The sequence below is a fragment of the Candidatus Pseudomonas adelgestsugas genome (genome assembly GCF_004124255.1).
In the GTDB taxonomy this organism is placed as follows: domain Bacteria; phylum Pseudomonadota; class Gammaproteobacteria; order Pseudomonadales; family Pseudomonadaceae; genus Aquipseudomonas; species Aquipseudomonas adelgestsugas.
In genome coordinates this window covers 1,326,442-1,441,784 of the sequence record NZ_CP026512.1, presented here as the reverse complement: position 1 = coordinate 1,441,784, position 115,343 = coordinate 1,326,442, and the positions used below count along the sequence as shown (strand labels likewise).

General features: G+C 39.1%; 51 protein-coding genes, 5 tRNA genes and 4 pseudogenes (1 of these 60 running past the window's edge). 44 read left to right on the top strand and 16 right to left on the bottom strand.

The genetic code is table 11. The features are described from left to right. Positions 1–1,098: 1,098 nt before the first annotated feature. The 4 genes from dsbD to minC all read right to left on the bottom strand — a co-directional run bounded on the left by dsbD (position 1,099) and on the right by minC (position 6,586). Positions 1,099–2,802, bottom strand: coding sequence for a protein-disulfide reductase DsbD (dsbD, locus tag C3B55_RS03660; RefSeq protein WP_129211561.1), 1,704 nt, complete (start codon positions 2,800–2,802; stop codon positions 1,099–1,101). A gap of 1,773 nt (positions 2,803–4,575) precedes the next feature. Continuing rightward, entirely contained in the window at positions 4,576–4,830 is a 255-nt protein-coding gene (gene minE / locus C3B55_RS03655; protein ID WP_129211559.1) for a cell division topological specificity factor MinE, read from the bottom strand. Between the two features lie 3 nt (positions 4,831–4,833). Beyond that, positions 4,834–5,646: a septum site-determining protein MinD gene (minD, locus tag C3B55_RS03650; protein WP_129211557.1), complete on the bottom strand. Its 813-nt coding sequence runs from the start codon at positions 5,644–5,646 to the stop codon at positions 4,834–4,836. 202 nt (positions 5,647–5,848) lie between these two features. Continuing rightward, entirely contained in the window at positions 5,849–6,586 is a 738-nt protein-coding gene (minC, locus tag C3B55_RS03645; protein ID WP_129211555.1) for a septum site-determining protein MinC, read from the bottom strand. A 117-nt stretch (positions 6,587–6,703) separates the two neighbouring features. On the opposite strand from minC, the gene C3B55_RS03640 reads away from it, so the two are divergent. Beyond that, entirely contained in the window at positions 6,704–7,645 is a 942-nt protein-coding gene (locus C3B55_RS03640; protein ID WP_129211553.1) for a lipid A biosynthesis lauroyl acyltransferase, read from the top strand. A 264-nt stretch (positions 7,646–7,909) separates the two neighbouring features. On the opposite strand, the gene C3B55_RS03635 is transcribed toward C3B55_RS03640, so the two are convergent. The 4 genes from C3B55_RS03635 to C3B55_RS03620 all read right to left on the bottom strand — a co-directional run bounded on the left by C3B55_RS03635 (position 7,910) and on the right by C3B55_RS03620 (position 13,377). Next, on the bottom strand, positions 7,910–8,698 hold the full coding sequence (locus C3B55_RS03635; protein ID WP_129211551.1) for an outer membrane protein OmpK: 789 nt from the start codon (positions 8,696–8,698) through the stop codon (positions 7,910–7,912). A gap of 2,700 nt (positions 8,699–11,398) precedes the next feature. Beyond that, positions 11,399–11,770 (bottom strand): glutathione S-transferase N-terminal domain-containing protein, encoded by a 372-nt coding sequence (locus C3B55_RS03630; protein WP_129211549.1) that lies wholly within the window; start codon positions 11,768–11,770, stop codon positions 11,399–11,401. A gap of 82 nt (positions 11,771–11,852) precedes the next feature. Continuing rightward, the gene (gene folE / locus C3B55_RS03625) at positions 11,853–12,398 is read right to left on the bottom strand and encodes a GTP cyclohydrolase I FolE (RefSeq protein ID WP_129211547.1); all 546 of its coding nucleotides are present in this window, start codon (positions 12,396–12,398) and stop codon (positions 11,853–11,855) included. 652 nt (positions 12,399–13,050) lie between these two features. Next, positions 13,051–13,377 (bottom strand): hypothetical protein, encoded by a 327-nt coding sequence (locus tag C3B55_RS03620; RefSeq protein ID WP_129211545.1) that lies wholly within the window; start codon positions 13,375–13,377, stop codon positions 13,051–13,053. Between the two features lie 995 nt (positions 13,378–14,372). Here C3B55_RS03620 and prmB point away from each other — a divergent pair. The 7 genes and pseudogenes from prmB (at position 14,373) to C3B55_RS03585 (ending at position 34,629) form a co-directional block, all read left to right on the top strand. Next, positions 14,373–15,281 (top strand): 50S ribosomal protein L3 N(5)-glutamine methyltransferase, encoded by a 909-nt coding sequence (gene prmB, locus C3B55_RS03615; RefSeq protein WP_129211543.1) that lies wholly within the window; start codon positions 14,373–14,375, stop codon positions 15,279–15,281. Positions 15,282–16,964: 1,683 nt separating this feature from the next. Continuing rightward, the gene (gene aroC, locus C3B55_RS03610; protein WP_129211541.1) at positions 16,965–18,056 is read left to right on the top strand and encodes a chorismate synthase; all 1,092 of its coding nucleotides are present in this window, start codon (positions 16,965–16,967) and stop codon (positions 18,054–18,056) included. Positions 18,057–18,066: 10 nt separating this feature from the next. Continuing rightward, on the top strand, positions 18,067–19,212 hold the full coding sequence (locus C3B55_RS03605) for an MFS transporter (protein ID WP_129211539.1): 1,146 nt from the start codon (positions 18,067–18,069) through the stop codon (positions 19,210–19,212). A gap of 7,865 nt (positions 19,213–27,077) precedes the next feature. After that, positions 27,078–27,593 carry a DUF2059 domain-containing protein gene (locus tag C3B55_RS03600; RefSeq protein WP_129211537.1) on the top strand — a complete coding sequence of 172 codons (516 nt, stop codon included), beginning with the start codon at positions 27,078–27,080 and terminating at the stop codon, positions 27,591–27,593. 16 nt (positions 27,594–27,609) lie between these two features. After that, positions 27,610–27,897 carry a BolA family protein gene (locus tag C3B55_RS03595; RefSeq protein WP_457912677.1) on the top strand — a complete coding sequence of 96 codons (288 nt, stop codon included), beginning with the start codon at positions 27,610–27,612 and terminating at the stop codon, positions 27,895–27,897. A 127-nt stretch (positions 27,898–28,024) separates the two neighbouring features. Beyond that, positions 28,025–28,962, top strand: a pseudogene (gene trhO / locus C3B55_RS03590) (oxygen-dependent tRNA uridine(34) hydroxylase TrhO). A gap of 5,121 nt (positions 28,963–34,083) precedes the next feature. After that, positions 34,084–34,629, top strand: a complete 546-nt coding sequence (locus tag C3B55_RS03585) for an ATP phosphoribosyltransferase regulatory subunit (RefSeq protein ID WP_129211533.1) — start codon at positions 34,084–34,086, stop codon at positions 34,627–34,629. Between the two features lie 3,873 nt (positions 34,630–38,502). Here C3B55_RS03585 and C3B55_RS03580 read toward each other — a convergent pair. Further along, a complete protein-coding gene (locus C3B55_RS03580; protein ID WP_129211531.1) occupies positions 38,503–39,714 on the bottom strand; it encodes an amino acid aminotransferase in 1,212 nt (403 codons plus the stop codon). A 308-nt stretch (positions 39,715–40,022) separates the two neighbouring features. Between C3B55_RS03580 and uvrB the strand changes: the two genes are divergently transcribed. From uvrB to C3B55_RS03515, 13 genes are all read left to right on the top strand, one after another. After that, a complete protein-coding gene (gene uvrB / locus C3B55_RS03575) occupies positions 40,023–42,038 on the top strand; it encodes an excinuclease ABC subunit UvrB (protein WP_129211529.1) in 2,016 nt (671 codons plus the stop codon). Between the two features lie 120 nt (positions 42,039–42,158). Beyond that, the gene (gene gltX / locus C3B55_RS03570; RefSeq protein ID WP_129211527.1) at positions 42,159–43,640 is read left to right on the top strand and encodes a glutamate--tRNA ligase; all 1,482 of its coding nucleotides are present in this window, start codon (positions 42,159–42,161) and stop codon (positions 43,638–43,640) included. A 150-nt stretch (positions 43,641–43,790) separates the two neighbouring features. Continuing rightward, positions 43,791–43,863, top strand: a tRNA-Ala gene (locus C3B55_RS03565). 97 nt (positions 43,864–43,960) lie between these two features. After that, positions 43,961–44,036 (top strand) — tRNA-Glu (locus C3B55_RS03560). Between the two features lie 2,481 nt (positions 44,037–46,517). Next, positions 46,518–47,630 (top strand): aspartate-semialdehyde dehydrogenase, encoded by a 1,113-nt coding sequence (gene asd / locus C3B55_RS03555; protein WP_129211525.1) that lies wholly within the window; start codon positions 46,518–46,520, stop codon positions 47,628–47,630. 830 nt (positions 47,631–48,460) lie between these two features. Next, positions 48,461–49,108, top strand: a complete 648-nt coding sequence (locus tag C3B55_RS03550; protein WP_129211919.1) for a phosphoribosylanthranilate isomerase — start codon at positions 48,461–48,463, stop codon at positions 49,106–49,108. A gap of 254 nt (positions 49,109–49,362) precedes the next feature. Next, a complete protein-coding gene (gene accD / locus C3B55_RS03545) occupies positions 49,363–50,247 on the top strand; it encodes an acetyl-CoA carboxylase, carboxyltransferase subunit beta (protein ID WP_129211523.1) in 885 nt (294 codons plus the stop codon). 32 nt (positions 50,248–50,279) lie between these two features. Next, positions 50,280–51,587: a bifunctional tetrahydrofolate synthase/dihydrofolate synthase gene (gene folC, locus C3B55_RS03540; RefSeq protein ID WP_129211521.1), complete on the top strand. Its 1,308-nt coding sequence runs from the start codon at positions 50,280–50,282 to the stop codon at positions 51,585–51,587. A 628-nt stretch (positions 51,588–52,215) separates the two neighbouring features. Next, entirely contained in the window at positions 52,216–52,770 is a 555-nt protein-coding gene (locus tag C3B55_RS03535; RefSeq protein ID WP_129211519.1) for a CvpA family protein, read from the top strand. 1,268 nt (positions 52,771–54,038) lie between these two features. Continuing rightward, the gene (locus C3B55_RS03530; RefSeq protein ID WP_129211517.1) at positions 54,039–55,250 is read left to right on the top strand and encodes an O-succinylhomoserine sulfhydrylase; all 1,212 of its coding nucleotides are present in this window, start codon (positions 54,039–54,041) and stop codon (positions 55,248–55,250) included. 267 nt (positions 55,251–55,517) lie between these two features. After that, positions 55,518–55,593: transfer RNA gene (locus C3B55_RS03525), tRNA-Val, on the top strand. 55 nt (positions 55,594–55,648) lie between these two features. Beyond that, positions 55,649–55,725: transfer RNA gene (locus C3B55_RS03520), tRNA-Asp, on the top strand. Positions 55,726–56,807: 1,082 nt separating this feature from the next. Beyond that, positions 56,808–56,884: transfer RNA gene (locus C3B55_RS03515), tRNA-Val, on the top strand. A gap of 5,138 nt (positions 56,885–62,022) precedes the next feature. Here the strand turns inward: C3B55_RS03515 and C3B55_RS03510 are convergent. After that, the gene (locus C3B55_RS03510) at positions 62,023–62,235 is read right to left on the bottom strand and encodes a cold-shock protein (RefSeq protein ID WP_129211515.1); all 213 of its coding nucleotides are present in this window, start codon (positions 62,233–62,235) and stop codon (positions 62,023–62,025) included. 1,026 nt (positions 62,236–63,261) lie between these two features. Here C3B55_RS03510 and thrS point away from each other — a divergent pair. The 7 genes from thrS (at position 63,262) to ihfA (ending at position 70,223) form a co-directional block, all read left to right on the top strand. Next, a complete protein-coding gene (thrS, locus tag C3B55_RS03505) occupies positions 63,262–65,184 on the top strand; it encodes a threonine--tRNA ligase (protein WP_129211513.1) in 1,923 nt (640 codons plus the stop codon). After that, complete coding sequence (gene infC, locus C3B55_RS03500) at positions 65,184–65,738, top strand: translation initiation factor IF-3 (RefSeq protein WP_457912701.1); 555 nt, start codon at positions 65,184–65,186, stop codon at positions 65,736–65,738. The genes thrS and infC overlap by 1 nt, the downstream gene beginning before the upstream one ends. Before the next feature lie 57 nt (positions 65,739–65,795). Beyond that, positions 65,796–65,990, top strand: coding sequence for a 50S ribosomal protein L35 (gene rpmI, locus C3B55_RS03495; RefSeq protein ID WP_129211918.1), 195 nt, complete (start codon positions 65,796–65,798; stop codon positions 65,988–65,990). 32 nt (positions 65,991–66,022) lie between these two features. Next, entirely contained in the window at positions 66,023–66,373 is a 351-nt protein-coding gene (rplT, locus tag C3B55_RS03490) for a 50S ribosomal protein L20 (protein ID WP_129211509.1), read from the top strand. A 121-nt stretch (positions 66,374–66,494) separates the two neighbouring features. Continuing rightward, entirely contained in the window at positions 66,495–67,511 is a 1,017-nt protein-coding gene (gene pheS, locus C3B55_RS03485; protein WP_129211507.1) for a phenylalanine--tRNA ligase subunit alpha, read from the top strand. Between the two features lie 27 nt (positions 67,512–67,538). Beyond that, a complete protein-coding gene (gene pheT / locus C3B55_RS03480) occupies positions 67,539–69,917 on the top strand; it encodes a phenylalanine--tRNA ligase subunit beta (RefSeq protein ID WP_129211505.1) in 2,379 nt (792 codons plus the stop codon). A gap of 3 nt (positions 69,918–69,920) precedes the next feature. Next, positions 69,921–70,223: an integration host factor subunit alpha gene (gene ihfA, locus C3B55_RS03475; RefSeq protein WP_129211503.1), complete on the top strand. Its 303-nt coding sequence runs from the start codon at positions 69,921–69,923 to the stop codon at positions 70,221–70,223. Positions 70,224–71,525: 1,302 nt separating this feature from the next. Here ihfA and rnt read toward each other — a convergent pair. From rnt to metG, 4 genes and pseudogenes are all read right to left on the bottom strand, one after another. Beyond that, a complete protein-coding gene (gene rnt, locus C3B55_RS03470; protein WP_129211501.1) occupies positions 71,526–72,179 on the bottom strand; it encodes a ribonuclease T in 654 nt (217 codons plus the stop codon). Continuing rightward, positions 72,176–73,222 carry a dihydroorotase gene (gene pyrC, locus C3B55_RS03465; protein WP_129211499.1) on the bottom strand — a complete coding sequence of 349 codons (1,047 nt, stop codon included), beginning with the start codon at positions 73,220–73,222 and terminating at the stop codon, positions 72,176–72,178. The genes rnt and pyrC overlap by 4 nt, the downstream gene beginning before the upstream one ends. Positions 73,223–74,418: 1,196 nt before the next feature. After that, positions 74,419–75,054, bottom strand: a complete 636-nt coding sequence (gene nth, locus C3B55_RS03460; protein WP_129211497.1) for an endonuclease III — start codon at positions 75,052–75,054, stop codon at positions 74,419–74,421. 190 nt (positions 75,055–75,244) lie between these two features. Then, positions 75,245–77,203 (bottom strand): annotated as a pseudogene (gene metG, locus C3B55_RS03455) (methionine--tRNA ligase); the annotation flags it as partial. Positions 77,204–77,371: 168 nt separating this feature from the next. Here metG and apbC point away from each other — a divergent pair. Then, positions 77,372–78,421, top strand: a complete 1,050-nt coding sequence (gene apbC, locus C3B55_RS03450) for an iron-sulfur cluster carrier protein ApbC (RefSeq protein ID WP_129211495.1) — start codon at positions 77,372–77,374, stop codon at positions 78,419–78,421. A gap of 530 nt (positions 78,422–78,951) precedes the next feature. On the opposite strand, the gene fdxA is transcribed toward apbC, so the two are convergent. Both fdxA and C3B55_RS03440 read right to left on the bottom strand, forming a co-directional pair. Further along, positions 78,952–79,275, bottom strand: coding sequence for a ferredoxin FdxA (gene fdxA, locus C3B55_RS03445; protein ID WP_129211493.1), 324 nt, complete (start codon positions 79,273–79,275; stop codon positions 78,952–78,954). A gap of 469 nt (positions 79,276–79,744) precedes the next feature. Further along, entirely contained in the window at positions 79,745–79,861 is a 117-nt protein-coding gene (locus tag C3B55_RS03440) for a MutS-related protein (RefSeq protein WP_457912700.1), read from the bottom strand. 10,321 nt (positions 79,862–90,182) lie between these two features. Here C3B55_RS03440 and C3B55_RS03435 point away from each other — a divergent pair. From C3B55_RS03435 to lpxD, 15 genes and pseudogenes are all read left to right on the top strand, one after another. Next, positions 90,183–90,677 (top strand): CinA family protein, encoded by a 495-nt coding sequence (locus C3B55_RS03435; RefSeq protein ID WP_129211489.1) that lies wholly within the window; start codon positions 90,183–90,185, stop codon positions 90,675–90,677. A 4,274-nt stretch (positions 90,678–94,951) separates the two neighbouring features. After that, positions 94,952–95,291, top strand: a pseudogene (locus C3B55_RS03430) (diacylglycerol kinase). Positions 95,292–96,308: 1,017 nt separating this feature from the next. Next, positions 96,309–97,088 (top strand): ferredoxin--NADP reductase, encoded by a 780-nt coding sequence (locus C3B55_RS03425; protein WP_129211487.1) that lies wholly within the window; start codon positions 96,309–96,311, stop codon positions 97,086–97,088. Between the two features lie 5,327 nt (positions 97,089–102,415). Next, positions 102,416–102,541: a hypothetical protein gene (locus tag C3B55_RS04695; protein WP_457912676.1), complete on the top strand. Its 126-nt coding sequence runs from the start codon at positions 102,416–102,418 to the stop codon at positions 102,539–102,541. A gap of 1,862 nt (positions 102,542–104,403) precedes the next feature. Beyond that, entirely contained in the window at positions 104,404–105,144 is a 741-nt protein-coding gene (gene rpsB, locus C3B55_RS03420) for a 30S ribosomal protein S2 (protein ID WP_129211485.1), read from the top strand. 151 nt (positions 105,145–105,295) lie between these two features. After that, positions 105,296–106,126: a translation elongation factor Ts gene (gene tsf, locus C3B55_RS03415; protein ID WP_129211483.1), complete on the top strand. Its 831-nt coding sequence runs from the start codon at positions 105,296–105,298 to the stop codon at positions 106,124–106,126. 242 nt (positions 106,127–106,368) lie between these two features. Next, positions 106,369–107,106 carry a UMP kinase gene (gene pyrH, locus C3B55_RS03410; protein ID WP_129211481.1) on the top strand — a complete coding sequence of 246 codons (738 nt, stop codon included), beginning with the start codon at positions 106,369–106,371 and terminating at the stop codon, positions 107,104–107,106. A gap of 2 nt (positions 107,107–107,108) precedes the next feature. After that, positions 107,109–107,666, top strand: coding sequence for a ribosome recycling factor (frr, locus tag C3B55_RS03405; RefSeq protein WP_129211479.1), 558 nt, complete (start codon positions 107,109–107,111; stop codon positions 107,664–107,666). 17 nt (positions 107,667–107,683) lie between these two features. After that, positions 107,684–108,440: pseudogene (uppS, locus tag C3B55_RS03400) on the top strand (polyprenyl diphosphate synthase). After that, positions 108,441–109,250, top strand: a complete 810-nt coding sequence (locus tag C3B55_RS03395; protein ID WP_129211475.1) for a phosphatidate cytidylyltransferase — start codon at positions 108,441–108,443, stop codon at positions 109,248–109,250. Further along, complete coding sequence (ispC, locus tag C3B55_RS03390) at positions 109,247–110,437, top strand: 1-deoxy-D-xylulose-5-phosphate reductoisomerase (RefSeq protein WP_129211917.1); 1,191 nt, start codon at positions 109,247–109,249, stop codon at positions 110,435–110,437. Before C3B55_RS03395 ends, ispC begins: the two co-directional genes overlap by 4 nt. A 54-nt stretch (positions 110,438–110,491) precedes the next feature. Further along, on the top strand, positions 110,492–111,847 hold the full coding sequence (gene rseP / locus C3B55_RS03385) for an RIP metalloprotease RseP (protein WP_129211472.1): 1,356 nt from the start codon (positions 110,492–110,494) through the stop codon (positions 111,845–111,847). A 72-nt stretch (positions 111,848–111,919) separates the two neighbouring features. After that, positions 111,920–114,307 (top strand): outer membrane protein assembly factor BamA, encoded by a 2,388-nt coding sequence (bamA, locus tag C3B55_RS03380; RefSeq protein ID WP_129211470.1) that lies wholly within the window; start codon positions 111,920–111,922, stop codon positions 114,305–114,307. Between the two features lie 355 nt (positions 114,308–114,662). Beyond that, positions 114,663–114,785, top strand: coding sequence for a hypothetical protein (locus tag C3B55_RS04690; RefSeq protein ID WP_457912675.1), 123 nt, complete (start codon positions 114,663–114,665; stop codon positions 114,783–114,785). Positions 114,786–114,854: 69 nt separating this feature from the next. Beyond that, a protein-coding gene (gene lpxD, locus C3B55_RS03370) for a UDP-3-O-(3-hydroxymyristoyl)glucosamine N-acyltransferase (RefSeq protein WP_129211468.1) crosses the window boundary here: on the top strand, positions 114,855–115,343 show its beginning. Its footprint extends 567 nt past the window's final position; 489 of the gene's 1,056 nt are visible here — the first part of the coding sequence; its start codon is at positions 114,855–114,857; the stop codon falls past the right edge of the window.

The following is a 115,343-nucleotide window of genomic DNA, read 5'->3' as shown; positions in this document are numbered from 1 at the left end:
GTCAAGCTTGATTACATGGTCTACTAACAATTAGTGAGCTACTATTTGTAGTATAGCTCAAATTACTTGGTGCTGCATAATGCGCTGGAAGCTAACGTAGCTGCGAATAAAACTAAAATGCTAAAAGTTGAAAAGCCAGCTCCAGGATAGCGATTTTAAAGTGTAGTAAATATTTTTACTAAGTCACATATGTTGTTCTGTCTATTTAGAAAACTCCACAATGACATGTGCCTCTGAAGGAAGTATTAGAGCGTAGTAAGGTTAGTAAATCATATTGCTTGGATGGTTGCGAATAAAATTGCCGCAGATAAGATGAATTGGTTAAGTAATTTAATGGCTGGACTGTAAAAGTTACAAAACGTGAATCCTAGTAGGGAGCGACCATTTACTTAAATAAATTTAAAATATTTGTCTGTTGATCTGGTGATGATACAACCTTGATGTTGTTGCAGGCACATTTATCTTTTAGATAGATGATCGTTGTCATCAGTAACAATTTTATCTCTCCACACCACTAATTTTATATTGGCATTGAGCTTAGTTTTCATATTTTATTGTGGCTTAGCCAGTTTTCGATTTTAAGCTAGAGTAGTTGTAAGTGTTAGCGGTTAGGTATGGCTGGTATGTAGATATATGTGAGGTGTGTTATTTTTCTTGTAGCGGCAGTATGGTTGTTTTGAATGGTTTATGGTATATGGCTAAACTTGATTTAAGGTTGCTCACCAAAGTAGTAACCGCAGATCAGGCTTACCATTGGTGTTCTGCGTGCTTTCTAGTATTGGTATTTCGCTATCGGTACGTTGCAAACCAGATTGCCTATAGCTTGATTACTAGCCTGGTAGGCTTTGCGGTCGGCTAATTAACTATATTCACTATATAGTATATAGTAAAATTGTATCTGGTAGCTGTGCTTTCTTGTTTTACAGGGTTTAGGAATAAGCTAAATAGCACTGCTTCTTAATTTTACTAGTCATACATCACTACACTTTGACTATCGGCATAATAAAATTATAGCGCTGATCAGCAAGATATAATTCATGGCAATGGCAGAAATGTCAATATCTGTGGTTAACATCAACGCGCGTCTTGGGTTTGCCTTCAGTGTTGCAGGAAGGTAGTAGCATTTACTTCGCCGATGATGCGTTGGGCGCGTCGTTCTTCACCGTCAGGGCCAATCCACACAAAGCTTGGTGGCCCTGGTACCTTATAGTAGCGGAGTAAATCGCGGCTAGCGGTGCTGTTGGCCGTGACGTCTAAGCGTAGCAGGCGCACGCCTTTAAGGGCATTTATCACTGCAGTATTGCTGTATACCTGTTTTTCCATGCTTTTACACGACATACACCAGTCAGCATAGTAGTTCACTAATACCCATTGGCCTTGGGCCTTAGCGCTGTAAAGCTGGCTTTGTAATATGGCTAAGTTGTTGATTGTCGTAAACATAACATGAGCACTAGTGGTGTCACTAACTTGTGCGTTGCTGTAAATCTTTATTGGTTGCCATAGATCGTTGCTGCCACCAGCTGTGCCCACTACCAGTGCTGCGCCACATAAGCTAAGCACCATAGAACTAGCACCAAATACCTTGGTGTTCAGGTCGCATTTGTTAGCTAATGTCCAGACAGAACAGGCAATTATTAGCGCTGAAGCGCCCCATAAGCCGAGGTACAGGTTTTCACTTGTAGCTGGGCGAATTATTAGCACGGCGACGCCTAGGAATGCAAAGCCAAAGATACTCTTAGCCACATTCATCCAAGTACCAGGCTTAGGCAAAAAGCGGTTCCCTATGGTTACAAACAGTAACAGTGGGAAACCGACACCGATACCCATAGCAAACAAGATAAAGCCACCGTATAGTACATTACTACTTTGGGTTATGTACAGCATAGCGCCGGCTAGCGGTGCAGTCATGCACGGACTGACTAATAGACCAGCCAGCGCACCGAGAATACTAGCTCCAACTATAGTGCCACCCACTTGTTTGCGACTAATATTATCCAAACGATCACGCATGAAGGACGGTACTTGTAATTTTAAAAAACCGAACATTGACATAGCCAGAATTACAAATAGCGCGGCTAAACTACTCAAAATCCAAGGTTTTTGTAGTGTTGCGCCGAGGTTACTGCCTAATAGAGCAGCCAATATGCCAAGCGCTGCGTATACCATGGCCATGCACAATACATAGCTGCTCGCCAGAGCAAATCTACGCCGTAGGCTAGTGCCACTACCCACTACTAGGCCTGCAAGAAGTGGCAGTATTGGCAATGAACATGGGGCAAATGCCAGCAATAAACCAAAGCTAAAGAATACTAGCAGGTTCCAACCTAAGCTGCGTTTTTGAAGGCTGTTAGCTAGACTTTGGTCATGGGCCTGCATAGTAGCAGTTATAGTTTGGTTGCCGCCCAAATTCACAGTAATTGACTGTGGTGGGTAGCATAATCCTGCATCGGCACAGCCCTGCCAGCTAAGTTTAACCTGGCCAGCAGTATTAGCAGGAATCTTCACTTCTAGGTTTTGGTAATACACTTGTTGATCACCAAAAAACTCATCGCTGCGGGCTTTTCCTTGCGGCAATGCAGGGCTTTCCGTTAAGCCATCGAACTTCATGCGTTTTTGGTAAAGATAATATCCATCAGCAATGTGCCAATATAACTGGGTCTCGCCACTTTCAAGATTATTAGAGATAAATGTAAAAGCCCTGTCTACTGTTAAAAAATCAGGTTTGATTTCGAATAGGTTGCTGGATGAGGCCTTAGCGAATCCCATAAACAACACTAGCATCAAGGTAAATAAATACTGCATAGATAAAGCCTTAACTTAACGCAAGTTAGACACACAATATTATGGTGTTGATTAATCTAGGTTTACTCTAAATAAAGCATATATGTTTTCACGGAATGAAAGTAGTTTAAGCTATTGTACTGTTAATGATTCGTATCATTCATGAATGGTTAATTATGTACAACCATAAACGCTGTTGTGCTAGTTATGTTAACAGTGGCTAGGTTCTACATTATAGTGCTTTACCTAAATCAGCACGACGAAATAGCTTTAAATTGTTATAACAATAATGCAAGTTATGAGTGATTAAAAATTTTAGTGCTTATTTTAAGCGCATGCAATCTGGTAAGTAATCTCGTCGAGAGCTTGCAAACTAATACTGGCGACTATTTTGCTTAAACTCTTTAACTTACACAGATGTGTTACGTTTTTATAAAACGCTCAGGCTTAGGGTTGTTGTGGTGCACAACTACTCTGATCGATCATAGTTAGTCATCCTATGACCAAGGTAGATGGAGCACTATTTAGCCAATTAACTGGTAGATCTAGCGATCACGTCTCTTTGTAATCCATTGAACAATATGTTGGAATATAATCATTCAGGTAGTTATCGAAAATATAAAGTTAATGTTGAGTAGCGCGCTAACCGTTATGCATCTTAAGTGACTTAACCACTATAGTGAAAAATATTTCATACAAGACTTGTCGGGATTACCTTCTAAAGATCTTTAGAAGGAAGTAAAATATTTAGTTCTGCTGTCTTCACTAGTACCGATATAAGTAAATGCGACGCTGAAACTGATGTGTGTCAATGGTTGTGGCAAGGTGTTGTTGTTTTATGGGTGGGTATCACAGCTTGAACCAAGATGCACCGAGTCTGATTGATAGGCCTGACCTGAATAAACTACCTGGCGCAGTGTTTAACCATGCCGCATTATTTTTTCATATATTACTATTATCTTTATTCGTTGTAGCTGTGTAGTACTTAAGGCGTGCAGGTAAGTTATACATTAATCTAAGAAAATCTTCTTACCAGCCTGTAATCTAGTAGTGCAGTGATCAAAGCTGATTTGTATTGCCTACGCGGTATACTTCGCATCACGAAGTGAATCGTGGTTCAGATATTGAATCTTTATAAGCATTTATAGCAATTCAAGTTATTCTGATCAGATGGTTATTTAAAATATGATGGTATCATTAGCTGGCTCACTGGCATACAAGTTATCATTTAGTAACGGATGTCTGACAGTCATACATATACAGCTTATGTGTGTGGGCACTAGGTGGCTTGCGTCAGTTCCATGCGGTGATCGGTTGTTTGTACTAGTTGAATATCTTCAGGAGAAGTTTAGCGTGTGTTTGCCAAATGCGTGGTCAACTTATTTGGCGTAGTTGAGTGAACTTGTTATTAGTGCATAAGTAAGTTCGATACTTTCATTATCTGGTACCGGTTAGTCCTGGTTAAGGATTGGACAATCTATAGCCAGTAGAGTCATTTTAAGCAGGCAGTATGACTACCTAGATTTCCCATTATATGTAATTAACGATGTAGTCGTTAAGGGAGTTGTGTTCTTTCTGGTAGTTAATTCAGTAGCCATTATTATAATATCACTTATGCGACTTGGCACTAATGCCAATAATAGCTACTCGCTTACTGCTAAGACAGTGTCGTCCTAATGTAGGATATAGATATAGGCTTAACATATGCATATTAAATACTAATGACGGGTAGCCAACTGAGTATCTCAAAAGCGACCAAAGCAATCAAGCTGCTTGTGGCTATCGCTTTGTCTCTTAACGATCAGATAGGATAATATTGAGTTCTAGAATTGAGCAACTGCCATCATGTTCTAGGGCAATATGTACGTCATCATTGTTAATATTAGCATACTTACGTATTACCTCGACCAGCTCTTTTTGTAAAATTGGCAGGTAGTTCAGTGTACTGCGTTGGCCTCGTTCATGCGCTACGATAATCTGTAAACGTTCTTTAGCTACTAACGCTGTATTAAACTTTTTATTGGCACGAAATGAGTTAAACAATTTCATTGTTTAGTTGCCTCCAAAAATACGCTCGAAGAATCCCTTTTTTCTGACATCTAGGAAGCGATATTTTACGGTTTTACCCAATAATCGATCGACAGCATCACTGTACGCCTGCCCGGCGTCACTTTGGTCATCAAGAATCACTGGAATGCCTTGGTTGGAAGCTTTGAGGACCGCTTGAGATTCTGGAATGACGCCAAGCATTGTTACTGCTAAAATTTCGTTTACGTCAGCCACACCGAGCATTTCGCCGTTACTAACGCGCTCAGGGTTGTAACGGGTAAGCAACAAATGTTCCTTGATTGGGGCTTCGCCTTTTTGGGCGCGCTTAGACTTGCTAGCCAGCAAACCTAGCATACGATCAGAATCACGTACCGAGGAAACTTCTGGGTTGGTCACAATGATCGCTTCATCAGCAAAGTACATTGCTAGGTGAGCCCCAGCTTCAATACCAGCAGGGGAGTCACACACTATGTATTCGAAAGTTTCCTTCAGCTTGTCGAGTACTTCACCCACGCCTTCCTTGGTTAGCGAGTCTTTATTACGGGTTTGACTAGCGGCCAGTACGTAAAGGTTCTCAAGGCGTTTATCCTTAATGAGAGCTTGCTGTAGGCTAGCTTCGCTATTTACCACGTTGACAAGATCATACACCACGCGACGTTCGCAGCCCATGATTAAGTCAAGGTTGCGTAAACCAACGTCAAAGTCAACAATTACTGTCTTGTGGTCTCGCAAAGCGAGGCCGGTACCTATAGCAGCGCTTGTAGTAGTCTTACCCACGCCGCCCTTGCCGGATGTCACCACGAGAATCTTGGCCAAGGTATTTTACCCCTACTTAAGGAAAAAGACTTTTTTATTTGATGCAAAAACATCTATTTAAACTCGTTACAGGCGGACAGCATTTATAAAAAATGTAGTTTTTTACATGGAAATACAAACTTCAGATTATTTTTATGCAAGTTTTGCCAATCTTACTTTTTATCCAAAATCTAAATATTTATAGAATACTCCCCAGTATCTGTTAAAGGCGGAGTATGTTCAACACATTACCAGACAGGCTAACTTGTGCTCTGGCTCCCCACAGTGGATCACGACGCAAATCTTCTGAAACTTTATACTGGCCTGCGATAGATACTAGTTCTGCAGTTAATTGTTGGCAAAAAATTCTGGCCTTGATATTACCATTTATGCCAGCAAGGGCACGACCACGCATTGGGCCGTATGCATGGATGTTGCCATCAGCGAGTAGTTCAGCGCCAGAGCTGACCGGGGCAATTACTACTAAATCGCTATTCTGGGCATAAATTTGCTGCCCGCCGCGTACCGGATAAGTAATAATTTTTGTAGGTTTGACAATAGATTCCGGCGATTTTTCTGGATTTTCCTTTACTTCGCTTTCCATCAGGTCGAGCAGACGCTCGCGTACATTAGATGGCGGTAATACTGGTAGTTCAATGGCGATTGCTGCGGTAATATCTTCGATACGGCTAGCACGAATCGCCAGGGTGCGCAAACCATGCGAGCGGCAAATACGTAGCAGGTTTGGCAAATCAATTGGGCCATAGCAAGATGGGTATTTATCCAGCGCTAGCACCAATGGTGCATTTTTAAAAAAGCTTGGTGCTAGCGCTATCTTAGCGCCGAGCTGGCGGTCCAGGGTGTCTAAGTCGTTACAAGCCAGTTCCAATATAATAATAGCGAGTATGCTGCCTTTTAGCAGGAATACAGAATCTTGGTTTAGCGGTTTGGTTTGGCTCATGGTCGGCAACAGCAGGTTGTTACGAAAGTATCAAAATTTATAACTAGAGTATTTACGGGCTGTAAGGTGAGTCTAGCATTGCAAAATGCGCAGTCCTTATTCTGATTGGAATTTATAATGGATAGCCCGCATTTTCGAGTTGTATTTCTTCACTGGCGTTTTTGGTTGCTATGGCTAGGACTAGGCATGCTCTGGTTGATTAACCAGTTACCATATCGTGTACTGTTAACTATCGGCCGCTTACTTGGCGTAGGGATGTACCGAATGGCCAGTAATCGCCATTGCATTGCAAGGCGCAACCTTGAGTTGTGTTTCCCTGAAAAGTCTTCTGGGGAGCGTAAAAGGCTGCTAAAGGAAAACTTCGCGTCTACCGGTATCGCCTTCTTTGAGATGGCTATGAGCTGGTGGTGGCCTAAGTCGCGTTTGGAACGTCTCGCCCATGTTGAAGGGCTTGAGCATTTAAAGCAGGCTCATCTAAATGGCAAGGGTGTAATTCTTATGGCCTTGCATTTCACGACTTTAGAGATCGGTGCGGCTTTGCTTGGGCAAAAGTATACCATTGATGGCATGTACCGTGAGCACAGTAATTTATTATTCGACTTTATCCAGCGCCGAGGTCGTGAGCGGCATAATCTCAACTCTATAGCAGTAGAACGTAACGACGTACGCGGTATGATTAAATTGCTGCGTACTGGTCGCTTCATCTGGTACGCGCCAGATCAGGACTACGGCGCTAAGCAAAGCATTTTCGTGCCACTATTCGGTATTAAAGCAGCTACTGTGAAGTCTACTAGTACGTTTGCACGCTTGGGTAAGGCACTGGTAATGCCGTTTACTCAAAAGCGTCTTACCAATGGTAATGGTTATTGTTTAGTGATCCATCCACCGTTAACTAATTTTCCCAGTGAAAGCGATGAGATTGATTGTATGCGTATTAACCAGTGGATTGAAGCCACGGTACGCGAATGTCCAGAGCAATACTTGTGGGCTCATCGACGCTTTAAGAGTAGGCCGCCTGGTGAGGTTAAGTTATATGAAAAATGCCGTCATAAGCCATGAGTTACTTCTTGTTTTTCACTCTTTTTAGATTAAATTATGTTGTTTGGTAGCTTAAAGAGTATTAAGTCAATTTGCTGCCAGGCTTAGTCTTACAGCAAATTAGTCGTCAGCTAATCGAGATTAGCTGACGACTACGTAAGAAGAATGATGACTAGTTATTGCATGTATGTAAATATAAATCAGGAGGTAAACTAGTCCATAAAAAATATAGTATATCAGATGTACTTTTTAGTACATCTGCGAGATAGCAATGTTTATTGTTTATTAAAAGTGGTATTTAACTAAAAAATTTGTTGTATTTTGGTTGGTTTTAATGGTGCCGTTGTCATCAATTCCGTACTTGTTCTTCCAGAAGTCGTATTCGAAACCTACATATAAGTGTTTTGCATCCCAATGTAGTGCCCTACCAAGGTCATATTTAATTTGCGGGTTAAAGTGCAAGTTGGCGTGGTGTGTGCCACGCTGGTTTTTGTCGTTATTGACCTCCCAGTCTATGTAACCATCAATCAATACATCTGAATTGCCTATAGGCATAGTGTAAGCCCATACTGGGGTAATCTGCCAAACATGGTCACCTGGTCGATCACCTGTTGGGTGACGCTGATAAAAGTTTAACTGAAAGTAGTCAAATCCTGGCACGTTTAAGTCAAAACCAGGACCTACCAAGTAGGTAGTATGATTATCTTTACCGAACTCATAAGTCATTGCTAGCAAGACATCTTGTATCAGTCCAAATGATATTTTTTTGTTAAAAATTTTGCTAAACGACAAGCGTGGTGTGAACTCACCATAATATGTATTTGATCCGAGGCTATTATCTCCTTTACCGTTATACAAGACATGGTCGATAAATAAGAAGTTATCGCCGTACTGCCATGCGTCTACATGTTCGAAGAGAGTGAGAGTTTGCTGGATTGAAGGGTTAATTGTGAAGCTATTGCCATACAGATATGTTAGGCTATTGTTCTGCCATTGCAATAAGTCTCCAGCTATAGTTTGCCAGCTAGCTAATATGGATCCTGCTAGTATTAGGCTTTTAAACATGAATTTCATTAAGTGGCTCCTAACTTAAAATTATATGGTTTTTATGTAGGCGCTTTGACATGGCACTTTTATAGGTCGCCGCAAAAATTATCTACCTAGTTAGTTCATGCTTGTAGTAAGATCTATGTTGATGTGCTTTAAAAGCTAAACATCCTTATTCTTTGTGATTGTGTGCGAACAACAATGCGATACTTAATTTGTTTGATCGGTAATAGTAACGATGGTTACTACTGTAATAAGTTAGGTAGTGTAGATAAGCAGCGTTCACTGCATTGTTCCTTCTTGTTTGTAGTGGCCAGTATTGTGTGTGGTCGAATAGTGAAATATGGTGTCATAGCCATGAACGGTTGTATACAACTTATTTTTTACGTTGTGAACCTGCATGTTTGCTATATTTTGCACCGAGCCGTTTGAATATTTGCAGTAACAAGGCTTGCTTGACTTGCTAACTAAGCAATACACAAACAAATTGTTTGAAAGCAAGGTTCACTCATGAATGTATCTAATTCTCAATACTGCTGTAGCTATTATAAAATTTTACGAATTTTATTGTGTAAAACTTTTGCAGTATTTTAAATTAATCATCACATAATATTTTATGTGCTTCAAAATAGCGTAGCTCCTCTTTAGTCATGTACATTCTATAGGACGTATGGATAATACACGTCTTAGACGCCTAAAATAAGGGCAAGTGATTGAAGCTGGTTATGCCACTGCTACCAAACTAATGTTCGCAGTGGCAAATGCGTTGTCGCTGCAAGATATCAACCGCCGCAGCGGCGTATATTTTAGTTGCGGTTCTACTGTTAGTGATTTTTGCTGCGCCAGCTATATACAGTTTCTGAAGTTAGTTTTTTCTGTATTGTAGCACTGCGTTTCGGTATCAGTGTCAAATAAAATCATCACAATGCCTAGTGATTTATTTTGCCTTACAGATGTCTAATCTAGTGGTGCAGTAATTGCTCCGGTAGTGTAATTATAATTGACCTGTACTGCAGCGACACTGAATATCACTACACTGCGCCACTTTATAAAGTTTTTCGTTAGTGTTTGGCTGAAAACAAGCGTAACTGGGTCTTGATATATTACTAAATAGTCTGCACTTTTGTAAATTTAGATGCTTAGACTTAATATGTTTTGTACAGAATAATCTGCCATCAGCATAAATAACTTCTCTATATCCTAGTTTGCTAGTTCAGTTAGTTAAACTGATATACTAATTTGAATTACCAGAACATTTGCGTGTACTCATTAAAAAGAGTGTTGAAGATGTAAGTCTAATTGATCGCACTAGTTTAACGCTGTTATATAAGCCTGGTCGTGAAATAAATCAACATTATAAAGCACAAGTTTAGGAGTAACTGGTATTGATCAATAGCCTAAGTAGGTGCTTACTGAATTGCAGACCGATTATCTTTGGAATTATTTGTTGTGCCATAACGTGTGTTATCTTTGCTATACAGCCTAGATATTATCCGGTTAGCCGAATCTCGGTCATTGGTCTGGCCAGACCAATGACGCTTGACAGCGTAACAAGCATTTTTCTTTAAGATATGATTTTTCTCGTTAGGTAGTTTGTTGCTCTAGAAATACTCGAATAAGTTAGGTATCTGCAGCTGCTGAATTAGTTCGTATGCAGCATGAATACTAGCGGTATCTGGCTAGCAGTTCTTTGATTTACTATCCAGTAATACTGTGTCTAGTTATGTCAAAACATTCTTCGCCTAAAATACTATGTTGGCACAATGGTGTTGTGCTAACTCACCAACAGTAGTTTTGTCATGGTCTAATAACTTATTTAGATAATTTATACCAGCACGCAGCATCTAGCTCAAGCACGAATTCCAAGGGCCTTAACTATTTAATCAATGCAAATGAATACACTGCACATGACTTATTTTGCTTAGCTTAATTTATTAAAATACGAGCAAGCAAAGGTAATTCAAGATATATAAATATAATGGAACTTGCTAGCGTTAGTTAGCAAGTTCTTGAGCCTCATTTTATTACAGTGCCTACCACTGTAATTGTTGGTATGAATTATATAGTTCAGTAGGCGCAATGCTGATTGCAGCCCATTAGCATTGCTTAGGATGATTCTGTTGCAAGCCAGTACAAATCAACTTACTCCTACTAAGGTCTTAATTGGATTATTTGCTTCTAACCAAGTTATATAGGCGATCTTAATGGTGATAGCAAATATTAGTGAAAAAGGCATTATGTTTTAGATAAAGCGTCGTGTGTGATCATGTGTTATTAATTATTACAGTATCGTTGAGTAATCAATAAGTTACACTATAGCTTAAGTATGCTAGTTAGGCATTTACTTAATTATGCCAGCTAAGTTAGTCATTATTCTTTGGACCTTGGGATAGGCGAAAGGCAATTGTCCTATGGCGGTTTGGGTGCTATCGCTAGGATACGGCTAGCGCCATATATCGTACTTAAGAATCTGAAGTTGATAGGCATAAAAATGTAAATAGTATGCGCTAAACGTTACTTTGCATGGAGTAACAGCATTCAACCTTTAGAGGACATGCCTTAGTAAAGTTATAAACTTCCAAACGTGCAGGCGTTAAACTTTGCACTGCTGTGGATCTTGCATAGTGACTTTAGTTCTCTGGTTTGCATTTAATGCTCATGGCAGGTTTTTTAGGTTAGGTGCTGCTAGATCTGAACTTTATTCCATGTTGAGCACTCTAGCGTTTGTCAGATAGTCGCGAAACGTTTATCCAGATAATCAATGATTACTTGAGAATTATACATCCAGGTAATCTGGCCATTCTCTTCGATGCGTAGGCATGGCACCTGAATCTTTCCACCTTGCTCTAGTAAGGCTTGACGGTCTTGCAAGTTGTTCTTCGCATCCTTCAACGCTACTGGTATATTCAAACGATGCAACGTGCGACGGATTTTCACGCAAAATGGGCAGGCGTAAAATTGATATAAGGTTAATTCCTTAGCGGCCGTATTTACCTTAGCTTGTTGATCGACAGAGCGCTGCTTTTTGCTTGGGAGGGTAAGGAAATTACCCGCAATAATAGCGTAACCAAGGCTCACCCGAAGTGCTTTGATAAACATATTAAAATCTCTTATTTGCTTGTATGTGGGAGTTTGCAAGTTATCTGAATCTTATAAATGAAATAAAAGGTTACGCAGCCTGTTATTTTATCAGGCTAAGAAATTCGCTGCGGGTAGCTGCATTTTCGCGGAACTCACCCAGCATTACCGAAGTAATCATGGATGAATTCTGTTTTTCTACACCGCGCATCATCATACACATGTGCTTAGCTTCTATTACTACGGCTACGCCTAGCGCACCAGTTACTTGCATCACTGCATTGGCGATTTGGCGGCTTAGGTTTTCCTGGATTTGTAGGCGTCTAGCATACATGTCAACAATTCGCGCAACCTTCGAGAGGCCCAGTACTTTGCCGCTTGGGATATATGCAACATGCGCTTTGCCGATAAACGGCAATAAGTGGTGCTCGCACAGCGAATACAGCTCGATGTCTTTGACTAGCACTATTTCGCTATTATCAGAACTAAACAAGGCACCATTAGTGACTTCTTCGAGTGTCTGCTCATAGCCGCGGCAAAGATACTGCATTGCTTTGGCGGCACGCTTCGGTGTATCAAGCAGGCCTTCGCGGGAAACGTCCTCGCCGAGTTGGTCAAGGATCGCGGTGTAATTCTGTTCCAGGAACATGAAACTACCTGTAGGATTTTCACAAAGCTCAAGGGTACGGTGGCCAACACATAGCTGCAAGTCTGATCATAGTGCTTGTTGCTCGCCGTGCTCTTTACATCATTATGTGTTTAATTATTGCATAAACTGCAACTGACACTGTCATGATCGGATTTGCTATGAGAAAATGCTAAACATTTTAGGCGTGTAACTTTGCTACGAGTAAGGCACGCGCAATGGATTCTGTATTCGATTGCTTTAGCCAAAAAAGCCCAGATGGTTTTACGGTCTTCTTTATGCTTACACTGTTCATGTCTGGGCTATCTGTAAATATGGTCTGGCTGATTTTGAGTTTATGTATCTTACTTTCTTTCTACACCGTCGTGAATCTATACTGATTTGTTTTTATAGCTTTTATCGAGGATGAACTGGCCAGATACACTATCTATATAAGTGACATCAGTGCGTACGCTTTTAGCGTAGCATCGCGATCTAACGCCTAGTCAACCTTAGTTTTATTGATGTAGATACGGGTGTGCTTGATCGTTTTGACACTGTGCAGCTTGTTTTAAAATAGCGAAAAAATATCATTTTGCATATCAGTCTCCATAAATAGTTTGTAATTTACCTAAATTACGGCGGTCATGTAGACGCAGGAAATGCTACTTCAGCGCTATCGGTTGTACTTTTTTAGTAAATGCGAAGCAATATTCAGCGACAATGCTTGGTGTATACGCCGACGACTGCGACGCCACAGATATATACCCAACCACAACACTAAAAGTCCAGCCACTAATAGAATAGCCGAGCCGCTATGGTTGCCACTCGGCAAGCTGAATGCTAGAAAATGTCCAAACAGACCAACTACGCCACCAGCTCCAGCTAATAGCAAACCCACAATAACCAGTAACGCGGCAAAGCTGGCTGCCAGGTGTAAATGCCAGTTGCTCTGGATCTTGGGGCGCAAACGACGAATGTCAAAACTATCGTATATTTTCATTCCGGTTTCTCCTCTATTCTAGGGTATAGATTATATGACTAGAAGATAAATAGGTTGTTCCGACGGCAGTGATACAAGCGCTAAATAAAATAGCGTTATAGATGAATAGAACCGTAAACAGGCTATACTGTTTATCCAATAAGCTATTCCATTAAATCTTAAGTCAAACGTAAGAACGGCGAAGTTGTTGGCTATGATAGTTATCATAGCTTGCCATGCGTGTTTGGTACTCAGGATGTCACTTATATTAGGCAGGGCAGATCACATTGTGTTGATCGTGCAGGTATATTGTATTGCGGTGCAACGAAAACTTAATTTTTTGGCGTCGTTCATGGTTGTGCTTGTACTGGAGCAGCTCATGACGCTGCCAGCGATCAAGCTTAAAGGGCCTGGGTTTTCTTACTAGGTGTCTTTTCATGGTGACGCTATAAAAGCCGATAGGTATCAAGCTTGCCTATGCCGGTTTCGTCACCGAGTAGTTTTAGGTTATGGTGGATGAGCTTGTTTTGCTATTCTTTCGGGTCAAGAAATTTACGACGGCGCTATGCGGCGCATATGCATCATCTAGCGTTAAGTGTTACGCAATATATTGCATTTATTTGCCTTGACGTTATTTATCTCTGTGTCTATATCGGATATGTCAATCAAGCCATTGAAGTATTCTTTCTATACCTTGAGTATAGCGAGGGTCGGATAATTTAGGTTGATCTCTGTGTGGTAACGACTCTTAAATCAAGATATTAACTTTAGAGCAAGTATGCTGTATCTCTATGCTGGAGTTGTTATGATAATGCTCACTAGACATAGGTAGTTCTATAAATTTATAGCATAGATGCAGTATATCATTATTGACGTTTAGTCATACCAAAAAGTTGGTGTGTTTAGCATAATAATTGCAAAATTGCTTAATTTTGATGAATATTAAAGTTGGTTTGTGCATTATTGATACAGGTTATAGCTGTTCAAATTATCAGTTGTTTTTAGGAGTTTGTCCCGTGATTGCATCCTGCTTGCGCACTTTACGTGACTACATCCGTTGGGCTGTCAGCTGTTTCAATAGAGAAAACTTGTTTTTTGGACATGGTACTGATAATGCCTGGGACGAAGCCAGGCAATTAGTGCTTGGCGCCTTGCATTTACCTTGGGAAATTGATGATAGCTATCTGGACTGTAATCTCGAAGACAGGGAGATCTCCCACTTACAAGGCTTGCTGTATCGTCGTATTAACGAGCGCGTGCCAATCGCTTACCTGTTAAAGGAAGCTTGGTTCTGCGGCATGTCGTTTATAGTTGATGAGCGCGTATTGATTCCGCGATCACCGATTGGTGAATTGATCGCAAACTATTTCGAACCATGGCTAGCTCGGTTACCGGCACGCATTCTCGACCTTTGCACTGGCTCTGGTTGTATAGGTATTGCTTGTGCCTACAAGTTCCAGGATGCTGAAGTAGTGTTAGGTGACCTATCCTTCGAGGCTTTGGAAGTAGCCAATCAGAATATTGAGCGCCATGGCGTCTATGAGCGTTGTTGCACAGTACAGAGCGATGGCTTTGACGGCATGTCTGGTCAGCATTTTGATTTGATTGTATCTAATCCTCCGTATGTAGATGCTGAAGACTTCGCTAAAATGCCAGACGAATACCACCACGAGCCAAAACTTGGCTTGGCTTGTGGTGATGATGGTCTAAACCTCGTACGACGCATATTAGCTGAGGCAGCTGATCACCTAACCGAGAAAGGTTTGTTGATTGTTGAAGTTGGCAATAGTCAAATGCGCGTCGAGGCGTTATACCATGCAGTTGATTTCACCTGGCTAGACTTCCAGCATGGTGGTTACGGCGTGCTTATGTTGACTGCTGAACAGTGTAAGGAGCATCAGGCTATGTTTGCTGCGCTGGTTTAGCTCAATTAAATAAAGAAGTTAGTTTATATATTTTTGATTGCAAGCTAACTAGCTGCTAAAATATCGCAATTCAGATCAATAACCCAATACTAAACACACCTTAAAAAGGTTAATAGATAAACAATGGTAACACGAGAACTAGTTGTAACTCGCCTTGAAACTTAGCAACCTTTCCTATTTTTGTGCAACTTGACTTTCTGCGTTACGCAGTTTTCGCTTAGCCTGTTACAGTATTTGTGCGGCTTTAAGAATATCCACGAGCTATACCTTACCGCCATTATAACTATTTAACACTTTGTTAACTTTGATTGACTTGTGCTTTGCTTTATTAAATGTGCGCATTGGAGTAGGCTACCAAACTCTCGATCTTATAAATAGCGTTAAAGGTTCATGCTCTTGGCTGTGTTTGGTGCATTATAGTGTAGTGATATCCGTGCTATCTATACGTCAATGTGACCATTTTAGCTTACACAACGCATTATATGACTGGGCAGCGCTCATAGCAGCACTTCCTGTCTCAATGATTTTATTTGTTTTAACCGTGACGCTAACGGCGGACTTAAGTACAGCTACTGTAGTAGCTGTACGGTGTGATTTTTTTCAAGCTACACTACAGTTGATAGTCTTTTTGCTGTCAATGCTTGATTTATTTAGCTGTTCTACTTGAGAGCCAGACGTAAATAGTCGCTGAATATGGTTGAATTTCGTTTATAAAGCGCACAAGGCGTTGGCCTCACTCATCAGCAGCGAGGAGTCATTTGAAGTCGCTGTAGAACTTTAGTTATTTATTTAAATACTTTAGCTGTTTAGGCATGACATGGTTTTTTGCTTTCTACTGCAGTCAATTGCATGTTTGGTTTAGTTATTCTTAATTGTTGAGCATTTACTAAATTTATTTGGATATCGTTGCTGCTCTAGACAGTCTACATCAATATCTTCAACTTAACTAAGGCGACTAATGAGTCAACACAACTAAATGCTAATTTAGATAAGGTTTATATAGTGTAGCAAAACACTCTCCAGCTGGCGTGTTATATCAGTAGTCACTGAAGCAGTTTTAAAACATCTAAAGATTGTATTGCTATGTAAAGAGCAGCCGGCAGATAATTGGCTAATTATTTGCGGCCTTCTAAGCAGCACTAGTCGTTAGTGTGCAGGAAAATAGCCATGGTCTGAGTTGAGTTAAAGTGTGGTAAAGGTTGAGTTGTGCTATTCATAGCAGCGATTATGTGGGCGGCCACGTGATTCTTGTTATCACTCATACTTGCTCTATTATAACTTTGTTAACACCTAAGGCTAAACGCTTGAGGGTGTCATAGTGCACACTATTATCATTGAGGTCGGCAAGATCTGAGTCGTCAATGATCAGCGCTATAAGTAGAAATTCTTAAGATTCCTTGGATTCTAGTAATAACGATTAGCCAGCCAGTTCATCAATGCTTAGTGTTTAAGTTAATCGGTCGTTGCAGTACGACGATAGACCTCAAATATAGGTTGGAAAATAATGTTAAAGATGATAAGCAAAGTTCGCAATATTACCTTGCCATCATTAGTTTATGTTTAGTTTGGTTGGCGTCTATCGTTAAGGTTTTAAAAAATAAATTAATCAATTAGCCTACGTATACTGGCAGTTTTAAGTTATTAATGCTTAGTTGATTTAACTGATTTCATGGAGCGCCACGTATGTCTGGCAATACTTTTGGTAAGCTATTCACTGTCACCATTACTGGCGAAAGCCATGGCCAGGCGTTAGCTGCCATTGTTGACGGCTGTCCGCCAGGCCTAGAGTTATCTCTGGAAGACTTGCAGTGTGACCTCGACCGGCGAAAGCCAGGCGTCAGTCGCCACGCCACTCAGCGTCAAGAACCAGATAAAGTTGAGATTTTCTCTGGTGTATTCGATGGTCGTACTACTGGTTGTGCTATAGGTCTCTTGATTCGTAATACCGATCAAAAGCCTAAGGACTACTCGGCAATCAAGGACATATTTCGTCCAGCTCATGCTGACTATACCTACCACCACAAATACGGTGAACGTGACTACCGTGGCGGTGGTCGCAGCTCGGCACGTGAAACTGCAATGCGCGTAGCTGCCGGTGCTATCGCCAAGAAATACTTGGCTATCGAAGGTATTTTGATCCGTGGCTATATGAGCCAATTAGGCCAGATTGAAATTCCCTTCAAGACCTGGAGTAGCGTCAATAATAATGCCTTTTTTAGCCCAGATCCAGACAAGGTACCAGAACTAGAGGCTTACATGGATCAGTTGCGCCGCGACCAGGATTCTGTTGGTGCGAAGATTACCGTAGTCGCTGAAGGTGTTAAACCTGGCCTTGGCGAGCCGATCTTTGATCGCCTTGACGCCGAGCTTGCGCATGCGCTGATGAGTATAAATGCAGTAAAAGGATTAGAAATCGGCGCTGGTTTTGCTTGTGTAGCCCAGCGCGGCACTGAGCATCGCGATGAAATGACTCCGCAAGGATTTCTTAGCAATAACGCTGGCGGCATCCTTGGCGGTATTTCCTCAGGTCAGCCAATTGTTGCACATCTGGCGCTTAAGGCTACGTCAAGTATTACCACCCCAGGCCGTTCGATCGATGTACACGGTAATCCGGTTGATGTAATTACTAAAGGTCGTCATGATCCATGCGCAGGTATCCGAGCTACATCAATTGCCGAGGCAATGATGGCTATTGTCTTAATGGACCACTTGCTGCGTAACCGTGGGCAAAATGCTAATGTAAGTGTGAGCACACCAGTGCTAGGTCAACTATGAATGGTTAACCGTGATAGCTCTCCCGTACTGGCGTCTTTCCAGCTTTTATTTATTTTACTTTGCTTTACTCGGAGCGACAGCGCCATTCCTTGCGCTGTACTTTGATTATCTTGGGTTTTCTAGCGCTCGTATCGGTGAACTATTAGCCATCCCTATGCTAATGCGTTGCGTAGCGCCAAGCTTATGGGGATGGCTAAGCGATTATACTGGCTGGCATCTAGCTATCGTGCGCTTTGGCGCAGTGTGCACCCTAGCGAGTTTTTCATTAATATTTATTAACAAGACTTATGCTTGGCTGGCTATGGTGATGGCGCTACATGCGTTTTTTTGGCATGCGGTGTTGCCGCAGTTTGAAGTTATTACCCTAGCACACCTGCAAATGCAAACAGCTTGTTACAGTCAGATCCGCTTATGGGGTTCTGTTGGTTTTATATTTACTGTTGTGATTATTGGTAGTCTGTTTGACTGGTTAAGCTTAGATATTTACCCGGTAGTGGTAGTAGTTATGATGACTGGTATTGTCGGCGCTAGCCTGTGGGTGCCTAATGCGCAACCAGTTATCCATGGCAATCATTTTACTGGTGATAGCTTCCTTAAGCAATTACGTAGCCATGGCGTACTGACGTTTTATGCCTGTGTAGCATTAATGCAAATGAGCCACGGCCCATATTATACGTTCCTCACTTTGTATTTGAAACATTTTGGTTATAGTCGTGGCGTGATTGGTATGCTCTGGGCGCTAGGTGTTGTGGCGGAAGTACTAATGTTCCTAGCTATGAGCCGTATCCTTGCTCGGCTTTCAGTACAGCTGGTGCTGCTGGCCAGTTTCTTGTTGGCAGCAATCCGCTGGTTGTTGCTTGGTTCATTTGCCGAAATCTTCTGGGTATTGTTGCTGGCACAAATAATGCATGCTGTTACGTTTGCTAGTTTTCATGCAGCAGCCATCGCCTTTGTACAGCTCAGTTTTGGTTCAAGACAACAAGGTCAGGGTCAAGCGCTGTATGCAGCGTTAGCTGGCACTGGCAGCGCTTTAGGTGCGCTGTACTCTGGCTACAGCTGGAATCTGTTGGGGCCGACTTTAACTTTCAATATTGCTAGCGTCGCTGCTTTAGCTGCTACTGTTATCATTAGCCTTCGACTGCAAGAAACACATTAAAAAAACTATGTAATGAGTTATGTGATCAGTTTATTGCGCCTTCTCACACAGTATACGATGAATAAGAGTGAGATGTATTTCGATGAAAGTGTCTTGACTTTGGCTGAGTAAAATATACGGTTTGAGCGCTTTGCATTTCAACCGAAGTGAAAAGAACGTCAGCGACGTTGAGCGTATCTTTTGTATACTGATTATATATTGATGCCTTAGGCTTAAGATTTGGTATATGCGCTCAGCGTATCAAGCGACTTACTTGTAAATAAAATTAAACTATGCGCAGGCTTCTCTAGTTAACGCTATGATGCTGACAATGAATTACTTTTCTTTATTGCATAAGAGAAGGTGGGTTATTTATTATTTGCCTGGTTTAATATTTATAGGTGTATACTGTAAGAAAAAACTTATTAATAATTCCGGCTAGAGCGCTGCATCGGTAAGATACAGCTGATAGCTAGCACTATATGATGTTATGTCTATTTAATATAGTATGTATATTACTTGTCGATAGCAGTTATTTAATAGGTGATATGGAATTTACTATAAAATAAGAGACAATAATAAGCAGTTCAGATAAGGTCGTGTGATACGCTATTTGATTTGCTGATGACTTTTTAGATGGCGTCCTAGTCTGAGAGGTACAGCCTCTCATACTTGCATGAGCCGGATATTTTATGATTGACCTAAGAGGGTCAATCATTTTAGGAGATTAGCTAAACTTGTATTACTTTTAAAGTTATAGCAATACTTTATCTACATTATATGTATGGTAAATAAATGGTTTGTATGGCGAAGTCGTTGCGAATAGTACCGATAACTAAAATTAATTGGTTAGGTGTATGCATCTGCTCATAGCAGATCAAGTTCTTCACTTTCTGGCTGTTGCTATTTTGTGTACGGCTAAATATAATTAGGCCATTTAGACGCGAACAATTAGTAGAGCTATGTTAGGTGAATACAAAAGTAACTTTATTATTGATAAAGTTTATTTTTATTGGTTGTGTAGCTCAATTAAGCAGGCCTAGAAATACAAAATTTTAAACAATTTACATGTTTCGTTTAAACATGTTGAGCTATATTTTTCTGTAAAAAATGCAGCATCTGCTTTTGAGTGTATACTTTTTTAAAGTTATGCGAAAAATAAAAATGATACTCCGTTATGAGTTACTAGAAAGACTAAAAGTTACTATAAATTAGTATGTTACGTACAATGCCTACTATTATTAATAGCCTTTCTGTTCGTAACACTTAGACTGATTTACTTTCCTCTGCGTAATCATGATGGTGTAGTTTTTAATTAATTTAAAGGTAACCTACCGGATTAGCGAGACGCTTATATAATCTAATACGCTAGTGAATATGTCATTCTCTGATGGTTCTACCGGTTAATGATTGTTGCTATGTTGTATTATGTCGACACGGTTGCCTACTTACGTTAATTATGACGCCTACCATATGGACGTTAATGCCTATTAGCGCAACCATCGCTATGCGGTTTCCAAAAAAACTAGCCTACCGAAAGACTAAGCCTATACGAAACTGTGTTTGTTGTGCTTATTTACGAAACGCGCAACAGCATTATTAGGCGTAAGTGTAGCGTTTTGTCTCAAGATAAAGCAATCAGCTAAGACCAAATACTCTCCTAGCTTAAACAGCATTCAGATCTAGATAAGCGTCTTCAGCTAAAAAAGATGGTAGAGATCGGCTGATCTTACTGCTTTGTGCCAGCATTGTATGCTGAAGGTCGGCATTAAGACTTATTGATTCATAGCGCCGCAGCGCACCGTTGTTGGTGTCTAAAATAATCCATAACCAATAGGTGATAGATTAACACTCTATACATTCTGTATATTCTATACGTACATGCTTCTCATTACTAAAAGTGACATCATAGGCTCTATTTCACTGTCTGATCAGTTAAATAATTTTTGTGCTGAATGTTTTAGTGATCATTAATATTTGTACAGTGACGCCAGCATTAATAGCAAAATGCTATTGAATCTTATTGCTTCTTGTGCTAAGCCTGATTATTTAGAAGGCGGCTCAGCCGCTAAGGAACATATACATCTAACGCTACTGTATTATTATTTTTTAAAACTTAAATTTCTAGTGAATTATGATACGACATATCTAACCATGACGCTTTTAGTCAATAGCGAGCTTCGAATCACTAGTTGCGATCAAGCCGTAAAACACTATTTAACAAGCAGACACTCTATGTACCTAACCAAATATCACACATAGTAAACCAATTCTGTTGACGGACCTTATTACGTTTGCTACAGCCATTTATTTATGTACAGACCAAGCGGCTAAGGGAAAGGCGTATTTAGCACTTTCCGGTATTTTGATTTAGTACTGTATAAGTGTGTTAATATACTTTCAGTTTAGCCGCTGAATAAATAGTCTGAATTGCCATCAAAGCTATTACAATAAAAACGCGATATAGTTTTCCAGTTGTTTAGGTGCTATTTGATTCACCTCTAGGCGTTGCGCTACTTTTTTTGAAATCTTACACAGCATCGCTGGGTTGATGGTATGTTCAGTGACTGTAAAGTTTTAGGTTATCATTATAGAACTTAAAACTAGTGCTAAAGATGTATCGCTTAGTTTATCAAGTACAATATAATCTTCGACGTAGATCACGGCAGCTAAAGCCTCGTCAGTACAGATCTATTGTTAAACTTGATCGCTGCTTGGTAGGTGTAGCATGTACGATATAACATCCTATGCAGTTATGCCTGGCATAGTGGTTAGAATGGTTGTTATTTCGCATCAAGTACTAGTTAAACTGCGCTGCAGCTATTTAATCACCAACTACGTTAAAGTGTTTAATTAATAGTCAAGTATCATCGTTACTGCTTCGTATTAACTACGGCGGTGCTATGTAATGCACTGATAATTTGAAGCGTTATAATATTGATCTAGCCCTCTTAATTACTTAACGCCTCCCTGGCTATGGCTGGATGTTATTGTCCGTAAGGCTGATACTTACTAGTCATAAATAGTTTATCTATTGCTGATCTTGTAATCGGCAAGGTTTGCCCGATGATTATGGTGTGCTGCTCCCTATTGATGGTGATACGGTTGCTTAAATTACGGTTTATGTTTAGCTGTCGCTTGTGGTGCTCTGGGCTAATTAAAAAACTTGCTGCGTAAGATTTTCTATTTGCACCCAATATCCTGGCGTGCATTTTATCTAGAAATAAGCAGTTTTGATTAGGTGGTTTACCTATCTGATGTTGACATATGATTGACTAATTTTTGAGTCAGACACAGTCTTCTATGTTATCTTAATAATAACTAGATTGTCCATATTGCCTAGTGTTTTAGTGTAGTAAAGTCATCGAGCAGTTGTACGTCTACCTATTATGTTTAGTTACGGCAATTGCATCAAGATGTTGTCTACAAGCAGCAGCGACAGAGCGATACGGTAGCTATCTAATAACAAATGTTGTAAGCTTTGATAGATGACGATGTACTGGGTTAATGAGTTACTCGTCAAAGATACTGAGTTCTGGTTAGACGGCTATGGTGCGTTCTAGGGTAATTCAGCTAAAAATAGTATTTTTTAAGCTTACACCCTATGCGCGCATATTATTCCGCCGCTAGTTGCTTAAATAACTAGCTATTATGCATACAGATAACTTATCCAGAACATTATTCTGAGTACTAGTCATCAAGCAGCATAGAACTCTTACAAACGGTTTTGTCTAGGGGCGCATGGCGAGTTATTTAAGATCTTACTTTTAGTAGTAATACACATCGTCAAACATTAGCGAATACTGGTGACTTTAATTTTCCTAGTAAGATTATATAAAATACTGGTTTTATAGATAATTCATAAAAAATAAAGCATACAAAAACAAAGTGACTAATCTGGCCGATTAACTAGCAATTCATTAATCTATGATAAGTGCCATTGGAATATCTTTCAGTGAGTGATTACTCAACCAATGAGTCTTAAACCATTTTGAAATGGAGCTGCTTATATTTCAAGTTGCCAAAATCGGCAATATTATCAATAAAGATAGCATTGCCGCCGAAGCGCTAGCTTAGCTTTAGTCTTGGCTAAAAGTGTACTATGAACTGCAAAAGCAAAGGTACCTCCTGGTTATCGTGTTATAATGGATAGTATCGAAGTTGCCAGTAAAGATGAAATTATCAAGCCATTTAATAAATTGATGGGACCACGCTTGATCAAGATGTATACATACTATCAGTAGACCGATAAAAAACTGACATATTCACTAGCTGTGATACTATTAGTAGCCAGTATAGACCAAAGTCTCTATGGGTTATTCATTTGATAGTTAGTAAGCTAGATTCAGCAAAATTATTTGCATGGTAAAATCATGGATAAATACCTAGATCAAGCTATTATTGGCGCATCAGCTGTTGGCTAGCCACAGTTAGAGACTTATGTCAATTTTGCACATTGTGGCTAGCATAATATTGTGCCAGCCTCAGTCGTGACTACGTGCTTTAATATATAATCTAAAAAAGTTAATGCGCATACCATAAGTGTATAGTATGCAAACTTTTACTTAATGGTCTATAAAATGTTGTACCTTAGTTAAATGGTCAAGTTGGCTTGATGAGTTATGTACTAATAATTGCTATTATGGATAAAAGGTCTGCCAGCTACTCTTAATCTAAATAAAAGCATAAAAATAAGTATCACTTTTTTCAGCTTGATGTGTGTTTATCATCACAAGTAAGCATGCGTTAGTAACTGTATTTTATTACTTTTTGTGTGGTGACGTTTTTTTGTAGAGTACATTGAATGTTTCTGTGCTCTTATATGCTGATTAACTGTGGTGCAGTATTTGGCTAATTTTTAATAAAAATACTCAGCCAGAGTGTTTTCTAGCCTACAAAAAAGTTCCTTTTAAAGAACTGCAAGATTATTTGAGATGATTAGCGCAGCTGTCCAAGGTAGACACTGCCATGCTATCATGGATGATATTTGTGATATAAGAGACCATATCAATATCACTATCGTGCTTTAGATTTTAGTGGATTGCAATAACAAAAAATCACGCTCATATTAGAATGTTTACGCTCTATCGAGCGCGCACCGATAGGTGCGTCTGATAAACACAACAAAAATAAATAAGAGAGCTTTGTTAGCTATTATAGGTTAAATGATTATTTTAACAAATTTGTTCGACACAGTAAATTTTACTATGGCATAAGGTAATCTTATACCATATTTAGCGTATGCTAATCAATAATTATCTTTGTTGAAATAGTCTAGATCTATATTCGATCTTTTTACCAAGAATAATAAATAAGTTCAAGATAGCCTCTGCGTGAAGCGGTACTTGTTGATAGTTTAAAAGTAATTTAGTTACACCCTTTGATAATCAGTTTAAGTAGATTTGTCATGGTTATGTCTATCTATTGATAGTTGAAGGTTGCATTGTCCACGTTAGCTTTAACGATAGTGATCAGATCTATTACAAGTGCTTGATAAATGTGTTGGTCTAAATGACTGCAACGCTTGCATATAAAGCTTGCCAGTATTAACTAGTTGTAGCTTTTGTTTACTTAAAACGGCTAAGGTCAAGGCAGGTAATTCCTTATAGCCGTTGGGTTGCGCACAGGTGAAGTTTGTAGTAATTACAGAAAAACCCTGGTATTGAGACTCAAGTTTAAGGCATTCTGCTACAGTTTTACTGTGACCGGTTGCCAGCTAGATGAGATATCTATAGGTTGTGCATTTTTAGTGTTAAAGTTGCTTAAGGTTATAGGCCTAGAGATAGAGAATATTGACTTTTAGTATTAAACGATGTATTTGGCTGAAAATATCTATATACAGTATAACTGCCTTGAAATCAATAATATTAAATACAATTCTTACGACTTGCCAATTTCTATGGGTCACCTGTTTGTATGATTAGTTTATAGCAAGTTTAGTATTTGGTATGTAAAATGTAGCGATATAATCTAAATAAATATATTATCTTCATAATAGTCGCTATCAGTATGTTAGAAGCTGTCACTTAATTAATCACATTGGAGCATGCTTACTCGTAATAAGGAGGATAATATAAAATCCTCATTGGTGCCTGCCTGGTTCACCCTAGTAGGTGATCTTACTTCTTTTGGTTTCTAGGGCATGCATGCGCATCTTTTTGGGCTATTAGGTCTCTGTAGTTTGCCTGGTTAAGAAGACAACTGACTGGTGTGACTGCTATATGTGTTGTATCTAGTTATACTGAGCATGCCTGGTTATGGTGCTGTTAGTTTAGTGGTATAGATAAAGACTGATCTTATTGCTAGTATCTAAAGAATACTACATTTTGTAGCGCGTTTTAAACTGTGGTAAAGTGTGGCGTGGTATTTTTGATTGAAGTTTTCTGGCAAATTTTCTGGTAGAACTGCCTCTGTCACCTGGCAGTTATACATATCCATATGTAATAACGATAATGCTTGCTACTGCTATGTCGGTGTTTATAACTATTGGCCATAAATAGTTACTAATGGTATGGAATTAGCTGTAAGCAATAATGGTAAGTGTGTCTATAATACGCCAAAGTGCCGATGTCGTAGATGCATTTGCAGAACCCTGTAACAGAGTTTTTGCCTTGCCCGTTAATCTTTTCTATTAGCGTGTTTAATAGACAAGCTAATGGGCTTACAGCGCATTTTTAAGACGTTGGCAAACGCCTATGTTAGCCATGGGTGTGATCTCCGGTCCCAGCAGCAGTGCGTGTTTTAGATTATTATTATCCTGCTTAAAATATACTTTTTAATATTTCTAAATATTATGACAATCGTTGGGCAATAGAAGAAGAAACTCCTAAATGTTATGAGTTATCATCGGTTTATACATGTTCAGTTACAGTTATCATAGGTTGATATCAACATTAATAAAATAATTAAATTTTTGCTTAGTGTCAGATAAGTCAAGGTCTATAGCTTTGCGCATTAGATCATGGTTAACCCTGCTAGGTATAATCAAACTTCCTGCTACGTTGGTCGTAGCCTAATAGGCGACGAATCAGTTAATTATATTTTATAAACTCTACTGTTAGTAGCTTTGTAGCGCGCTTGTGTATGGTTACCATCAGTATGTATTATGAGATACTTTCTCTTCTGTATTGCATAGTAATAAAACGGAAAACTATCGACGATGCCGTTAGATTGAAATTAATCGCTACACTAAAACTATGCGATGAATTGAGCTTATTGCTTGCAGGTTTACTTATCTATAAGAAAACTAAACTCTTGTACGGTGGACATAAATACTATGAAGTATGTGCTTGTCGTAATTGAATTGAGTAATAAATGCTTATACCTTTTTGGTAAAAAGTAGTTGTAATATGATGTCAATTATGTAGAACCACTAGGTTTCATTAGCTTTACATACCGCGTCATGAGTTCCATCAAGCAATTAATACGAACTATTTGTCATAATTTGCTATTGATTGCTTTATAGGCGGCTTGTTCGATTGGGTTTACGATATTGGCTGGCAGGTTACCGCTTTGGTTATAGATCTTTGTGAGGTTTTTTAATAAGTGCTAATTTATTTACATTTTATTAGTGCTATGCATTGCTTGCTGATAGTACAACTTGTCAGCAAAAGTGAGTTCTTAATGCCCTAGTAAGCATTACCTCGTACTTTAACGTTTGTTAGGTTATTAGTTTTGATACGATTTATCGCGGCATACTTATTCAGGTTGCTGCGCTTAGTCTATCCTATAGCAGACTCGTAAATTTTACGAGATACTTCTTACTTGGTTCATTCAAAGCAAATTTTTTACCTGACAAAAGCCGTGGTTAAGCTATAAGGTTGTTTAGGTGAGAAATAGTTATTCTTAGGGGGTAGTCTTGCCTCTCCTGTTATAAAGGAAATTCGATGACTTGTTTTCGTGCCATCTGTATCGCGGTTATTCTGGTTTACGCCAGTAGACAGGTTTTTGCAGATATTGCTAGCCATAATGCTAGTGCCGAAGCTTTCCTAACTTTAGTTCACGCATATAAGTTGGGTGCCCCGGTTTATATTCAAGTGCAGCAAATGTTTGCTCAACGTTTTGAACAGACCAGGGCACCTGCCTCTAAGCGTTACATACTAGACAGCTATCAAGCTAAGGCACACGATGTGATAGATCAGGCTATCGGTTGGTCGAAGCTAAAACCAGAGATGATTAAGCTCTACACTGCTAATTTTAGCGAATCTGAGCTCAATGATTTAGTAGCCTTTTATCAATCCGTATTAGGCAAGAAAGTTCTTGAAAAAATGCCAGAATTAACCCAGCAATCAGCTCAAATAACTCAAGCAAAGCTGGAAAGTGCTGTGTCAGCGGTGAATGAACTATTGGAACGTATGACCAACGAGCTAGCACCAAAATCAGACGTACCAGTTAAAAAATAAGTAAGCAGGAGTGACTATGCGCAAGCTTATTGAAACGGCACTTGCTACTTTTAGCCCACAATATCTAAGCGTACTGGATATAAGCCATATGCATAGCCGTGGATTACAGACTCACTTCAAAATCGTATTAGTAAGTTTACAATTTAATAGGTTAGATCGTGTTAAGCGACACCAGATTGTCTATGCTACTTTAGGCAACCTGATGAGTGAATTTCATGCGTTAGCGTTGCATATTTATACTCCTGAAGAATGGTTGACAATTAACGCAGCTCCGCCTTCACCAATCTGCGCCAGATATCATTGACTTATCAAGTATTTTTTGATATGAGGTATTTGTTATTTTATTTATGCCGAATAAACTGCTTATTCGGCGCATCCTTATATCTAGTTTGCCTTTGGAGAGGCAGATTGTTTAAAAAGAAATACCACATATGACTCAACCGATTGTTGTGGCAGCATTGTATAAATTTGTTACTTTGATAGATTACGCTACGATTCGTAAACCACTGCTACAAGTAATGGTCGAGAACGGCATCAAAGGTACCTTGCTCATTGCCGAAGAAGGCATTAATGGTACCATTTCCGGTAATCGTGAAAGTATTAATTGTCTGATAGCTTGGCTAAGGAAAGACCATCGCATGGTGAACATCGACTATAAAGAGTCGTATTGTCACTATCAGCCGTTTTACCGTACTAAGGTCAAGCTCAAGAAAGAGATCGTGACTCTTGGCGTTGAAGGCATAGATACGAATAAAAAAGTCGGTACCTACGTTAACCCATATGATTGGAATGAGTTGATTAGTGACCTAGAAGTGCTATTGATTGATACGCGTAATTACTACGAAGTAGTGATCGGTACCTTTAAAGGCGCGATCAACCCAAAAATTACCATTTTTCGTGAATTTCCTGACTATATCAAAACTAACTTTAACCCCGCTACACATAAAAAAATTGCTATATTTTGCACTGGTGGCATTCGTTGTGAAAAAGCCTCTAGTTATATGCTTCAAGAAGGATTTGAGGAAGTTTACCAACTCAAAGGCGGCATCCTGAATTACCTAAAAGAGATGCCGCAAGAAGAAACCAAATGGCATGGTGATTGTTTTGTGTTCGACAATCGTGTGACTCTTCGCCATGATTTAAGCGAAGGCGGCATAAGCAATGCCCAGCCATACGCTCATGCCGGTCAGTATAAAAGATCATTCTTGTAAGCACTATGTGGCCAGTATCAGCTGCTAGTATTGCTTGGATAAGTTGTTGGAGAAAACTCATCATAGAACAATCTACCGGCAAAAAGCAGATTAAGCTGGCTAAAATCTGCAATATGTCGCACCTGATTAGCTGTGACTATACATCAACTTCCCTTTGACGCCTAAACTATCATTATATATTTACTTTATGTGATGTATCCGATATTGTTTTTAGTACTTAAGTTTTGTTCAAGTGGCGCAGACGTTGGTAGAACCAGGCTCAGATGTTTAGTATAATATGTACATTTAGTGGTGAACGAAACTTTGCACACCAACAAGAGGCGCAGCTTGGAAATTAACGACATGGCCATATATTATGGAGTCACTAGCTAATTACTAGCTATATTGTTATAGTGTGCAATCATAGCATGAGGTTAAAAATAGCCTGCTACTGTGACCAATCTAACGCGTTTGTTATTTAAAAGATTCGTGATTGATGCCTTGCTAGCGCACTAGTTAGGGCAGCCGAGCAGGTAATATTCCGTGTATTAAATTTACTGGTGCATGTAACTGCGCCAAGCGGTATGTCTGTGATGGCCACTAATTTTACTTGAGTACAAGTTTAGATATTGTGATTTTGCTATTTTACTGGCCAGTATAACTAGTAACTAATTAGTGTTGTTAGCTAATGCTGTCAGGTACTTTTAGACTTATTGCCTTTGCTTACTTGATAGTTATAACGAACCAATCTTGTATGCTTAACTTTAACGTGACGACCCAATAACTTAAGCGCAACAGGCACTGCCTAAGCTTTGCGTAATAAAAAATTTTTGACATTACTAAAGATAATATCTTATGTTAGCCTTGCTAATATTGGTAATTTTGTGCGTGTATTATGGTGTACCAGTGTATTGTACTGAATGCAAGTGTAGTTTGTATGTGACTGGCCAACAAAAAATATTTTACTATATTCATATGTGTTTGAGCAAATAACTAAAGTTGACTCTATTAGTAAATATGCAAGCCTAAACTACAATATAGTCATCAATTACCTGGTTGCTGACTTTAATTACTATTAGTAACGTTATTGTTCTGATTAAGTATCTATATCCTCTGCGAATTGGAGATACTCACGTTATTTAGCTGTCTATGGTTTATGGCTTAACTATTGGAGTAACTGCGGTATCTTCAATATGCTTAATATACGGTAGGTGATGCTATAACATACATCAACGATGTTACTTGTGTGCTCTATATGGAGCTACAAATATGTCTATGGCGAAAATTTATGTACTAAGTATACGATTGTAAACATATCTACCATAAGCGACTTTAGATTTTGCTATAGATAAATCTAGCGCATGATCAGTTTGAACCTTTGGCTATTTGGCGCTTGGCGATAAAGTTGTATTTGTAGACGCTAGCGAAGACAGCAAAAGTACTTTTGTGAAAGTACTTTTGTGGTTTTATAATGTAAGGGCTAGGAGCCTTCTAGTTTCCGCGCCTTCTAAAGTAATGCTGGTTATGGGGTGTGCAAGGAAGTAAAGATGGCAGCTGCTTTAGTAAAGCCTTAATACTGAGTATAGAGTAAGGTAGTCATCTATGCAAAGCATCATATATGGTTTCCTAAAATTTCCATGTAGCATTTTCCTTAGTATAACCAACTATTTTCAATAATTAAATTGACCAATACAAACTTATACGTATTTTAGTTCTTATTTTGCAGTTGTTTTATGCTCAAGATATCTATGTGGTATGGAGTTTAGCGAATCTATTCGTCACCCGTAACGCCATCAATGCTGTAGTTAAATATGTTTATTATGGTTTTGCTAGTTAACTACATTGTAATTTGTAGGAATTCAGATTAGAGTACAATGGTCAATACGCACAAACGTGTTCTATTGGTGAGAGTAGGTATATCATAAATTAGTTTGAATATAGATAATATCTACACAGTTTTATATCATATACCAAAACATGCGTTATACTCGCATGTATAGTGAGATATGCTTCAAGATTAGGCACAAATATGCGATGCATTTTGCAGTGCCTTAAATATTAGCTTTTGTTGCTGACTAGCATTGGTTAGCAGTGTTATTCTGAGTATTATGCGGTGATTCTTTCTGTGATAATAGACAGATTAACCATTTCAATGCAAGTTGCAAGAAAATTATTCTATCTCGAAGTTTTACTTCTTTTATTGACTAGCTATTCGCCCCCCACAAAAAAACTGCTATCTGTTGTTAAGTCAACGCTTATAGCAGTGAATCCTCATCATCTAGGTAGATAGTGTAATTGTACGATGAACCATTTTCAATCAACATAATACCGATTAATTTATAGGTTGACATAATATTCATATTAAAGTGTATAGCTGGTGTTGCTGTTTTCTACGCATTGTGTCATATTTTTTAGTATCCGTTTGACTATACAGGTACTTTCTAAAATTTAGAGAGGTATTCTTTGGTAGTAAGTTTTTGCTATTACTAGTGTCAGTACGGGTTATATGATCTAACTATCTGCAAGTCATTGGTCACGTGATAATGTTGAGGTCTAAAAAACTATAATAGCATTCGTTTGTCGTTCAAGCCAGATACTAATTAGGCTTTGCGAGCTTAAGTTTTAGCAGGTAATTATCCATCGGCAAGCGTTGTAACTATTAGTCTTAGTGCCCGATGCGCTTAAACGTAATATACCTACCAACGCGATGGCAGGTTTTTATGGTGGTATCAATCCAAACTGGATCAACTAAACATGGCGTTGATTATTTGAATTAGTTTAGGTGTTTTTTGAGAGGAAGAAGTGTATCAAAAAATATGCCCACACTGCAGCGGTTGTATTTTTTGAATCTGTACTTCAAAGTTTTAGCATCGTTGTTAATATTATAAATGCTAGTTCATAATTAAATGCCTATGACCTTGCAATTATACTAGTGTTAGCCTTGAAAATATACGAGTCATGCTGATAGCTCTTGCATTTCTTAATACAACTAACGTTCGCTATCAAGGATAATGAGCGTTGAAGATCATTAGTGTATGAAGGTTCATATCGAGCTGTAGGTTTGCATGGTTTGACAGAATTGATCCCGATAGCATCGGCATTTTCACTATATCTATTTAATTTAGTCTACCAGCACGCCTTTGTGATTACTCTGGCTAAAGCTTCATAGTAGGCGTTAACAAGGCAGAATCACATTGGCGTTATGCTGGGATGTTAATACAATTTTATTGTCATTAATGCCATTTTTTTAATCCATATAGATTGGTGTTGGTAGTCATTGAGGTAAGGCAAGCCTTATGGCGTAGAATGACAGATTAAACTAGGTAAAGCTAAGATTTTTGCGCATTAGTACTTGGAAATGTCATTAGATTGTTGCTTCTTGCGGGAAGGACAAGCTGACTCCTGGTAAGCATCAACCTCTATATCGAAGAGGGTATAGCCATATATACACCATTGACGTTATCTAGCACTAAATCCACGCCAAGTTTTGCGTTGCAGTGATTTACTACTTCTGCAAGGTATCTAAAATAATGGTCTACTGTGCACTATAAACTTATTTTTTGCATTATCTCAGAACTGTTAAGATTGTTGGAAATTGCTATTTTGCGTTATTTAGTTATTCAATAGAAAATTGAATACGTTCATTATCATTAACTGTTTTGACCGGCCAAGTGATAAAATCACTAAACCTGTTGGTGGTATTTGGACATATGATTTTAAGCGACTTGCCTATTTTTTGATATACCAGCTCGCTGGTAGCGTGAGTTAAAGACGGACTGGATTACCGATAAAACCTATGTTGATCAGGCTGTGCAGATCAATGATCTTATCAGCGCATACAACCTGACTAGGCTAGCGCAGGTTATTAGCTAACGCTTGAGGTCATGTCCTGTTTAATGTTGAACATGCGAATGTTATTATATAGCTATATTTATCAGCGAGCTAATGGAAGCAGTCTAAATCTAGATTACCTTTTCATCTTTTGATTAAAGTAAAATTTATACTGCATGGTGCGTAGGCAAAATTAAATGCCATGTCGAGTAATAATGTTGGAACTAATGCTCGACATTAAGATACCTTGTAGTGAGGATCAGTATAGTGACTATTAATGAGCAGGCGTCATACTTAGTTGTATTACTCAGATCTAACCAAAGTAGTGCGGCACGACAAGAAAGCTGGCAGCATCAGCATTGCGATTGAGCGTAGTTACAATATGTCGCTATTTTGATCTAGGCGGTTATATATAACCTATATCAAAATGTTTAGGCATACAACTTGTTTATGCGGCAGTACGCTAATGCTATTTCTTTTAGGCTTTAGTATGTTAGAAGATGTAAGAGGCCTAGTTAATTTTAGAGTGAAATCATCTACTTCTACGCTGCGATTTTAGAGTAGCTGAATACGGTATAACTGGCTAACTGAAGTAGTTGGTGCCAATGATCATGTTGTATTGGTATTTAATTTCGCGTGCGTTTTAGCGTGTTGTGGATCCAGATTAAACGGTAACCACGATGCGCTGAAAGAAACGTTGCATAGTGGACGTGCTAAAAATATTTATTGATCTGTGATACAACTACTAGTCAGTATATCAACATCAAGCCTCTGACGCAGTATACCACAATATAACTATAGTCAGCAACTATACCTGATAGTTTGTATAGATACGTGTTTCTAGTCTTTTAATATAATAAAAATATTAATACTAATATTTCAAAGTATTGTTTGCATCTGTCAAGTGCTCTTACATAATTGTCTCCGATTAGCACATCTATGGCATAGACCAGCTAAGCTTTTGACCTATTATGATGACTCATATCTTGAGTTATGCAATCCAAGATTGTACTACAAGCATGTATACTGCCGAGTATTTGGTTAAGTGGCTCTAGACATATTGCGTTAAAAGCATAAAACCATATGCTAGCGTTAAACAAGTTGAACGTGTTATGCTAAAGCATAAGCTAGATAAGATCGTACAGACAGGCACGATGGAAACTTTGCTTGCTGGCTGACTGGTTTGTAACTTTGCCTGCAAGCATGTCAGAATTTATTTATGATTCGCTTTTTGCAATGCAATTGCTATTTTGACTATAAATATTCCCTTAAGAGCCTTGGTTGCTGGATATAATTTATGTTTTAGAATTTCTAACCATCTTACGAGCCTCATAAATAAGCACCTAAAGTGCCAATTTATTGCTTTTACAAAATGGAGATTCAACACATGACTATGCTACGTGGAACAAGAATAGTAACCAGTAAAGAAGCTGCAATGATGCGCGAAATAGAGGGTTGCTTTAGGAGTTATTTTCATCGAAGCAGGTGCTGAGGAAGTTATCGTGCCAGCCATTTGGAGCCAAGACACGTTTATTGAAAAAGCCGGTGGGAGCGCCATAATTGGGCAGATGTGGGCCTTTAATGATAAGGCGAATCGCCAATGTTGCTTAATTCCAGAAGCAACTGCGCTGTTTCAAGAGTGCAGTACCTCCCTGCTTAATGGGCGATCAGAGGCAGTGTTTTTCTATGTGACGCGGTGTTACCGATATGAGCGGCCACAAGCTGGTCGTTATCGTGAATTTACCCAGCTGGGGTTAGAGATTCTTAGCTGTAATCCTGTTTTAGCGTTACAGCGTTGCCAGCCCATGTGCACTAAATTTTTAGACAGTGTGGGGCTTCACTATGAGCTAAAACTAGCAGTGAAGCGTGGGCTAAGCTACTACCTTGGAGGTCACGGATTTGAGGTATGCTGTCCTGGGTTAGGTGCTCAGAAACAAGTAGTTGGCGGTGGAGCTTACCGTGAAGGCGCTGGATTTGGCATTGGGCTTGAGCGGTTGCTGTTAGCATTAAGATGATATGAAAAATTCATCTAGCTTACATGTATCTTCTATGTTGGCTCTAGATATGCTAAACTGGATATGCTTAAAGAGTTTATCTATTCTTACCCTAAAAAATTTTATCATAGGTCACTATGACCGAAAAAATACGCTTTTTATAACTAATCAGACGACACGCATTTAAACTGGTAAATGGAATTGTCCAAGATTTATGAAAATCTCAGCAAGATGAGTGTATCCATAATGTTCCTCATCATGTATTTCAATATCTTGGCTAGCGCTTGTAATTTAAAGTCTTGCGCAACATGGTTAAAGATTAAAATGCAGAAGATAGTGCTACAGTATTGACATTTGATAATGCTGGAAGCTTACATTAATATTGTAAGCTACTACTTTTCTTATAAAGTAGTAATTTAAGATAAAGATTGTGAATATCAGTGCACTGCTTTATTGTATGCCACACTTATCTCTATTCATCTTAATTACAGCCTATATTTTGCTGTGGTCAAGTGAGTGAAAAAACTTTTTTGCCTTTAGTTATTCATTCGCTGGCAATTTATTTAGCCATCTAGATTTTACAAACACGTTATAACTTATTTATGGCGATAAATTAATTGTGACTTTTAGTAGATCAGGCTATCCATGATTAACTAACGTCTATTGATGGTCTCTATTAGTCAATTAACTATACAACGTAACCTGCCCGCGTCTAAGCTGGAAAGAGTGAAACATCTTTCAAACAACTACTCCGAGCTAGTTGTTTCAGCTATGATAGCCAGTGGCTAGCTAGGTACTGTTAATACACTCAAACCAGTATAATCCAGCATTGTCAGCAGCTTTAATTAGCAATCAACACTATTCAGTAATAGTGCGCAGCAAAACCTATCTACAAGGTTTACTAGTGCGTAACCAGTTTTACGCCTAGCGTATAGTGTGTAGGTTCAGTTTTGCTGAGCAGTACATTGTAGGTACGCAGTTTCTCACAACACACTAAATTCTCGATAACACAGATTATTAGTACGACAGAAGAGTAAACATCAACGGCTGATGAAGTTATCAGTTATCCCTAGTCAAGTTGAGTTGGCTGTGTAGATGGTGGTTGCTAGAAAGCTCATAGGTGGTATATCAGAGATACTACATTGTTAATAAAGACAATACAGCGTTTAAAGATAATTCTATTTGAATAGAATATAATTAAAAGCGCTAACAATAGCGTTTAGTGGTAATACTTCATCTTGCAAAACGATTTTTAATATTTACTGATTAAATACTTCATTTATACTTCGGGCTAATGTTTTACTCAGTTAGCTTTAGGAAAGCTCCAATGAATAATTCAATTAATTCTTAAAAAGAACTGACACTTAAAGAAATGTTTAAGCATTTCTTTAAGTGTCAGTTCTGACCTACCAAGTTAACTACACCGTTAACGGTGTAGTTAACTTGGTAGGTATGTTAGAAAACACTTAATATCAATCTAATCGTCACTAACAAATAGTTTCTTGGTTATCAGCACAATCTACTCTAAGTTAGAGCCTAGAGTAGATCTCGCAAAAGAAATAAGGCAGCCTTCCGCTTACTGAACGAAAAGCTGACCAGCGTACACACCTAACAACTGGAACCATGTCAGCATGATGAATAACCAAGTTAATAATGTCTATTTATATTAGACAACTAATTTTTTCTGCTCTCAAACAGCACACATATAGTGTGTATGATTACTTGCTTTCTTCTGAAAAAGCTTAAAATTAAGCGTTATACCTGAGGTTTATTATTCTATCTGGATATAATTTGCTTAACTTCAGTTACTAAAAACAGACCAGTATAATTTACTAAGTGATGGATATCCTGCATCTTAACTAGACACACTAGTCTAATCGTGTATAATCTAGCATAAGAGTAAGATATCCGGTTAAGTTTTCTTATCTTCCTCAAGACACGTCTGAGAGTTAGTTGCTTGAAGTGCTAGCAATAATAAGTACATCTGTATGTCAAACCATATCGCTATACAAAGCATAATCTAAAATATGTATTTTAATGTGTAAAATGACGTAGTTAAGTCTAATGTCTGTTTTCATGTACCACACTGGCTTGCCTCTTAAGTAACAAGTGATCGTATCTACCAACGAGTGTGAATATTAAGTGCATACCATTAACTAAACTGATAGTATAGCTAGATTTAAAGACCAAGTAATGAACGATTATTTACTAGGACAACGCGCGCTGCGCTCCTTACACAAAAAATGTGTATTTTCTTTATTAGGCTGATCGTAAAACCAAGCTAGAAAAAAATACAAATAAGTAGTATTCTAGTTATTACATACTCATATATGTATGCATCCTAATGCTATGGTTATAAATGCGTAAAACTTTGTGGTGGATGATTACGCAATACAATAACCTAGCATTACCTTATTGAGTCATACAAATAATCTGTTGCTGTTATACATTACTAATTAGTTCTATAGCATAGTCTTACGTAAGGCAAAATTATTAGCTTACTGGTTAAAAAGTCAGAGGTACATTGAAATATCTTATTTAGATTATTTGAGATTATCAATCGTATGATCAAAAAACTCTACATGTCACAATCTACTTGCTGGCGTTATACTCCTAATAAAGCCACCCTCGCTATACTAAACAAAAGTTAGCATACGTACACAGCTGAGTAGACCTGGCAAGCATCTAAAGTTGGCTAGCTTGAGTATGCTATATGCATAGCTACCATACAAACACATTGGCAATGTTTGATTTATTGAGCATGCGCAATGGATAATATCAAACTAACACTCAATCGATGAAACAATTCAACGATTGAGTAATATGGATATGTCTACTTGAATGCGCATACGCAAGCAGCTTTTAACGCAGGCATAGGAAATGCAGTATTTATAGTCATGCCCAATTCTGTAGTAATGTATATGGCAAGCCTTGCATGATGTTTTCTTATTTGCTTGGCGGTGCGGTCGCTATAGCTGATATTAGCGCAATGTGCTACCTATGGCCTGTCACTAGAGATCGGTGGACCTGTTCTGCTTAGCTATAAACGTTGCATTTTAGACTTTGATGTAAGAATGTCTGTGCTAAAACACTATTGATGGATGCGTGAGTCACAGAGCGCATTTGTTTAGTGTTTACAGTTGGTACACGGTAAGGCTGGCTCTGCTTTACGTCGTGGCTCACTGTGTATCAACTAAAAAATACACCATAGTCTAGATGTGTTATTGTGGTGTCTTAGTTACGTTTACGTCTTTCGTTTTAATTGCTTGTATTACTGCTATTATGATACTCTGCTGCTTGCTGGCATTACGTTAAGTTAAGCAGATTCTTGATAGATTCATGTCGCAACATGTTCGTTCTCGTCATGGCCAAGTAAATTGCTAATGCAACGCAGTATACTAGAGAAAGCGTTTAATTGGGTTTACGGTTGTAAGTGTGCAGACGTTAGACTAGCCCATGCCACATTCTTAATACTTGGGTTACTCCAGTACCATAGCACAGTACTATGTATGGCATAGTTAAAGCAATTTTGTAAGGTTATCGGGTAAGTGCGGTCTACATGATAAACAAATCATAGTTGATTTTGTTAGTATTTGACTTTGAAAGTACCTATCGCTAACTCAGAGATCATCAAACATCTAACCTATACTAAAAGCAAAATTAATTAGTCCAAAAAACACTCCTAACATCACGTCACAGGTAAGATGTATCAGGCTTGTTTAGTGTTTTGGCATGCTGAGCGTGTATTTATGTAGCTATACAGCTTTCGTGATTAATATGCAAATTGAGGTTGTCTGTTCTTAAAAAGACTCTCACAGTAATAGAATAGTTTATGTTTAATCTAATTGAATTGTCAAAAAAGTAGTCCGCCATGAACTTTCCTGTTACGTTGATTCAACGCGTACAGGTTTTTAATACCTGTACAATTGCCTTGGTCACAGTATTAATATTTGACTGATTTAGCGCCGCCATACAGATACGGCCGTTGTCAAGTGCGTATACACCAAACTCAGTACGCAAGCGGGTAACTTGCTTAACGGTTAAGCCTGAGTAAGAAAACATTCCACGTTGACGACCGACAAAGCTAAAGTCGTAATCTAAAGCAGCCCCAGCTAGTTTGGTGACCATCTGCTCACGCATGCTATTAATGCGTGAGCGCATTTCAGCCAACTCAGCTTCCCACTGGGCACGTAGCTTAAGGTTATTCAGTACTGTTGCTACAATAGTCGCACCATGGGTCGGTGGGTTTGAGTAGTTCGTGCGGATAACGCGTTTAATCTGTGATAAAATGCGTGCGCTTTCCTCTTTAGACTCACTAGCAATCGACAGTGCGCCTACGCGTTCGCCATACAGCGAGAAAGATTTCGAAAATGAACTTGATACAAGGAAAGTCAGACCAGATTCAGCGAACATACGCACGGTAGCAGCGTCTTCGTAAATGTTTTCGCCTAAACCCTGGTAAGCTAGGTCAAGAAATGGTACTAGGTTTTTGTCCCGAATTACATCCAGTACCTTCTGCCAGTCAGTATAGCTAAGGTCGACACCTGTCGGGTTATGGCAACAGGCGTGCAACACTACGATGGACTTAGGTGGTAAGGAATTAAGGTCTTCGAGTAAGCCGGTACGGTTTATGTCGTGTGTAACTGCGTCGTAGTAGCGATATGTGCGTACCAAGAAGCCTGCTGTTTTGAACAGTGCTTGGTGGTTTTCCCAGCTTGGGTCGCTAATGGCTACAGCAGCATTGGGTAGTATTTGTTTGAGGAAGTCGCTACCAATTTTCAGTGCGCCAGTACCTCCGATTGTTTGAGCGGTGATTACACGGCCAGCACTTAGTGGTGGTGAGTCAGCGCTAAATAGAAGCTTTTGCACAGCCTGACCATAAGCCAGGATTCCGTCAATTGGTAGGTAGCCACGGGTGGCGTGTTGCGCCGCACGAATAGCTTCTGCTTTAGCAACAGCACGCAAGAGTGGAATCTTCCCCTCTTCATTGCAGTAAACGCCAACGCCAAGGTTGACCTTGGTAGTTCGTGTATCAGTATTGAAGGCTTCGTTAAGCCCTAATATTGGATCGCGTGGTGCCATTTTAACAGCAGAGAAAAGGCTCATTCTTACGGCAGCTTCTATGGAGGGAGAATGTGTCGCGCTTCAGCCGGATGTACTAGAGCAGTACACAAATAGGTAATTAGTATAGAGGCCATCTAGGTTCAATGCGACAGCCGAAACAGCTTTTCGTTCAATTTTTTGATTTATTTGGTTTCTTGATTGACTTTTAGTCTTATTTACAACATTAGTTGTAAACGGAATATCTGAAGATTATATTGAAATCTATAATGTTCAGAACTACTTTTTTACACTATTGTTGAGTTTTTTATCCATGATATTGTTGAGTCTGTAGTGCTTTCACGAGATATTTTATGCCGGATTTCCAGCTTGTAACCAATTTTAAACCATCTGGCGATCAGCCGGCAGCTATTCGCCAGATGGTGGAGGGCATTAAAGCTGGTTTGCCGTACCAGACTCTTCTCGGGGTCACCGGTTCTGGCAAAACCTTTAGCATCGCTAATGTGATTGCGCAGATCAACCGCTTAACGTTAGTGCTGGCGCCAAATAAAACATTAGCTGCACAGCTCTATGGCGAGTTTAAAGCGTTCTTTCCACATAATGCTGTAGAGTACTTTGTTTCCTATTATGACTACTACCAGCCTGAAGCTTATGTGCCGTCTTCTGATACTTTTATCGAGAAAGATGCATCAATTAATGCTCGTATTGAGCAGATGCGGTTATCGGCGACTAAAGCGCTACTGGAGCGCAAGGATGCAATCATTGTTACTACGGTATCATGTATCTACGGTTTAGGCAGCCCGGAAACCTATGTTAAGATGTTGCTACGTATTGATTGCGGCGACAAATTTAACCAGCGTGAATTGCTGCGCCGTCTAACTGGCTTACAATATGCCCGTAACGACATAGATTTTGCTCGTGCTACATTCCGTGTGCGCGGTGATGTGATTGACATCTATCCAGCTGAATCCAATCTGGAAGCAATCCGCGTCGAGCTATTCGATGATAAAGTTGAGAGTTTATCAGCCTTTGACCCGCTAACCGGTGAGGTAATCCGTAAACTACCACGCTTTATATTTTACCCGAAAAGCCATTACGTGATTCCGCGTGAAATCTTGATAGGCGCTATCGAAAGCATAAAAATTGAACTAATTAATCGCCTAGAGTACTTGCGCTCTAACAATAAATTAGTAGAGGCGCAACGCCTGGAACAACGTACATATTTCGATCTAGAAATGCTACTAGAGATTGGTTATTGCCGCGGTATCGAAAATTACTCGCGTTACCTTTCAGGTCGTGAATCTGGTATGCCACCACCAACTCTTTACGACTACCTGCCATCTAATGCCTTGCTTGTGATTGATGAGTCCCATGTTAGCGTGCCGCAAATTCATGCGATGTACAAGGGCGATCGTTCACGTAAACAAACTTTGGTAGAATACGGTTTCCGCCTGCCATCTGCACTGGATAATCGCCCAATGCGTTTTGACGAATGGGAGACAATTAGTCCGCAAACTATTTTTGTATCCGCTACGCCTGGTAAGTATGAGGTTGAGCATGCCAGTCGCGTGATTGAGCAGTTAGTGCGTCCAACAGGGTTATTAGAGCCGCAAGTTGAGATTCGCTCGGCGTTGACTCAGGTAGATGATTTGTTCTCGGAGATCACTAAACGTGTGGTTCTAAAAGAACGGGTACTAGTCACTACGCTTACCAAGCGCATGTCTGAAGACCTTACCGACTACCTCGCTAACCATAGCGTGCGTGTACGTTATTTGCACTCAGACATCGACACCGTAGAGCGCGTGGATATCGTACGCGATCTACGTTTAGGTACCTTTGATGTGCTAGTAGGGATCAATCTGCTGCGTGAAGGCCTGGATATGCCAGAAGTGTCACTTGTAGCAATTCTAGATGCTGATAAGGACGGTTTCCTACGTTCCGAGCGTTCTCTAATCCAGACCATTGGCCGTGCTGCGCGTAATATTAATGGTCAGGCTATTCTATACGCAGATCGCATTACTAGTTCTATGGAGCGGGCAATTAGCGAAACTGAGCGTCGTCGTGACAGACAGATTATTTTTAATCTGACTAATAGCGTAACGCCTAAGAGCGTATTTAAGGATGTTCAGAATATTATGGAGTGTTTGACTGTGCCAGGTTTGCGCAATAAGAAGCACACTAGCTTAGTGAAGGCTGCCACAATGAATGCTAAACATGAGAATGCATCGTGTCAATTGAGCGAGGTTACCAAGTATATTCGACACTTAGAGGAGAAAATGTATCAGTTAGTACAGGATCTAGAGTTTGAAGCAGCAGCGCAGATCAGAGATGAGATTAGCAAGTTACGTGAGCGCTTGTTAGTTGTTTAATTGGCAAGCATTGCACTAGTCTACGATTACAGTATCATGGTTTTAGTCATAACCACCTATAACTGTTAAAATTCACTATTTATTTTAATTTTCAGCTTTATCGCATATTCGAGATCTGTCATGATTACTGTACGCACTCGTATTGCGCCATCTCCTACTGGAGATCCTCACGTTGGCACTGCTTATATTGCCTTGTTTAACTACTGTTTTGCTAAACAGTACGGTGGTGAGTTCATCCTTCGCATCGAAGACACTGATCAATTGCGCTCAAACCGTAAGTCGGAACAGCAGATTTTAGATGCTTTGCGCTGGTTGGGTATCACCTGGTCCGAAGGTCCTGACGTTGGCGGCCCTCATGGCCCATATCGTCAGAGCGAGCGAAGCGACATTTATAAACAGTATATCAAGCAACTGGTTAGTATGGGTCATGCCTTTCCGTGTTTTTGCACTGCTGAAGAGCTTAATCAAATGCGTGCTGAGCAATACGCCCGTGGCGAAACACCGCGCTACGATGGTCGCGCACTGCTACTCTCGAAAGAAGACGTAGCTCAGCGCCTGGCTGCTGGAAGGCCTCACGTAATCCGTATGAAGGTGCCTAGCGAAGGCGTATGTGTAGTACCGGATATGCTGCGTGGTGACGTCGAGATCCCGTGGAACCATATAGACATGCAGGTGCTGATGAAAACCGATGGTCTACCGACATATTTCTTAGCTAATGTGGTTGACGATCATCTGATGGGTATTACACATGTGTTACGTGGAGAAGAATGGCTATCGTCGGCAGCTAAACTGATTCTACTTTATGAATACTTTGGCTGGGAGCTGCCACGGTTATGTCATATGCCGTTGTTGCGTAACCCAGATAAAAGTAAGCTTTCCAAGCGTAAAAATCAAACCTCATTAACTTTTTACGAGCGCATTGGTTTTATGCCTGAAGCAATGCTCAACTATTTAGGCCGTATGGGCTGGTCGATGCCAGACGCGCGAGAAAAGTTTTCACTGCAGGAAATGGTTGGGAACTTTGACATGTCTCGTGTATCCCTTGGTGGTCCAGTATTTGATATCGAAAAATTGTCGTGGCTTAACGGCCAGTGGTTACGCGATATGCCGGTAGAAAAGTTTGCTATGCGCATGCAGCAGTGGGCTTTTAGGCCAGAGCATACAATGAAGATTGCATCGCTGGTGCAGAGTAGGGTAGAGACGTTCAGCCAGGTCGTATCATTAGCCGGTTTTTTCTTTACAGATGGAGTAAGCCCGGATGTCAAGCTGTTTGAGTCTAAGAATCTCTCTAGTAATCAGGTTCGTCAATTGATGCAGTTGATTCTGTGGAAGCTCGAAAGCTTACCTCAGTGGGAGAAGAATGTAATTATTTCGACGATTAAGACGGTAGTTGAATCCATGAAGCTAACATTTCGCGATGCTATGCCGTTAATGTTTGCTGCGATCACTGGGCGAGCTAATTCAGTATCAGTACTTGATTCAATGGAAATTCTCGGCCTCGATCTTACATGTTTCCGCCTCCACCAAGCTCTTGATTTACTTGGTGGTGTATCAGAGAAAGAAAAAAAAGAGTGGAAAAATCTGATGGATCTTGCTGTTTAAGCAGCTGACTTTAGCTCTAAAATCTAGTTTGTTTGGGATTTTATTGATAAGTGATTGTTATCTCAACAAAATAATTTTAAAAATTATTAAAAATAAATTTGACACATTTCTAAGTCACCACTAAGATTATGTCTTATAATTTATCGATAAGGGGCTATAGCTCAGTTGGGAGAGCGCTTGCATGGCATGCAAGAGGTCAACGGTTCAATTCCGTTTAGCTCCACAAAATTTATAGACTCATAATTCCGGTCGCACTGTCACTTAATCGATTAAAAATAAATCGATTAGCATGCAACTATGATAAATTTTAGAAGGTTCATGTCCCCTTCGTCTAGTGGCCTAGGACACCGCCCTTTCACGGCGGTAACAGGGGTTCGAGTCCCCTAGGGGACGCCATAGTCATCCACCAGCACTCTAAGAGATTATCGACAGCTATTTTTATAAAAATAGCTGTCGAGCTCGTCTAACGTTTAGATTTTTGTATCTAGTTACGGTATTCTATGTATCACTATTTTAGTGGTATACATGGACCCGTTAATGCGCCACAGTTTTTACTGTTCAATCTACGATTTTTAGCTCTGCTTGTCGTTTCAAAAAACGCATCTTATAGCTCTAAATAAACACCTTTATGCAATTATTGCAAGTTAATTGCAGTGTGTTGCCTAGTTGAGGCGACAGATATTAATAGTTTGGACCATCAAGGTGGCGTCAAGAAAACGTAAACGGATTTTTCCGTATATTACTTAAGCAGTCAGCATCATTAGCTGGCACAGTGAGTTATTGATAAGCATTATTATTTATAATACCCTACGCATCAAATACTACATTAATTAATGTAAAGTTTCTAGATGAAAGCGTTTTTATGTAAGATTATTTGCCTGCAGGATGGATGGCAAAGGCAAAGTAATTATTCCATTTGTTTTCAAGGAACTGTGTGAGTTAGTGATCATCCTAGTATTTTGTTAAATATTATTATTATGCCAATAATACTATATCCATGAGAGATGAGTTCGATGTTGATATGCAATTATTCTAAGATTTAAGATTTTTTTAACGCAATGTATTAAGAATATAATTTGCAAAAGATAAGCTGTTTATCAGTCGTTGCCTCATCTAGTAGTTGTTCAAATTACTTAATTAGCTTGGGCAAGCTGTGCAAATGTCTCTGTCCCAAATATGGGCCAGTTTTGCTGGAATTTCATTTGTGCTAAGTGGTTTCCAGTTATTGATACTAGAGTCCAGTTTAGAGTTGTACGTCATTGCCGCAATGGTGTAAATGATTTTTTGTCCTGATAGCTAAGAGTAGTGTCGCACACAAATTATCAATGAACCTTTAGCGCGTTCACTGGTAAAAGCTTAAAATATGTCAGCAATACATGGTCTGGCTACAAGCTATTTACGGCAATGCTCATCGCCAAGTCTTTTCAGTTAGCGAATTTTGGTTACAGTGTTGTCTAGACTATGAATCCTAATGCTTTAGGTGATTTCCAGCTTTAATTGGCCTTAAAATAGTGGATAAAGTTTGAAGTTGTGATAATGGTTATACATGCTTGTGTAGTTTTTTAAGGGCACACAATCAGCACATGCATAGAATAATTTATTGAATTGCTTGGTCGGCATGTCGAGCAATGAAGATGTGTATTAAGCCAATAGAGTATGCTTTCGTGGTACGTTAGGTAAGGCTTGATATTCTATGACTATGAGTCTAAAAACAAATCTCATGCATTCTTGGATGCGTTGTACCATTTATTTAGTATTTTGCGTTCAGCGTTATTAACGCAGATATTAATTATAATATGGCTTGCTTTTCATCCCAACTTATGAGTACACATAGTGCTATCATGACTATGACTATTGGTTATACAGAACCGCACTTTATTTTGATTGATTTAATTTGCGTTTAAAGTAGTGGTTTTGATTAGTGGCGTATGTTGCTAATATAAGTGTCGTCGAGCTAAAGTGTTAGAGTGAGACGGTTGATAATTTTGAGCACTAGATAACTGACTTGTATTTTACGATGCTGGCCGCTTAACCTATCTGGTTGTCGGATTTGTGAAGCAGCCCTGGTCGATTTTCTAAAAATCGTAATAGTATGCTGACGCTTACGCTTTCAGCGTGATTTTAATGATCATCATGACTGTAATAGTACAAGCAGTTCTTAGCAATTCAGGTCGTGTGGTAGCTATGTTAAAAATCGTAGCAAAATAATATTGATGCGTCATATGATGAACTAATTATACCGGTGTAAATTTTACAGTACTACGTTTTAGTATAGTAGCATTCAGAGTTTTAACTCAATATGCGTTTAGTGAGTATGTATTCAGCCTATATAAATGTTATGTACAGCTGCATGATAGTATGCACGATATAATTTATCCAGAAGATAAAATAAGATAAAATGCATGCTTAGCAAAGCAGTTATTACCCTTCTCATCAAGCATGATGCATTTTAAAACTCTCTAGGTCAGATCAATAAAAAAATAACTATTATAATGGTTAACTGGGTGATTAATATCTATTGAAATGTTCAATAGATATTCACAATAAAAACATGTATAATCTATGCCACGGTTCAGCGTTAGATATTGCGATGGCAGTGTATCATCAACCAGCTAGCAATTATTTTGTCTGTTTCAATAATTCTGCGTTATGGCTGCAATCTTAGCTAAGCGGCCATGTAATTTAGAGAAGACTGTAAGCCTAGTGTTAGATCAAAATTTGCACCCTAGTGAACATATGATCACTAGGGTGCGTTAAAATCAATACATAAGAAATGCGCGACACAGTAGTCGCTACGCTGCAGAATCTATAATCTTTTTGGGCTGCCTTGCAGTGATTACTGCAGGGCAGCCCAATTTATAACAAGGTTTGATTGCTATGAAACGTGTAGGTCTGATCGGGTGGCGCGGTATGGTCGGTTCCGTGCTTATGCAGCGAATGTTAGATGAGCTGGATTTTAATCTTATTGAGCCGGTGTTTTTTACTACTTCGAACGTTTATGGCCAAGGGCCATTCGTTGGAAAGGATATCAATCCGCTCAAAGACGCCTTCAGCATTGAAGAGCTAAAAATTCTTGATGTGATTTTAGCTTGCCAAGGCGGTGCCTACACTAACGAAATCTTTCCCAGGTTACGCAAAAGTGGCTGGCAGGGTTACTGGATCGATGCCGCCTCAAGTCTTCGTATGCATGATGACGCCGTCATTATCCTTGATCCAGTAAACCGTAAAATTATCGATCGACAATTAGATGCCGGCATTAAGAACTATATTGGCGGCAACTGTACTGTCAGCCTAATGCTAATGGGTTTGGGTGGCTTGTTCGAAGCTGGCCTGGTCGAGTGGATGAGCGTCATGACTTATCAGGCAGCGTCTGGCGCTGGTGCACAGAACATGCGTGAACTAATCAAGCAAATGGGCGCAACTCATGCAGCTGTTGCTAATCAATTAATGGATCCTGCTAGCGCAATTCTTGATATCGACCGTTGTGTAGCCGATGCCATGCGCAGCGATGCTTATCCGACTAAAATGTTCGGTGTACCATTGGCTGGTAGCCTGATCCCATGGATTGACAAGGAACTGCTGAATGGTCAGAGCCGCGAAGAGTGGAAAGCCCAGGCCGAAACTAACAAAATCCTCGGTCGCCTTAAGAGTCCAATACCAGTGGACGGTATTTGTGTACGCATTGGCGCTATGCGCTGCCATACTCAGGCGCTAACTATCAAGCTAAATAAAGACGTGCCGATTACCGATATCGAATGGCTGATCAGCCAGCATAACCCATGGGTTAAACTAGTACCAAACAGTCGCGACATCAGCATAAAGGAATTGAGTCCAACTATGGTTACCGGCACCTTAAATGTGCCGGTGGGCCGTTTGCGTAAGCTAAACATGGGCACCAAATTTCTTGGTGCGTTCACTGTTGGCGACCAACTGCTATGGGGTGCAGCCGAGCCGTTGCGTCGTATGTTACGAATTTTGCTGGAACGTTGATCAGTTGTTTGGAATAACAAGCTAGTGTTTTTTAGTGATAGACCATGGTTACTGACGCTTTAGTATTACTGGATGTGCGCCTGGCTTACTGATACTGGTGTGCACGCCTAAAGTCAAGTGATGCACTTTAGATACCCAGGTAGAGCTTTATTAATAAAGGCATGAGTGAATAATGTAAATATCAATTTACCACAAGATATTAGAGTTAACTAATATCAAGGTTATTACTTTTGTATTTTTATGCGCGTTTCAAGGCCATTACTAGTCGCTATTGTTATGTGATGTACAACGATAAGATCTGTTCGTTGTTCCTTAACCAGGAAAGCACTCAGAAACCATCATCTGTTAGATGCTAAGCGTATAGTGAAGGTTACGCAGTATCTAGTTGGCGCGCATGATTTCAGTACTTTCTTTACTAGGTAAGTATCAGGTTTAGGCACCGATTACATAAATATATTACTTTCTGGTCACTCGTCAGTATAAAATAATTGTGCCAAATATCTGCGCCATGGCTTTTCTGTACTAAATAGTGCGCAATATCACAGATGTACTAATGATTATGGGAGTTAGCGGAACGTACTAATACAGTGAGTTAAAGAAGTACCGAAAAGCTGTATTCCCCACATTGGCTTACATTACAGCGTATCCGTTCAGTCTGTACCTAGCGGATATACAGTGCTTCAACTAGTTTGAATTACCAGACTGTTTTATTGATTTGTATTTTGCTGTATAGTTTAAAGAACTTCACAGCTGAGATCCAGAAGAGCTTTTTACTCATTTGCAGTTTTATCAATCTAAATCTTAGGCTTGTATTATATATGTCAGCCGTTATGTCAGTCGTGCGCAGCAAAATTTGTGGGATTACTCGTATAGAAGATGCGCTCGCGGCAGTTGATGCTGGGGCAGATGCAATTGGTTTTGTGTTTTATGCTAAAAGTCCGCGTGCGATAAATGTATTCCAAGCGCTGGAGATTGTCGCTGCGCTGCCGCCATTTGTCACAACCGTGGGTTTGTTTGTTAACCCTAGCTGCTACGAACTCAATAAAACCCTTGATGTCGTGCAACTAGACATGTTGCAGTTTCACGGTGACGAAAGTTCTGCCGAGTGCGAAAGCTATAAACGTCCGTACATTAAAGCATTACGTGTCAAGGTTGGAGATGACATTGCTACTGCGTGTAACGCCTATACTGGCGCTCGTGGCATCTTGTTAGATGCCTATGTTAAAAGCGTACCTGGTGGTACAGGTGAGGTGTTTGATTGGAAGCTTATTCCAAAAGGCTTAAATAAGCCAATTATCCTGGCTGGTGGGCTGAACCATGCGAATGTCAGCGTAGCTATCAAGCAAGTTAGGCCGTATGCGGTGGATGTCAGCAGTGGAGTTGAGCAGGATAAAGGTATAAAAAATCACCATAAGATTCACGCATTCATGCAGGCTGTGCACAAAAGCAGTAGGATTAATATGATGATAAACAAATAGTCTACTTTTGCCCATAAATAAACCACTTGTATGAATAAGGCTAACGCTAGGACTAGTACCGTCTATCTTTAGGTTAAAATCCGCAAATAGTAGCAACTCTGCGCTAGAGATTACCTGGCGAGTTAAGGATGTATATGAGGCATGACCAGTCTAGTGTTTAAAATATATCCAGTAATGTATTATATCTAAATATAAATTTAGCTTAATGGTATATGCGGTGCTGTGTTCAAGCTACGGTACTGGAGAAAGAAAGCATGAGCAACTGGTTAGTAGATAAACTGATCCCTTCTATCATGCGTTCAGAGGTTAAGAAAAGCTCCGTGCCTGAAGGTCTATGGCACAAATGCCCATCCTGTGATGCGGTGCTGTACCGCCCGGAACTTGAAAGGACCTTAGACGTTTGTCCAAAGTGTAGTCACCATATGCGTATCAGCGCTCGCGCGCGTATCAATATCTTCCTTGATATCGATAGCCGTAACGAGCTTGGTGCTGAGCTGGAACCGATTGACCGTCTTAAGTTTCGCGATAGCAGGAAGTACAAAGACCGTCTTACTGCTGCACAGAAGCAGACTGGCGAGAAAGATGCACTAGTTTCGGTTAGTGGTAAATTGTTTGGTATGCCAGTGGTGGTATCTGCTTTTGAGTTCTCTTTTATGGGTGGTTCCATGGGTGCTATTGTCGGTGAACGTTTCGTACGTGCTGCTAATTATGCCTTAGAAAACCGTTGCCCAATGATTTGCTTTGCTGCCTCTGGTGGTGCACGTATGCAGGAAGCGTTAATCTCTCTGATGCAGATGGCTAAAACCTCTGCGGTACTGGCGCGTTTACATGAAGAAGGTATCCCGTTTATTTCTGTACTGACTGACCCAGTTTACGGTGGTGTTTCTGCTAGTCTTGCTATGCTCGGTGACGTGATAGTTTGTGAGCCAAAAGCTTTGATTGGTTTTGCTGGGCCGCGCGTCATTGAACAAACTGTTCGTGAAAAATTACCGCAAGGTTTTCAGCGTAGCGAGTTCTTACTGGAGCATGGTGCAATTGATTTGATCATCCCACGTAGTGAGCTACGTCTACGCCTCAGCAGCCTGTTAGCACAAATGATGGGATTGCCAAGACCTACGTGTGTGACGCCTAAAATTTAACCAACTTATTATACATCGGTATCAATAAGCTTATGATTCAACGTAAGCTAGGCGAATGGCTCGCCTACCTCGAGCAGTTGCATCCTTTAGTTATCGATATGAGCCTAGAGCGTTCACAACAGGTAGTGGCACGGCTTGGATTGGGCGGCCAGTCAACACCACGAGTAATCACTGTAACTGGCACTAACGGTAAAGGCTCTACCTGTGCCTTTGTTGCGTCGCTGCTGCAAGCCCAAGGGCTAAAAGTTGGTGTTTACACTTCACCGCATTTGTTACGTTATAACGAGCGAGTACACCTCGATGGCATTGAGGCTACTGATGAACAGCTTTGTGAAGCTTTTGCTGCACTTGATGTCGGGCGCCGTGAAATTTCTTTAACCTATTTTGAAATGGGTACCTTGGCGGCATTTTGGCTATTTAAGCGTGCACAGTTAGATGTAGTTATACTTGAAGTAGGGTTTGGCGGGCGTCTAGACACAGTTAACTTGATGGATGCTGATCTTGCGCTAGTAACTAGCATTGGTATTGATCATTCTGACTACTTGGGTAATACACGCGAGTCCGTGTCCTATGAAAAGGCTGGCATCTTCCGCTATGGCAAGCCTGTGCTGTGTGGTGATCCAGATCCGCCACAACCATTGCTGGATAAGGTTCATGAGCTTGACTGCCAATTCTTCTTACGTGGTCGCGAGTTTGATTTTAATATTAGCGGTAAACATTGGCAGTGGCGTGGGCGTAATGTACGCGGTCAAGCTGTAGAGCTGCATAATTTACCACTACTGAACTTGCCGATGGAAAATGCTGCACTTGCTTTACAAGCTTATTCATTGCTAGATCTAGCTTGGAATGCAGGGCAAATTGCTGCTACATTACAAGCAGTCCGCGTGGTTGGACGCTTAGATCGTCGTGTTCTTGAATGGCAAGGCAGATACTTGAGCCTACTGCTAGACGTAGGGCACAACCAGCACGCTGCTGAATACCTGGCGCAGCGCTTATCACTTACGTCACTGGCTGGTCGCCGCCTAGCGGTATTTGGGTTATTAGCTGATAAGGATTTGAATGGTGTGGTTGCCCCATTGCTCGATCATGTCCAGACTTGGGCGGTAGCACCGTTAAATACATTGCGCTGCCGTCCAGCTACTGAATTGGAAATAGTTTTGCAAACCCTTGGTGCATCAGTAGAGTCATATACAAGCGTCACGGCTGCGCTTGAAGCGCAATGCATGGCAGCAACTGCTGAAGATGAGATTTTATTATTCGGATCATTTTATTGTGTTGCCGAGGCGCTGGAGTGGTTAGCAAAGCGCTTTACGCAGAAAACTGATAGTATTAATGGATAGCACATACAGGTATGTAAATAGTCCAAGCTTTAATATTAGTGGCATTAGTAGTGATTTTCTGCCGATGCTGTTTTTTACATTATTATAAGCAGCGCTAGGTAATTAGTGATGCACTAACTACGCCTCAGGCACTGACGATGCATTAAGCTCAACTTGATGCAGTGGTAACTACCGTAATCTATCGTTCTAAGCAGGCCTGACATGTTGCAAAGTGGTATTGATCAGATTGGCTTGCTAAATTAGTTAATTAATCCAGTTAGCCAGCTTGACTAATTGTAAAACGTCGATGCTTTGCACAAACAAGTTATGCGCCTAAAATGCTATAACGTCTATACTCATAATGCTGAAGCTATGAATTGCGTATTTATTGGTCTGTTAGTTGAGTAAATTGAGGTCGACTATCTTCGTGATCTGCTTTGGTCTACGGTAGAATTTAAATAGCTTTTTAGTACGCTTCTAGCCCGAGCATAGCTGAATATTTGCTTACTTTGATTGGTAATACGCTCTCATATTCAGATGAGTCAGACAAGTATAACTAATTGATTTATAAAATACCTGTAATTGCAGTTTACCGATATCCTGGTGCTCTGCTAAAATACGCAGCCTTAACCGTACGTAAGGTTGCGTTGTGTCATTTACCTTGGCTGATTGGGCGATCGTTGCAATCGTCGCTATTTCTGGATTAATTAGTTTAAGCCGTGGCTTTGTAAAAGAAGCGCTATCGTTGTTGACCTGGATTCTTGCAGGAGTAGTAACCTGGATGTTCGGTGGTTCGCTGTCTGGTTACTTGAATAGGTACATAGAAACATCTTCACTACGTGTTATTGTTAGTTGCGTTATTATGTTCATTGTCACACTTATAGTGGGGGCAATGGTCAACCATCTTATTTGTAAGTTAATACGTATCAAAGGTCTCTCTGGGATTGATCGATTTCTTGGCATGTCTTTCGGCATTGCACGTGGTGGTTTGCTTGTGGTTGTAGGGGTCGGGTTATTGAGCTTGGGGCCAGTACAACAGGATTTATGGTGGCAGGAGTCGATACTCGTGCCAAAATTTTTATTAGTTGCGGATTGGTCTAAAAACCTCATTCTTAGTTTAAGCAGTCGGTGGCTGGCCATAGTAACTGGCTTACCTTTTAATCTATTGTTCAAAGAGCAATTTTTATTAGTTACAACACTTTAGCAAGCTATACCTAATCAAGATTTATTAAGTATAATGGGTTATGTCGCATATATGGCGTTATCGATTGTCAGTGGCATGTTAGTTAGGTGCTGTATACAGCGCTAACTGTCCTTGAGGCACGGATGGCAGGCTGTGTCTACGTAATGAGAATAATACAGCAGTTTATGTAACGTGCTTTATTAGAATTATATGCAGCGTTTAATCTAGAATGCTGATATTGGTTGTGTTATGTTAGCCAGTTGTCATGAGCTCTGTTTGGCTTCAAATTAACTATTTGCGGCAACTTGCCTTATAGTATAAGGCAAGCGCATACAGGTTATCTGGCTAAGCACGATAAACTGCGGTAAAAAGAGCAAGATGTGCTTGCTGCCATTCTGACGTATAGAATTATTATCTTCATAGTTATGCCATAATAGCAATGGCTATCTGTTATAATATTGATAATTTTCCTTGTCTACATAGTTCCGTCACGTTATATACAGCTAGAGTAATACTGATAAAGTGTTCAGTGTATGATTACCCCAACAAGTGTATCCGCAGACGTTCTTAGTTTTACTTAAACTCATGACCCATCATCTGGTAAAACAATGCTTACACTAAAGATAGTGCGCTGCATATCCACCAGTACCATATTTTTTAGAAACTTAATAATTGCATTTTAGAATATATATCTGGTGCGCTAATACGCAATTATTAATAATATTTCGGTGTAAAAGACGCATATGCTGATGGGTAAGCTGATAGTCAAAAAAATTTTGTATGCGTCATAAGTACAATATCAATGTAGTTATTTCTGTCCAGCATACCAGTTGTGCTGCTGTATTGACACTAACCAAACACTTGAACTTAAAGTTTTGTGAAGTCCTTGTTAAGAACGATTACATCGTTTACATTCCTCAATGCCAATAATTTGGCATTCAAAAAACCGGTGCAAAACGTATACTTCTGCTCTACAGCGTTAAGTCGTATGCTACTGAAACGTATATAGTATCGATATGCTGAGCGCCAACGCACTAATCGGTTTACACGTTTAACCTAAAACGTGGCTAACTTGATGTATGCAGGATAACTTATATATAAAGATTTGCTTAATCTGATCGACGTGGTTGGTGCTGGCAAGATTAATATCAAGCGGTCATATAATGATTTATTGAAGGTTAAGACAAAAGTAATTAGTGCATCATCAATATGTACAGCAACTCAGTAAAACTAGCTCTTATGAACTAATTTTTGTACTTTAAATAAAGTCTTAAGTAAGGAGTATTAACATGAGTAAAGAATGGGATGCTGGTCGATTAGATAGCAATCTTGATGGTGTAGCTTTTAATACTTTGGCTGTACGCGCCGGCCAGCACCGCACCTCAGAAGGTGAGCACAGTGATCCGATATTTTTTACTTCCAGTTATGTATTCCGTACTGCTGCCGACGCTGCAGCGCGTTTTGCCGGTGAAGTGCCTGGTAACGTGTATTCTCGTTACACTAACCCGACTGTGCGTGCGTTCGAGGAACGTATTGCAGCACTGGAAGGTGCTGAATTAGCAGTTGCCATGGCTACTGGTATGGCTGCTATCCTAGCATTAGTGATGAGCCTATGCAGTTCTGGCGACCATGTATTAGTGTCACGTAGCGTATTTGGATCGACTATCAGTCTATTTGAGAGGTACTTTAAGCGCTTCGGTATTGAAGTGGACTACGTGCCTTTAGCAGACCTATCTGGCTGGGAAGCATCGATTCAGACCAACACAAAACTATTGTTTGTTGAGTCGCCGTCTAACCCGTTGGCCGAATTGGTCGATATCAACGCGTTATCTAAATTAGCGCACACCAAGGGCGCAATGTTGGCGGTAGATAACTGCTTCTGTACGCCAGCACTACAGCAACCGTTGAAGCTGGGAGCAGACATTGTTGTGCATTCGGCTACGAAATTTATCGATGGTCAGGGCCGCTGTATGGGCGGTGTAGTTGCTGGTTGTGGCGAGCAGATGAGGGAGGTATTGGGTTTCATGCGCACTGCTGGCTCGGCTCTTAGCCCGTTCAATGCCTGGATCTTCCTTAAAGGACTAGAAACTCTAAGCTTGCGTATGAATGTGCATTGTGCAAATGCTATAGCCTTAGCTGAGTGGCTAGAGCAGCAGGCAGGTATCAAGAAGGTGTATTATGCTGGGCTTAAAAGCCATCCACAGCACATGCTAGCTAAGCAGCAGCAACGTAATTTTGGCGCAGTGTTAAGTTTTGAAGTAAGAGGCGGTAAAGATGGTGCTTGGCGCTTTATTGATGCAACACGCCTTATTTCTATTACTACTAACCTGGGTGATAGCAAAACTACGATTACTCATCCGAGCACTACGTCGCATGGGCGTCTAGCACATCAGGAACGTGAAGCAGCGGGTATTGGCGATAGCCTGATCCGTATATCGGTAGGTTTGGAAGACATAGCTGATTTACAAGCTGACATTACTCGTGGGCTGACTGTTTTGTGATTGAGTTGCTAACAAAAGTTATAGCAGACGGTAAAGGCTATCTTGTGCTGCCGATCGACATTGTTTTATGTCTAAGATTTAACGTGACATAATAGTGATGGTATAGCATCTAGCATGGATAATAACATGAACTAAAAAAATAATTTACAGTAAGCATGGCCTATAAGCTGTATTGAAACAATTTTATCTTTTTCACAAAAAAACTTCAAGTAGGCTATTGACTTAGGTTACCTATATGCGTAAATTTCGCAGCCTCAATGAAGCAAAGGGTGATTAGCTCAGCTGGGAGAGCATCTGCCTTACAAGCAGAGGGTCGGCGGTTCGATCCCGTCATCACCCACCACTTTCTGAGAGTCTTACTTCAAAAAAATATGCAGCATCACAGATTGTGCCAACGCGCAGCGGTAGTTCAGTCGGTTAGAATACCGGCCTGTCACGCCGGGGGTCGCGGGTTCGAGTCCCGTCCGCTGCGCCATACCTGCCATTATGCCTATCAAGTGTCTTGAAATATATAAGTAAGCCTTTAGGATCTAATACCAAAAGACCTTGATCAAAAAAATCATATTTTTACTTGTAATGTAATTTTAAGTAGATCTCAGATGAATGCCGCAAAAACTAGTTTTGTTTAACAATTATTTCTAATCATATAATAAAATTATATAGTAGATGGCTATATTATAGTGCTTATAGTTGCTAATGTTATATGTAAAATTTGCACACTAAAAAAATTAGTCATGCAGCAAGATTGCAAACACATCAAATGCTCTGCATTATTCATGAATATAAAGCCAGAACTCTATTTGCTAGTTACACATATTTTGCCTGTGACGGCGATAGTCCTAAAAGTAAAATATTACTACCATAGGTGGTACATCAGTAGCACTGATAGTGTTAATAAGTAATTATATTTCACCAGTGTAGTAGTTTGACGGCATTAGCATTTTAGTTAATTGATTGCCTAAACGTTGCATTAATAATAACTGAAGCTCTGCGCAGCATTGATTTAGTTGCAAATTTTAGTATTTAGTTTGCCTAGGCAGGCGTGTTGCCTGCAACTATGATAAGCTTAGCGTTAACCTTATCCTGATAGTAGCATTATACGTCAAATTAGTATTATATACATATATATGTGTGGGCGCCAATTACCCGTTGACCATGCTACCTTGAATACTTTAAAGTTGCAACTTTACTTAGCATAACCGTAATACCAAAACTATGCACTATCAAAATAGTATGCTGGAAAAAACTGATATAGCCAGCGTTAATTAAACATACATTAGTTTTGATTATGTCTTGTAGTATAAATAAACGTAGCAGTAAATTGCATTCGTAGGCGTGGCGAAATATAATTAATTATGGTGGTAGTGGCCATTTAACATCATAAAATCCATATTTTATATCTTGCTAATAGGTCAATTTTGCCTGAGTTAGAATGTTTTTTAGCCAGCCGAAAACCTCTGGAATGTCTTTTATAAATACATTATGTATATATTTATATAGTTAGTAGTAAAAAATCTTGACACTCCTGTAGAATCTCTGTGAATATATTTTCACATTAGGCACGTAGCTCAGTTGGTTAGAGCACCACCTTGACATGGTGGTGGCCGTTGGTTCGAACCCAATCGTGCCTACCAAATAAAATATTAACTCTGTTGGTCAATTTTAGAATGGCTAACAGAATAGTTAAACATTTTTTATTGTTTAAAACTTGCTTTTGCGTCTTATTTGAGATTTGCTACCCACCTTTGCACTATTTTTCTATTGACAAATGTGCGCTTAAGTATTGTAAGCCTCTAAGACAAAAAACTAGTAGGCCAGAGCAAATAACTATATTGCATTATATGGAGATCAATATGGATAATAATAAAAACATTAATGCTAGATTAAATTTTATGCTGATTATTGCGTATACCATAGTAATTATTATTTAGTATATGTCGGTAGCTTAGATTATAAAATTTAAGATACGATACTATATAATCTAATGTCTATAACTGAATAGTGTGCCTATGAGTGCCATTCTTCTTAATGTTGTTAAATGTCTTATTTTTAAGCAGGAAAGAAAGGTAGTCGCGCAGTTTTTATAAAAAACAATTTTTAAAAGATCTTTCTGTTACTAATATTTTAGTTGGTCATCACATGTAATATGGAAGATTAGATTCAGTGGCAATCACTATATATAAGTTACTTAATTTTGTCTGTGCTTAATGGCTTTATTTATTTGTAGCTGTGGTACTGATTTGTCAAGATTAAAGCTTATTTATTCATTTAATTTATATTCAGAATATATTAAAACGCTAAATAGGTGCTGGCAAAAACATTAGTATTAGGCACAGTAGTGTTAGTGAATGATTGCGCTTGGTATTTATGGCTAAGTAGTAAAGCGGTAGCTAATATTTCACACGCTATTAGATTAACCTGAGCTGGAATGATGCGTCGATCTTCAGGTGCAGACAGTTAATGGATGCATCAACTCAATTAGTATCGTCGTAGAAGTTTGTTGGGGCCTTAGACCTAAGGCTTTTAAGGTAATCTCTATGTTTAGCTTTAAGCCGTTAATATAGTTGCGGCTATATTATCCATTAACAGTTAGAGAAATACCTTGGTAACGGCTTGTTTATATAGTTGGTGCAGTATTTTGCAGTCATCCATGTTATAGATAATCACATCCAGCATACTAGCGTAGTATAATGTTTCTGATGTTGATTGAAGATCTGCCTACACTTGTAAAAGCGTAGGCTTTACTAGTAACCTAGTTGTTTTGCAGATATTACAGCGTGTAATTGCCATATTTGAGTTCGTCTTCAATTACGAGGATGCTTATTGTAAAAACTGGGAAAGCTTTAGTTCTATTCGCTGCACAAGGGTACAGTTAAATTAATTGTCACTAGCTCACCAGATATTTATAGTTAATAACTAAGCACTTATTCTCTGCTCTGAAAGTTTATGGACTTAAATTATGCTTGGACTATCTTATTTTGGCCATAGGTATTTGTGCTTGATAATAAATTCTAAGTTAGTAGCAAGAAAGTTACAAAGTGCAGGATAAATACTTTTTTTATTATAGCTTTCTTTAAAAAAGTTGATCGCGGTATTTGCATAATCAGTTAATAGAGCTAAATGCTTTAAGCAACCAACCAAAGATGATAAACCTGTAGACAACCTCTGACCTAAACTATTAAACTTCTAGAAACTAGTTTAGTTTTTTATATTATGAAGACATATGGTTAGGGTATAGTGTTGCTTAGTCCGTTATCGGACAATTGCTAAAGCTAAAGCCTTCAAGCGTTGTTGACTAAAAACTAACTAAAGCAAAGATAAAATAACACTAAGTTATATATTTATGAAGCACTATACTGCACAGTAATTAACAGAGTTAGCAGTCAACTTATCTAGGTTTAACCATTGGTTGTCGGGTTCATTTAGCATGTTAGTTCTGTGTGCAGTCATAGTATTATTGAATAGATTCAACAGCGTAGAGCTTCTGAGCTAATTTTTAGTTTAATAAAAATTAAAGATGTTTAGGCATAAGTGATAACGGTAAAAACAGACAAAATAATACTAAAACTGATACTTATCAAATAAGTCTCTATTTATTATAACTATAATAATTATCGAGTTAATAATTTTTATATATAAATAGTAAGGTATGTGTAAGTGTTAAGTTTAGTTAACGCTGCAGAAGAAAATCTTGCTGTAAAGTATTTTTTTAGTGTGTATCTTGCATGAACATAGTATTTAGTTTTTATGAATTTGTTAACCACTGAAACTATAAAAATCTTGTCTAGCTTATGATTCTGGCAGTTTCATACAATATAATGAGATTATATCTAGGAACGAAAATAGAGGTAAAGTTAGTTTATTTACCTGTATGCATGCATACTTATAATTAATATTCCTAAAGCATCCGTTACAGTTTGTCATGTTCTAGGTATTAGTTATAATAACTATCTCTAAAACCTAGTTGTTTTGTATGTTTGGATCACGAGCGATAACCCAATCGTACTTACCGACAAGTTATTTGGTTTTGCGCAAAAAAAAGCAATTATCCGCATTTACAAGAGGAAAGAATGAATACTCTGCAAATACAAGATGTGTATATCTTGTATATTAGGTATCAAATTTGAAAGACAACTGAACAATTATCAGATTAACATTGATAATTGTGTTAGCTATAGGCTTGAATGACAATTAAGAATAGCATTAGCAGAAATCATAGCGCTAAAAAAAAGAAAGTTTTCAGTACCAACTTTATTAGTTTGTTCTCTGACTTTTGATTACTACTAATATAGACTTATTTAGAGCATAAAAGTATTTATGGGCGCTTGGAGGTGCTGAGATAAAAGCAAAAGTTGTACTGAGCAGATTACATTGCTTGATATAAACTAATATATTATAGTTAAACAAATAGTGATGAGTATTCAGATTAGCATAGACAAAGCCAGCTTTGTCTTCCAAGCAACTAAATAGCATTATTTGAAATTGTTAAAAATTATACTTTAGATGTTGTTTTAAAAACATATGTGATAGTAATATCACTAGTTATTATTTTATAGAGTTATTAGACGAAGATCATGTTAAATTATTAACGCAGCTATTTAGCTTATTTAAAATATGTTTGTTACACATCAATTAAATTGATTGACACTTAAATAATTTAAATTATATAGATATTAGTAATTTACTTTGCACTGCAAAGTATTACTGGCAGTGATTATAAAATTAGCGTGAATCTATGACATTGCTATTTACTGAATGCTTTTTGATGGTTGCTATGCTTGTTATTGCATCGGCTACTCTATCTATTTTTTATGTGCCAATAGTGAAGTTACTAAATCCAAAATCTGGCTTGATTATTACGTTGCTTACTAATAAATTTTTTTGACTATACAGGATAGTATTAAGATTTATTAAAAACATGCTTATCAGTTTTAATGCATTAATTACTATGCTAAATAAAACTTTCTATATCGTAATAAAAGTTATCATCATTTTTTGACTGTTTTAATTTAAATATATCGAAAAGTAAAAACTCGATATTTTGTCGGTACATATAACCCATAGCATAAGCTCAAAGCTTTTTATTAAACAACTAATTTCGGTAATAAGGTTAAAGCTTTATTGAAGCCATACAAGACCAAGCACTAACGCTACATAGTACGTAGCGGATTTTGTATAAAAACTAACGCTAACATGAATATCTTTTAATTCACTTGAGTAACTTGCAAACTGACCAGGACTAGAAAATAGTTTAGAATATTCTAAAAAAAATACCTAGATCTTAAGGCTATTATAGCTACTGGTGCTATCTCATTCGTATGTTCGGTAAAATTTTGTAGAGTACGAGGAGATAACATTGGTGACTTTGACCATATTAGCATATGGCAAACCAGACCATGTGATTAATTCTTGATTCTCTGTAGCAAGCACTCTGGGTATTAACTATCAATAAATGGTAAGATTGTTCATAACCTGATCGGTGACTGCTATGCATTTATCCGTGATAAATCTAAAGAAATGCTTACTATCTATAAAGTTATCATGCTGTTTGAATAAATTACTCGTCAATAGACTCTGGAGTAGCAATTATGTATTGCTGCATACTAGATCGAATAATCCACAATATTAGCCAAGCGCATTGTAGTGCTGCACTATAAAAGATTGATTAGCGGCATCAAAACTAATAGCTAAAACTACAACAGCAAGTAATTCATGACTTTGATAGCTAATGTATGTTTACCTATGATTAAATCGATTTGAGCTCTGGCTTTAACCACAGTGCACGCAGTTTTAGGTTCGTCAAGCTTAAGTAATGATCATGCGGCCTTTAGTGTATGCAATGAATAAATCTTGAATTGCCTTGATTACTAATGATTATCAAAGTTAAGGCTTGTTGCTAACTTTATTTGCTAGCAGTACTGTTACTATGATCAACATGCCGTGAATTTTTGACGACATGTAGTAGGTAGATATATAAAACTATTATAGACTAGCATTAGATTGAAGTATACACATTCGTAGCCTTAGCGTAACACAGTTAATGTTTGAGCCTTTATTTGGCAATTAGCAGAGAGTTATAATTAATTTTTTCTATAAAAGCAATTGTGTGGTGATGCATTTTTTTGATACTTATAAATTAAAGTCTTGCGATGAGTAAAAAATGTGATATTTATGTTATGCTTATCGAATTTATGCGCTGTACTAAAACTTTAGTGCTAGGCTCTAGTTTGTTACTAGAAATGATATTAATGTGTGACTGCATTGGCCATGTTTTTTCTGTAAGACGCTCAATCTAGATCTTCTGGCGTAACAATTGGACCTATGGTGAATTGTTATTTATAACTAAATTATATGGAGCCGTTATTTAATCAGTATCAATACGAATAAAAAACCATAGACCTAGTAAATTTAAAGTTCAAACTCTATAAAACATTAACATATTTATAGGTAAGATGACCTGCCTATTAGTATAGTGGTATTTCTCCAGATTATATTATTAAAAATAACGCAACTTAAAACGCTCACCCTATTATAGTATTGCAGGTTAGTGTTATCATGGCAATCTGACTGTCTATCTGCTTAATGTGCTATGTAGTTTTAGTGTCCGTAACAGTTCAATATTCGGTTGAACTATTGTCAATTTAGTATTGCGAACTGAAAGCAGCTGAGACATGCATTCTAAAAAAATAGTTTGGTAAATTGTGGCCAGGCTAATAATTCCCCAGCCAATAAAAAACTATCTTATGAACGATCCTCCTATCTTGGCAGGGAGCTATTCGCTACGAACTTGTGCAGCCTGCATACCCTTTTGTCCTTTTTCAGCCACAAAGGAAACTGTTTGTCCTTCTTTTAGGCTTTTAAATCCTTCACTTTCAATGGCTTTGAAGTGTACAAATAGGTCGTTACCGCCGCCTTGGGGGGTGATAAAGCCAAAGCCTTTTTCGTCATTAAACCATTTCACGGTACCAGTTTGGCGATTAGACATAACATACCTCCTAAAACATATATTTAGTGTATTCATTTTACGCTGCTAATGTACAACATTAATGTAATGTACTATAGTAGTTTATCATAAATAAAACTACTTGAGAGTCTTACTAGGAAGCATGGATTGATAATCAATAGTGTTGTTTTTTAGTGCTTTGTTCGGCTAAAATCTATAGTTTACGTAATATGCAGTACACAAAGTATTGGTTGTTAAAGTCGTACACGCTGTTTAATTTTATGAAAATTATAGTTCTTAGACTGTTTTCTAGCTAAATATATCTGATTAGTTGATATCTTTACTATATTCTTAACTGCTTTGCAAAAAAGCAGTTGCCATAATGTCTTTAGCCTTACATGCTCGACCACTATTTTAGTTAGCTATGAGTTATTTTTATTCTTTTATAGTAGTTAAATGCTGCATCAATCTTGTTGGTGCTACGTACACAGTAGTCTTTGGCGGTTTTGCTATTAACGGTTCTGCCGTGCTTCTAGCGTGTAGTTTTTTGATTAAGCTATCTCGATCACTAGTTGAAGAGCAGCTCGATGGAGTAGTTATATGAGCGCTAACTGGTAAGGAGAGCTAGGGAAACGAAGAGAACAAAAGCTAAGCAAAGGCTAAGGTAAAACGCATAATGAAATGATTCTGTGACTCCATAGACAAACAGCTATTCTCGGCTAGCTTGAAACCTGATGTATCATTTGCTGTCTACTTTTGTAGACAGTAATAAACGCTGGAGTTTGTGCTTCAAAGAGCAAGCATGCTGATTATGCATGCTTGTCATTATCATTAAATTGAATTTATTTAGTTTATCTATGCATGCTAGTTGTCACTTTAATAAAGTAATAAAGTTTCTCTGGGTTGACTCTTCAGTTATTCTAATTCGACTATTGATTAATTGATACGGCTTCTGCTGCTACTTTAAAGCAGGCATTCATCACGGAACAGCCTAGTATTGAATTTTGTACTAGTTAACGCCTAACCCATATGATTTTAGTATGGTTTACCACTAGGAAAGGAGATGCCATGCCAACTATTGTTCTTCCAGACGGAAGTCGGCATTCATTTAAAAATTCAGTTTCCGTGGTTGAGGTCGCTACATTTATTAGCGCGGACTTAGCCGAGGCCACCATAGCTGGCAAAGTTAACGGTACGCTGGTTGACTCTAGCGACCTAATCACTCATGATGCTAGCCTGCAGATTATCACGCCACAGGATCTGGAAGGGTTGAAGGTTATTCGCCATTCTTGCGCGCATTTGATTGGTCATGCAGTCAAGCAGTTGTATCCAACTGCAAAGATGGTAATCGGTCCAGTCATTGACGAAGGTTTTTATTATGATATCGCTTATGAATGTCCTTTTACTATCAAGGATTTAGCTGCTATAGAAGCGCGTATGCATGCGTTGATCAACAAAGATTACGATGTTATCAAAAAAGTCACGTCGCGCGCTGAAGTGATTGAGGTATTTACCGCTCGCGGTGAAGACTACAAGCTGCGTCTAGTTGAAGATATGCCGGACGAGCATACCATGAGCTTATATTATCACGAAGAGTATGTTGACATGTGTCGTGGTCCACATGTGCCGAACACACGCTTCCTCAAGTCGTTTAAACTGACCAAGTTGTCTGGTGCTTACTGGCGCGGCAATGCGAAGAATGAGCAGCTGCAGCGAATTTACGGTACTGCCTTGCCTAGCAATAAGCAGCTTACCGCCTATATTCAGCGCATCGAAGCAGCCGAAAAACGCGATCATCGTAAGATTGGTAAGCACCTAAATTTGTTTCATCTCCAGGAAGAAGCGCCTGGTATGGTATTCTGGCACCCGAATGGATGGACTTTATATCAGGTTCTTGAGCAATATATGCGAAAGGTTCAGCGCGATAACGGCTACCTGGAGATTAAAACTCCACAAGTCGTTGACCGTAGTCTATGGGATCGATCAGGGCACTGGGCTAACTATGCCGATAATATGTTTATAACTCAGTCGGAAAGTCATGACTACGCCATTAAGCCAATGAACTGTCCATGCCATGTGCAGGTATTTAACCAAGGCCTGAAGAGCTACCGTGAGTTGCCGATACGTCTAGCAGAGTTTGGTGCTTGCCACCGTAATGAGCCATCTGGTGCATTGCATGGCATCATGCGGATGCGTGGCTTCACCCAAGATGATGGGCACATCTTTTGTACTGAAGAACAAATGCAGACTGAATCAGCTGCATTTATCAAGCTGACTATAGATGTTTATCGCAAGTTTGGTTTTGCTGAAGTCGAAATGAAGCTGTCAACTCGTCCTGAAAGACGAGTTGGTTCTGATGAGCTATGGGATCGCGCCGAATCTGCGCTAGCTATAGCATTAGACAGTGCGGGCCTAGTGTACGATCTGCAGCCTGGTGATGGTGCTTTTTACGGTCCAAAAATTGAGTTTTCGCTAAAAGATTGTCTTGGTCGTGTCTGGCAATGTGGTACCTTGCAGCTTGATTTTAACCTGCCGATTCGATTGAAAGCTGAATATGTTTCCAAAGATAATAGTCGTAGGTATCCAGTTATGCTGCACCGGGCTATCCTTGGTTCTTTTGAACGATTCATCGGGATCCTGATTGAACACTATGATGGCGCATTCCCAGTATGGCTTGCCCCCATCCAGGCAGTAATTATGAATATTACTGATAAACAGGCTAATTTTACCGCTGCAGTTGAAAAAAACCTCAATGAAAGCGGATTTCGTGTTAAGTCTGACTTGAGAAATGAAAAGATCGGCTTTAAAATTCGTGAACATACCTTGCTTAAAGTTCCTTATCTTTTGGTTATCGGAGATCGGGAAGTCAATACGCAGACCATCGCTGTACGTACTCGTGAAGGTGCTGACCTTGGCTCAATGTCCGTTGACCAGTTCGTTAAGTTGCTAGTGCAAGCGGTTTCCCGGCGTGGTCATTTAGATTCGGAGTAATTATTATTAAGCGTGAAATGAGACAAGATAAACGAGCTGCACCGAAAGCCCCGATTAACGAAAATATTTCGGCATTCGAGGTTCGGTTGATTGGTGCTAATGGCGAGCAGATTGGTATCGTCTTGATTGATGAAGCGCTTCGTATCGCTGAAGAGTCTAAATTAGATCTGGTAGAAATTTCTGCTAATGCAGTCCCACCTGTTTGCCGGGTGATGGATTATGGTAAATCAATATTTGAAAAGAAAAAACAGATTGCTGCGGCGAAAAAAAACCAAAAGCAGATTCAAGTAAAAGAAATTAAATTCCGTCCAGGTACTGATGAATGGGATTACCAAGTAAAACTACGTAACCTAGTACGCTTCTTGAAGGATGGGGATAGAGCGAAGGTATCTCTGCGATTCCGTGGCCGTGAGATGGCTCACCAAGAGTTGGGAATAGAGCTACTTAAACGGGTTGCACTCGATTTATTGGAGTATGGTTCTGTTGAACAGCTTCCTAAAATGGAAGGTCGCCAACTAATTATGGTCATAGCTCCGAAAAAAAGAAGCAGCTAATAGGATATGGCAAGCGCTCTGGATGAGGTTGATCAATTAAATACGGAGTATATAAATATGCCAAAGATGAAGACTAAAAGTAGTGCCTCTAAGCGGTTTCTAAAAACTGCAAACGGTATCAAGCATAAGCACGCTTGCAAAAACCATATCTTGACTAAAATGTCAACTAAGCGTAAGCGCCAACTGCGCGGTAGCAGCTTGCTGAATCCTTCTGAAGTGGCAAAAGTCGAGCGTATACTACGTCTTTGTTAATTTTTGATCAAAAAAAATAGAGGAAGTAACTAATGGCTCGTATAAAGCGCGGCGTTATTTCTCGTAAGCGTCATAAAAAGATTCTGAAGCTTGCTAAAGGCTACTATGGCGCCCGTTCACGCGTATTCCGTGCTGCTAAGCAAGCAGTAATAAAAGCTGGTCAATACGCTTACCGTGACCGACGGCAAAAAAAACGTCAGTTCCGTTCTCTATGGATCGCCCGTATTAATGCTGGTGCACGTATTAATGGTTTATCCTATAGCAGTTTTATCGCTGGTCTTAAAAAAGCGTCAATTGAAATCGATCGTAAGGTTTTGGCTGAGCTGGCTGTAAACCAAAAAGTAGTGTTTGCTGCAATTGTTGAGAAAGCTAAATTCGCTTGAATTTAATTACCTCCAGAAATAAACCGCCATGGGCTTTTCTTGTGGCTCAAGGTAAAACGTCATAATAGGGGAAGAGCCTTCAAGCTCTTCCCCTATTATGTTATGTATCTGGAGTTTGTACATGAAAAACCTAGAAGCGATCGTTGCTCAAGCCCTTGAGGCTGCGCAAGGTGCTGTAGATATCAATGTTTTAGAGCAAATCCGGGTGCATTACCTTGGTAAAAATGGTGAATTAACTAAGGTAGTGAAGACTCTGGGAGGCTTACCTGTTAAAGAGCGTCCGCAAGTTGGCGCGCTAATCAATCTTGCCAAGGAACGTGTTATAGAGGTTTTCAATGTACGCAAGGCTTTAATTAAGGAGGCCAATCTTGCAGCTAAACTCGCCGCTGAGTCCATTGACGTAACCTTACCTGGGCGTGGCCAGGTTTCTGGTGGTCTACATCCGATTACCAGAACTTTAGAACGGATTGAGCAGTTCTTTACCTGTATTGGTTATGGTATCGCTGAAGGTCCTGAAGTCGAAGACGATTACCATAACTTCGAGGCGCTCAACATCCCTAGTCATCACCCGGCTAGATCGATGCACGATACTTTCTATTTTAATGCGAGCATGCTATTGCGGACTCATACCTCGCCGGTACAAGTCCGCACTATGCAAGCAAATAAGCCACCGATACGTATCGTCTGCCCAGGCCGTGTATACCGTAACGATTCAGATGTAACTCACTCACCGATGTTTCATCAGATTGAAGGCCTGCTTATTGATTATGATATCAATTTTGCTGACCTCAAAGGCACCATAGAAGAATTTTTGCGAGTGTTTTTTGAGAAAAAACTGGCGGTACGTTTCCGTCCATCGTTTTTTCCATTTACCGAGCCATCTGCTGAAGTTGATATAGAATGCGTGATGTGTGGTAGCAAGGGTTGCCGAATCTGCAATCAGACTGGCTGGCTAGAAGTAATGGGATGCGGCATGGTACACCCAAACGTGCTAGGCATCTCTAAAATTGATTCAGAAGAGTTTTCTGGTTTTGCCTTCGGCATGGGTGTTGAGCGTCTAGCTATGCTGCGTTATGGCGTAAACGACTTACGTCTGTTCTTCGATAATGATTTGCGGTTTCTTGCGCAATTTCGTTAGTTGTAGAAAATTTTTTAGGAGAGCTGAATGAAATTCAGTGAACAATGGCTACGTAGCTGGGTAAGCCCGCAGGTAGATCGTGATGACCTAATTTCTCGTCTATCAATTGCTGGTCTTACAGTTGACAACGTAACGCCAATCGCTGGTGTTTTTAGCGGCGTAGTAGTTGGCGAAATATTGAGCACTAAGCAACATCCTGATGCTGCCAACCTACGTGTGTGTCAGGTTAGCAATGGCATGCAAGATTTCCAGGTTGTATGTGAAGCACCTAATGTACGTCCGCACCTAAAAGTCCCATTCGCTATAATCGGTGCCCAACTGCCTGGCGATTTTAAAATTACAAAAACTAAGATGTGCGGCGTTGAGTCCAACGGCATATTGTGTTCACAGGCTGCATTACAGATCGGCGATCGGAATGATGTTCTAATGGAATTACCTGCTGATGCACCTATAGGTCAGGATATTCGTGTCTATCTAGAGTTAGAAGACTTTAGTATCAAGGTCAATCTGACTTCAAATCGCGGTGATTGCCTATCTCTTGCTGGCCTAGCGCGTGAAGTTGGCGCACTATACAATATCTCGACTGTCAGTCCAGCAGTTGTGGCGGTAGTAGCAGTGCACGACAAAATGCATCCTATTGAAGTGCTAGCGCCACATGCTTGTCCGCGTTACCTTGGTCGTGTAATCCACAACGTCGATTTGTCAAAGCCAACCCCGTTATGGATGGCTGAGCGTCTGCGTCGTTCTGACGTGCGCGGCATCAATGCAGCTATTGATATTACTAACTACGTGATGCTTGAGCTAGGTCAGCCGATACATGCTTTTGATCTTGCTGAAATCAATGGTGGCATACGCGTACGTATGGCTGAAGAAGGTGAGCGGTTAGCACTGCCAGATGGTAAAGAGGTAAGCTTGCGTGCCAATACTCTAGTAATTGCTGATCATTCTTGCGTTATGGCGATTGCTGGTGTGATGGGTGGTGAGCACGCCAGTATATGTAACACTACGCGTGATATTTTCCTTGAAAGCGCATTCTTTGATCGGGTCGCTATTGCTGGCAAGGCTAGTGCTTATGGCTTACATACCGATGCTTCGTATCGCTACGAGCGCGGTGTAGATTGGAAATTGACCCGCAAAGCCATGGAGCGTGCTACTAGCCTATTTTTAGAAAGTACTGGCGGCGAAGCTGGTCCGATCACTGAAATTATCAACGAGCAGTACTTGCCGTCTATTATGCCGATTCTTTTACGTGCTAAAAGTGTCGAGCAAATGCTTGGTCTAGTGATAAAGCCTGAGCAGATTGAGCAACTGCTGTCCGCGGTTGGCCTGTGTATTTCTAATAGCAATGAAGGGTGGTGGCATGTTGAAGTACCAAGTCATCGCTCCGATATCAGCCTAGAAGTCGACCTGATTGAAGAATTAGCCCGTTTGTATGGTTACAACCGCCTGCCGGTTCGTTATCCGCAGGCCCGCCTAGTGCCACAACCTAAAGTTGAAATACGTGTGCACTTGCAAGAGATGCGCCATCTACTAGTTGCGCGTGGCTACCAAGAAACCGTTACCTATAGTTTCATAGATCCTAAGCAGTTCGAACTATTCAATCCAGGTGTTAAGCCGTTACTATTGGCTAATCCTATATCTAAGGACATGGCTGCCATGCGTTTATCACTGTGGCCAGGCTTTATGAAAGTGCTTTTTTATAATTTGAATCGTCAGAAGAATCGCGTTCGTATATTTGAAAGTGGCCTACGTTTTGTTGGTCAGCTCGATGTCCTTAAACAAGAGCCTGTGCTAGCTGGTGCAGTGTGTGGTAACCGTTTTCCTGAAAGTTGGGCGAATAGCAACGATTCTGTGGATTTCTTCGATATTAAAGCTGACGTGGAAGCAGTATTAGGTTTTGCTGGCGCACCGAGTGAATTTACGTTCGTACCCGGCATTCATCCAGCATTGCACCCTGGTCAAACTGCACGTATCGAACGCAAAAACTGTCTAGTAGGCTTTGTTGGTGCTATCCACCCAAAGCTGCTAAAAATCCTTAGCCTTAATCGTCCAGTGTTTGTTTTTGAGTTAGTCTTAGCTGAAGTCATATCTAGCAATATGCCTAAATTTAGCGAGTTATCACGTTTTCCTGAAGTACGTCGTGATTTGGCGTTAATTGTCGATTGTGAAGTGGCTGCCAATGTTGTTCTAGATGTAATCCGTAAAAATGCAGGTGAATGGCTAATAGACCTCAGGTTATTTGATGTTTATCATGGTAAAAGCATTGGTTTGCATAGAAAAAGTCTTGCAGTTGGCCTAACATGGCAGCATCCATTACGCACTCTTAATGACGATGAAGTTAATACTATAACACAGAATATTCTTGCCTCGCTTAAACAAAGACTGAACGCTACGTTAAGGAAATAATGTATGAAGGCTTTGACGAAAGCTGAAATAGCAGAACGTCTATGTGAAGAATTGAGTCTAAATAGACGTGAGGCCAAAGAATTAGTCGAGTTGTTTTTTAAAGAAATAAGGTATGCTCTGGCAGAAAATGAACAGGTCAAATTATCCGGTTTCGGTAATTTTGATTTGCGAGATAAACGTCAGCGGCCTGGCCGCAATCCAAAAACTGGAGAATACACCCCAATCACGGCTCGTCGTGTTGTTACGTTTCGTCCAGGACAAAAGCTAAAAGCTAGAGTTGAGGCTTATACTAAAAGCAAGTTATAAGGATACGCTACCTGTCATTCTAGACAGGCGCTACCTTACTATTGGTTAGGTCAGTTAACTCTATGCAGTTAAACGCATACTTTACGTTGTTGAAAGTATGAATGTATTCAACTTAATCGAGCTAAACGCACTAAAAATTATCATGATTATCATCGCTAAAATATACTGATAATTAGACATATCATAGCGTTACTATATGATCATGGTTTTACCATTAGCAGCATGTGTTAGTATATATTTATTGATAAAGCCAAAGATAATACTACTCAGTACAAGTAATTGGTCAGCCAGATGCTATCTAAATTCGAAGATACGTTAATAGTATTAGAAAATTATTTAACATATAAAATATATCTACATTTTAAAATTTTGCGTTATATTATAGACTAACTTCTTAAACGAAGCTAACATAATAACAAGCTTCGCTTAGTCGTAGCGTAGCTCTATGGTGCACTAACATGAAGTGTTAGTAGTTTAGTATTCACATCACTTTGCTCTGACTATATTTTGTATAGCTGTAACTTTGCAGCTTTATCTTTTGCATGCGCCAAGCTTGTAAGTAGTTAACATTGAACATATTGAATAAGTTTACTGTTTATGGCAATTAGCAAGCATCTAATATCTATTATGCCAATTAGATATATTATCTCATGCACTTCTATTTTAAACTATTTCTATTAGTTTAAACAGCTCAAGCATCTGGCGAGTAAGCTCATCAAAAAAACGCTAGCATATATGTTTAATTTGGTGATTGCCTACAATAGCGTTCAAATGCTACATACCTAGTCGTTACTGAGATAGTATTGATAATTGCGCTAAGATTAGTCGTAATACTGTATTTTTTGCGCTACAATGATTATGCAACTGACAAAAAATCGTATAGTAGTACACAGTAAAGCTAAATTTTTACCAAGCTAATCAAATATGATCCGCGACTTATTTGATATGTGTTTGCCTATTGATTAGGCTAGTCCATGTGTACAATACCAGCTAACGGTTGCAGTCGTAATATTTTTGTCCTGCAAATACGTTATTACAGGAGACTTTGCATGCTTGCAAAGGAGTCTAGTTACAATCATAACAAATGAGTAAGCTAGTCTTTAGGTTGTTATTCTTGTCAGAAAGTAGCAGCCTGTAACTCAGCATTGCTACATTTATTCTTTACACCACTGAAAAAAATTTTTTGACTTACATGACTTGGTATTCTAGAAAGTGTATTAGCTATATTTAAAGCAAAAAATTAGCTTGAGAAAGCTGGTTCTTTACGTATACCATTCTAGTATAACTAGTAATGGTTTTTTTCTAGCCACCCATCTGCTTCCAGCGATTGACAATTTCGCAAAACAATTCAGCAGTTTTCTCTGTATCGTAAAGTGCCGAATGAGCTTCACGCCCATCAAAGTCAATGCCAGCCGCCTGACAGGCTTTCGCCAGTACAGTTTGGCCATAAGCTAAGCCAGCTAGGGTAGCGGTGTCGAAGCTAGAGAACGGGTGGAACGGGTTATGCTTCATGTCTAGCCGCGCTACTGCAGCATTTAGAAAACCTAAATCAAAGCTGCTGTTATGACCCACTAAAATTGCGCGATTACAGCCATTGGTTTTCAATGCCTTGCGTACGTCATGGAAGATATCGGTCAACGCTGTTTCTTCACTAACCGCCATACGCAGTGGGTGATCAAGCTTAATTCCAGTAAACTCTAAAGCTGCTGTTTCGATATTCGCGTCCTCAAACGGCTCGACACGAAAAAAGTTAGTGTGCTTGGGGAACAAAAAACCTTTAACATCCATACTGATAGTGGTTGCGGCAATTTCTAGCAATGCGTCAGTAGCACAGTTAAAACCGCCGGTTTCTACATCAATGACTACTGGTAAATAACCGCGAAACCGCTCAGCTATAGAGTGAGTAGTTTCGCTATAACTGTGCTTTTGGGCGTTATTATAATGGTTTTCGCTCACTTGCTTTCCTCCAATAGGCGCCATCGCAATATTTCATTGGCGCGCAGAGGGATAATAGTCTGCTCGCCAAATGGTAGGCTAGCAGGGGCCGTCCAGTTTTCACGAACTAGGGTAATTTTATCTGTATTTACCGGTAGTCCATAGAAACGCGGGCCGTTAAAACTAGCAAAACTTTCGAGTTTATCTAGTGCGTTACGTTGTTCAAACGCTTCAGCATATAATGCGATAGCAGTATGTGCAGTGTAACAGCCTGCACAGCCATACATGGCTTCTTTAACATGCCGAGCATGAGGGGCAGAGTCAGTGCCAAGAAAAAATTTCGGATTACCGCTAGTAGCCGCATCCAGTAAAGCTATTTGATGGGTGTTACGTTTGAGAATTGGCAGACAATAGAAGTGTGGCCGAATTCTATTTGCTAGCATATGGTTGCGGTTATAGAGCAGGTGATGCGCAGTAATAGTTGCGCTGACATTAGCTGAGGCCTCGTTTACGAACTGCACTGCATCGGTGGTAGTGATATGCTCAAGCACTACTTTGAGGGTCGGGAATAACTCGACTATACGGCACATATGCTCATCGATAAAAATCTTTTCACGATCAAACACGTCTACATCGCAACGAGTTACTTCACCGTGAATTAGCAGTGGCATGCCGACTTTAGCCATCGCTTCAATTGCCAGCAAGATTTTATCGAGACTTGTTACGCCAGAATCTGAGTTGGTGGTTGTGCCAACCGGATATAGTTTAGCGGCATGTATGAAACTAGTTGCCTTAGCTCGGCTAATTTCTTTAGGTTGGGTGTGATCAGTGAGGTAAATCACCATTAATGGCTCAAAGTAGTTCCCAGGTGGTCGCGCAGCGAGGATACGCTGACGATAGGCCTTAGCTTCTATAGTATTACATACTGGAGGTACTATATTTGGCATGATGATAGCGCGGCTAAACGTGCGCGCTACATCGGCTACGGTTTGGGGTAACGCAGCACCATCACGAAGATGAATATGCCAGTCGTCAGGACGCAGCATGGTTATGTAGTTAGACATTAAAGATTCCAATTATATCAATTTAGTTAGAATGCTATCGTAAAAGATTATTATAGACACTCTCTATTAAGTTTTATTATACGTGTCTACTATCCCTAGTATGCGTTAACAACGTATAACGCTTTAAGGTATTATATAAGTTAGTTAAACTGCTTGCCTGTGCTCTATGTTTATCTAGCAATATTTAGTGCGGTTGCCAGATAGTTTGCGATAGCGTTTATATTTTCAGGCATATATATAGAATCTTGAATTGAAAGTAGAGCGCGATAAGTTCGAGTGTCGCCTGACTAAGTTTATCATGACTTTCAGCTCTGATAAGAGTATACGTCTAGCCGGTAAGCTAGCGACAGTTCATATAAACGCATACAATGGCTTATTTGGTACTGGCTTAGTTAGCCTTATTAGCTGTTGCTGTTCAAGAGCGATTAAGTCCAAACCTAGAAGTTGTGTGTTGGTTTACTGGAATGACGTAACTAAACTGTGTTAAATTACGGATATAAAAAATAACTATTTAAAAATCTACCTACTTTCGTTAATAATTAGCATGGCTTATCATGACTATAAAATATGCATCACTACACTGCTGCCAATACATTACGATCATGCTCAACAGACTTAAAGTCTGTTTCTCAGGTGTAGTACCGTGCCACACGCCTTAGTTAAGAACAAACTGAACATTAATTATTGCATTTATGAAAACCTACTCATACAGTCAACTTAATTAAATTAAATAGGAATTCGAATTGTAGAGGTAGTCGCCTACTAACCGCTATATTTTATGTTGCCACATAAGCTATGTAGTAGTTGCTAGTATCTAGGAGTCATAAACTACTTACATTTTTATGATAAATGGTTTTCTATGAATGCATGCATACCAATGCTGTTAATAACCGCTAACAATTGTTGGTTGAATATGCAACTTAAACGCGTATCCACTACTCAAAATAGGAGTTTCAAGCGACTTTGTTAAATAACCTTTATAGCATACGCTATATGCGTATGCTATAAAGGCACAGCTATTTAGCATATACTTTTATACAAAGTATAACTTTAGCTATTACAGCTAATGACTTTATGTAAAACTCTGCGTGGTCATATATTGTTTAGATTTAAACAAGTTCATTTTTTGTGTATTTCGTCGGTCTAGATATGTCGGTATTACTTCAAATGAATTAAGACAACCAATCAATGCTCAATCATGCGATATTTTTATATTTGAATTCACACAAGTCTTTAATACTGCAGTTGCTACAAAGTGGTTTACGTGCTCTACAGATATATTGCCCGTGAAGCACTAGCCAATGATGGGAATTGAGTAAATAAGGCTTAGGCACAAACTTCATTAGTTGCATTTCTACTTCAAAAACGTTTTTGCCACGCGTAATACCAGTTTTATTACTGACGCGGAAAATATGCGTGTCCACTGCTATGGTCAGTTGTTGAAACGCGGTATTGAGAATCACATTGGCAGTTTTTCGGCCTACACCAGGAAGGGCTTCTAGGTCTTCTCGATTTTGTGGCACTTTGTTACCGTGCAAATTAACTAGCATGCGACAGGTCTTAATAATATTTTTAGTTTTGTTTTTGTATAGATTAATAGTCTTGATGTGCTCTGACAAACCATCTATACCCAAGGCGTACACAGTCTCTGGCGTATTGGCTACTTGGTACAGTTTAGCCGTCGCCTTATTGACGCTAACGTCTGTAGATTGAGCCGACAAAATCACCGAAATTAGTAACTCAAACGGCGAAGAGTAAATTAGTGCGGTTTTAGGCTCTGGATTATCTTCGTGAAACTTACGAAAAATTTCTAGGCGTTTTTCGGTATTCATGAAGCAAGTATTTCCTTATAAACAATCACTAAACATAATTACAGGTACTGTATGGAGTAAAATATAAGTAATACAATGAAGCATTTCTAAAATATTAGCATTAGTATTTATCTAGATTTACGCTACTCTTAGTGTTCAACAGTCAACAGGTAGATTGTTTTACTGTTGAGACTGGCTTTTGTTACTGGGTTTCGGAAATACTGAATTTTATTTCATCTGTTTAACGTTAACGATCATTATAGTCAGGTAACGATTGAGCCTAGACCTGGCTAGGTAAGTGTTTTTGGTGCCGGAAAACACGTTTTATTGTTTTTACTGAGATTAGAAGTCAAACGCAGCAGGTTGGTTGGCACCTTAGCTTCGATTTTGACGATTAGCTTAACTTATAGATCTACAGCAGCAAGAAACATCTCATTCAATTTCTGTAGAGATGAGGCCCTTGATGAGTTTGCTATACGCTAACTGGCATAGCCATACCAATACAGGTCTGGCTGACGACTAGATCTTCTTTCGAAGCATCAATCATAGCCTGTACCTTAACTTCATCAATACGAGTCATCAGTGGTTTAAACTCGTTTAACTGATGGTTAAATAGCAATGTGGCGTGGTCATTCCAGGTTAGAGGTGCGACATTGAGGAATGTTTCAGCATCTGCAGCTAGCAGTGGGAGCACTGGCTTGAGGAAGATCACTAACTTACGGAATAAGTTGACTCCAGTGGCGCAGATTACTTGAATTTCAGCCTGTTTGCCTTCCTGCTTACTCAGCAACCATGGCGCTTTGTCAGTGATCCATGAATTAGTACGGTCAGCTAAGCTCATAATCTGACGCATCGCGCTAGCAAAGTCACGGGTTTCATAGGCGTTAGCAATGCTTAACGCGGCAGCTAGGAAGGCTTCGGTTAGCTCTGATGCTGAATTTTCGGCGACTAGCACACCTGCGTTACCCTTGTGGATAAATCCAGCGCAACGGCTAGCGATATTGACTACCTTACCGATTAAATCAGAATTAACCTTTTGTACGAAGTCTTCTAGATTTAGGTCTAGGTCATCTACGCTGCCGCTTAGTTTAGAAGCGTAGTAGTAACGTAAGTATTCTGGCAACAAGTAATTCAGGTAAGTGCGTGCCTTGATAAGGGTGCCACGAGATTTTGACATTTTTTGGCCATTAACCGTTAAATAGCCATGCACCACGATGCCGGTTGGCTTACGGTAGCCTGAACCATCAAGGATAGCTGGCCAGAATAAAGCGTGAAAATTAACAATATCTTTACCGATGAAGTGGTATAGCTCAGTTGTAGCGTTCTTTGCCCAAAACGTGTCAAAATCTAATTCTGGTATACGGTCACATAGCTTTTTAAAGCTAGCCATATAGCCTATTGGCGCATCTAGCCATACATAAAAGTACTTGTCAGGTTCGCCAGGAATCTCGAAACCGAAGTATGGCGCGTCACGGGAGATGTCCCACTGCTGTAGACCGTTATCTAGCCATTCAGACAGTTTATTGGCTACAGAATCCTGTAAGGTGCCGCTACGTGTCCAGGTTTGCAGCATCTGCTGAAAATCCTGAAGCCTAAAGAAGAAGTGCTGTGAATCTTTAAGCACTGGGGTGGCACCGGAGATTGCTGACTTCAGATCCTTCAATTCAGTTGGTGTATAGGTAGCACCACATTTTTCACAGTTATCGCCATACTGGTCTTCGCCACCGCATTTTGGACAAGTGCCCTTTATGAGGCGGTCAGCTAAGAACATATTTTTTTCCGGGTCAAAATACTGGGTTACCAAACGTTGGTCAATGTAACCAGAATCCTTTAATCGTAGGTAGATTTGACTGGATAGTTTGCGGTTTTCTTCGGAGTTTGTTGTGTCGAAGTTATCAAAATCTATCAAGAATTCGGCAAAGTCAACGCAGTGTTCAGCTTGCATGTTGGTAATTAATTGTTCCGGGGTAACGCCTTCTTTTTCTGCGCGCAGCATAATGGCTGAACCGTGGGCGTCGTCTGCGCAAACATACATGCATTGATTGCCGCGATGCTTCTGAACGCGCACCCATATATCAGTTTGGATATATTCAAGCATATGGCCAAGATGGAGAGAACCATTGGCATATGGCAGTGCGCTAGTGACGAGTATCTTGCGTGGTTCTGACATTGGTTTAGCTATTTAATGAAACGGAGATTAGCGACTATAAAGCATTAAGAAATATATTGCATCTCTTAGTGTTATTTCGGAATCTTGTTGTAGCCTCAAAACGTACCGCTAAACGCTTGCAACAATTAAGATGTTTACCTGTTACATTAAGTTTTTTCTGGAGTAGCCATGAAAGCCGTCAATCGTGCAGCGATAGAAGCTGTGCTTCGTCAATATACCGATCCATATTTGAATCTAGACCTGGTTAGTTCCGGTTGTGTACGCGCTATTGATGTCAATAACGATCAGGTCTTAGTTAAGCTAGAGTTCGGTTATGCTGCTGGGTTATTTAAGAGTGATTTGGCGCAGATGTTACAAATGACTATCGAGGGTCTTGCTGGTGTACGTTTGGCTAAGGTTGAAACTCGGTGTGTAATTACCTCACGCAAAACTCAGGTACAGCTTCACGGCCTAGCTAACGTCAAGAACATCATCGCGGTAGCCTCCTGTAAAGGGGGCGTGGGTAAATCTACTACCGCTGCTAACTTAGCTCTAGCGCTAGACCGTGAAGGTGCGTGTGTAGGTATTCTCGACGCTGATATTTATGGCCCGAGTCAAGGTGTGATGTTTGGCGTCCCTGATGGTACGCGCCCTAAGGTAAAGGACCAGAAATGGTTTGTGCCTATCAAATCTCTTGGCATAGAAGTAATGTCCATGGCTTTCCTAGCCGAAGACAGCGCACCGATGATTTGGCGCGGGCCAATGGTATCCAGCGCTTTGCTACAATTGGTTAGCCAGACCGCCTGGGGCGATCTGGATTATTTAGTGATCGACATGCCGCCAGGTACCGGCGATATCCAGCTTACCCTAGCGCAAAAGGTGCCGGTGGTAGGTTTGGTGATTGTAACCACGCCACAAGACTTAGCGTTGCGTGATGCGAAGAAAAGTATGGAGATGTTCCGTAAGGTTAATATCCCGGTTCTTGGCGTAGTAGAAAACATGGCGGTACATATCTGTTCTAGTTGCGGTTATGCTGAGCATCTGTTCGGAGAGGGCGGTGGTGAGAAGCTCGCTACTCAATACAGTATTGAGTTATTGGCTTCATTGCCATTATCAATAATAATCCGAGAGCAGGCTGATAGTGGTAAACCCATTGTGGCGGCTGAACCAGATAGCCAGATTGCCATGGTTTATCAGGAGTTAGCTAGACATGTTAGTGCACGGATTTCCATGCAGTAAATAGCAAGATAAGGGCCATCGAATATTGCTGCTAGCAAGGACTAATCATTCGAAAAGAAAACAGCCTAAGCGTCTAAGTTTGTTTATGTTTGTCTATGAGCTAATGTTCTTAGGTGCTCGCTGACGTAATTATGCGTATCATTATTCGCTTACTGTTTTCTAAGTATTAATTTTTTGATATGTATATGCATATCAAAGCAGTATACACAATCGTGCTTCTTAAAAGAAGCACGATTGTGTATACTGAACATGGACGTTTAAAGCTATCAGCCTGTAACGTAAAATGTAGTTTTACTATACTCAGAACTTCTTCGCATTATTTTTGTATTCTATGATTGATGTAGCTATTCAGAAATAACAATTGAGGTACTGTTGTAGCACTAGACTCATGAGAATAGTGACAAGGAATACAAAATTAAGGAAGATATGGTCTAGTTATACGACTACTTTGCTTTTATAGATACGTAAAACTTTTCATCAGGAAACGCAAAAAACCTACAAGTGAGTAGCTTTTGGAGGTGGTGTTGCTGTTAGCGTTCAAGATATTTAATCTTACCTTTTTTACCATCCCATTCAGCTGCGTCAGGCATTGGGTCTTTACGCTCCGTGATATTTGGCCATATTTTTGCTAGTTTAACGTTTAACTGAATGAATTCCTGCATTTCTGCAGGGACTTCGTCTTCGGAAAAGATAGCTATTACTGGGCATTCTGGTTCACACAAAGCGCAGTCTATGCACTCATCTGGGTGGATAACTAAAAAGTTTGGACCTTCGTAGAAGCAATCTACCGGACACACTTCAACGCAGTCGGTGTACTTGCACTTAATACAGCTATCGGTAACGACGAAAGTCATTTTTAATTTTCTCCTCAGGCGGTGGCAGCGAAGCCTATTATCATGAGTTTCGCGAGGTACTGTATATTAACAAATTTCTGACTTTTGTATTATATTCGAATCTGTAGTTTATACGATACTTTAAGCGCTGTGTATGGCATCAAGCTGAGCTGATTCAGCTGATACTGGAAAAGAGGTAGAATAGTGAGCATATTGCTCCGATGCGGCGTGCTTAGTTGCTTATACGCCATGATACGGTTAGTTGCTATAGTTTCATTGGATATAGCTGTGTTTTTTTAGATAGCCATGAGGTCGTGAGTGCTTGTTATTATATCGTTTAGTATGTCGGCGTAATATACGGCTATGACCGGGCTGCAATGTTGTGTCAGCTCAAGTTGCATGCATGGCATGTAAGGATACAATGCTCTCATTGTGCTTGGTAGGTGTTTTGATATACTTTTCATAAATATGCTACATATAGCGGTCAATGCTAGGTTATGGGCAATCCATCGAGAAAACTAGTACCGCGACCGACTTTGTCTGTCAATATCATGGTGCGTTTAGTGGCATTGTTAAAGATATTCGTGGCTTTGCTTATTTTGAACATCATGGGCTAATGCCTATTAGCAATACGGTCAACTATCAACAATTCACAGTTATCCGCTAGCATAAAGCTACCGATATACGCCAGCGGTATCATTAATACGGTTTGAGGCATACAGGTGTATGTGCTGCGCATATTTAAATTAATATGCGGTGTCATTATTTAGTACTATATAGCTCGCTACAAAAAAGCTTTTCAATGTTTATTGAATAACAGGGTAAGATTATTTCACAATATGTATTAATGTGATTATTAATCAACGCGGATAACGTAGATTCAAGTTTAGTGCCAGCTCGATTAAGTTACTCAGTACATTAAGCTTATCACTATAACTAGTTTTTTTAGTTACCTGCCATAACGGAAGATGGCAGATGGATTATTGATGATTGTTATTTTTAACAGTGCCGCTAGGTTCCAGTAAAGTATTAGTTGTTACGGCGATTTGTTATAGATTTAGTGTGTATAGTTTGATTATTTCTACGTGTATATGGAGGCGCCTCAAGTTATAGCGTAAAGTTATATAGTTGCGTATTATGCAACGTAGCCAATACCTACACTAAGGTGTAGGTATATCGCCAATTTCTTTTAATTGTGGCTATAGATTTTTAAAGCAATAGCAGTATACCTGGATGCAATGAAAGTTTGATGTGCTTGTAGTACAACTAATTAGTAGCAAATATTGGTTTAGTTAGTTGGTAGCCAGCGACTGTTCATGGCTGTTGAGCAAAAGTAAATTACGGATTGCAACGTGTTGTCGCTATAATTAGACAGGTTAATATCGTATGTTACGAAGGCTAGTACCATCAAGTATGATAATCTTATCATGACGCAAGCTGCGTAAGCTGCGTAAGCTGCGGTATGCGGTATGTTAGGTCTTCCTATCATAATTAGTAGATAGCTGATCGCACTAATAGCTATCGATATAGCTTTGCAGTGAAAGTTTTAAGGTTATATGCCGAGAACTCTGCTAGCAAGTCTTTCGGTTAATTATTTGTGATTAAGAACTCCTGTAAATGAATTTACTATAGTACCGTTGGCAGATTTTCCTAGCCTTTGATTTTTAATATCCCAAAATCACCGCTGGTGATGTCCAATATCGAAAGACTGAATAAACGCGCATCACCAATACTGTTTAGTGATGCTGGCACAAGCCGTTTACTCAATAGCGTTTTACCGCTCACTGCGCTTTAGCGTAATAATGTGCGTTACCTGATATGTCAATGGTCAATTATTGATTATCTGGCTGCTGATTTATTCGCATATCAATACCGACTTATCCATTTATCACCAATGTGACTAGATTTTTTCTAATAAATAGTAGTAATCCTATACATAGGAATAGACTGCCTCACTGAATATTTGCATTATAGTTAGTATAATATTGATAGCTGATCTGCATTCTTTGTGTATTTATAAAAATAGTTTCATAGAAGTCTTCTATGCCATACAAAATAACTAAGTATGATATTAATTGCTTAGCTTCCAGTACTATTGCAGTATCGTCGTACAGGAAAATTAATTAAACGTATTCTTACTTGTTTGGCAGTAAGTAAATTAGTTACAAGTAATTTGGTAAATAGGCTTGTAGTTTTGAGCATTAATTAAGTATATAATATGTACTTCACAACAAAATAACTTTCACACTAAATTCGCATTATTTACTTAAATATAGCCTTTTAATTGATTGGTATTAGGTGTTTGGTTCTGTTGTTTGTTATAACTGTAAGGTTAACGAGTAATGTTAGAATTTTACAGATTATAAAAGAATATATAAAAACAAAGAGAGAGGAAGCCATAAATTAAATAGTAATACATGTTTGTTTTTGTTCTTTTGTATATTATTGTATAGCGAATTTAGCATTGTTACTGCATTATTAATCATCATCTTAAGTTATCTTGTACACTACAAAAGTAAGGCTGATCCACATGCTGTACATGGCAGCTGATAACGGATGCATGTTATGTAGTATGCATTACACATAACTATTGACTCGCTCTAAGCACTACTTAGAATAAGTATAATGTTTAGCATAGGTAAGGATTAATCATCCTATAGCTTACTAAAAATTTTAGTAATAAAACTAAAACTCACCAACTATTCTAAATAGGCAAATCTTATCAGATATATTTAATATAATAGACTCAAATTTATTTTTGGTCTATATGTTTTGAACGTTTTACAGGACCCCAGCGAACTGCTTCGCACATATTCCTTACGTTTTTCTGCTTCAGATTACTTTATAATTCAAGCGCTAACTTTTGATGCTTATCAAACCTGACGTAAAATATTCTGATAACTGTGTATAGAAGTTTTCAATAGAAAAGTAGTTAGTGTATTTGTACGTGCTGAGGTTATGAGGTCTAATGCTTGCTTTTGCCATTAATATTTTTATATTAAAATGTCTTACGAAGTAATAGAAATAGCGAAAACACAAGAAATACAAGGAAGGCATACAGCATTGGTAAAACAAACGGTTATAAGCCTGCTTTACTAACTTCGAAAGTTTAGTCACCAACTCTGTTATGCAGTACGAGGTACTAGAAGCAGTTATCTAGTAGGCAGGTAACGTAGTCAGAAGAAAGTATTACGTAAAAAATCTTTAGCGAATAGCATTTTGGAATGCCTGCATATAAATCAATTAATCAAAATACTAGAAATAAATTTACCAAAATCTAGCTCTTTGCCAATAATATAAAGTTAAAAGATTTATTACATAATAAACTATTAGAATGTATTAATAAGCATGGCTATCTAAATTTAAAATAGCTAATTACCCAAGCCATAATTTGGAGTTTTTATGAAGTAAAGCACGCCGACAAGAATAATGCTCGTGGTTGATCGCTACTTCGGATGTTAGCTCAACTAGGATTACTGCGTAGGCAGCTATGCAACGCCTTTGTATTAACTGTAAGAGCGTTAGTTTGACCTAAGCTAGATCTAGCTTAGCGCTATCCACAGCATGAGTGTTATGCAATTGCAAATTATTGAACTGTGAGCATTGGTTATAAACAATGCCTTTTAGGTTTATTATTACACAAATAGCGAAGTTAAATATATACATTACTAGTGAGCAAAAAACTAGCTTGTTGCCGATCAACGGTGCATCCTGAAAAAAAGTACTTAATTGCCGCCAAACTGAGAGTGTTTAACGAATGGATGCAGATGCTCATCAAGCTAAAAACACTTTACTGTAGTGTTATATTAATAATCATATAGCTATACTGGTACACCCAAAACTATAAGTTATACGGTAAAAGCTTGTTAGGTTAACGTGCAATAGTTAATTCAATATCAGTAGTATTCATGTGATCGGTTTTATATTGTCGATATACAGGTCATTATTTAGTGCTGCTTATCTAGCTGCGACTACAACTAGCTAATCTGTAATATCAGAGCAGTAAAGAGTAAGCACGATTATGTAATATTAAATCAACATAATGCATAAAGCCGAAGGTCAGTTTGCGTTTATTCAAGTTGGTCACGATTAGTTAATCGATAGCGAAGCCAAGTATAAGATTTGATAAAATTGGATTTGATCTCGTAAGTTAGATTTTGCTAATGTATAAAGAAAGCAGCGCCCCGTATACTGTAAAATATTTAACGTAAGTTTTTTTGCAGTATACGGTGAATAACGTGAATGTAGTTGTGAAGGTTGAAATCTTAATATTCCATTAACTGCAAAAACTAGCCTTGCTCTAGTCAAGGCTAGTTTTTGATACTATATCCACGAGCATTGATATTTTATTATATACCATGATATTAGCAGCGATAGTCTGTTAGTAAATATTTAGTTAAAGTTGAAAGTTTACTAAATGAAAAGAAAATAGCTAAAGAGCCGTGCAATGCATTTAAATAGGTTTAAATATTAAGCATTAAATAGAAATTGGTGGCTTTAGTTAGCGCAGTGAATGCTTCGATCAATGTCGTGATAGGAAAATGCACAAAAGTGATGAGGCGCTAGTGTATGCATAAGCGAAATATGATTAGAATTTATCTAATTATTAATAACTTTTACCTCTGTGTTATAAAAAAGCTTTTATATAGATCTGAATGCTACTAGTAAACTAAATAATAGCCATATCATATAAATCACTCAATTTGCCAGCTTATCTTAAGATAAATATTAAGTTTGTGCGCTATGTGCAAAAAAAGATATATATAAATAGTATCTTAAGTTTGATATCAGGGCGGCGTAGTCCTAGTAAAATTTAATAAATATTTGGCAACTAAAATAGTTATGGAACAATTCCTTGCCTCATAGTTAGTGTTTTATGTATGTAAATATAGTGGGTGCTTAAGTTAAAACTACTACTGCTATTATATTGAGCAAATGTATTAACTGTAGGATGCTTTGTGCTAGTCAATAACTGTGTCATAAATAGTTTATTTGATCTATTGTAATAAGAAAAGCGAGCAACTACTTAGTTACTGTTGTTCCACATTGGTAATACTAACCGCAGCGTATTGTACAAATATTACCGCGTACCATGCGGATCTAAGATCCGCTTTAGATCTAGTGTAGGAATAATATTAATGAGGCTTGAGTTTGTGCTGCCTAAAAATTTACTAGTTATTTACATAATAATAATTTATAGTATATAATACTGACTTTTTTACCTGTGATTATACAACTATACCTATTTATATGATCATAGATAAAAGTCTCTAAGTAGTAACAGCTGACTTATTTATGGTTTCATGATATGAATGGTTAGCAGGCTAATTCTGATGCAGTCGTATAGCTTAAAACTAATTATCTTACAATAATTTACTATAAAACAGTCTTTATCTATGTAATACTTTACAGCTAATTTTAGCATTTTTCACTCAAAAAACTTTAAATCTATGTGCACTGGCCAGCCTTACAATGTCCTCATTCAATGCTTTATCGGGGTGTATTATTAATCTACCATTGCCAGAAGTTATAGTTGTTGGATATCGAAGCATTAGTCCATTATTCTGTCTACCGTCTAAATCTAACCAGTGCCCTTAACTTTAAGCTTCAGAATACTGACTAATCATGGCTAAAATTTTGAACTTTAAGCATAAAACATCACCATGAATAGTTTTAAATCTCCTGAAACTATTAGCTATCTCAAGCCGATGATATTTTTGGCCCAATTGATACTGGGCAGAATGTCAATACGTCTGTTCAGATTAATAGCTTGGTCGCCTAGGTGCTCTAGGCTTATTTAAGTCAAATTAGTATTGAAAGATGGTCAAACGCGGCTAAGCTTGTCTTGCATTTTTGCAAATGCATTTAGCCATGTGTAGTGCTAAATAGCAAGGACGCGTTTATTACTGACCAAATAACTTATAACAGTAAACTGGCAGTTCTGGTTTCGGCTTTGTTCGTTGTTAATTTAAAAAGCAACGCTTTAACCATGAGGTAAGTTAGGTTGTGCGAGATACTATATATACTATAAAGTACGCTGTTTATGATTGGTCACTTATTAGCTAATAAAATAGTTTACGTTACTGTTTTTCTATGAGAATAGTATGTATAAAGAGCTTACATCGGCTATATGCTCATGGATTGAGCATGAGCCTGGAGTTGGATTGCATGCTACCAAATGACTTGGAAAGAAACTTTTTTCTAGTATGTTATGTATAGTAACATGGTTAGGTTTTAGGCGAGACTGTTCGATGCTTTTACTAAAAACTTTCTATTGTCAGTAAGTATCTTACAGTTGATCAATACAAGGATTGGTAGCACAGGTAAAGATTACTTCTACACAGGTGAGTTGTGGAGCGGCTCCATACGTTTCAGTATGATTCTACAGCATAGCTGTATAAGACTATACGCATGAACAAAATGCCTCCTAAAAAAATTTAGCGTAATGGCTTTAGTAAACAAAGATGTTAGGCTAAGTAATTAGCTGCATGCTAAGTTAGATAGATTTAGCAAGACGATGGCTACAGACTTTTCTACTGTGACTAGCACTATTGCATTACTCGGCTAGAAGGTATAGAAAGCCTAGCTACAAGATTAGCTTTTGTGTCTTTGATCAAGAGTTTAGTTTGATAGAACAAGAAATTATATTGTTACCTTGCGTATTTTAGTATTGCTTCTTATGTACTATATCATGATCGTAGCAATTACACTGTTTAGTGTTACTGGTAAGTCCGGTTACTACTACCGTCAATCTGCATAACTATAAGCTATGCTTAGCATAGGTGTATTGTTTTTACTAGCTGACCGTTTACCACGGTTTATTACCATATACAAATGCTAGCGCTGATTGATGTTGTAATTTGATAATCAGACCTTTATCATACCGCTAAACTTGATTATGCTTTTCATTTGCAATACATGTATTGCCTCTGCTGTTAATAATATGCGGACAAAAGAAAGTTGCATATTGTACAAGTTGAGATTGTTTTCTTTGCTATTTTGTGCTAATGCTGTCAGGAAGAAACTTGAGCCTGTGCCGTGGCTGTAATTACACTATATCGAACTAAGCAAGACAGTCTAAAATTTGCAGATCAATTGTTATAGTAATCCGTTACTGTTTGTCAAAGACGTGCTGATGCTGAATAAGCAATCTAGTCTTTTTATATGTATCAGTATTAATCAATTACTAAAACAAACTAGATGGGTGATTAAATAATTTGGTATCGTAATCCAATTATCGCAAGTGATTTTCTGTCTTTCTTGCTGCTAGCGCGTGTTGTTGATATTTTGAAGCCACTTCAGCATCGTTTTATTTTAGACGGCAGATCGACATGATTCTACGTTGACCTAATTTGATATACAGCTATACATCTATTGCGCCCATCTATGTCTAGTGATCACGAATTTTTAATGTTCCGAGAGAGCGCTCGATGTTAGTTTTTATCTAAGGTATACAAACTTGTAGCATTGTTTTACTACTTTTCAGTAGCAGGCTTTTTATTGTTATGGAAATGTAGCGTACTACTATGTTTAAACCTAGCAGTGCACTGGCAGAATGTGTTAAATATTACAAGCTCAATGCTTGTATGGCGTAATTTATAAAAAAGGTTTATGTGCGCCAGGCATTGGCGTGTTATAGCTGACAAGCTAACCAATCTAATGCTAAGCTTGTACTGTCTGCACTCATTATCTAAAGCTTAGAGTGATATGGTCGTGACGTAGACGACGTATTTGGTTTAATAGTCAAAATATGTTACTGACCATCAATGCTAATAGTTGGATTATTTAAAAGTTAGCCTGCGATATCCTGACAGCAAAACTGGTACGAATATGACTGATACCTTTAATCTTGAGTGATACTGTAGTTTGTGATTTGTAAATGCTGTTAATATGGTAAATAACACTAGCATTAGTATAATAAAAGTTATCAGTGGTTTATGAATTCTAGCATAAACTAGTGTTACCTATAGTAGGTGGTTGCAAGCTTTCAGAAGCTAAGCAATAGGTGATTTATCATGAAACTTTAATTTACCGCTATGAGCACATGGCGGTCAGGATGACGAAACTCATCTTAAGAGTTGTGTAAAATAGGAAAGTTGCCTATCGTTTGAAGAACTCATAAAAACTACTATTAGTTAAATAACCATAAAACCAAAAAAAGAGCAGAGAAGGCTTCCTTAATAAAGTTTTTTAAACTAATCAGGTTTTTAGGGTAAGGCAAATCTTTGCTAATCAGTTAATCGTTTAATATTTGTAGATATTAATACTGCTAAGTATATTTAGATATAGAAATATAACTGAATGAATATCTCAAAAAAATTTGAGAACTATACTGGCACAGTATAGTTCATTAAAAACTGCTTTATAGTAATCAGCCGTATACTTTCATTTTATTATTATGAATATTTAACACTTAAATACATCTATAAGAGATATAAAACCCTAAATAGCTACGCATACTGCTGAAGACATGCAACCACTTAACTGCTTTAGCATGTAATCTAATTGCAAAATACTCACCAACTAATAACATTGATGCTGCACTATAAAAGTGTATTTATCAGTATTTCCATAGTTTTTCCGCAAAAAACAATTCTATAATTTTGTACTGAGTATGTTTTCATAGGAAAACATACTCAGTACAAAACCTAGTTTTTTGTGGTTTTATGCTCAAGTCATGCAGCTATACTATAGCTGCATGTATTACTAATAAAGTATACCTATGTTTTTTCTTTAATAGTTGGTATACAAAGGTTTTGTAGTGATAGATCCTGCATAATAATTTATTAATTATAACTTAATAAATTAAGTGTAAATGATATTTTACTTGAAACACTTTAAGCTAGTTATTTTGTATACATCTAGGTAAAAAAATTTTACCTTATCTATGACTACTCAAAAGTCGTTCTTACTTTTACAAAATCAGATACTATAGTATCCTTTTAATAAGTTAAAAGTTCTAAGCTCATCAGAAAATTTGGCTGATGAGTTATATATTTCCAATATGCTATTGGTTTATTTCGTAGTTGCGCATAAGTCCATGCCTACATAAAAATTATAGTTTGAATTCGTGAGTAGTTAATCAATCATTGATTTGATTAACAGAGTAGTCAGCGTCTAACTTTAATACTGTTAGTTATAAACTAAATATACTCATGGTTAATAAGTTTAACCTATATCAGATATAGCATGAGATTGCAAATCTCTCCTAATTTAATATCTAGTAAATATATTACTATCAATAATATTGTCAATAATTTATTTTGGCAAATTTCATGGTAAAAGTTTGCTTGTAGTTTAAATTCACATAGTAAAAAAATTGTTGTAAGTATTGAAAATATTAGTAATTTGCATATTTACATCTTTCATGTATATTTTTTGTAAAATACATAGTTTAATTCAATAAAATAATGAGGTAAGCAGTTAAAATGACTTGTAAAATAACCGCTTCTGAAGCTCGCCTAAAAACTTTTAAAATTATTCTAGCATATCCGGTTAAGTGCTGACTATAAAAATAGTTAATAATACAATTTATTTGATAAAATATAAATTTATAATATGGTGCAGTATATAAAAATCTATAGTTTTATATGGACTGATTGAATGAAATATTTAATATAAAATATTTCGATTCGCCTAATACCTAAATCCGCTAGTGGCCAGTTAAGAGCACTTTTAATATAACAAGAGCGGCAAGCAACATACTTAGGTATTTTTGGATAATATCCACAATATTGTTATAAACAAATGTAGCTAAGATCACTTCTTACTACGTTTTATAAAAAATACCAATATCACTGGATATTTAGTATGGCTTTGCTTTATATTGCTGACCATAGTTAAAATTACATAGTAAAGCAGATAGTCAGTTAGACAGGCGTAAGTATTTAGTTTATAAACTGTTTACTGCTGTTGGTGGTGTTGACTAAGGATGTCAAATCTTAAGTTATCGCAATGCTATTAAAAACTCAGACTGTACAAGAGTCTTCAGTACTTGATACTTGATTTAGAGCTAGATCGCCCTAATTTATCCAGAACCTCTTTTGTGTCCGAAAGGCTATGCTGCGTCTATCTGAAGCTGTGTACCCGTGTCAGTCAATTTCATTGACGTCTGCATGGAACTGCAAGATCAATGCTGTTTATTAATCAAACCACAACCTGTTGTCTAGTAACCGTACTTATCTATAGTGTAGTTGGCAGTAAATGGCTAACCTACTCAGAATACTTCTGGTGTATTGCTAGCAAAATGCTGAAAACTAGGCGTATGACTAAGATTGCCTAAATCTTAGCCACTTTATCAGTTATACCTGCTCCGTCATCCTATGCATCTGTGAATGTAGTGTGTTGGATAGCGTAAAGCCAGGATTGTAATTATGCGAGTTGTGTTAGATTGCTAGAAAATTGTGGCGAGCTTCCTAATTTCTGGAACATGTAAGCGTGGTCGCATGTCTGAGCAGTTTTAGCGTCAGGCTTCAGTTGCAAGGCTGAAAACGCTAAACAGTTTATATAAAAGTTTTTATATTAGTGGTGGCAACTATTAAATAGTGTACGCTACTATTGCTAATAGTACAATTGATAGTTGTCCAACGCCTAGCTTAAGCAAGTTTTTACTTGACTACCTGACTGCTACTGATTTATGATTATTAGTCTTTCTTTGATTAATTGACTAAGCCTGATTGCTTAATGCTAACTTACGTAGGTGGTGTAGCTAATATAGCCACGTCAGTTTAACTCACCCATGTGTACGCTTAAGTATGATTAATTTCATGGATAGCAGCAGTAATTCTCTCGGTTTTTTTAAGACTGTTGAGTTTATGCGCTGTATATTGAGATAATTATTGACTTATGCAAATTTATAATTTGCATAAGTCAATAAGGTGCTGTTTGTTAAACAGTTCGTACTACCAGTCTATTTTCTGGAGATTAATATGAAGGAAATCACCCAGCTAGCCACTAAACTCGGTCGTTGTTTACAGGTGCTAAATGCCCATGTTACAATTGCCGAGTCTTGCACTGGTGGTGGCATTACTGAAGCTATAACGCGTATACCTGGTAGTTCAGCTTGGTTTGAAACTAGTTATATAACGTATTCTAATCGAGAAAAGACTAGGCAGCTGGGTGTTTCAGAAACGTTGTTTACTAAAGGTAGTGCTGTCAACCAAGAGGTAGTAGAGTCGATGGTTCGTGGTGCACAGAAAAAAAGCTTGTCGCGCTTTGTTGTAGCGGTTAGCGGTATTGCTGGGCCAGATGGCGGTTTACCAGATACACCAGTAGGTACTGTATGGTTAGCTTTTAGTGTAAGCAATAAGGTAACGACCAAACTAGCGTACTTTACTGGTAATCGCAATGAGGTACGCCGACAAACGGTAATGGCTGCGCTTAATGGCTTATTGCGACGAGCAGCAGCAGAAATAGATATCTAGAGTAAGTCTATTTACAGTGTTTTTTGCGAAGTATTACTGTCTACTTATACCAATATTAACCTAACAAGTTAATATTGGTATAAGTAGTGGACTTTAATAGTCCACGATAAAAAATCGCCTGCTTTAATCTTGGATTAAATAAAAAGTTAATTTAGGAAGAACATTAATAATAAATATAGATGATTATTACAGTCAGATGAGATTTAAGCTATTACTGTTGGCTCTTTAAGTTCGGATATCGCATGTAGACCTACGCGGTTAGTAAAAAGCTGTATCGGTAATACCTACAACCTAAAAATCTTTTAAAAAAACCACCAATGAATCTATAGGTTATAGTCCAAGCATACAAAATAAATACTACTTGCACGTTTGTTAATAACAATATCTATTTGGATATATTATGTATTTAATTAGTAGATCGTTAATATTAACGATCTACTAATTTCTAAATCGGATATTAGTGAGTAAGTATTAGAAAGTACCGAATTGCTAGTGCGTTCTAGGTTATTGACCTGATTTTCTATGGTTCTATGGCGGCCATGGTTTTAAAGCTGCAATATCAGGTAAGATATATCGTATACATGTTGGCCTTTCAAAATTATCTAACCTATGAACTCACTACATAAAATAATCAATAACGCTAATAACGCTAACTACCAGTAATTTTAATTAACTAGATTTTCATATAGATATAACTAATGTTTAGTAGCCTGCATACTGTCGTTAGTGGTAACGCGTTGAAATTTTATACTTTGGTTATTCTGGGTAATGGCTATTTAATTATGAGAATCTGGAAATGCTCAATAGCAAAAGCATTTATCTGAGCAGTAAAATAATTGACCGTGGTATGTTGTATAATTTGCTTGTAAAGATTATTACCTTAGAAGCTATATAGCTTTATGATAATTACGCTTACTCCTGTGGTTATTGTCTTGCGTAATTCGTTGGAAGCTAAGCCAGCATAGCCTATAACATCTCTATATTAAACTCATCCTACGTTAGTGTAGGATGAGTTGGGAGTCACTTCTAGCAAATATTTATCGTTACAAATTTGCTGGTTATATGTTATTTGATGTTAGGAGGCGCGAAATAGAAATTACTCTCTAAACATTAATGGTTATCTACGCAAATTAATAAGGTGTTGTTGAATAGCTTATACATTATATTGAAAATATCTATTTCCTTTCGAAAAAACATAATACTTGTTTATTAGGATGTAAAGCTTTTGTCTTAAAAAATTAAGCTAACTCAGATATCATTTACTGCTATGTGTTTTTCTAAGTCTGTGCTAAAATACTTGGTAAGTTTGTATAGCTAGTAAACTCCAGCCGAAGGTAATAATGACAATTATTTCAATTAAATACCAATCAGGTTAAAATGACTGCACTTTGGTTTATTGTTTGTGCGCTAAAGCTAAAGTTAGCCTCTAAAATCACCACTCATTAGTGGTGCTAACAAAATACTTTAAGTAAACATGTTAAAGCTAAAGCACTAAAACTAACAGTGTATATACACTAAAAGCTCACTCTTCAATCAACGTGCAGAGTAGAAAGCAGCATAGAGTTAGTCGATTCATGCTCTGTTCTCTTTAACATTGTTTACCAAGTAAACTGGTTTACAATTAGCGGATAAGATATAAGGCGATATTTTTAATCTGGATACTGATAAAATTTAGTGTCACATGTAACAATCTCTGATTGTAGCATCTAGCAGTAGTGCTAGCACTAAAAGTGCTTTCCGGTTTACATCCAATGGTCAGTTCTTCTAAAATTTTATCTAGTGCACCACAATTATTTAGATTATCTAGGTGTAAAATTAGCATGTTAGCTTTTTAGTTAAAGATATATTGCGGGTAAAGAAGAAGTGAAAATACAGCAGATTCTTAGTACCACTAAGGGCAATATTAGTGTAGTGTTTAAGCGGCTAGCAATATTAAACCATAATGCTCGTACTGTCATAAGTGGGCGTTATGATTAGCGCATTATTGCTGGTGGCTACTACTATGTTAGATTACATAAGTAATCTATGCCAGCTATACTCATGGATAGCGGCTTTAGTATATAAGCCTTTCAGGCTATCATGTAAGCACAGTTGCATGCCGTTGTTTTGCATTGACCATAAAACTATTTTAGCATTAGGAAATATTATCTCGTTCGTAGGATGAACTATAGATTAATCTATAGGCAGTTTAGTTTATAATAGTATGGATTATATACCTATAATTAGTGTTATTCATGGCTGTTCAAAGTGACTAACTAAGGTTATGCGTCTGCGCTACAGCTTGTTGTCTAGCTCAGTTTGTTTTAAAATGATAGAATAGGTGATCATTAGATCCATAAAGCGTTCCACTTCACTTTTTTGTAAAACTTTAACGTAGCTGGCCATGAACTAGTTAGTGATTTGTAATATTACAAATGTTGCTATAATACTCAAGTCGCTCAAAAGTATTTGCTTTTTCTATACAGCAGTAGTAGAGCGATTCTACTTTAATGGTCTTCGATTTTTATCGTAACTATATAAAAAACTCTGTGGGTGTCTGATTAAAATAACTTAATCATCAGCACAGTACTACATAGCCGGTAACTGTTTGTTAATTATTCATTTGCAGTACAATGGTTAATGTTATTATTGATTTAGCTATAGTGTAGCGACAATCTTATTGGTTGGTGAGTATTTTTTGCAATTAGATTGCATACTGAAGAGATTAAGCGGTTGCATATCTTCAGCAGTATGCTGGGCCATTTATGGTTTTGTTTTTGACTTTCAGAAACAGTTTACACTGTTGTCAGTCATAGTGTTTTGCATCTCTTAGTCATTTGGACCTTGAGTGGTTAAGTTGTATGGAAATCTAGAGATATAACTATGTTAAGTGAATACAGGTAAGTCGACACAGTGCCGCATATAATGCGGCATAAAATCTTCTTTATTGTAAATTACTAGAGCACAAGATCAGCTACTGCGTTAGCGTTTAGTCGCTTAAAACTATAAGTAGTGCTTATTATGGTGGCGTGGTTGCTACTGTTGCTTGACTTATAGCTTATAAATTGTGAGTATTTAGTTTTTTAGAGTTTCCTTTGTATCATTGCACTCCTGTTCGTTTAGGATCTAATAAGCCATGCTGCTTCCTGCTTACATACACAATCCAGCGCGTATTATTAGTTTATTTTAACCGCGGACAACGTATTGAACATTGTTCAAGGTTTTCAGGTAACTCCTGGATGATGATGTATAAGTTCGTTATCAGTAAGGTTGTACAGAGGAAAGAACAAAACTGCTATTGTTATCTTACTAAATGATACTTTGAATAAAACGCACTAGATGTTCTGTAAAAACCTGTACTAAAAATACTGGTTAGTATCGCATCTAGCTCTTGAGCAACCATTGTATTACAAGCCATAATGGTTCAAACGTAATAATCATTTTATGTTATGATAGCCTTAGTATTGTGCCTAAGTAGTTGCTTAACAACAAACTGTCAATTGTACTTGACGTTAAGCATGACCTCTAGCAATGGCTGTATAGCTACTACCTTGTTTATTCTGGCAAACCATAAAATATCATGATATTCAATTAAAACAGGATTTTGTATTAATGATAATATACAAAATCCTGTATAGTTGATGCAGATTTAATATCTAATAGTTTGTAACATCAAGCTGTTATTTTTTTTCGCTTATATGCGAATTTATCTACGTTTGTTAGTTTTACTAAATATGAAGCCTACCTGAACAGTAACAATCCTAATGAGATTTGGTATATTGATTGATTTGAATATTCCTGGCGTTTCTAGTTTCTCTAGATTAATATAGATGTGTTATCAATACCTTAAAGGTCTTCACGTAAGATCTTTATAATACTGGAGTCATAGTTGTAAGTATGATGAATAAGCCTGTATTGGCTGTATGTTTCAAGTAGTTTAGAATAAGCGATTCTATTATGTTCTGCGAGGCTCTGGGCACCTATGATATTCTTACTAACTTATGGTTACATCAATTTTAAGTGCAGAGTATGGTCTATAAAGTCTTGCTGAGCAAGCAAGCTGTTTATGAGTTAAGTGTATCACAAGAAATGATTAAAGTTTATGTTGCAACGATTTTTCGCAAGCTAAAGCGAAAATATGTGCACGTTTTAGCTTGCTACTACTCTTAATAATAATTAAGGTTAACTTTGCAGTGTAAAGTTATCATCGATTTATGTTTTTTTAACTTTGCGCGATTTAATTTTCTGTTTTTGGTTTGCATCGATCATGCTATATGTTGTTTTTTTAAGGTAAAATGAGTATTAAGCATATATTCAATGTATATAGCTATTCTATGGATGGCTTGCGCGTAGCATTTATCAGCGAAGTAGCATTCTGTCAGTAGATGTTGCTGAATGTGATCCTGATTAAGCTGAGCTTTTTCTGCAGTTTAATTAAGGTTGAACGTGCTTTACTGATTGCTGTATGTCTGTTGACGTTGATAGTTGAGTTGTTAAATGCTATTATAGAAAAAATAATGGACAGAACCTCCTTGAATTGTCATACATTATCGAAAAAACGTTCAGGATACAGACAGCGCCGTGCAATTAACACTACTCATCACCAACCCAGTTGTCATTGGGGCGCTTATCTAAGCCTTGGGCAATGTTTAGTAGCGTTGCGCTAAGCCATGGAGATATAAACGTAATACAGATTACAGAAATTAGTAGATCGCCGAGATTTAGTATTTCTGTTTATGCTAGATGATGTAAACTGGCCCAGTTAAGATCTAGTGATTTTCACTAGCACTGAATTACTATAGCGAAAAGCATTGCGCAGTGTTGTCAGGGAAATTTAGCAAATCCATAACTACCTTACCCCGCACGGTTTAATTGTTTTGGTGTGCTCTAGGCTTTAAGCTGACATGCAGCACAAATTACAGTAATAATACTTGGCGTTATTGGAGAGTTAAGTACGTGTCATGGCTGTATTTGTCTTGAGTCCATGACTCATCGAGCTACTCTTCAGTAAGAGTTATGCAATGTTTAGCTAAGCAATATTATAGCGTAATAAAGTGTGACCAGTTCACCCCCCCCTTGATACAAGGTTTATACCTAGATGTTCTGGTAGCTATAGTAATCTTTGATTCAGCCAGGGTTAATTTTGTAGTGTGCTATCCAGTGCATGATATGAGTTGTTATGCACTGGATAGCTTCATACTAGCTATTTGCATTTTACCGTACCAAGATGCTAATCAGTATAATAGTTAGACTAATTATCAATAGTCATGGTGTACTAACTATTTTGAAGCTAAAGTTGAATTTGCGTTTGAGTATAAGCTTTCCATCTTCTTGGTTTAGGCCAGCAGAGCCACGACATAAAACAATAACTAAACCAATGGCCTTCAGGTCTAGGTGCTTACCAGTACATTTGAATAAATGACAGCTGAATTTGCTCTGGCTATTTGATCGAAGTATTGGCGTCGGATTGAAATAAAACTAACAAGTTAATAGCGCGTAAGACGCTTTTCTATTAAGCAACATTAACGAAGGCATACAATCGACAATCTTTATTGTAAAGATTTAGTAAATAGATATTGTCGTCGCTATCAAAATACTGTGAGATTGTATATCTAATATTTAGTACAGGTTTATTTTCAGGAGTCTCCGTACATGAATAATGTGAATCACGAGCATGTTCTCAGTGTGCATCATTGGAATGATACTCTATTCAGTTTTAAGTGCACCCGTGATCCGGGCTTACGTTTCGAGAATGGTCAGTTCGTGATGATCGGTTTGCAGCAGCCTAATGGCTACCCACTTATGCGCGCTTACTCTATTGCCAGTCCAAACTGGGAGTCGTATCTGGAGTTTTTAAGTATTAAAGTACCAGACGGTCCGTTGACTTCTCAATTACAGCACTTAAAAGAAGGCGATATAATTATTATCAGTAAAAAACCGACAGGTACTTTGGTACTTGACGATTTGAAGCCTGGCAAGCATTTGTACTTGCTCGGTACTGGTACTGGCTTGGCTCCATTCATGAGCGTGATCCAGGACCCTGAAACCTATGAACGTTTTGAAAAAGTTATTTTGTGTCATGGAGTGCGTTACATTAATGAAGTTGCCTACTACGAATTTATTACCGAGCATTTACCGCAAAACGAGTTCTTTGGTGAAGCCCTGCGTGATAAGTTGATTTACTACCCAACTGTGACCCGCGAGCCATTCAAAAACGAAGGACGCCTCACTGACTTAATGCGTAGTGGTAAGCTGTTCAGTGATATCAGTCAGCCACCGATTAATCATGAAAATGACCGCGCCATGCTGTGTGGCAGCCCAGCCATGCTGAACGAGACTAGCGAAGTGTTAAATAACTTCGGCCTTAAGGTTTCTTTACGTATGCGTGAGCCTGGTGACTATGTAATAGAGCGTGCGTTCGTCGAGACGTAATAGCAAATTTTGCTTAACGTAAAAACGCATTAAATCAATGGTTAAAACCATTGTAAATCATGGCTTGCGTATGGCTTAGCATGGTTAAATTTTGTGCGAAAGTTACGTAGTAGTTCTAATTGCTGCGCTGGTGGTAGTCAGCGTATCTATATTTGCGGAATAAGCGACCTCAGCTTAGGTTTAGATACATAAGAACTCAGTAGCCTTGAGAGCGAGTGTTCATGTTATCTTTGTTTAGTTTAAAAGCTATATTGTAAGCTTCTTCTGGATGATGTTGTTAGTCGCTAGGCTTTCGAGCGATCTTAGCTGGCTGCTTGTGTCTATGCCGCTGTATTTTTTATGGTTTGAAGCTTCTTTACTTTTGTAGGTTCAGCTATAATTTCAGCGGTTTAGGCTGCTAGCGACTATATTTCTTCCTAACTTCTATCACGTATTCTTTCTTGATTTTAGCTGCATTAGCTTAACTACTGAGTCGAGCTTGACTATTTGGGTAGTGACCTTAATGAGTTTAGCCAGTAGACTATTTTGTGTTGTTTACTAAAATCCAGTAAACATAATAAATGGCTCAGCCTCTAGGCTAGAGTAGCTAATTGCTTCAATAAGGTATTTAGAGATTCATGCGTGGTTAGTCATCACAAAGGTTGCTATAAGAAAGACAAACAACTCATTTTGTCTGTATCAACGTAGTTCTTTCTAGAGCTACTCCTATTTAGTATTAGCGTGCTTATTGTGGTACCTAATATATTTTTCATGTCCAGTACTACTAGACACAGTAGCACTAAGTTGACTAACTTCATATGTCCAATCATTTGGAGTTCATGTTTAAAGTAAAATTAGAAGGCGCGCTGGTTCTGTTCATTGATGTCTAGTTAATCGATATTCAAATGCTCGATCGTATATTGCGGTAGTTGTTGACGTATGGTTATAGTTACAGCGCAGTACGTCTATCCTTTGGCGTGTTTTTTAGAGTAAACTAGTATTACTGAGTTTAGATAGCTTATCAACATTAGTTACCATAGTAAAACGATATAACTGTCTTGTAAAAAAAACTATAAGTCGCTTATACTGAAGCTTTCTAGATGTATATAAATTATTTTGTAGTTGTTGATTTTATAGATAATAATAAATTAAATATAAACATGACGCTAGCTACTATTGTTGATGATAGATACTGATATGCAAGCAATAGATCTGAAAGACATGCCTCTTTTCTATATGATGGCGGTTTCTATAAAATATTACGCAAATTTTATTTTTGACGTGTTTTACGTTTTTTCTATCCATAAATTGGATCCATTGATGTCGGTTAAGCTTTGCGAAGCTTTGTTGCCTGGTTTCAGGTGAATAACATGTTAGATTAAAAAGTTATCGTTGATTTTTAAAACACCAAAGGTGCAGCGGTCATCCGCTATACCTTTGGTTACTACGTATATCAGCACTTTAATTTCTTGCTGATGTGATTTTTATGGGCGCGCTAAACTCATAAGCTTGGTGTTGCACCAAGAAGCGATAGCAATAGTCCTACTATTGAAGTAATTCAATTATCATGACTAGATCCCATCAGGTTGGCGTGGTGCTTTCCACCAACAAAGACTATTAGTGACTGATGCATTCTATTTATGCTCTGGTCAGTTGCTTCAGTTGGTACTGGAATTCTTTTTCGGTTTGAACGGAAAATTAACAATGAATGTCGAAGATATTTCTAGCTCTAGACAGATACCTAGTATTTTTTCTTAAAATATGTCATTATGTTGCTAGCAACAACTGAATTAGTTCTTTTACATGCGAACAGGTACAAGTAGTGCAAACTAATCTATAATGCCGATACCACTCATGGTGTGGTAGAGTTTTGTCATGCCGGTTTTAATTTGATGCTAGACATCGTCGAACATATTACTTTTTGCGTCTAATCAATTTTGCTATATCCATATAGGCGCGCTAATACAGAAACTGTAGCTCAAAAAGTGAAAGATTTTAGAAATCTTTAGTTATGTGTCATGGTTAGCTTAATGCCTTGTGGCAGCATTAAATCGATTAGCGTATTTGCAGTCTTAACGTTACAGCATAACTTTATACACAGTGCTGACTATTTATTCTTGCTATCTCTAGCTGGTCATGGCTAGTATAAACCGGGTTACATATTAAGGGTATTTCTTTTTCTAAACTTATACAGCTATTCATCATAATGTTGTCATTTGCTTTGATAATTTAGCTTATTTTTTCCAAAATAATAAGCCTTTGCTGAGTTAATAGAGCAGCAGGTATTAGTTATCAACCACATCGATTTTCTAGTCAGTTAACATAGTATCATAGCTACTTAATATATAGTTACCTTATGATGTGTTTAAACTAGACTAAAGCGTTTAGATAGCTTATGCATACAAACTCACAATTGTAGAGTTTATGTTTTGTAATTAATAGTAGAAATGTCTAATTTCAGTATTACATTACACTTCCTACAAGTAATCAATGGATTAACGCTCAGTGTACTTCTGATAAGAAAGCGCGCGATTATAGTGGTCGGTAACACATTTTAATTGGCTTTATGCAAGAAAATACAATAAGTGCTGTGCTATGTTTTACGCTGTTATTCATAGTTAAAATACCATAAAGCGTCTATTAAGATAATTAATGTGAGGCGTATGCTTCGTTGGTCAGCTTAGAAGTATTTTCGATAAAATACTTTTGATTAAGTGATAAGAGTGGTTGATGGCTTTGGCAGTGTAATATAGTTAGGCAGAATGTTCCTAAGTATTTCAATGTAAAGTTACTTAGTTAACTAGCAATCACAGTCTGAGTAGTGCTGTTATCGTTATTTCTACTGGTTAAACGCTTTGTTAATCGAGAGACTCGGTATCAACTATATCCTTAAGTTGTTCTAAACAGTGCTACTGATTACGGTATTGATTAGTCCACCATTTTTATGAGCAGTCTGTTCTTTGTTACCAGTATGTCGACAGTTATCTACAAAAAAGTACTATACAGTGTTGGCATCTATAGTCTATAAAACTACTACTAAAATAGTATGTGCTGTTATTGCTGGGAGCATCCAGCAATTTACTAGTTTACGAAGCTATTTAAGTAGCAATGGCCATGAACGCTTTGAGTAAATTTTGCGGTACATAAAAAAGTACTTCTCTTAAATAAAGTTTATTTTTTATAGTGTGTAGTGTATAAGAGAACTATGTGTTCTTTAGCATATAATGTAGATAAGTATAATGGATAATATGCAAATATTTTAGATATTACGCATGGTTTGATACGGTAAGATAAATATTACATTAACTTGATAGTAATATTTATAAAATAAAAAAATTTTAGTATGAGCGTATATAGCGACATTTAGTAGTATTCTATTGGCTTTTTATACTTGTTTGATGCTGTTAAGGTTATTTGTCCTGCAACCTAAAGTGCCTAAAGCTACGTGTGAATATCAGCGAATCGTTTATTTACTTGCTTTAAGTTTGGTATGGACGTATTTTAAAATAAAGTGGCTAGCTGCTCTAAGTTAGACGATACAAGCGTTATTTCTGTTAATAAAGTCAGTAGTTTTTTGGTAGTGCTGGTGGTGCCCTGGTAGCTAGTGTAATAGAACTGGTTGTTGGGTAATAAAACAGCCAGTAATTTGCTAGCAAAACAACACTTATCTATCAGGTATCCTCGTAGCGCTCGAGGTTTGTTGTTTATCAAAATTATAGTAATTAGGCAGGTGTAATAAGCCGGTCTTTTTTACAAGTTAAAAATATAAACTATCGACCGCTTACTGATAGCTGAAGTCGAGCAATACAGTTTGAGCATTTTATTTATAGTTGATATGTGGCGATAACATTGACATGTATATTTAGTGAAAGCAAGCGTGCGCTGATCAAGACTTAGTTTTGCCGAGTTCAACAAACTGCTTGATCATGTTGATATAGTGCAAATAGCTAGTACCTAGGAAATATCTATCAAGATATATATTGCTACCATTATACTGGTAGACTAACAAAGTTATATGGAAAAGTCTAAGTTAGATTAAAAGGTACTAATTTGGAGAAAGTGGCCTGGCTGAATTAATCAGTGTAAGCCAGTATGTAAATTTAATGTAAGAAAAGCAAGCCACTTTATGTATATATGTTACATTCTGTGAATCTTACATAAAAAACCTTTTTGCTAAATAGATATATTTATTTAGCTATATTCCTTACTATTTGATTAGTGCATTCGATGAATTGCTATAAATAGCAAAAAATTTACGCTAAAGGATTTAGTTAAGCTTTGTAGTAATTATCGTAATTAAACTATGGATGATTGTGGTCTTTTGTTCATGATAACTGAAGGATAAGATCACTGAAACAGGTGGTGTGCAATGATGCGGTGTTGGGTTATTAACGCAGTTTGATGAATTACGACGCCTGCGTTTATAGCCGTCCGCAAAACATACATTAAGTGAACTTGTGTGATGGATACAAGTCCAACTAACACCAGTAAAGTTTACTGCAAATGAATTAGATAGTCACATGCAGATGCAGATGATAGGTTACCAGAAAAGCATTAAGAGTTGTGCTGATAAGAGCTAATTAGATAAATTTAATAGTTTGTATCAGGCGCACGACAATGATCTGGTTGCTGCTCTTATATAGCCCAGGCTTATAATTATTTAGTTATTATACACAAAGAAATGTGTCACCAATTTAGTGCTAGCGTGGGCTGGTATGATGTATGAGGTAAAACGAGAGCATCGCTAACCACGGAGGTTTTATAGACCTTGCGATTTTATGACTAGTGAATCAATAACAGCCGCTACAGTCAGTATATTCATGTCTGTGGCTTTTTTGCTAGACTTGCATTTGTTATCTGTAGGATAGCGCTAATGCACACGATAATAGCACTAATGTTATTGTATTGCCTTAATCCTAAGCACTATACGTAACGGCGACCTAATCGTGCGCCTAAATCTAGAGTATCAAGATAAATTTAGCGCAATTAAATATACTAATGTTGATGCTGGTTGTACAGCGTAACTGCTGAAGTATCGGTTTTTTACTTAAGACATGTTAATTCAGTACAGTGCGCGTCTAGTGTTATTGATCAAAGCTGCTGCAAATAAATATAGCTAACCTATATTAGCTATATCACTACGTTAGTCAATGAAAGCGCAAGCTCTAATTCGCCAGCCGCCTAAGTGAATACAAGTTGCTGATATTTTTGTTTCTTTTTTGGTTTGAGACAGTATAACAAGGTTGCTAAATAATTCAGGCAATACATTAGCCAGGATATTAAGCAAGTTATGTTTTGGCCTAACTGCACGGCCAGATGATTCTATGGCTAACAGTGGGTATGGATAATTGTTTTTATTTGAATCTGTCATTGATTCTGTTGGTGGTATACAGTCTGATGGTGGGGTTGGCAAAGAGGCTGATGCTGGCCAAGTTATCAAGTATGGAATTCATCTGCGACTAGGCACCAAATAATATTAAGCAGCTATAAAAATATCAGTATTGTTGGCACGAAGGTTATCGTATCGTTCTGGTAGTCGTTATCAATTTGGATATAGTGTAGTGTGTGTCTTAGTAAAGTAATGAAAAAACTTTTAAAGTGGTAGTGATATATAGACACATGACTACAGAGATAGTATATCTAGAAGTGTGGTAGTATTCGCTAAATGATCCATAGAGTTAGCTATGGTAAGAAGACCAAGAATCAAATCCAGAATATTTCTTACGGCGCATTGCCGGACGATAACAGCTAGACAAAGTTAGTCATTGATTCTAGAGATATGGTTCAGTAGTCAACTGGTTCAGCACTAGTTGCTTATAATAATTATTAATAACGATAACATCATTCAAGAATAGCAACAAGGTTAGATGTCATCTATAATTATGTTAGCACTTACTATTTATTTTATTTTAGTTGCAAGCTGTTCTCTAGGCAATGCTTTGCTGAATATTGTGGTAAAGTTCCTCTGAAGTGTTTAGGTATGAGAATTACCACCCTCAATAACATATCTATGGTCCTTCTGGTCTTGTGTTACGCCTAAATTTTTAACCAGGTGTAGCGCGCAAATTAGTGACTGGCGTCAACAATTACTTGCATGCTAATAAAATAGCATGCAAGTTTATACCGGTAAAATTGTAAAAATAAAATTACTGGCATGGAATGCAATCAGGTACAGGAATGCAAGATATCACGCTAATAAAGATATTTAGTAACAGCTGAGGCTCGGTCAATCTCAGTGGTTTATGGTATGCTCTTAAAATGGCAGCAGTGAGTGATACTGTGGTGAAAATTTATTCACTAGGCATAAATGACTTGTCAATCTGCGATACCAAGATTGATAGAAAACTTCTATAGTTTTACTAGTTGACGACTAGATTGTGATTAGTGAAATCGTTCAGCGCGGTTATCAGCACATAAAAAACATTAATTTCAACTATTGTAATGATCAGCTGTACTGATCAGTATCAGGCAAACACCTAACTTATACGTATTAAGCTGACGGTAATTTTGTAAAACTTGTGTATATGGAGGTTTGATAGCCAGTTGTTGGTGCGCAAATCCTGAAGCCATTAGACCACGGATAAATATCCTGCTTATGACGCTAACAATTATCTAATTCACTGCCAGCTAATGTACAGTCGATAATGCATATTTGCTATTCTCGCAATACCATATAACCATATTGTTGCGCATCGTGAGTAAAGCAGCGGTAGTGGTTAGATAACTAGCTTACCTTTATAAAAGTAGATCAATGCAGGCGGCCTCACTGCGCACTTTGTCACTTTTGTGAATATTTAGAGCCAGAATATCGTCTTGTCATGTATAGTCAGAGTGAGTTGTCATTTCTGATGATTAATGTGAGCTTTTTTAATATGATAGACGTGGTAGCGTTATGGGTGATGAGGTTTTACGCGAAGCTGTTGCCAGTATTCATAAAGCGAGCAGCTGACTTTTAGATTCGCTATCGTGTTACGATGGCGAGGAGTTTGTTTAAAACTACCAAATAGCTCGTAGAGCAGTACACATTTGGTATCTGAAAAAATTGTACATATGTAGTGGCTGCGCTAAAAAATCCTGCATACTTGCGTCAACTCCTATTTGAGAGGATTAGTTTGACATTAGTATTACATTGTAGATCATGATGCCGGTACCAGGTATAAATTGTTGGCAGTTGATTTATGGCTGCAGGTACAGGGATTGTATATAACAAGACATTGTAGGCATAATTAAGTGTAGACAGGGTACATATCTATAGCTATCAGATATAGCCACAATAATCCATGATCCATACAACTGGTATGTGGAGGCTAAACCCAAATTATTTATAGGAAGTATCATGTATCAAGTCAATATGCGCGATATGCTAAAGGCTGGTGTGCACTTTGGTCACCAGACCCGGTACTGGAACCCGAAAATGGATCAATACATTTTCGGTACGCGTAACAAGATTCACATTATCAACCTCGAAAAAACTCTGCCAATGCTCAACGAAGCCCTAGTCCTCGTTGAGCGTTTAACCAAGGGCAAAAATAAGATTCTATTTGTTGGCACTAAACGTGCCGCTGGCAAGATTGTTGTTGAAGAAGCAATGCGTTGTGGTTCGCCATATGTCGATCATCGTTGGCTAGGCGGTATGCTAACCAATTTCAAGACTATTCGTGCTTCTATCAAGCGTTTACGTGACCTTGAAGTGCAAGCCGAAGACGGTACTTTTGCTAAGCTGACTAAGAAAGAGGCGCTGATGCGTACTCGTACCCTAGAAAAGCTTGATCGTTCCCTGGGTGGTATTAAAGATATGGGCGGTCTACCTGACGTGTTATTTGTGATCGACGTTGATCATGAGCGTATTGCTATCACTGAAGCTAATAAAATGGGTATTCCTGTTATTGGTGTAGTCGATACTAACAGTAGTCCAACGGGCATTGACTACATCATACCAGGCAATGATGATGCAATCCGCGCTATCCAGCTGTATATGGGTTTGATGGCTGATGCTGTGCTGCGTGGTCGCAACTACGCTGCTAGTGGTACTGAGCAGTTTATTGAAGATATTCCTTTAGCCGCGCAAAGTAATTAATGCTTGAGCATTGACTCAGTCGCAAAATCTTTGTCGACAGCACGGCTATATTATCTGTAGCCTGCAACAGGCTTATAACGGAGATTTGGGCAGGATTGGTCACCTGTTTAATTGGGTGGAATAGTTAAAACCTATCCAAGAGGATTTTGTAATGGCAGAGATAAATACAGCCTTGGTTAAAAAACTTCGTGAACGTACTGGCGAAGGCATGATGGATTGTAAAAAAGCTCTGCTTAAGGCTGGCGGCGAAATCGAAAAAGCTATCGATGACATGCGTGCTTCTGGCGCCATCAAAGCTGCTAAGAAAGCAGGTAATATTGCTATTGAAGGTGCGATTGCCCTGAAAGAAGACGGCAAGTCTGCTGTTCTGCTAGAAGTGAACTCGCAAACTGATTTTTTGGCGATACAGGATGATTTCAAAGCATTTGTTTTAGCTAGTATTGAACAGGCATTCGCTGATAAGCTGATTACTACTGAGCTACTTATTAAAGCCCAGGAAGCTGCTCGTATTGTATTAGTTGGTAAGGTTGGTGAAAATGTTAACATTCGCCGCCTAGTTCGCATTGAGGGTGATGTGGTTGGTGGTTATCTGCATGGTAATACAATCGGTGCTGTGGTTGCTCTGAAAGGTGGTGACGTTAAACTAGCTAAAGATATTGCTATGCACGTAGCGGCTACTCATCCTGAGTTCCTGTTGCCATCTGAAGTGTCTAATGCCGTAATCCAGCGTGAACAAGCCGTATTTTTGCGTCTCAATGCTGACAAGATCGCCGGTAAGCCAGAAAACATTGTTGACAATATGATCAATGGTCGTATTAGAAAGTTCTTAGCTGAAGTGAGTCTAGTTGAGCAGGCATTTATTAAGAACCATGCAGTTAAAGTTGGCGAGCTTGTCAAAAAAGCCGGTGCTGAAATTGTATCCTTCACCTACTATAAAGTAGGTGAAGATATTGAAAAGCCTGGCGACAACTTCTTCAACTAAGTTGTCGCCAGGCTAGCTGCTGTCAAACGATAATACAGTTTTCACTGCTATTAAAAGAGGCTGCCTGCTCACGCGCGTAGCCTCTTTTCAATGTGGTGAAGGCAAAAACTTTTAAGTGTCCTTACGGAGCCTGTTTATAAGTCGTACTTCGATAATGCTGTGATAACGTCTAGCTAAATTGAACGTAAGCTGTAAACGGGCTCGCCAAGAATTTTAAAAATAAGCCGTAGGGGATATTCACAATGGCTCAGCAAGGCTGTGGCCGTCAGGCTCGCTATAAACGTATTCTACTCAAGATTAGCGGCGAAGCCCTGATGGGTTCGGAAGAGTTTGGGATCGATCCTAAGGTGCTCGATCGCATGGCACTAGAAGTTGGTCAACTGGTTGGTATCGGCGTTCAGGTTGGCCTAGTAATTGGTGGTGGTAACTTGTTCCGTGGTGCAGCACTGAGTGCTGCTGGTATGGATCGAGTCACTGGTGACCACATGGGTATGTTGGCTACTGTAATGAATGCTTTAGCTATGCGTGATGCTTTGGAACGTGCAAATATTTCAGTAATCGTGATGTCGGCTATTTCTATGCTAGGCGTAACCGATCACTATGATCGTCGCAAAGCCATGCGTCACCTTAACTCTAAAGAAGTTGTAATCTTTGCTGCCGGTACCGGCAATCCGTTCTTTACCACGGATTCCGCTGCTTGCCTTCGTGCTATCGAAATCGATTCCGATATAATGCTCAAGGCTACTAAGGTTGATGGTGTCTATACAGCTGATCCATTCAAAGATCAACATGCTAAGAAGTTCGATCATCTAACCTACGATGAAGTGCTGTCTCTTAAGTTGAGCGTTATGGACCTGACAGCTATTTGTCTGTGCCGCGACCATGAAATGCCGCTACGCGTATTTAATATGAACAAACCCGGCGCCCTATTAAATATAGTACATGGTGGCGCGGAAGGGACTTTGATCGAGGAAGGTTAACGATGATTCACGGAATCAAAAAAGATGCCCAAGCGCGCATGCAGAAATCCATGGAAGCTCTAAGCTACGCATTGAGCCAGATTCGTACCGGTAAAGCGCATCCAAGCATCTTGGGTAACATCATGGTATCTTACTATGGAGTTAATACCCCGCTTAGCGTAGTAGCGAATATCACTATTAAAGATTCTCGCACCCTGCAGGTTGTAGTTTTTGAGCGCCATATGCTTGAAGTTGTCAATAAAGCTATCCAAGGCGCTGGCTTAAATCTTAATCCTAATAACCTAGGCGAATTGCTGTTGATCTCTATGCCAGCCTTGACTGAAGAAACCCGTAAATGCTGCACGAAGCAGGCGCGCAGTGCAGCCGAATATGCACGCGTTGCCGTTCGCAACATTCGTCGTGATGCGTTGGGTGACTTCAAGAAATTGGTTAAGGATAAAAAAGTCAGTGAAGACGAAGAGCGTCGTGCAATCTCCTATATAGATAAGTTGACTAAAGATGCTGAGATCCAGATCACTAAAACTACGGAAGAGAAAGAAAAGGACTTGATGGCCGTATAAGAGGTCAGAATACCTTCATGGAAAAGACTAAGCATGACTGAGTTATATGTGGTGCCTCGTCATGTAGCGATCATTATGGATGGGAATAATCGCTGGGCGAAAAAACGCTTTATGCCTGTTGTATCCGGGCACAAAGCAGGTTTTGATGCGGTGCGTGCTGTAATTGAGGTGTGTGCCAAGGCTAAAATTGAAGTGTTAACTCTGTTTGCTTTCTCCAGTGAAAACTGGCAGCGTCCGGTTGCAGAAGTTAATGCTTTAATGGACTTATTTTTTAAAGCCCTGCGCCGTGAAGCCAAACACCTTCAGGAAAATAATATCAGCCTGCGTATCATTGGTGATCGATCGCGGTTTCATTCAAAGCTACAGACAGCTATACTCGAAGCAGAGTCCATTACCGCCGGTAGCAATTGCTTTGTGCTGCAGATCGCAGCCAATTATGGTGGTCAATGGGACATTACCCAGGCTGCACAGCGTCTTGCTCGCGAAGCGCATGCCGGGCATCTGCGGCCAGAAGATATTACGTCTGAACTTTTACAATCATGTCTAGCAACATGTGATCTTCCGTTGCCAGACCTATGTATCAGAACTGGTGGTGAGCATCGCATTAGTAATTTCCTGTTGTGGCAACTAGCTTATACTGAGCTATACTTCTCTGACCTGTTTTGGCCTGATTTCAAGCACGACGCCATGCATAATGCGTTGATCGAGTTTGCTTCCCGTCAGCGTCGTTTCGGTAAAACAAGTGAGCAGATCGATGCTGGAGCTATGGCTTAAATGCTTAAGCAGCGAATCATCACAGCGCTAATCATAATACCGATTGTCTGGTGTGGATTGTTTCTGCTTGACGGTTCTATTTTTGCGTTATTTATTGGTTTGGTTATAACTCTTGGGGCTTGGGAATGGGCTGGCCTAGCAGGCCTCAATGCGTGCTTGCTGCGTGTAATCTATGTCGCTATCGTAGCGACGTTACTGTTCTTAATGCATGTTCTCTCTAATATAATTGTGCCTTGGATTTTGTGTATAGCAGTGCTATGGTGGGCGCTTGCAATCTTTCTGGTATTGACGTATCCGCGCACTAGTAATTATTGGTCTAGTTTAGCTACTAAACTGGTCATTGGCTTACTGATTCTGCTGCCTGTCTCGCAGGGGTTGGCAGAACTCAAGAATGCCCCACTGGGCAACTGGCTGATTATGGCTGTGATGGTGCTAGTTTGGAGCGCCGATATCGGCGCCTACTTCTCTGGTTTGGCCTTCGGTAAACGCAAACTTGCGCCTGCTGTTAGTCCTAGTAAAAGCTGGGAGGGCGTTTATGGCGGCCTAGCGTTGACGTTGCTGATAACGTTGATCGTCGGTATTATGCGTGATTGGTCATTGAAGGAAATACTCCTAGCCCTGTCAATTGCGGTTGTTGCAGTATTTATCTCGATAGTTGGTGACCTCACTGAAAGCATGTTTAAGCGCCAGGCTGGAATTAAGGATAGCAGTAATCTACTACCTGGGCATGGTGGGGTACTTGATCGTATTGACAGCCTTACCGCTGCGATTCCGATTTTTGCTGCGTGCTTATGGATGATAGCATCGTGAATCGTCTGCAACAAATAACTGTACTCGGTGCAACTGGCTCGGTCGGGTTAAGCACTTTAGATGTAATTGCTCGCCATCCTAATCTTTATCAGGTGTTTGCCTTGACCGGTTTCACGCGTTTAAGCGAGCTGCTAGCCTTGTGCATACGCTATTTACCTCGCTTTGCTGTCGTACCTGAAGTTGAGTTGGCACGTGGTATGCAACAGCATCTCCAGGCTGCTGGCCTCGCTACGCAAGTATTGGTAGGAGAGGAAGGACTTTGTCAGGTATCAGTTGATACCGAGGTTGACACTGTAGTTGCAGTTATTGTCGGAGCTGCTGGTTTGCGTCCGACACTGGCGGCGGTAAACGCTGGCAAGAAAATCTTGCTCGCCAATAAAGAAGCGCTGGTAATGTCCGGTGCGCTCTTTATGCAAGCGGTACGTAAAAGTGGTGCCGTTCTTTTGCCACTTGATAGTGAGCACAATGCAATCTTTCAGTGCATGCCTAATAATTTTGCCAGCGGTTTAAGTCAGGTTGGTGTACGGAGGATTCTTCTTACGGCTTCTGGTGGTCCATTCTGGCCAAATCCATCAGTTGATCTTGAGCATGTTTCGCCTGATCAGGCTTGCGCGCATCCAAACTGGTCCATGGGGCGCAAGATTTCTGTGGATTCTGCGAGCATGATGAATAAAGGCCTAGAGTTAATCGAGGCGTGCTGGTTATTTGACGCCAAGTCTGATCAGATCGAGGTAGTAATTCACCCGCAAAGTGTGATTCATTCATTGGTCGACTATGTAGATGGCTCAATGTTGGCACAGTTAGGTAATCCAGACATGCGTACGCCAATCGCTAATGCGCTAGCCTGGCCAGAACGGATTGATTCAGGTGTTGCACCGCTGGACCTGCTAGCAATTGCGCGCCTAGACTTTGAGATGCCAGATGAGCAGCGTTTTCCGTGTCTATGTCTAGCTAGACAGGCAGCGGAGATTGGTAATAGTGCACCAGTCATTCTTAATGCGGCCAATGAGGTTGCTGTAACAGCGTTTCTTGATGGACGTATTCGCTTTCCGCAGATAGCGAGTATTATTGAGGATGTTTTGAATCTTGAGCCAGTTGTGGTAGTGGATGATTTGGGGGCGGTATTCGAAGCTGATGCAAGGGCTCGTACTTTAGCTGCACAATGGTTGAACCGCAATGTGCGTTAGTTTTTTTAGTAGGTCTGAGTTTTCAGATACTGGATTTTAATGCGGAGAAATTAAATGAGCGTGCTCTACATGATTGTAGGCACCATAGTTGCTTTGGGTGTGCTTATTACCTTTCACGAATTTGGTCATTTTTGGATGTCGCGTCGTTGCGGTGTCAAGGTGCTGCGTTTTTCCGTTGGTTTTGGTATGCCGTTGCTGCGTTGGCATGATCGTCGTGGCACTGAGTTTGTAGTTTCAGCAATTCCTTTGGGTGGTTACGTCAAAATGCTTGACGGACGTGACGGTGAAGTGCCCGCTGATCAGTTGGAGCAGTCCTTCAATCGTAAGACTGTTCTTCAACATGTAGCTATTGTTATCGCCGGTCCAATAGCTAACTTCCTATTGGCGATGGTATTGTTTTGGGTTTTAGCTGTAATTGGCAGTCAGCAGATACGACCGATAATTGGCGCAGTCGAAGTGGATAGTATAGCAGCTAAGGCCGGTCTAGTCGCTGGTCAAGAAATTGTGTCTATTGATGGTGAGAAGACTTCCAGTTGGAGCGCTGTTAATTTGCAGTTAGTGCGCCGCTTTGGTGAAAGCGGTACCATGTATATGGTAGTGCGCAATTATGATTCTACTATTGAGACACTTCGAGAAGTTTTCTTGGATCACTGGCTTAAAAGTGTTGATGAGCCTGATCCAATCAAGTCGCTTGGAGTTCGTCCTTGGCGTCCAGACTTGTTGCCAGTGCTAGCCTGGCTAGATCAGAAAGGCCCAGCGCAAGCTGCAGGCCTAAAAGCTGGCGACCGCCTGTTAGCTTTTGATGGCCAGTCGCTAAGTGACTGGCAGCAAGTGGTTGACTTGGTGCGTGTATTACCTGGTACCAGGATTGTACTAAAAGTTGAGCGTGATGGTAATCAACTTAACGTACCTGTAACTTTATTAGCCCATAAGGAAGCTCAATCGTCTTGGGTGGGTTACCTGGGTGCTGGGGTGAAAGGTGTAGAATGGCCACATTCAATGGTGCGGGAGGTCAGGGTTGGCCCGCTAGTAGCTATTAGTGAGAGTGTAAAACGTACTTGGATCATAAGTGTGTTAACCAGCGAATCGCTTAAGAAAATGCTGTTTGGCGAGCTCTCGGTAAAAAACTTGAGTGGACCAATAACCATTGCTAAAGTAGCTGGTAATTCTGCCCAATCGAGTATTGCAGATTTCCTGAATTTTTTAGCTTATCTGAGTATTAGCCTTGGAATTCTAAATTTATTACCAATTCCAATATTAGATGGAGGGTATTTGTTGTTTTATCTAATCGAATGGGTGCGTGGTCGTCCATTGTCTGATCGGATTCAAAGTTGGTGGGTGCAGATTGGTATGTGCTTGATGGTCGGAGTAATGTTATTAGCTCTGATCAATGATCTTGAACGACTATAACGCTTTTCTAAATTGTGAGTCTGTCGTATTTAGTGGAATTTTTTGTTGCTAGTTAGGATAAAAAAGAACTTCATGAAACGTATGCTGCTAACTGTAGTTATCACCGTATTGATGATCTTTGAAGTTCACGCCGAGTCCTTCACTATCTCTGATATTCGTATCAATGGCCTCCAGCGGGTTTCCGTGGGAAGTGTTCTTGGTGTCTTACCGCTGCATGCTGGGGAGCATGCTGATGATTACCGCCTTGTGGAATCTACGCGCGTGCTCTTTAAGACCGGGTTCTTTCAAGATATCCAGTTGGGTCGCGAAGGTAACGTCTTGGTTATCAAGGTTATTGAGCGACCATCCGTCGCCAGTATTGAGCTCCAAGGTAGCAAAGCGATCTCGACTGAAGATTTGATGAATGGCCTCAAGCAATCAGGTATAGCTGAAGGAGAACTATTCCAGGGTGCTGCCCTTGATCGTATGTGTAACGAATTGCAACGCCAGTACGTTGCTCGTGGCCGCTACTCTGCTTCAATAAAAACTGAAGTAGTTCCGCAGCCTTATAACCGTGTTATCCTTAAAATCATGATCAATGAAGGCGCTGTTGCAGCTATCCATCATATTAATGTAGTAGGTAATACTAAATTTACTGATGATGAGCTTGTTAGCCTTTTTGAACTTAAAGCCACCAATTGGTTATCTTTTTTAAAGAATGATGACCGGTATATTCGTGAAAAACTATCCGGTGATCTTGAGAGTCTGCGTTCCTACTACTTGGACCATGGTTATATTAACATGGATATTATTGCTACCCATGTATCCATTACTCCAGATAAAAAACACATCTATATTACAGTTAACATCAATGAAGGTGAGAGGTATACTGTTCGTGATGTAAAGCTGAGCAGTGACCTAAAAATCCCTGAAGATCAAGTTCATGCTATGCTGTTAATGCAAAAATACCAGGTATTTTCGCGTAAACTGATGACTGCTACGTCAGAACTAATCACCCGTCATCTAGGCAATGAAGGTTATATCTTCGCTAATGTCAGCGGTGTGCCTACTCTGTATGATTATGACCACACTGTAGGCATTGTCTTTGTCGTTAACCCAGGCAGGCGTGTATATGTAAACCGCATTAATTTTTATGGCAATACCAGGTCTGCAGACGAAGTGCTGCGCCGTGAAATGCGTCAGATGGAAGGTAGCTTGGCGTCAACTTATCTGATTGATCAATCTAAGATTCGTCTTGAACGCTTGGGTTTTTTCAAGGAAGTAAACGTCAAACCTCAAGCCATACCAGGTATAGATGACCAAATTGACGTGAACTATGTTGTTGAAGAGCAAGCGTCTGGTTCAATTACTGCTAGCGTTGGTTTTGCGCAGAGTGCTGGTCTCATTCTCGGTGGTTCAATTAGCCAGAACAACTTCCTTGGCACTGGCAATAAGGTTTCTATTGGTTTGACCCGAAGCGAATATCAAAGCCGCTATAATTTTAGCTATCTAGATCCTTATTGGACTACTGACGGTGTAAGCTTTGGTTATAATGCTTTTTACCGCACCACGGACTATAAAAATCTTGACGTTGATGTTGCTAGTTACGCGATCGATAGTTTCGGCGCTGGCGTAAACATTGGTTACCCAATCAGCGAGACCTCGCGTTTTATCTTCGGATTTACTGAGCAACATGACCAGATCAAGACCGGTGTTTATACCATGGATGAAATCTTTAACTTCATGCGCAAAGATGGTGATCAGTTCTTGAACTTTAAAGCGTCGGCTGGTTGGTCAGAATCTACTCTTAATAAAGGTGTATTAGCGACCCGTGGTCACTCCCAGAGTCTTACTATGGAAACCACCATGCCAGGTAGTGATCTATCATTCTTTAAGCTAGACTATCGTGGCCAGCTGTTCCAGCCGCTAAGCGATCATTACACTATGCGCCTGCATGCTGAGCTTGGGTATGGTAACGGTTATGGTTCGACCAGTAGCTTGCCGTTTTATGAAAATTACTATGCAGGTGGTTTCAACTCAGTTCGTGGCTTTAAGGACAGTACTTTAGGTCCACGTGGTACGCCAAGTCGTGGTCAAACGATTACTGGTAACATTGGTACGAGAGTTGATTCCAATAATGAACCGCTACCTTTTGGGGGTAATATTTTGATCCAAAGTGGTGCGGAGATTCTTTTCCCGCTGCCATTTGTCAAAGATCAGCATTCAGTGCGTACTTCGGTATTCTGGGACGTTGGTAATGTGTTTGACTCCAAGTGCGAACAGATTACTAATCCTAGTGGCGTGAAGTCTCAGACTGACTGTAACGATATCAGCCTAAGCAACCTCACTAGTTCTGTAGGTGTTGGTATGACGTGGGTAACCGCAATAGGTCCATTGAGTTTTGCTTTAGCCGTACCAATCAAAAAATCGGATCACGCTGAAACTCAGATTTTTCAATTCTCCTTCGGCCAGACGTTTTAAGTGTTTGGCTTGAGATAATGACAGTTGACTTTGTAGGGGGTAGATTGTACATAAGTTAACTCAATTGGCTCTGCTGGCCAATGTGCCGGTAACTATCACGGTCTTCACCAAAAGAAAATTGCTACCTCCAACCATTAGATAGCCATACTGCAATATGATGTGGCTAAACGATATGCCGTAAATGCTGTAAAATTCGGTTTGCAACTTGCCAAGCTTTAATACCCTGGCTATTAGCGTTACTGGCAACTAAACTGTTCTAAATGTCAGCAGAAACAAAATACAGTAAGGCGAGCGCGAGCATCTGGAGCTTGCATTCAAGCAAAAGACTCGTGACTGCTAGTTCCGGTTCAAGGAATTGAACGAAGCCAAAGTTATTGCTGACCATGAAATGCCTAAGCAGCTCAAGCCTAAGCTCGACAGCGCCATAGAAAAAGTCACTAAAATGACTTTCACCCAGTGTCTGAGTGTTGCGTCGTGATTGACGTCAAGCCTTAATGCGATATTACCCATTAGGTGATCGAGCATATGAACCATGCTGAAGTAAACCATGACCGCGACCATCAAGCTAGGCAAGTTGGCCGAGTTCCTGGGGGCCACCTTATGTGGTTCTAAGGAAAAAGAAATCACCGGGCTAGCCACCTTGCAGGAGGCTGGCCCGGCTCAGTTGAGTTTCCTTGCAAATCCCCAATATCGTAAATACCTAGTGGGTAGCCAGGCCGCAGCTGTGCTTCTGAAGGCTGTCGATGCCGATGGGTTTGCAGGGGCAACGCTAGTGGTTGCCGACCCATATTTAGCCTATGCCAGGGTTTCACATCTATTCGATCCAAAACCCAAGGCTGCCCGCGGTATTCATCCATCTGCAGTGATTGCAGATGATGCCCAGGTCGATCTAACAGTCAGCATTGGCGCATTTACTGTGATTGAGAGTAGTGCGCGCATTTCAGCTGGTGTTACGGTAGGTGCTCATTGCTTTATCGGTGCGCGCTGCGAGATTGGTGTCGATGGTTGGTTAGCGCCTCGTGTCACTCTTTACCAC

Excerpts from the sequence above, each read along its gene's own strand:
- folC (WP_129211521.1), top strand. The coding sequence starts at position 50,280 with ATGATTCAACGTAAGCTAGGCGAATGGCTCGCCTACCTCGAGCAGTTG.
- C3B55_RS03600 (WP_129211537.1), top strand. The coding sequence starts at position 27,078 with ATGACTTGTTTTCGTGCCATCTGTATCGCGGTTATTCTGGTTTACGCC.
- C3B55_RS03510 (WP_129211515.1), bottom strand. The coding sequence starts at position 62,235 with ATGTCTAATCGCCAAACTGGTACCGTGAAATGGTTTAATGACGAAAAA.
- rpsB (WP_129211485.1), top strand. The coding sequence starts at position 104,404 with ATGTATCAAGTCAATATGCGCGATATGCTAAAGGCTGGTGTGCACTTT.
- C3B55_RS03630 (WP_129211549.1), bottom strand. The coding sequence starts at position 11,770 with ATGTTTATCAAAGCACTTCGGGTGAGCCTTGGTTACGCTATTATTGCG.
- C3B55_RS03425 (WP_129211487.1), top strand. The coding sequence starts at position 96,309 with ATGAATAATGTGAATCACGAGCATGTTCTCAGTGTGCATCATTGGAAT.
- C3B55_RS03620 (WP_129211545.1), bottom strand. The coding sequence starts at position 13,377 with ATGAAAATATACGATAGTTTTGACATTCGTCGTTTGCGCCCCAAGATC.
- ihfA (WP_129211503.1), top strand. The coding sequence starts at position 69,921 with ATGAAGGCTTTGACGAAAGCTGAAATAGCAGAACGTCTATGTGAAGAA.
- minE (WP_129211559.1), bottom strand. The coding sequence starts at position 4,830 with ATGAAATTGTTTAACTCATTTCGTGCCAATAAAAAGTTTAATACAGCG.
- rpmI (WP_129211918.1), top strand. The coding sequence starts at position 65,796 with ATGCCAAAGATGAAGACTAAAAGTAGTGCCTCTAAGCGGTTTCTAAAA.
- C3B55_RS03550 (WP_129211919.1), top strand. The coding sequence starts at position 48,461 with ATGTCAGTCGTGCGCAGCAAAATTTGTGGGATTACTCGTATAGAAGAT.
- C3B55_RS03530 (WP_129211517.1), top strand. The coding sequence starts at position 54,039 with ATGAGTAAAGAATGGGATGCTGGTCGATTAGATAGCAATCTTGATGGT.
- pheS (WP_129211507.1), top strand. The coding sequence starts at position 66,495 with ATGAAAAACCTAGAAGCGATCGTTGCTCAAGCCCTTGAGGCTGCGCAA.
- C3B55_RS03595 (WP_457912677.1), top strand. The coding sequence starts at position 27,610 with ATGCGCAAGCTTATTGAAACGGCACTTGCTACTTTTAGCCCACAATAT.
- uvrB (WP_129211529.1), top strand. The coding sequence starts at position 40,023 with ATGCCGGATTTCCAGCTTGTAACCAATTTTAAACCATCTGGCGATCAG.
- dsbD (WP_129211561.1), bottom strand. The coding sequence starts at position 2,802 with ATGCAGTATTTATTTACCTTGATGCTAGTGTTGTTTATGGGATTCGCT.
- C3B55_RS03435 (WP_129211489.1), top strand. The coding sequence starts at position 90,183 with ATGAAGGAAATCACCCAGCTAGCCACTAAACTCGGTCGTTGTTTACAG.
- pheT (WP_129211505.1), top strand. The coding sequence starts at position 67,539 with ATGAAATTCAGTGAACAATGGCTACGTAGCTGGGTAAGCCCGCAGGTA.
- C3B55_RS03635 (WP_129211551.1), bottom strand. The coding sequence starts at position 8,698 with ATGAAATTCATGTTTAAAAGCCTAATACTAGCAGGATCCATATTAGCT.
- minC (WP_129211555.1), bottom strand. The coding sequence starts at position 6,586 with ATGAGCCAAACCAAACCGCTAAACCAAGATTCTGTATTCCTGCTAAAA.
- aroC (WP_129211541.1), top strand. The coding sequence starts at position 16,965 with ATGTCTGGCAATACTTTTGGTAAGCTATTCACTGTCACCATTACTGGC.
- fdxA (WP_129211493.1), bottom strand. The coding sequence starts at position 79,275 with ATGACTTTCGTCGTTACCGATAGCTGTATTAAGTGCAAGTACACCGAC.
- thrS (WP_129211513.1), top strand. The coding sequence starts at position 63,262 with ATGCCAACTATTGTTCTTCCAGACGGAAGTCGGCATTCATTTAAAAAT.
- bamA (WP_129211470.1), top strand. The coding sequence starts at position 111,920 with ATGAAACGTATGCTGCTAACTGTAGTTATCACCGTATTGATGATCTTT.
- asd (WP_129211525.1), top strand. The coding sequence starts at position 46,518 with ATGAAACGTGTAGGTCTGATCGGGTGGCGCGGTATGGTCGGTTCCGTG.
- folE (WP_129211547.1), bottom strand. The coding sequence starts at position 12,398 with ATGTTCCTGGAACAGAATTACACCGCGATCCTTGACCAACTCGGCGAG.
- C3B55_RS03395 (WP_129211475.1), top strand. The coding sequence starts at position 108,441 with ATGCTTAAGCAGCGAATCATCACAGCGCTAATCATAATACCGATTGTC.
- frr (WP_129211479.1), top strand. The coding sequence starts at position 107,109 with ATGATTCACGGAATCAAAAAAGATGCCCAAGCGCGCATGCAGAAATCC.
- gltX (WP_129211527.1), top strand. The coding sequence starts at position 42,159 with ATGATTACTGTACGCACTCGTATTGCGCCATCTCCTACTGGAGATCCT.
- apbC (WP_129211495.1), top strand. The coding sequence starts at position 77,372 with ATGAAAGCCGTCAATCGTGCAGCGATAGAAGCTGTGCTTCGTCAATAT.
- pyrH (WP_129211481.1), top strand. The coding sequence starts at position 106,369 with ATGGCTCAGCAAGGCTGTGGCCGTCAGGCTCGCTATAAACGTATTCTA.
- C3B55_RS03580 (WP_129211531.1), bottom strand. The coding sequence starts at position 39,714 with ATGAGCCTTTTCTCTGCTGTTAAAATGGCACCACGCGATCCAATATTA.
- rseP (WP_129211472.1), top strand. The coding sequence starts at position 110,492 with ATGAGCGTGCTCTACATGATTGTAGGCACCATAGTTGCTTTGGGTGTG.
- C3B55_RS03440 (WP_457912700.1), bottom strand. The coding sequence starts at position 79,861 with ATGTTCAAAATAAGCAAAGCCACGAATATCTTTAACAATGCCACTAAA.
- C3B55_RS03640 (WP_129211553.1), top strand. The coding sequence starts at position 6,704 with ATGGATAGCCCGCATTTTCGAGTTGTATTTCTTCACTGGCGTTTTTGG.
- accD (WP_129211523.1), top strand. The coding sequence starts at position 49,363 with ATGAGCAACTGGTTAGTAGATAAACTGATCCCTTCTATCATGCGTTCA.
- pyrC (WP_129211499.1), bottom strand. The coding sequence starts at position 73,222 with ATGTCTAACTACATAACCATGCTGCGTCCTGACGACTGGCATATTCAT.
- rplT (WP_129211509.1), top strand. The coding sequence starts at position 66,023 with ATGGCTCGTATAAAGCGCGGCGTTATTTCTCGTAAGCGTCATAAAAAG.
- tsf (WP_129211483.1), top strand. The coding sequence starts at position 105,296 with ATGGCAGAGATAAATACAGCCTTGGTTAAAAAACTTCGTGAACGTACT.
- nth (WP_129211497.1), bottom strand. The coding sequence starts at position 75,054 with ATGAATACCGAAAAACGCCTAGAAATTTTTCGTAAGTTTCACGAAGAT.